Source organism: Streptomyces sp. NPDC001219 (genome assembly GCF_053597915.1).
The window spans coordinates 1-111,975 of record NZ_JBSFJF010000017.1; the positions used below are offsets into that span (position 1 = coordinate 1).

The 111,975-nt window shown below is 69.5% G+C and carries 103 protein-coding genes and 8 pseudogenes; 55 read left to right on the top strand and 56 right to left on the bottom strand.

Going from position 1 to position 111,975, the window contains the following annotated elements; translation table 11 throughout:
* Window positions 1-160: 160 nt before the first annotated feature.
* Together ACWC9R_RS13505 and ACWC9R_RS13510 are read right to left on the bottom strand one after the other, a co-directional pair.
* A pseudogene (locus ACWC9R_RS13505) lies at window positions 161-301 on the bottom strand (transposase); the annotation flags it as partial.
* Window positions 302-367: 66 nt separating this feature from the next.
* On the bottom strand, window positions 368-1,810 hold the full coding sequence (locus tag ACWC9R_RS13510; RefSeq protein ID WP_450731293.1) for an FG-GAP-like repeat-containing protein: 1,443 nt from the start codon (window positions 1,808-1,810) through the stop codon (window positions 368-370).
* A gap of 1,298 nt (window positions 1,811-3,108) precedes the next feature.
* On the opposite strand from ACWC9R_RS13510, the gene ACWC9R_RS13515 reads away from it, so the two are divergent.
* From ACWC9R_RS13515 to ACWC9R_RS13545, 7 genes are all read left to right on the top strand, one after another.
* Window positions 3,109-3,684 carry a VanZ family protein gene (locus tag ACWC9R_RS13515; RefSeq protein WP_450731294.1) on the top strand — a complete coding sequence of 192 codons (576 nt, stop codon included), beginning with the start codon at window positions 3,109-3,111 and terminating at the stop codon, window positions 3,682-3,684.
* A gap of 110 nt (window positions 3,685-3,794) precedes the next feature.
* Window positions 3,795-3,935, top strand: coding sequence for a tryptophan-rich sensory protein (locus ACWC9R_RS13520; protein WP_450731295.1), 141 nt, complete (start codon window positions 3,795-3,797; stop codon window positions 3,933-3,935).
* A 995-nt stretch (window positions 3,936-4,930) separates the two neighbouring features.
* On the top strand, window positions 4,931-5,695 hold the full coding sequence (locus ACWC9R_RS13525; RefSeq protein ID WP_450731297.1) for an MHYT domain-containing protein: 765 nt from the start codon (window positions 4,931-4,933) through the stop codon (window positions 5,693-5,695).
* Between the two features lie 33 nt (window positions 5,696-5,728).
* Entirely contained in the window at window positions 5,729-8,302 is a 2,574-nt protein-coding gene (locus ACWC9R_RS13530; RefSeq protein WP_450731299.1) for a nitrate- and nitrite sensing domain-containing protein, read from the top strand.
* Window positions 8,299-8,706 (top strand): roadblock/LC7 domain-containing protein, encoded by a 408-nt coding sequence (locus ACWC9R_RS13535; protein ID WP_450731301.1) that lies wholly within the window; start codon window positions 8,299-8,301, stop codon window positions 8,704-8,706. Before ACWC9R_RS13530 ends, ACWC9R_RS13535 begins: the two co-directional genes overlap by 4 nt.
* Window positions 8,707-8,716: 10 nt before the next feature.
* Window positions 8,717-9,091, top strand: coding sequence for a DUF742 domain-containing protein (locus tag ACWC9R_RS13540; protein ID WP_450731303.1), 375 nt, complete (start codon window positions 8,717-8,719; stop codon window positions 9,089-9,091).
* The gene (locus ACWC9R_RS13545; RefSeq protein WP_450731304.1) at window positions 9,072-9,665 is read left to right on the top strand and encodes a GTP-binding protein; all 594 of its coding nucleotides are present in this window, start codon (window positions 9,072-9,074) and stop codon (window positions 9,663-9,665) included. The genes ACWC9R_RS13540 and ACWC9R_RS13545 overlap by 20 nt, the downstream gene beginning before the upstream one ends.
* On the opposite strand, the gene ACWC9R_RS13550 is transcribed toward ACWC9R_RS13545, so the two are convergent.
* The 6 genes and pseudogenes from ACWC9R_RS13550 to ACWC9R_RS13575 form a co-directional block, all read right to left on the bottom strand.
* Window positions 9,626-10,780 (bottom strand): NAD(P)-binding domain-containing protein, encoded by a 1,155-nt coding sequence (locus ACWC9R_RS13550; protein WP_450731306.1) that lies wholly within the window; start codon window positions 10,778-10,780, stop codon window positions 9,626-9,628. The genes ACWC9R_RS13545 and ACWC9R_RS13550 overlap by 40 nt on opposite strands.
* 234 nt (window positions 10,781-11,014) lie before the next feature.
* On the bottom strand, window positions 11,015-12,220 hold the full coding sequence (locus ACWC9R_RS13555; RefSeq protein ID WP_450731308.1) for an LLM class flavin-dependent oxidoreductase: 1,206 nt from the start codon (window positions 12,218-12,220) through the stop codon (window positions 11,015-11,017).
* A 1-nt stretch (window position 12,221) separates the two neighbouring features.
* A complete protein-coding gene (locus ACWC9R_RS13560; RefSeq protein ID WP_450731309.1) occupies window positions 12,222-13,265 on the bottom strand; it encodes an ABC transporter substrate-binding protein in 1,044 nt (347 codons plus the stop codon).
* A gap of 378 nt (window positions 13,266-13,643) precedes the next feature.
* Window positions 13,644-14,411 (bottom strand): annotated as a pseudogene (locus tag ACWC9R_RS13565) (ABC transporter ATP-binding protein); the annotation flags it as partial.
* A complete protein-coding gene (locus ACWC9R_RS13570; RefSeq protein WP_450731311.1) occupies window positions 14,384-15,343 on the bottom strand; it encodes an ABC transporter permease in 960 nt (319 codons plus the stop codon). The pseudogene ACWC9R_RS13565 and the gene ACWC9R_RS13570, both read right to left, overlap by 28 nt.
* Window positions 15,344-15,755: 412 nt before the next feature.
* On the bottom strand, window positions 15,756-15,845 hold the full coding sequence (locus tag ACWC9R_RS13575; protein ID WP_362608349.1) for a putative leader peptide: 90 nt from the start codon (window positions 15,843-15,845) through the stop codon (window positions 15,756-15,758).
* A gap of 145 nt (window positions 15,846-15,990) precedes the next feature.
* Between ACWC9R_RS13575 and ACWC9R_RS13580 the strand changes: the two genes are divergently transcribed.
* From ACWC9R_RS13580 to ACWC9R_RS13600, 5 genes are all read left to right on the top strand, one after another.
* Window positions 15,991-16,413: a YjbQ family protein gene (locus tag ACWC9R_RS13580; RefSeq protein WP_450731313.1), complete on the top strand. Its 423-nt coding sequence runs from the start codon at window positions 15,991-15,993 to the stop codon at window positions 16,411-16,413.
* A 634-nt stretch (window positions 16,414-17,047) separates the two neighbouring features.
* Window positions 17,048-18,541 carry a molybdopterin-dependent oxidoreductase gene (locus tag ACWC9R_RS13585; RefSeq protein ID WP_450731315.1) on the top strand — a complete coding sequence of 498 codons (1,494 nt, stop codon included), beginning with the start codon at window positions 17,048-17,050 and terminating at the stop codon, window positions 18,539-18,541.
* Window positions 18,538-19,056, top strand: a complete 519-nt coding sequence (locus tag ACWC9R_RS13590; protein ID WP_450731316.1) for a DUF4153 domain-containing protein — start codon at window positions 18,538-18,540, stop codon at window positions 19,054-19,056. The genes ACWC9R_RS13585 and ACWC9R_RS13590 overlap by 4 nt, the downstream gene beginning before the upstream one ends.
* A gap of 43 nt (window positions 19,057-19,099) precedes the next feature.
* Window positions 19,100-19,282, top strand: a complete 183-nt coding sequence (locus ACWC9R_RS13595; RefSeq protein WP_450731318.1) for a hypothetical protein — start codon at window positions 19,100-19,102, stop codon at window positions 19,280-19,282.
* Window positions 19,279-19,992 carry a methyltransferase domain-containing protein gene (locus tag ACWC9R_RS13600; protein ID WP_450731320.1) on the top strand — a complete coding sequence of 238 codons (714 nt, stop codon included), beginning with the start codon at window positions 19,279-19,281 and terminating at the stop codon, window positions 19,990-19,992. Before ACWC9R_RS13595 ends, ACWC9R_RS13600 begins: the two co-directional genes overlap by 4 nt.
* 70 nt (window positions 19,993-20,062) lie before the next feature.
* Here the strand turns inward: ACWC9R_RS13600 and ACWC9R_RS13605 are convergent, their stop codons facing one another.
* Window positions 20,063-21,430: a hypothetical protein gene (locus ACWC9R_RS13605; protein WP_450731321.1), complete on the bottom strand. Its 1,368-nt coding sequence runs from the start codon at window positions 21,428-21,430 to the stop codon at window positions 20,063-20,065.
* A 369-nt stretch (window positions 21,431-21,799) separates the two neighbouring features.
* Here ACWC9R_RS13605 and ACWC9R_RS13610 point away from each other — a divergent pair, with 369 nt between their 5' ends.
* The 5 genes from ACWC9R_RS13610 to ACWC9R_RS13630 all read left to right on the top strand — a co-directional run bounded on the left by ACWC9R_RS13610 (window position 21,800) and on the right by ACWC9R_RS13630 (window position 26,900).
* Window positions 21,800-22,852, top strand: a complete 1,053-nt coding sequence (locus ACWC9R_RS13610; protein ID WP_450731323.1) for an NAD-dependent epimerase/dehydratase family protein — start codon at window positions 21,800-21,802, stop codon at window positions 22,850-22,852.
* A gap of 163 nt (window positions 22,853-23,015) precedes the next feature.
* On the top strand, window positions 23,016-23,744 hold the full coding sequence (locus ACWC9R_RS13615; protein WP_450731325.1) for a glycosyltransferase family 2 protein: 729 nt from the start codon (window positions 23,016-23,018) through the stop codon (window positions 23,742-23,744).
* Window positions 23,741-24,385 (top strand): TIGR04282 family arsenosugar biosynthesis glycosyltransferase, encoded by a 645-nt coding sequence (locus ACWC9R_RS13620; protein ID WP_450731327.1) that lies wholly within the window; start codon window positions 23,741-23,743, stop codon window positions 24,383-24,385. Before ACWC9R_RS13615 ends, ACWC9R_RS13620 begins: the two co-directional genes overlap by 4 nt.
* A gap of 211 nt (window positions 24,386-24,596) precedes the next feature.
* Window positions 24,597-26,174, top strand: a complete 1,578-nt coding sequence (locus tag ACWC9R_RS13625; RefSeq protein WP_450731329.1) for a molybdopterin-dependent oxidoreductase — start codon at window positions 24,597-24,599, stop codon at window positions 26,172-26,174.
* A gap of 63 nt (window positions 26,175-26,237) precedes the next feature.
* Window positions 26,238-26,900, top strand: coding sequence for a fasciclin domain-containing protein (locus ACWC9R_RS13630; RefSeq protein WP_450731330.1), 663 nt, complete (start codon window positions 26,238-26,240; stop codon window positions 26,898-26,900).
* Window positions 26,901-27,029: 129 nt separating this feature from the next.
* Here the strand turns inward: ACWC9R_RS13630 and ACWC9R_RS13635 are convergent, their stop codons facing one another.
* The 4 genes from ACWC9R_RS13635 to ACWC9R_RS13650 form a co-directional block, all read right to left on the bottom strand.
* The gene (locus ACWC9R_RS13635) at window positions 27,030-27,791 is read right to left on the bottom strand and encodes a class I SAM-dependent methyltransferase (RefSeq protein WP_450731332.1); all 762 of its coding nucleotides are present in this window, start codon (window positions 27,789-27,791) and stop codon (window positions 27,030-27,032) included.
* Between the two features lie 150 nt (window positions 27,792-27,941).
* The gene (locus tag ACWC9R_RS13640) at window positions 27,942-28,406 is read right to left on the bottom strand and encodes a CBS domain-containing protein (RefSeq protein ID WP_450731333.1); all 465 of its coding nucleotides are present in this window, start codon (window positions 28,404-28,406) and stop codon (window positions 27,942-27,944) included.
* 317 nt (window positions 28,407-28,723) lie between these two features.
* Window positions 28,724-30,022 carry an SLC13 family permease gene (locus ACWC9R_RS13645; RefSeq protein WP_450731335.1) on the bottom strand — a complete coding sequence of 433 codons (1,299 nt, stop codon included), beginning with the start codon at window positions 30,020-30,022 and terminating at the stop codon, window positions 28,724-28,726.
* 117 nt (window positions 30,023-30,139) lie between these two features.
* On the bottom strand, window positions 30,140-31,387 hold the full coding sequence (locus ACWC9R_RS13650) for a cation:proton antiporter (protein WP_450731337.1): 1,248 nt from the start codon (window positions 31,385-31,387) through the stop codon (window positions 30,140-30,142).
* A 487-nt stretch (window positions 31,388-31,874) separates the two neighbouring features.
* Between ACWC9R_RS13650 and ACWC9R_RS13655 the strand changes: the two genes are divergently transcribed.
* Window positions 31,875-33,404 carry an alanine/glycine:cation symporter family protein gene (locus tag ACWC9R_RS13655; RefSeq protein ID WP_450731338.1) on the top strand — a complete coding sequence of 510 codons (1,530 nt, stop codon included), beginning with the start codon at window positions 31,875-31,877 and terminating at the stop codon, window positions 33,402-33,404.
* 201 nt (window positions 33,405-33,605) lie between these two features.
* On the opposite strand, the gene ACWC9R_RS13660 is transcribed toward ACWC9R_RS13655, so the two are convergent.
* From ACWC9R_RS13660 to ACWC9R_RS13680, 5 genes are all read right to left on the bottom strand, one after another.
* Window positions 33,606-34,472 (bottom strand): alpha/beta fold hydrolase, encoded by an 867-nt coding sequence (locus tag ACWC9R_RS13660; protein WP_450731339.1) that lies wholly within the window; start codon window positions 34,470-34,472, stop codon window positions 33,606-33,608.
* A gap of 87 nt (window positions 34,473-34,559) precedes the next feature.
* The gene (locus ACWC9R_RS13665) at window positions 34,560-35,621 is read right to left on the bottom strand and encodes a PucR family transcriptional regulator (RefSeq protein ID WP_450731340.1); all 1,062 of its coding nucleotides are present in this window, start codon (window positions 35,619-35,621) and stop codon (window positions 34,560-34,562) included.
* A gap of 148 nt (window positions 35,622-35,769) precedes the next feature.
* Window positions 35,770-37,209: a flotillin family protein gene (locus ACWC9R_RS13670; protein WP_450731342.1), complete on the bottom strand. Its 1,440-nt coding sequence runs from the start codon at window positions 37,207-37,209 to the stop codon at window positions 35,770-35,772.
* 150 nt (window positions 37,210-37,359) lie between these two features.
* A complete protein-coding gene (locus ACWC9R_RS13675; protein WP_450731344.1) occupies window positions 37,360-37,869 on the bottom strand; it encodes a hypothetical protein in 510 nt (169 codons plus the stop codon).
* A 663-nt stretch (window positions 37,870-38,532) separates the two neighbouring features.
* Window positions 38,533-39,204 carry a DUF4142 domain-containing protein gene (locus tag ACWC9R_RS13680; RefSeq protein ID WP_450731345.1) on the bottom strand — a complete coding sequence of 224 codons (672 nt, stop codon included), beginning with the start codon at window positions 39,202-39,204 and terminating at the stop codon, window positions 38,533-38,535.
* A gap of 431 nt (window positions 39,205-39,635) precedes the next feature.
* Between ACWC9R_RS13680 and ACWC9R_RS13685 the strand changes: the two genes are divergently transcribed.
* Window positions 39,636-40,160, top strand: coding sequence for a hypothetical protein (locus tag ACWC9R_RS13685; RefSeq protein ID WP_450731347.1), 525 nt, complete (start codon window positions 39,636-39,638; stop codon window positions 40,158-40,160).
* 432 nt (window positions 40,161-40,592) lie between these two features.
* Here ACWC9R_RS13685 and ACWC9R_RS13690 read toward each other — a convergent pair whose 3' ends face one another.
* Window positions 40,593-40,832 (bottom strand): hypothetical protein, encoded by a 240-nt coding sequence (locus ACWC9R_RS13690; protein WP_450731349.1) that lies wholly within the window; start codon window positions 40,830-40,832, stop codon window positions 40,593-40,595.
* Between the two features lie 373 nt (window positions 40,833-41,205).
* On the opposite strand from ACWC9R_RS13690, the gene ACWC9R_RS13695 reads away from it, so the two are divergent.
* A complete protein-coding gene (locus ACWC9R_RS13695) occupies window positions 41,206-41,730 on the top strand; it encodes a MarR family winged helix-turn-helix transcriptional regulator (RefSeq protein ID WP_450731351.1) in 525 nt (174 codons plus the stop codon).
* A 357-nt stretch (window positions 41,731-42,087) separates the two neighbouring features.
* Window positions 42,088-43,086 carry an L-threonylcarbamoyladenylate synthase gene (locus ACWC9R_RS13700; protein ID WP_450731353.1) on the top strand — a complete coding sequence of 333 codons (999 nt, stop codon included), beginning with the start codon at window positions 42,088-42,090 and terminating at the stop codon, window positions 43,084-43,086.
* A gap of 23 nt (window positions 43,087-43,109) precedes the next feature.
* Here ACWC9R_RS13700 and ACWC9R_RS13705 read toward each other — a convergent pair whose 3' ends face one another.
* The 4 genes from ACWC9R_RS13705 to ACWC9R_RS13720 form a co-directional block, all read right to left on the bottom strand.
* Window positions 43,110-43,751 (bottom strand): carbonic anhydrase, encoded by a 642-nt coding sequence (locus ACWC9R_RS13705; RefSeq protein ID WP_450731355.1) that lies wholly within the window; start codon window positions 43,749-43,751, stop codon window positions 43,110-43,112.
* Between the two features lie 403 nt (window positions 43,752-44,154).
* On the bottom strand, window positions 44,155-44,727 hold the full coding sequence (locus ACWC9R_RS13710; protein ID WP_450731357.1) for a helix-turn-helix domain-containing protein: 573 nt from the start codon (window positions 44,725-44,727) through the stop codon (window positions 44,155-44,157).
* Between the two features lie 175 nt (window positions 44,728-44,902).
* On the bottom strand, window positions 44,903-45,601 hold the full coding sequence (locus tag ACWC9R_RS13715; RefSeq protein ID WP_450731499.1) for an NADPH-dependent F420 reductase: 699 nt from the start codon (window positions 45,599-45,601) through the stop codon (window positions 44,903-44,905).
* Window positions 45,598-46,410 carry an inositol monophosphatase family protein gene (locus tag ACWC9R_RS13720; protein WP_450731359.1) on the bottom strand — a complete coding sequence of 271 codons (813 nt, stop codon included), beginning with the start codon at window positions 46,408-46,410 and terminating at the stop codon, window positions 45,598-45,600. The genes ACWC9R_RS13715 and ACWC9R_RS13720 overlap by 4 nt, the downstream gene beginning before the upstream one ends.
* Window positions 46,411-46,526: 116 nt before the next feature.
* Here ACWC9R_RS13720 and ACWC9R_RS13725 point away from each other — a divergent pair, with 116 nt between their 5' ends.
* The gene (locus ACWC9R_RS13725) at window positions 46,527-47,471 is read left to right on the top strand and encodes a LysR family transcriptional regulator (protein WP_450731360.1); all 945 of its coding nucleotides are present in this window, start codon (window positions 46,527-46,529) and stop codon (window positions 47,469-47,471) included.
* A 362-nt stretch (window positions 47,472-47,833) separates the two neighbouring features.
* Here the strand turns inward: ACWC9R_RS13725 and ACWC9R_RS13730 are convergent.
* Together ACWC9R_RS13730 and ACWC9R_RS13735 are read right to left on the bottom strand one after the other, a co-directional pair.
* Window positions 47,834-47,914 (bottom strand): annotated as a pseudogene (locus ACWC9R_RS13730) (sulfite oxidase-like oxidoreductase); the annotation flags it as partial.
* A gap of 73 nt (window positions 47,915-47,987) precedes the next feature.
* On the bottom strand, window positions 47,988-48,647 hold the full coding sequence (locus tag ACWC9R_RS13735) for a LysE family translocator (protein WP_450731362.1): 660 nt from the start codon (window positions 48,645-48,647) through the stop codon (window positions 47,988-47,990).
* A 349-nt stretch (window positions 48,648-48,996) separates the two neighbouring features.
* Between ACWC9R_RS13735 and ACWC9R_RS13740 the strand changes: the two genes are divergently transcribed.
* Window positions 48,997-49,764, top strand: coding sequence for a molybdopterin-binding protein (locus ACWC9R_RS13740; RefSeq protein ID WP_450731364.1), 768 nt, complete (start codon window positions 48,997-48,999; stop codon window positions 49,762-49,764).
* Here the strand turns inward: ACWC9R_RS13740 and ACWC9R_RS13745 are convergent.
* The 3 genes and pseudogenes from ACWC9R_RS13745 to ACWC9R_RS13755 form a co-directional block, all read right to left on the bottom strand.
* Complete coding sequence (locus ACWC9R_RS13745; protein WP_450731366.1) at window positions 49,649-50,296, bottom strand: pyridoxine/pyridoxamine 5'-phosphate oxidase; 648 nt, start codon at window positions 50,294-50,296, stop codon at window positions 49,649-49,651. The two genes, ACWC9R_RS13740 and ACWC9R_RS13745, sit on opposite strands and share 116 nt — an antisense overlap.
* A 168-nt stretch (window positions 50,297-50,464) precedes the next feature.
* A pseudogene (locus ACWC9R_RS13750) lies at window positions 50,465-50,820 on the bottom strand (molybdopterin cofactor-binding domain-containing protein); the annotation flags it as partial.
* Window positions 50,821-51,084: 264 nt separating this feature from the next.
* Entirely contained in the window at window positions 51,085-51,774 is a 690-nt protein-coding gene (locus ACWC9R_RS13755) for a FadR/GntR family transcriptional regulator (RefSeq protein WP_450731368.1), read from the bottom strand.
* A gap of 189 nt (window positions 51,775-51,963) precedes the next feature.
* Here ACWC9R_RS13755 and leuA point away from each other — a divergent pair, with 189 nt between their 5' ends.
* The gene (leuA, locus tag ACWC9R_RS13760; RefSeq protein WP_450731370.1) at window positions 51,964-53,760 is read left to right on the top strand and encodes a 2-isopropylmalate synthase; all 1,797 of its coding nucleotides are present in this window, start codon (window positions 51,964-51,966) and stop codon (window positions 53,758-53,760) included.
* A gap of 26 nt (window positions 53,761-53,786) precedes the next feature.
* Window positions 53,787-54,563, top strand: a complete 777-nt coding sequence (locus tag ACWC9R_RS13765; RefSeq protein ID WP_450731371.1) for an ABC transporter ATP-binding protein — start codon at window positions 53,787-53,789, stop codon at window positions 54,561-54,563.
* A 266-nt stretch (window positions 54,564-54,829) separates the two neighbouring features.
* Here ACWC9R_RS13765 and ACWC9R_RS13770 read toward each other — a convergent pair whose 3' ends face one another.
* The 3 genes from ACWC9R_RS13770 to ACWC9R_RS13780 all read right to left on the bottom strand — a co-directional run bounded on the left by ACWC9R_RS13770 (window position 54,830) and on the right by ACWC9R_RS13780 (window position 57,727).
* Entirely contained in the window at window positions 54,830-56,113 is a 1,284-nt protein-coding gene (locus ACWC9R_RS13770; RefSeq protein ID WP_450731373.1) for a tetratricopeptide repeat protein, read from the bottom strand.
* A gap of 511 nt (window positions 56,114-56,624) precedes the next feature.
* A complete protein-coding gene (locus tag ACWC9R_RS13775) occupies window positions 56,625-57,119 on the bottom strand; it encodes a hypothetical protein (RefSeq protein ID WP_450731375.1) in 495 nt (164 codons plus the stop codon).
* Window positions 57,120-57,130: 11 nt separating this feature from the next.
* Complete coding sequence (locus tag ACWC9R_RS13780) at window positions 57,131-57,727, bottom strand: TetR/AcrR family transcriptional regulator (protein WP_450731377.1); 597 nt, start codon at window positions 57,725-57,727, stop codon at window positions 57,131-57,133.
* A 169-nt stretch (window positions 57,728-57,896) separates the two neighbouring features.
* Between ACWC9R_RS13780 and ACWC9R_RS13785 the strand changes: the two genes are divergently transcribed.
* The gene (locus ACWC9R_RS13785) at window positions 57,897-58,856 is read left to right on the top strand and encodes an alpha/beta hydrolase family protein (protein WP_450731379.1); all 960 of its coding nucleotides are present in this window, start codon (window positions 57,897-57,899) and stop codon (window positions 58,854-58,856) included.
* Window positions 58,857-59,303: 447 nt separating this feature from the next.
* A pseudogene (locus tag ACWC9R_RS13790) lies at window positions 59,304-59,444 on the top strand (RidA family protein); the annotation flags it as partial.
* Between the two features lie 60 nt (window positions 59,445-59,504).
* On the opposite strand, the gene ACWC9R_RS13795 reads toward ACWC9R_RS13790, so the two are convergent.
* The 3 genes from ACWC9R_RS13795 to ACWC9R_RS13805 all read right to left on the bottom strand — a co-directional run bounded on the left by ACWC9R_RS13795 (window position 59,505) and on the right by ACWC9R_RS13805 (window position 62,717).
* Window positions 59,505-60,479 carry an AraC family transcriptional regulator gene (locus tag ACWC9R_RS13795; protein ID WP_450731381.1) on the bottom strand — a complete coding sequence of 325 codons (975 nt, stop codon included), beginning with the start codon at window positions 60,477-60,479 and terminating at the stop codon, window positions 59,505-59,507.
* A 78-nt stretch (window positions 60,480-60,557) separates the two neighbouring features.
* A complete protein-coding gene (locus ACWC9R_RS13800) occupies window positions 60,558-61,499 on the bottom strand; it encodes a VOC family protein (protein ID WP_450731383.1) in 942 nt (313 codons plus the stop codon).
* A gap of 90 nt (window positions 61,500-61,589) precedes the next feature.
* Entirely contained in the window at window positions 61,590-62,717 is a 1,128-nt protein-coding gene (locus ACWC9R_RS13805) for an FAD-dependent monooxygenase (protein ID WP_450731384.1), read from the bottom strand.
* A 206-nt stretch (window positions 62,718-62,923) separates the two neighbouring features.
* On the opposite strand from ACWC9R_RS13805, the pseudogene ACWC9R_RS13810 reads away from it, so the two are divergent.
* The 4 genes and pseudogenes from ACWC9R_RS13810 to ACWC9R_RS13825 all read left to right on the top strand — a co-directional run.
* Window positions 62,924-63,309 (top strand): annotated as a pseudogene (locus ACWC9R_RS13810) (site-specific integrase); the annotation flags it as partial.
* Between the two features lie 116 nt (window positions 63,310-63,425).
* Window positions 63,426-64,988 (top strand): FAD-dependent oxidoreductase, encoded by a 1,563-nt coding sequence (locus tag ACWC9R_RS13815; protein ID WP_450731386.1) that lies wholly within the window; start codon window positions 63,426-63,428, stop codon window positions 64,986-64,988.
* 689 nt (window positions 64,989-65,677) lie between these two features.
* Window positions 65,678-66,907: a hypothetical protein gene (locus ACWC9R_RS13820; RefSeq protein ID WP_450731388.1), complete on the top strand. Its 1,230-nt coding sequence runs from the start codon at window positions 65,678-65,680 to the stop codon at window positions 66,905-66,907.
* A gap of 28 nt (window positions 66,908-66,935) precedes the next feature.
* Window positions 66,936-67,661, top strand: a complete 726-nt coding sequence (locus ACWC9R_RS13825; RefSeq protein WP_450731389.1) for a hypothetical protein — start codon at window positions 66,936-66,938, stop codon at window positions 67,659-67,661.
* Between the two features lie 319 nt (window positions 67,662-67,980).
* On the opposite strand, the gene ACWC9R_RS13830 is transcribed toward ACWC9R_RS13825, so the two are convergent.
* The gene (locus tag ACWC9R_RS13830; RefSeq protein WP_450731391.1) at window positions 67,981-68,904 is read right to left on the bottom strand and encodes a helix-turn-helix domain-containing protein; all 924 of its coding nucleotides are present in this window, start codon (window positions 68,902-68,904) and stop codon (window positions 67,981-67,983) included.
* A gap of 205 nt (window positions 68,905-69,109) precedes the next feature.
* Between ACWC9R_RS13830 and ACWC9R_RS13835 the strand changes: the two genes are divergently transcribed.
* Window positions 69,110-69,961, top strand: coding sequence for an oxidoreductase (locus tag ACWC9R_RS13835; protein ID WP_450731393.1), 852 nt, complete (start codon window positions 69,110-69,112; stop codon window positions 69,959-69,961).
* A 29-nt stretch (window positions 69,962-69,990) separates the two neighbouring features.
* Here the strand turns inward: ACWC9R_RS13835 and ACWC9R_RS13840 are convergent, their stop codons facing one another.
* Window positions 69,991-70,539 carry a GNAT family N-acetyltransferase gene (locus ACWC9R_RS13840; protein WP_450731395.1) on the bottom strand — a complete coding sequence of 183 codons (549 nt, stop codon included), beginning with the start codon at window positions 70,537-70,539 and terminating at the stop codon, window positions 69,991-69,993.
* Window positions 70,540-70,636: 97 nt separating this feature from the next.
* Between ACWC9R_RS13840 and ACWC9R_RS13845 the strand changes: the two genes are divergently transcribed.
* Complete coding sequence (locus tag ACWC9R_RS13845) at window positions 70,637-71,095, top strand: esterase-like activity of phytase family protein (RefSeq protein ID WP_450731397.1); 459 nt, start codon at window positions 70,637-70,639, stop codon at window positions 71,093-71,095.
* Between the two features lie 193 nt (window positions 71,096-71,288).
* Here ACWC9R_RS13845 and ACWC9R_RS13850 read toward each other — a convergent pair whose 3' ends face one another.
* Complete coding sequence (locus ACWC9R_RS13850; protein WP_450731399.1) at window positions 71,289-71,879, bottom strand: TetR/AcrR family transcriptional regulator; 591 nt, start codon at window positions 71,877-71,879, stop codon at window positions 71,289-71,291.
* Window positions 71,880-71,950: 71 nt separating this feature from the next.
* Here ACWC9R_RS13850 and ACWC9R_RS13855 point away from each other — a divergent pair, with 71 nt between their 5' ends.
* Window positions 71,951-72,844: an NADP-dependent oxidoreductase gene (locus tag ACWC9R_RS13855; RefSeq protein ID WP_450731401.1), complete on the top strand. Its 894-nt coding sequence runs from the start codon at window positions 71,951-71,953 to the stop codon at window positions 72,842-72,844.
* 87 nt (window positions 72,845-72,931) lie between these two features.
* On the opposite strand, the gene ACWC9R_RS13860 is transcribed toward ACWC9R_RS13855, so the two are convergent.
* The 6 genes from ACWC9R_RS13860 to ACWC9R_RS13885 form a co-directional block, all read right to left on the bottom strand.
* A complete protein-coding gene (locus ACWC9R_RS13860; protein ID WP_450731402.1) occupies window positions 72,932-75,421 on the bottom strand; it encodes an FtsX-like permease family protein in 2,490 nt (829 codons plus the stop codon).
* A gap of 191 nt (window positions 75,422-75,612) precedes the next feature.
* Window positions 75,613-77,043 (bottom strand): cellulase family glycosylhydrolase, encoded by a 1,431-nt coding sequence (locus tag ACWC9R_RS13865; RefSeq protein ID WP_450731404.1) that lies wholly within the window; start codon window positions 77,041-77,043, stop codon window positions 75,613-75,615.
* A gap of 270 nt (window positions 77,044-77,313) precedes the next feature.
* The gene (locus ACWC9R_RS13870; protein ID WP_450731406.1) at window positions 77,314-78,408 is read right to left on the bottom strand and encodes an RICIN domain-containing protein; all 1,095 of its coding nucleotides are present in this window, start codon (window positions 78,406-78,408) and stop codon (window positions 77,314-77,316) included.
* A gap of 32 nt (window positions 78,409-78,440) precedes the next feature.
* On the bottom strand, window positions 78,441-79,577 hold the full coding sequence (locus tag ACWC9R_RS13875; RefSeq protein WP_450731408.1) for an FAD-binding oxidoreductase: 1,137 nt from the start codon (window positions 79,575-79,577) through the stop codon (window positions 78,441-78,443).
* A 25-nt stretch (window positions 79,578-79,602) separates the two neighbouring features.
* Window positions 79,603-81,084 (bottom strand): phytoene desaturase family protein, encoded by a 1,482-nt coding sequence (locus ACWC9R_RS13880; RefSeq protein WP_450731409.1) that lies wholly within the window; start codon window positions 81,082-81,084, stop codon window positions 79,603-79,605.
* Complete coding sequence (locus ACWC9R_RS13885) at window positions 81,077-81,262, bottom strand: hypothetical protein (protein ID WP_450731410.1); 186 nt, start codon at window positions 81,260-81,262, stop codon at window positions 81,077-81,079. Before ACWC9R_RS13885 ends, ACWC9R_RS13880 begins: the two co-directional genes overlap by 8 nt.
* A 118-nt stretch (window positions 81,263-81,380) precedes the next feature.
* Between ACWC9R_RS13885 and ACWC9R_RS13890 the strand changes: the two genes are divergently transcribed.
* Together ACWC9R_RS13890 and ACWC9R_RS13895 are read left to right on the top strand one after the other, a co-directional pair.
* Window positions 81,381-81,950: a PadR family transcriptional regulator gene (locus ACWC9R_RS13890; RefSeq protein WP_450731411.1), complete on the top strand. Its 570-nt coding sequence runs from the start codon at window positions 81,381-81,383 to the stop codon at window positions 81,948-81,950.
* A 283-nt stretch (window positions 81,951-82,233) separates the two neighbouring features.
* Window positions 82,234-82,419 (top strand): annotated as a pseudogene (locus ACWC9R_RS13895) (helix-turn-helix domain-containing protein); the annotation flags it as partial.
* 135 nt (window positions 82,420-82,554) lie between these two features.
* Here ACWC9R_RS13895 and sigJ read toward each other — a convergent pair.
* On the bottom strand, window positions 82,555-83,472 hold the full coding sequence (sigJ, locus tag ACWC9R_RS13900; RefSeq protein WP_450731413.1) for an RNA polymerase sigma factor SigJ: 918 nt from the start codon (window positions 83,470-83,472) through the stop codon (window positions 82,555-82,557).
* Window positions 83,473-83,573: 101 nt separating this feature from the next.
* Between sigJ and ACWC9R_RS13905 the strand changes: the two genes are divergently transcribed.
* The 3 genes and pseudogenes from ACWC9R_RS13905 to ACWC9R_RS13915 all read left to right on the top strand — a co-directional run bounded on the left by ACWC9R_RS13905 (window position 83,574) and on the right by ACWC9R_RS13915 (window position 84,649).
* On the top strand, window positions 83,574-83,948 hold the full coding sequence (locus tag ACWC9R_RS13905; RefSeq protein WP_450731414.1) for a hypothetical protein: 375 nt from the start codon (window positions 83,574-83,576) through the stop codon (window positions 83,946-83,948).
* Between the two features lie 76 nt (window positions 83,949-84,024).
* Window positions 84,025-84,120, top strand: a pseudogene (locus ACWC9R_RS13910) (IS481 family transposase); the annotation flags it as partial.
* Window positions 84,098-84,649 carry an HAD domain-containing protein gene (locus ACWC9R_RS13915; protein ID WP_450731416.1) on the top strand — a complete coding sequence of 184 codons (552 nt, stop codon included), beginning with the start codon at window positions 84,098-84,100 and terminating at the stop codon, window positions 84,647-84,649. The pseudogene ACWC9R_RS13910 and the gene ACWC9R_RS13915, both read left to right, overlap by 23 nt.
* A gap of 84 nt (window positions 84,650-84,733) precedes the next feature.
* Here ACWC9R_RS13915 and ACWC9R_RS13920 read toward each other — a convergent pair whose 3' ends face one another.
* Window positions 84,734-85,441: an SDR family NAD(P)-dependent oxidoreductase gene (locus tag ACWC9R_RS13920; RefSeq protein ID WP_450731417.1), complete on the bottom strand. Its 708-nt coding sequence runs from the start codon at window positions 85,439-85,441 to the stop codon at window positions 84,734-84,736.
* A 263-nt stretch (window positions 85,442-85,704) separates the two neighbouring features.
* Between ACWC9R_RS13920 and ACWC9R_RS13925 the strand changes: the two genes are divergently transcribed.
* From ACWC9R_RS13925 to ACWC9R_RS13935, 3 genes are all read left to right on the top strand, one after another.
* Window positions 85,705-86,046 carry a winged helix-turn-helix transcriptional regulator gene (locus ACWC9R_RS13925; protein WP_450731501.1) on the top strand — a complete coding sequence of 114 codons (342 nt, stop codon included), beginning with the start codon at window positions 85,705-85,707 and terminating at the stop codon, window positions 86,044-86,046.
* 135 nt (window positions 86,047-86,181) lie between these two features.
* Window positions 86,182-86,721, top strand: coding sequence for an ArsR/SmtB family transcription factor (locus ACWC9R_RS13930; protein WP_067307010.1), 540 nt, complete (start codon window positions 86,182-86,184; stop codon window positions 86,719-86,721).
* Window positions 86,718-87,980: an MFS transporter gene (locus ACWC9R_RS13935; protein WP_450731419.1), complete on the top strand. Its 1,263-nt coding sequence runs from the start codon at window positions 86,718-86,720 to the stop codon at window positions 87,978-87,980. The genes ACWC9R_RS13930 and ACWC9R_RS13935 overlap by 4 nt, the downstream gene beginning before the upstream one ends.
* Before the next feature lie 73 nt (window positions 87,981-88,053).
* On the opposite strand, the gene ACWC9R_RS13940 is transcribed toward ACWC9R_RS13935, so the two are convergent.
* Both ACWC9R_RS13940 and ACWC9R_RS13945 read right to left on the bottom strand, forming a co-directional pair.
* Entirely contained in the window at window positions 88,054-88,353 is a 300-nt protein-coding gene (locus tag ACWC9R_RS13940; RefSeq protein ID WP_450731421.1) for a DUF6332 family protein, read from the bottom strand.
* A 252-nt stretch (window positions 88,354-88,605) separates the two neighbouring features.
* Window positions 88,606-89,181, bottom strand: coding sequence for a CGNR zinc finger domain-containing protein (locus tag ACWC9R_RS13945; protein WP_450731423.1), 576 nt, complete (start codon window positions 89,179-89,181; stop codon window positions 88,606-88,608).
* Window positions 89,182-89,263: 82 nt separating this feature from the next.
* Between ACWC9R_RS13945 and ACWC9R_RS13950 the strand changes: the two genes are divergently transcribed.
* The gene (locus ACWC9R_RS13950) at window positions 89,264-90,436 is read left to right on the top strand and encodes an epoxide hydrolase (protein ID WP_450731425.1); all 1,173 of its coding nucleotides are present in this window, start codon (window positions 89,264-89,266) and stop codon (window positions 90,434-90,436) included.
* 158 nt (window positions 90,437-90,594) lie between these two features.
* Here the strand turns inward: ACWC9R_RS13950 and ACWC9R_RS13955 are convergent, their stop codons facing one another.
* The 5 genes from ACWC9R_RS13955 to ACWC9R_RS13975 form a co-directional block, all read right to left on the bottom strand.
* Window positions 90,595-92,010, bottom strand: a complete 1,416-nt coding sequence (locus ACWC9R_RS13955) for a DEAD/DEAH box helicase (protein ID WP_450731427.1) — start codon at window positions 92,008-92,010, stop codon at window positions 90,595-90,597.
* A 418-nt stretch (window positions 92,011-92,428) separates the two neighbouring features.
* Window positions 92,429-93,187, bottom strand: a complete 759-nt coding sequence (locus ACWC9R_RS13960) for an alpha/beta hydrolase family protein (RefSeq protein ID WP_450731428.1) — start codon at window positions 93,185-93,187, stop codon at window positions 92,429-92,431.
* 156 nt (window positions 93,188-93,343) lie between these two features.
* Complete coding sequence (locus ACWC9R_RS13965; protein ID WP_450731430.1) at window positions 93,344-94,888, bottom strand: FMN-binding glutamate synthase family protein; 1,545 nt, start codon at window positions 94,886-94,888, stop codon at window positions 93,344-93,346.
* A gap of 290 nt (window positions 94,889-95,178) precedes the next feature.
* Window positions 95,179-95,919 carry an alpha/beta hydrolase gene (locus tag ACWC9R_RS13970; protein ID WP_450731431.1) on the bottom strand — a complete coding sequence of 247 codons (741 nt, stop codon included), beginning with the start codon at window positions 95,917-95,919 and terminating at the stop codon, window positions 95,179-95,181.
* A gap of 710 nt (window positions 95,920-96,629) precedes the next feature.
* Entirely contained in the window at window positions 96,630-97,001 is a 372-nt protein-coding gene (locus ACWC9R_RS13975; RefSeq protein WP_450731433.1) for a VOC family protein, read from the bottom strand.
* A gap of 79 nt (window positions 97,002-97,080) precedes the next feature.
* Between ACWC9R_RS13975 and ACWC9R_RS13980 the strand changes: the two genes are divergently transcribed.
* From ACWC9R_RS13980 to ACWC9R_RS13995, 4 genes are all read left to right on the top strand, one after another.
* On the top strand, window positions 97,081-97,542 hold the full coding sequence (locus ACWC9R_RS13980) for a MarR family winged helix-turn-helix transcriptional regulator (RefSeq protein WP_450731435.1): 462 nt from the start codon (window positions 97,081-97,083) through the stop codon (window positions 97,540-97,542).
* 526 nt (window positions 97,543-98,068) lie between these two features.
* Window positions 98,069-98,683 carry a nucleotide-binding protein gene (locus ACWC9R_RS13985; protein ID WP_450731436.1) on the top strand — a complete coding sequence of 205 codons (615 nt, stop codon included), beginning with the start codon at window positions 98,069-98,071 and terminating at the stop codon, window positions 98,681-98,683.
* Window positions 98,680-98,970 (top strand): hypothetical protein, encoded by a 291-nt coding sequence (locus tag ACWC9R_RS13990; RefSeq protein WP_450731438.1) that lies wholly within the window; start codon window positions 98,680-98,682, stop codon window positions 98,968-98,970. The genes ACWC9R_RS13985 and ACWC9R_RS13990 overlap by 4 nt, the downstream gene beginning before the upstream one ends.
* Before the next feature lie 118 nt (window positions 98,971-99,088).
* Window positions 99,089-99,580, top strand: a complete 492-nt coding sequence (locus ACWC9R_RS13995; RefSeq protein WP_450731439.1) for a hypothetical protein — start codon at window positions 99,089-99,091, stop codon at window positions 99,578-99,580.
* A 616-nt stretch (window positions 99,581-100,196) separates the two neighbouring features.
* On the opposite strand, the gene ACWC9R_RS14000 is transcribed toward ACWC9R_RS13995, so the two are convergent.
* Window positions 100,197-100,976, bottom strand: coding sequence for an SDR family NAD(P)-dependent oxidoreductase (locus ACWC9R_RS14000; RefSeq protein ID WP_450731441.1), 780 nt, complete (start codon window positions 100,974-100,976; stop codon window positions 100,197-100,199).
* 169 nt (window positions 100,977-101,145) lie between these two features.
* Here ACWC9R_RS14000 and ACWC9R_RS14005 point away from each other — a divergent pair, with 169 nt between their 5' ends.
* Together ACWC9R_RS14005 and secY are read left to right on the top strand one after the other, a co-directional pair.
* Complete coding sequence (locus ACWC9R_RS14005) at window positions 101,146-101,649, top strand: SigE family RNA polymerase sigma factor (RefSeq protein WP_450731442.1); 504 nt, start codon at window positions 101,146-101,148, stop codon at window positions 101,647-101,649.
* 734 nt (window positions 101,650-102,383) lie between these two features.
* Window positions 102,384-103,691 (top strand): preprotein translocase subunit SecY, encoded by a 1,308-nt coding sequence (gene secY / locus ACWC9R_RS14010; protein WP_450731444.1) that lies wholly within the window; start codon window positions 102,384-102,386, stop codon window positions 103,689-103,691.
* A gap of 178 nt (window positions 103,692-103,869) precedes the next feature.
* On the opposite strand, the gene ACWC9R_RS14015 is transcribed toward secY, so the two are convergent.
* The gene (locus tag ACWC9R_RS14015) at window positions 103,870-104,226 is read right to left on the bottom strand and encodes a hypothetical protein (RefSeq protein ID WP_450731446.1); all 357 of its coding nucleotides are present in this window, start codon (window positions 104,224-104,226) and stop codon (window positions 103,870-103,872) included.
* Window positions 104,227-104,268: 42 nt separating this feature from the next.
* Entirely contained in the window at window positions 104,269-105,432 is a 1,164-nt protein-coding gene (locus tag ACWC9R_RS14020; RefSeq protein ID WP_450731448.1) for an alpha/beta hydrolase family protein, read from the bottom strand.
* A 253-nt stretch (window positions 105,433-105,685) separates the two neighbouring features.
* Between ACWC9R_RS14020 and ACWC9R_RS14025 the strand changes: the two genes are divergently transcribed.
* Together ACWC9R_RS14025 and ACWC9R_RS14030 are read left to right on the top strand one after the other, a co-directional pair.
* Window positions 105,686-106,150, top strand: coding sequence for a barstar family protein (locus tag ACWC9R_RS14025; RefSeq protein WP_450731449.1), 465 nt, complete (start codon window positions 105,686-105,688; stop codon window positions 106,148-106,150).
* A gap of 503 nt (window positions 106,151-106,653) precedes the next feature.
* A complete protein-coding gene (locus ACWC9R_RS14030; protein ID WP_450731451.1) occupies window positions 106,654-106,905 on the top strand; it encodes a hypothetical protein in 252 nt (83 codons plus the stop codon).
* A 494-nt stretch (window positions 106,906-107,399) separates the two neighbouring features.
* Here the strand turns inward: ACWC9R_RS14030 and ACWC9R_RS14035 are convergent, their stop codons facing one another.
* Window positions 107,400-107,981, bottom strand: coding sequence for a GlcG/HbpS family heme-binding protein (locus ACWC9R_RS14035; RefSeq protein ID WP_450731452.1), 582 nt, complete (start codon window positions 107,979-107,981; stop codon window positions 107,400-107,402).
* A gap of 274 nt (window positions 107,982-108,255) precedes the next feature.
* Between ACWC9R_RS14035 and ACWC9R_RS14040 the strand changes: the two genes are divergently transcribed.
* The 4 genes from ACWC9R_RS14040 (at window position 108,256) to ACWC9R_RS14055 (ending at window position 111,654) form a co-directional block, all read left to right on the top strand.
* Window positions 108,256-109,461 (top strand): sensor histidine kinase, encoded by a 1,206-nt coding sequence (locus ACWC9R_RS14040; protein WP_450731453.1) that lies wholly within the window; start codon window positions 108,256-108,258, stop codon window positions 109,459-109,461.
* The gene (locus tag ACWC9R_RS14045) at window positions 109,458-110,099 is read left to right on the top strand and encodes a response regulator (RefSeq protein WP_450731455.1); all 642 of its coding nucleotides are present in this window, start codon (window positions 109,458-109,460) and stop codon (window positions 110,097-110,099) included. Before ACWC9R_RS14040 ends, ACWC9R_RS14045 begins: the two co-directional genes overlap by 4 nt.
* A 287-nt stretch (window positions 110,100-110,386) precedes the next feature.
* Window positions 110,387-111,031, top strand: a complete 645-nt coding sequence (locus ACWC9R_RS14050) for a vitamin K epoxide reductase family protein (protein ID WP_450731457.1) — start codon at window positions 110,387-110,389, stop codon at window positions 111,029-111,031.
* 80 nt (window positions 111,032-111,111) lie between these two features.
* Window positions 111,112-111,654 carry a DUF1707 SHOCT-like domain-containing protein gene (locus tag ACWC9R_RS14055; protein ID WP_450731458.1) on the top strand — a complete coding sequence of 181 codons (543 nt, stop codon included), beginning with the start codon at window positions 111,112-111,114 and terminating at the stop codon, window positions 111,652-111,654.
* Window positions 111,655-111,975 lie beyond the last annotated feature (321 nt).

Here is a 111,975-nt window from a genome sequence, read left to right on the forward strand (position 1 = left end):
GCCCGTTGCGCATCGGTCACCGACAACGGCGGAATCTTCGGACCCGGACGACTCATACCCAACCAACGACGAATCTCTGACTCAGGTCACTAGGACTTGTCCGGGCGATCAAGCCATGGACCGTCTTCCACGGGCCGAGCCGTTCGGGCAGGTCACGTCACCGCACACCGGTTCGCACCCGGTGGAGAACCCCGTCGATCACCTGCCGGTGATCCCGCCACCGTCCACAACGCCGGTTAATGACCGGTGGGAACGGCCGCAGCCGTTCCCACTCGGCATCTGTCAGATCACCCCGCCCCATGCCGGCAACGACGAGTCCACCAGCGGGCAGGCACGTGATCTGCCGATCAGGCTCCGGTGTGCGGGCCTACTTCGCCGGGTTCGTCAGCTCCGTGCCGAAGCGGCCCTTCGTCGCCGGGGAACCCAGGTCACTCGGGTCGATGAGTGACGAGCCCTTGGCGCTCAGCCCGCCGGTGCCTGCATACAGCAGGGCCGCCGCGCCGACGCCCTTGGTGCGGTTCGGGATGCCCACGGCCAGGTCCGCCTTGCCGTCACCGTTGTAGTCGGCCGGCGAGACGGACGTACCGAACTTGTCGTTGCCCTCCATGGAGCCGGGGACGCCCTCGGTGTCGAGCGAGAAGGTCTGCGCCCCCTCGTCGGTCAGCCAGTTCGCGGTGCCCTTGAGCACGTTGATGGCACCGGCGTTGTTATAGCCCCCGGGCGCCTCGGCGCCGGTGTTGCTGACCACCAGGTCGTCGTGGCCGTCGCCGTCGAAGTCGGCGAGCCGGATTGCCTCGCCCTCCTGTGCCTTGCCCTTCCAGTCCACCGGCTTGTCGGAGTCGAGCCCGTCGGCGGTGCCGGGGTAGGTGCGCAGCTTCTGCTCTTGCGGACCGTCCGAGAAGCCGGTGTCCGTGACGACGTCCTCCTTCCCGTCGCCGTTGATGTCGCCGACCACGGGGCGGTACTGCGCGAACGGCAGCGGGATGTTCTTGCCCAGCGGCGTGCTCTTCAGGCCCCCGGATGAGCCGGGCAGCACGCCGAGCGTGCCCTCGTCGGAGGGCGAGTCCTCGGAGGCGACGGTGACGAGATCGGCGTAGCCGTCCCCGTTGATGTCGCCGGAGGCCAGGTGCTCGACGCTGACCCCGCCGCCGGGCGGGGTGACGCTGGTCATCTTCGGGGTCGTGGTCTGCCGCAGGTTCTTCGCACCCTTGACGAGCTGTACCTTCGCGCCGTCGGAGATGGCGAGGTCGCTGAGGCCGTCCTTGTTGTGGTCGCCCACGGCTATCTGGTCGCCGAAGTGCGCGTTGGCGGCGACCTTTGGCGCGTGGAAGGCGATGGCGTCGCCGGACAGGCCGCTCTTGGCGCCGAAGACGATCGTGACGGAACCGGCCTGCGCAGTGCTGCCGATGGCCTCGTTGTTCGCGGCGACGACCAGGTCGGCGTAACCGTCCCCGTCCACGTCACCACGCACCACGGTCGAGCCGAAGCCGTCCTTGGCCTCCGGGGTGCCGGGCACGCCCGCGCTGGCCTGCGTCAGCGTGCTGTGCCGCTTGGTGTCGACACCACCCTTGGCGCCGTAGGTCACGCCCACGTAGCCCGCCTTGGACTTCCCTGAGACGGTGCCCTCGGGCGCTCCCACGCCGAGGTCGGCGTGGCCGTCGCCGTCGAGGTCGCCCTGGGTGATCTTGCTCCGCTGGGCAGCACTCGTGGAGGGCTGGTCCTGGCCCTGCCCGTTGCCGTCCGCCGACGCTGCCATGGCGCCGCCGGCCGCGGCCGCGACCAAGGCGGCGCCCAGAGCGCCTGCCACCATGCTCCTGGTTCGGTTGGGCACAAATCCTCCATTGGGTAACACATCGGTCGCCCCTCGGGTCCGTCCCCCTGAGCCGTGGGCTTGGTGGGACGGAAGGGGTGTTGCACAGAGACAGAGAGAAACGAGAGCGAGAAGGTTGCAGAGTGAACGGAAAATGACGCGGTCCAACACATTCGCGCAGTGCACGGCAACTCTGCTCCGGGGCACCGCACTTGGCGCCTACCGTCCGCCCGTCGATTCGCTCCTTCATGCCGCACAGCGAGGGGCCGACCAGCGTTCCGGTGCTGCTCAACCGCCGTCCCGGTGACCGGTCTTCGGTGGATGCGGTACGAGTCGTGCCCACTCACCGTTCGTCAGACCGCCCCGTCCTGGGCGCCCGCACCGCCGCCGACATGCCTGCGGACAGCCCCCGGCTCCACGCCAACACGCAGTCAGGCAGTGGCGATCCGCCACAATCAGCAAACCTGTGACCTGGTCTGCGCGGGCTCGTACGGCGGATTCTCGCTACTGGAGCGCCATGCAGTATGATCATGACGCAACTTCGGTCCTCGGGCCGGAAACGCGCGTCTGTGGTCCAAGGAAAGACGTCCACCAGCCGGTGGGAGATGCAGGTGCAAGGCCTGCCGGGCGCTCTGCCAAAGGGGCTCTTCCTCGTATGGGGAAGAGCCCCTTTACCTTCACGTCTCGCCAGTCCGGTTGGACGCTCTCCTGCCCCACCAGCGTGGAGTTCGGGCGATCCCCGCGGCCTCGGCGAGCAGGAGCGCGCTCAAGCGCACACACTCCCAAGCAGGAACGTCCTCCGTTGGCGCGGGAAACACGGACCTACGCTGAGCGCGCTCGGCTGACCGCCCAGGCCAAGACCGAGGCCCGCAGCCCGCGCATGCGCCGAGGTGTGAGGGTGCCTGACCGGTGAACTCGCTGGGGGAGTAGTGGTGCATCGACAGTGGAGGTGTGGTGGTAAACGAGCGGCCCCGGCTACTTTCGATGGGCGCCCTAACCCTCCGCACCACGCGCCAGACGTCCCCACCCTCGGTGGGGGCTACAAACGGTGGCCGAAAAACTGATGGTCATGGCCCTGGACCTGGAGAGATGAGATCTTCGTGAACTCGGGGGAGCTCAGGTCGGTGCACAGTCAGTTGCACCGACCTGTCGGAGCGCTGCTCGGCGCCCCCGTTCGGAAGGCAAGGCCTATGTCACGAAGCGGCGCTGCCCCTGATCTGCTCGTAGGCTGAGCACCCCTTGCCGCGAAGCGCTCAGCTCTTGCACGCCACGCGGCGTTGCATCAACAGGGAAGACCCATGTGGCAAGTCGTTCTGTACATCAGCCCCGTCACCGTCACGCTGTTCATGGCGGCGATGGCCGGGCTGTCGGGTGCCGGGGCATGGTGGTATCAGCGCGAGAACGGGGGGCGAGCGCTACGGGCTGCACGGGTTCTGCTGGTGGCGTGGGCAACGCTCGTGCTACTCGCCACCCTCATGCCGACCCAGCCGTTGGGCACAGGAGGCCACGACATCTCGTGGATTCCGGGTGAGGGCATGTGGGAGGCGAGCGGCAGCAACGGCGGCCTGTTCCCGGAAGAGAAGGACATGATCTTCCGTCTCCAGATCGCCAACGCAGCCATGTTCGTCCCGCTGGCCTCGCTGCTCGCCTTCGCCATCCAGCGCCGATCGGTCCTCGTCGTGACAGGCGTCTGCCTGCTCACCAGCGTGCTGATCGAGACGGTGCAGTTCATCATGGCCGCCGGCCGGACCGTGGACGTCGACGACGTACTCTTCAACACCCTCGGCGCCGCCCTGGGTGCGCTGGCCGCCACCGTGTCGCTCCGCCTGGCCGAGCGACCAGGGCCGGCTGCAGCCACGGCATCCATCACGTAACCTCACTGGGCCCGGCAGCTCTATGGGGACCGTCCGCAGGCTCACCGACCGGTCACGGTCGTCGACGTGCCGTACCTGCCTGGGAGCGTGCTCTGCCAGCCGCCACTGTCGTGCTGGACGTGAGCAACGCTGAGCTGGTCCGCCGCATGGCACGTATCGATGCCGCTGCCGCCGCGGGCCTTGTGTCCTACGCGGCCTGGTGCACATTCGCGACCTTCCTCAACACCGCCATTGCCCGGCGCAACCCCTGACCTCAAGCCGACCCGGAAGGGGTTGAGGTGGACAGGCGAGCCTCAAGGCGCCTGCGGGAGCCGGACCGGTACCACGAACCCCGACGGCATAGGCGCCGCAGCAGGTGCTCTTGGCGGCTGAGGGTGCGTGTGATCCCCGTGGCGATGGTGGTGGCGAGAACCCAGTCGACGGCGATCAGCAGGTAGGACATCCACTGGTGTCTGCCGGTGAGTGCGAAGGCGCTTCTCCTGGTACGTGGCCGCGCTGCGCCTGGTGTCGTTCCTCGTCTGTCTGACGCTGCCGGAGACGGCCCGGCAGGAGCTGGACGAGTAGGCCCGCCGGACACGAAGGCGCCGCCCGCCCCGGGACGGGGGCGGGCGGCGCCTTGGGGGGTGGGACCTGTCAGACCAGCCAACCCACGATGTGCAGGATGTTGGCCAGCAGGTCGGTGAGGATGTTCATGGGGATTCGTCTCCTTGAAGTTGCGGGACTCAACTCTCCGGACCAGCAAGGGATTTCGACCGGAGGCGCGGTAACGGTCTGCAGCACGTCGCTTGCGCCCCGTCATCATGGCTCGTCGCTCGGAGTCAATTGAAGGCCCTCCCTCTTCGATCATGCATACCGGCGAACCTGCGCTCCCGGGCGCAGGTGTTCGCATCCTGTGGAGTCTTCGCATCGCCCCATATGACGCTCCTGCCGGCCTTTGCGAGGGCATGGCAGAGCTTGTGCGGGCAATGGTGGTCGCACCGTGCGTGACCTTTCTCATTGCCGCCCCCATTGCCGGAATGAGCCGGGCGGTATTCGCCCGTAATTGACGCGCAATCAGAAGTCCCGACCGCCCGGGCAAGGGTGGACATATACCCGGAAACGAGTTCACCGAACTCGCCGGTAATGAAACGGTGCGTCAAGAACTCCGCATTCCTCTCGGAATCTCTCGGTCCCGGTGTCCGAGTTTCACAAGACGATCACGTGTTAGCGTCCGTCGCCGCGAACCGAAAACGCGAAAGGAAACTCCGTGGGCCACCTCCACCACTTCAGCGCGGGCTGGATATCTCCGGTCCTCGCCTATGCCATGGCATGCGTGGGATCTGCCCTCGGGCTGCGCTGCACCGTCCGCGCACGAGCCGCCGAAGGCCGCTCGCGCCGCAATTGGCTGCTGACCGCCTCCGTCGCCATCGGCTCCGGTATCTGGACAATGCACTTCATCGCCATGCTCGGATTCGGGGTCACCGGCAGCCCGGTCCATTACGACGTCCCGCTGACCGTGCTCAGCCTGCTGATCGCCATGCTGGTCGTCGGCGCCGGTGTCTTCACCGTCGGCTACGGCGCCGCCGGGCCGCGCTCGCTGCTGCTCGGCGGCCTGGGCACCGGTGTCGGTGTGGCCGCCATGCACTACCTGGGCATGGCGGCGATGCGTCTGCACGGGCACGTCGGCTTCGACCCGGGGCTGGTCGCGCTCTCGGTGGTCATCGCCGCCGGCGCCGCCACCGCAGCCCTGTGGGCCGCGCTCCATGTGCGCGGCGCGGTCGGCGCGGCCCTCGCCTCCCTCGTCATGGGGCTCGCCGTCAGCAGCATGCACTACACCGGAATGGCTGCCGTACGGATTGAATTGACGCCCAGCCGCGCGCCGTTGACCGGTGTCACCGCAATGGAATTCATCTTTCCGCTGGCCGTCGCACTCGGTTCATTTCTCTTCCTCACGGCGGCCTTTGTCGCATTGTCCCCGACCGCCCGCGAGCGCGCCGCGGCCGCCTCCGCCGATTCACTGCCCGAGCACTGAACTCCCCGCCTCGTCCGACCCGTTGAGGAATTCATGCACAGACGACAGACCCCGGACCATTCCGGGCCCGCAGAGGAGGCCCGGCCGCCCGGAAACGGCCGCCCCCGGCACGCGCTGCCCACGGTCGCCAAGTCCACGAAATCCACCACGGATTACCGCGTCCGCCTGATGCCCCGATCGGTGCGCGCGAAGATCGTCGCGCTGCTCATGGTCCCCGTGGTGTCCCTCATCGCCCTCTGGGCGTTCGCCACCGTCACCACCGCGCGGAATGTCTCCGACCTCCAGCGGCTCAAGGCCGTCAACGCCACCCTCGTCGCACCGGCCGGGGACTTCGTCGCCGCCGTCCAGGAAGAGCGCGGCGCCGCGGCACGCGCCGTCGCCGCCCCCGACCCCGGACGTCAGCAGACGCTGCGGGAACGGCAGCGGGCCACCGATGCCGCCGCGGCCGCCCTCCGGGACGGCATCGTCGCCGGCAGCGCCGACGCGGAGACGGCCGACGACCGGCTGCCCGGCCGTGTCGACCGGCTGCTCCACGACGTCGACGGGCTGGCCGCGCTGCGCGGACGCGTCGACCGCCACAAGCCCGACCTGGACCGGGTGATCGCCGACTACACCCGCGTCGTCGAGGACGGCTTCGCCACCTTCGGTGCGCTGACCGGGCGGGAGAAGACGGCGGTCACCTCGGAGACGCGGGTCGTCCTGGAACTCTCCCGGGCCCGCGAGGCGCTCGCCCGCGAGGACGCCGTCCTCGGTGCCGCCCAGCTCTCCGGCCGGATGTCACCGGGGCAGTTCGACGCGTTCACCGGTGCGGTGCACACCCAGCGCGCCCTGTTCACCGCCGCGGTGGACGATCTGCGGCCCCGGGACGCCACGGCCTACCACCGGATTCTGGACGGCACGGCATTCCGCGCACTGCGCACCGCCGAGGACGCCGTACGGGACGCCGGTGCGGGCACCCCGGCCGCCACCGCCGTCAGCGCCGTGCGCTGGACCGACGCCAGCGACACCGTGCTGCACGACCTGCGCACCGCACAGCGGGCCGCGAGCACCGGGGCGGCCCGGGACGCCGACCCGATGTCCGCGGACAGCCTCGGCGGACCCGGCATCGCCGTCGTCCTGGGCCTGGCCGGTGTGCTGCTCTCCCTGCTCATCTCGGTCAAGATCGGCCGTCGGCTGGTCGTCGAGCTGGAGGAGCTGCGCAACTCCGCGCTGCGGGTGGCCCGCCGGGACCTGCCCGCCGCCATGCGTCGACTGCACGCGGGCAAGAAGGTGGACATCGACGCCGTCGCACCGCTCGGCGACCGCGGCACCGGCCGCGACGAGGTCGGGCAGGTCGGCGACGCCCTGGTCGCGGTGCACCGCGCCGCGCTCCAGGCGGCGGCCGGCCGGGCCGAGGCGCTCAGCGGAATCTCCGGTGTCTACGTGAGCCTCGCACGCCGCAGCCAGCTGCTGTTGCACCGCCAGCTCGCCCTGCTGGACACCATGGAACGCCGCACCGAGGACCCGGTGGAACTGGAGGACCTGTTCCGCCTCGACCACCTCACCACCCGGATGCGGCGGCACGCCGAGAGCCTGATCATCCTCTCCGGCGCCGCGCCCGGCCGGGGCTGGCGCCACCCCGTGCCGCTGCTGGACGTGGTGCGCGCGGCGGTCGCCGAGGTGGAGGACTTCCAGCGGGTCGAGGTACAGGCCCTCGCCGAGGCCCGGCTGGCCGGCGGCGCGGTCGCCGACCTCACTCATCTGCTGGCCGAACTCGTCGAGAACGCGGTGATGTTCTCGCCCCCGCAGACCACGGTGCGGGTGCGCGCCGAACGGGTCGGCGCCGGTATCGCCGTGGAGATCCACGACCGCGGCCTCGGGATGCGCAAGGAGGCGCTCGACGAGGCCAACCGCCGTGTCCAGGACGCCGAGGAGGTCGACCTGCTGGACACCGAACAGCTCGGCCTCTTCGTCGTCAACCGGCTCGCCCACCGCCGGGGCGTCAAGGTGTCCCTGCAGCCTTCGGCGTACGGCGGCATCACGGCGGTGGTGCTGGTGCCCGACGCCCTGCTCGCCGCGGCGGCGGACGGGGAACAGCCGGACGCGCGGGGTGCCGGGCCGGCACCGGAGGGTGGCTCGCTCTTCCACCGGCGGCGGACCGCCGCCCAGCGTGCGCCGCTGGCCGTGGCACCCCGCCGGGAGGCACTCCCGCCCGCCCCGGCCGACACCGCGGCGGATCGGCCCGCGCCCGACACCCCGGCGGAGCGGCCCGCGGCCGCGCCCGGCGCACCCGCCGACGCCGCCCAGCCGTCCGTCGCCGCAGCGGAGTCGGACACCGTCCTGCCCCGCCGGGTGCGCCAGGCCAGCCTCGCCCCCGAGCTGCGGGACAGCCCGGAGCAGCGGCCCGAGTGGGTGCCGCGCACCGAGGGCACGCCCGCACCGCGGCGCTCCCCGGAACAGGCCCGCGCCACCATGGCGTCGCTGCGCGCCGGCTGGGCGCGCGGCCGCGGGGACGCCTCTCCGCCGCCGCACCCGCGGCCGGAGCCACGGCACCGACCGCAGCCGCAGGGCCCGCGGCCACCGCACGGAGCGAACGACAATCCGTCCCGAGGAGAAGAAACACCATGACCGGCGATCAGCAGCTTTCCGGCGAACTCAACTGGCTTCTCGACGACCTGGTCTCCCGCGTGCCGGCGATCCGGTCCGCCGTGGTGCTGTCCGGCGACGGGCTGGCCGTCGGTACGTCCAGCGGACCGACCCGTGACGACAGCGAGCGCTTCGCGGCGATCGCCTCCGGCTTCCACAGCCTCGCCAAGGGCGCGGGCCGGCACTTCGCGGCGGGCCAGGTCATCCAGACCATGGTCGAGCTGGAGGGCGGCTTCCTCTTCGTGGTGGCGGCCGGCGACGGCTCGTGCCTGTCGGTGTTCGGCGACGCCGAGGCCGATATCGGCCTGGTCGCCTACGAGATGGCCCGGCTCGTCAAGCGGGTCGGCGCACACCTCGGCACCCCCGTGCGCGCCGGATCGGAGTGACCGGCCGCCCATGACCGACTCCACCCCGCGCTGGTACGACGACGAGGCGGGGCCGATGGTCCGGCTCTACGCGATGACCGCCGGGCGGGCCCGGCCGAGCAGTGCGGCCTTCGAGCTGATGGCCGTGGTGCGGGCCGAGCCCCGGCCGGACGAGCCGCCCACGCTGTCGCCCGAGCAGCAGACGATGTACACGCTGTGCCGCGAACGCCCCCGCCCGGTCGCCGAGGTCGCCTCCGACTCCGGGCTGCCCCTGGGGGTGGTCCGGGTGCTGCTCAGCGACCTCCTGGCCGAGGGGCTGATCCGCGTCAGCCGCCCCGTACCGCCCGCCCAGTTGCCCGACGCGCACATACTCAGGGAAGTGATCGATGGACTCCGCGCGCTCTGACTCCTTCATGGCCCTCAAGATCCTGGTGGCCGGAGGGTTCGGCGTGGGCAAGACGACCCTCGTCGGCTCGGTCAGCGAGATCCGCCCGCTCAACACGGAGGAACGGCTGACCGAGGCCGGGCGTCCCGTCGACCGGCTCGACGGGGTCCAGCAGAAGACCACGACGACCGTGGCCATGGACTTCGGACGGATCACCCTCCACGACGACCTGGCGCTGTATCTGTTCGGCACGCCGGGACAGGACCGGTTCTGGTTCCTGTGGGACGAGCTGGCGCAGGGCGCGCTCGGCGCGGTGGTGCTCGCCGACACCCGGCGGCTCGCCGACAGCTTCGCGGCCATCGACTACTTCGAGCACCGCGGCATCCCGTTCGTCGTCGCCGTCAACTGCTTCGACGGCGTCCGCGCCCACCGGTCCCAGGAGGTGGCACGGGCCCTGGACCTCGACCCGGCGACGCCGGTGCTGCTGTGCGACGCCCGGGAGCGCGCGTCCTGCAAGGAGGTGCTGATCGGTCTGGTCGAGCACGCGGCCTCCGCCTACGAGGCGAGGCTCCCCGTCAACTCCGGTTCCGTATAAGCCGGTTGCTGGTCCTTCTCCAGCAGTCCGCGGATGCCGACGGCCGCCGCACGGCCCGCACGGTTGGCGCCGATGGTGCTGGCCGACGGCCCGTAACCGACGAGGTGCACCCGCGCGTCACGGAGCGTGCGGGTGCCGTCCATCCGGATGCCGCCGCCCGCTTCGCGCAGCCGCAGCGGGGCGAGGTGGTCGAGGGCGGCGCGAAAGCCCGTCGCGTAGAGGACCACGTCGGCCTCGACCGTGCGGCCGTCGTCCCAGGCCGCGCCGGTGGGCGTGAGGCGGTCGAAGAGCGGCAGCCGCGCCAGCACACCGCTCTCCCGGCCCCGCCGGACCGCCTCGGTCATCGGCAGCCCGGTCACGCTCACCACGCTCCGGGGCGGCAGCCCCTGCCGGACCTGCTCCGCCACCAGGGCGACCGCGGCCCGGCCCTGCTCCTCGCCGAACGGGCCTTCGCGGAACGCCGGCGGCCGGCGCGTCACCCAGGTCGTGGCGGCCGCGACCGGCGCGATCTCCAGCAGCTGTTGTACGGCCGAGGTCCCGCCGCCGACCACCACGACCCGCGCCCCACGGAAGGCCTCCGGCCCCCGGTACCGCGCACTGTGCAGCTGCCGGCCGCCGAAGATCTCCTGCCCGGGGAACCGCGGCCAGAACGGCCGGTCCCAGGTCCCGGTCGCGTTGATCAGCGCCCGCGCCGCATAGTTCCCCTCCGACGTCTCGACCAGCAGCCGCCCGCGCCCAGGGGCCCCGCCCGGCTCCGTCCACGCGGGCTCACCGCCCTCGCGCACCGCCGTCACGCTCACCGGCCGGTGCACCCGCAGCCCGAAGGTCCGCTCATAGCTGTCGAAGTACGCGCCGATCACCTCGGACGACGGCTGCCGCGGATCGGCGCCGGTCAGCTCCATGCCCGGCAGTGCGTGCATCCCGTGCACCTTGTCGTACGTCAGCGTCGGCCACCGGAACTGCCAGGCACCACCCGGGCGAGGGGAGTGATCGAGCACCACGAAGTCCCGGTCCGGCCGGTAGCCGACCCGCCGCAGATGAAAGGCGGCAGCCAGCCCGGCCTGCCCGGCACCGACCACCACGACCTCGACTTCACGCACCCCGCTGTAGTTCATGTTTCTACTAACCGGGGGAGGGGGCCAGGTCTTCCCGCTGGGGAGGGGCTTTCCGGGGGCGGGCTCGGATGGGGGCTTCGTTGGCTGGTTCGGCCTGGGCGTTTGCCGGTGGCTCGGTCGGCCGGGCCGTGCGCGGGGCTTCGGGCCTGGGGGCGCCGAGGCGGGACTGCCCCTCAGTGGTCGGGCGCCGTGTGCCGCCCGGCCACCGTGCCCCGCCCGGTCACCGCCCGGCGCTCAGCGCCCGCCGGCGATCAGCAGCGGTGCCCCACCCGGCGCGGACGCGGGCCGGCCGTTGGCCGCCGGTACGCCCGCCAGGGGAGCGGGTCCCGCATCCAGCAGCCCCCGGGCGGCCAGCTCCGGCCGTACGCCCTCGCCGAACCAGTACGCCTCCTCCAGATGCGGATAGCCGGAGAGCACGAAGTGCTCGACGCCCAGGGAGTGGTACTCCTCGATCCGGTCGGCCACCTCCGCATGGCTGCCGACCAGCGCGGTGCCCGCACCGCCCCGCACCAGACCCACCCCCGCCCACAGGTTGGGCGAGATCTCCAGTTTGTCGCGCGAACCGCCGTGCAGCGCCAGCATCCGCTGCTGCCCCACCGACTCGCTCTTGCCCAGCGCCTGCTGCGCGGCCGCCACCGTCTCCGGATCGAGGTCGTCCAGCAGCCGCCCGGCGGTCGCCCAGGCCTCCTTCGACGAGTCACGCGAAATCGTGTGCAGCCGGATGCCGAACCGGACCGTACGCCCCTCCTTCTCCGCCAGCCCGCGAATCCAGTCGATCTTCTGCTTGACCTCCTCGGGCGGCTCGCCCCAGGTCAGGTACACATCGACGTTCCGGGCGGCGACCGGCCCGGCGGCCGCGGACGAGCCGCCGAAGAAGATCTGCGGCAGCGGGTCCGGCGGCAGCGCGGTCAGACCGCCCTCGACCTGGTAGTGCTCGCCCTGGAAGTCGAACGGTCGACCGCCCCAGACACCCCGCACGATCTGCAGGAACTCATCGGTACGGGCATACCGCCGGTCATGGTCCAGATGATCGCCGAACCGCTTCTGCTCGGTCGAGTCACCGCCGGTCACCACGTTCAGCAGCAGCCGTCCGCGGGAGATCCGCTGATACGTCGCGGCCATCTGCGCCGCCAGCACCGGCGAGATCACCCCCGGCCGGAACGCGACCAGGAACTTCAGCCGCTCGGTGACCTGGGTGAGCGCCACCGTCGTCAGCCAGGCGTCCTCGCACCAGGTACCGGTCGGCGTGAGTACCGCCTCGAACCCCAACTGCTCGGCGGCCTTGGCTATTTGGGCCAGATACTCGATGTCCGGGGCCCGGACCCCGCTCACCGGGGTGATGCGGTCACGCCGAATCCCGCCGTCGGTGTAGGCGTGCCGGTCGACGAGGGTCCGCCCGTCGCCCCCGGTCGGCAGGAACCAATGCAGGTGTACGGACATCTCAGTGGGCCTTTCCATAGGTACGCGGCGCCGTGCTCGAAGGCGGCAGGTCACCGTTGAAACGGGGGTCGACGAACGACCCGAAGTCGTAGGAGCGGGGGATCAGCTTCAGCGCCGCGAACGAGTCGACGATCTGCTGCTCGGAGGCGATGGCGGCCTTGTCCACGGCCACCGCGACCGCCGTCCCCCGGGTGCGCCGGACCGCGTCCAGCGCCACCTTCTCGGGCAGTCCGGTCTCCTTCGCCCAGGCCTTGGCCCAGGCCTCGGGGTGCTTGAACACCCAGTCCTGCGCCCGCCGCAGCCGGTCGGTGTAGTCCTTGAGTGCCGCCGACTTCTTCTTGTCGTCCAGCGCGGCCGGAGCGGCAACCTGGAAGCTCAGCCCGTTGACGACCCCCTGGCCGGTGGTCAGCACCCGTGCGTCGGCCTGATCCAGGGCCTGCGAGGTGTACGGGTCCCACACCGCCCAGGCATCCACCTTCCCCCGGGTGAACGCGGCGAGCGCATCGGCGGGCTGGAGGTAGTTGAGTGTGACGTCCTTCGGCGACAGCCCGGCCTTCTTCAGCGAGGCGATGAGCTGGTAGTGCGCGGAACTGCCCTGGGCCACGGCGATCGACTTGCCCTTGAGCTGCGCCGGCCGCTTGAGCGGGGAGCCCTTCTTCACCAGGACCGTCTCACCGTCCGACCGGCTGTGGGTCCCGGCGACGATCTTGATCTTCGACTTCGCCGCGGCGGCGAACACCGGCGGGGTGTTGCCGACCGCGCCGACATCCACCGCCCCGGCGTTGATGCCCTCCAGCAGCGGCGGCCCCGAGGTGAAGGTCGACCACTTGATCTTGTACGGAAGGTCGTCCAGCTCCCCGGCGGCCCGCAGCAGCGCCTCCGAACCGCCTTTCTGATCCCCGACGTTGAGGGTCAGCGAACCCTTCCCGTCGGTCCCGCTCCCGGTCCCGCCGGCGCCCTCCGCCCGCGACGCACCACCGCACGCGGCCAGCAGCAGCGTGAACGGAAGCAGCAGGACGGCTGGGGCGATATGACGTGCTCTCATGGGGTGTCCGTTTCGTTCTCTGCGTGGTGCGTTGATCGGTGTGCTTGTGTCGAGGGGGGAGGAGGGAGACGGGGGATGGGGGAGGGGTAGGGCGGCGGGCTGATTCCGGCTGATCAGGTAGCGGCGGCGGGGGCGTCGTCAGTCGGGGCGGTTGTTATCCGGGGCGGCGGGCGCATGCGCTGGGGTCGCTGAGTTGTCCGGGGCCGCTGCGTCATCCAGAGCCACCGAGTCGTCCGGAGCCCCCGCGTCATCCGGGCCCGCCGCATCGCTCGGGCCCGCCGAGCCATTCGGGGCTGCCGCGTCCTCCAGGGCCACCGCACGCTCCGGGACAGTCGCCTCGTCCTGGGCCACCAGCTCATCCGGCCCGCCCGGTACGTCCTCCACGGCGCCCTCCACGCCGAGCCGGTCGAGCAGGCGGGCGCGCAGCGCACCGAACCGCGGATCGGAGATTTCACGCGGCCGCGGCAGATCCACCGGCGTCTCGTACGCGATCCGCCCGCCCGCCATCACCAGCGCCCGGTCGGCGAGCAGCAGGGCCTCCTCCACGTCATGGGTGACCAGCAGCACCGCGCAGCCCCGCTCCCGCCACAGCTCGGCGACCAGGCGCTGGGCCTTGATCCGGGTCAGCGCGTCGAGGGCACCGAAGGGTTCGTCGAGCAGCAGCAGATCCGGCTCCCGGACCAGCGCACGGGCGAGCGAAGCCCGCTGCGCCTCACCACCGGACAGCGTCTTGGGCCAGGCGTCCGCCCGATGCCCCAGCCCCACCTCGTCCAACGCCCTTTTCGCGGCCGCGCGTTCCGGCCGTCCCCGCAGCCCCAGCAGCACATTCCGCCAGACCCGCTTCCACGGCATCAGCCGTGGCGCCTGGAACGCCACCGCCTTACGGCGCGGCACCAGCACCTCACCCTCGATCTCCCGGTCGAGCCCGGCCAGCACCCGCAGCAGGGTCGACTTACCGCAGCCACTCCGCCCGAGCAGTGCCACGAACTCACCGGGCTGGACGGTCAGTTGCAGGTCATCGATGACCGCACGGCCACCGAAGGCACGCACCAGCCCCGCCACCCGCACGGCGGCACCGGGAGACGAGGGCCGCGCGTCCTCCTCGGGTGCGAGGTCGGTCACTGACCCGTGAACGTCGGTCGCCATTGCAGCAGCAGCCTTTCGAGGGTACGGACGAGGAAGTCGGCGAGGAGCCCGAGAATCGCGTAGACCACCAGGCACACCACGATCACGTCGGTGCGGAAGAACTCCCTGGCCTGGTTCATCAGAAAGCCGAGGCCGTCATCGGCGTTGACCTGCTCACCGAAGACCAGCGCGAGCCAGGCGGTGGCCAGCGAGTAGCGCAGCCCGGTCATGGCACCCGGCAACGCACCCGGCAGCACCACATGCCGGACCAGCCCCCACCGGCTCAGCCCGAGCGAGGTCCCGGCCTCCACCAACTGGGCGTCCACGCCCCGGATTCCGGCATAGACATTCAGATACAGATGGAAGGCCACCCCCAGCGAGATCAGCGCGATCTTGGGCGCCTCGCCGATCCCCAGCCAGATGATGAAGAGCGGGATCACACCCACCCACGGGACCGAACGCAGCATCTGCACGGTGGCATCGACAAGATCCTCACCGAGCCGCGAAAGTCCGGAGGCGAGCGCCAGCACCACACCGGTCACCCCGCCCAACAACAGCCCGACCGCGACCCGTTGGAGCGACACCAGCATGGCCGACGGCAGCGTCCCGTCCGAGACCAGATCCCCGGCGGTGGCCGCGATGGTGCCCGGCGACGCCAGAATGTCCTCCTCCAGCGCACCACTCGCACTGAGCACCTGCCACAACACCAGCAGCGCAACGGGCCCCACCGTCCGCCGCAACCACCGAGGCACCGCCCACCGCCGCCCCAGGACCGGAACGACCCGCTCAAGCTCCGGCCCGTCACGACGGGAGGCGTCCACCTCACGGGAGCCGTCCGCCTCGCGGGGAGCGTCCACGGCCCCCGCCTCCCCACCCTTGGCGAGCGACGACCGCCCTGTTTCAGCGGCTGTATCGGGAGGCGCATGGCCACGCACGGCCTGGTCGAGAGTCATAGGTGCTCCAGGGAGACGAACCGAGGGAGGGGGAGAGCGAGGAAGAGGAAGAGGAAGAGAACGGCACAAGTGAAGGAGACAGCGGGCCACACATCAGAAACACGCACACGCCCCCGCACCACAAACAGCAGCGAAGCCACCACCAGCAACCGGGCACCAGCAACCGGGAACCGACAACCGGGAGCCTGCTACCGGGAACCGGCAACCGGGCACCAGCAACTGGCAATCAGCCGACTCCGACAAGACCGGCGGCACATGACGGACTACCGGCGGCGGCAACCAGCAAAATGCCACCAACGCGAAACCGAGGCCCGAAACCAACAACGGGAAAGCGGGAGGGCGAGTCGCCTTAAACCGACAGCCTCAGAGCGGACACGACCCAGGCCGGCCTCAACGCGTCAACAGAAAGAAATCAGCAACGGCCGCCGCGGCGACACGCGGCAGAGGCCACCCGCACCAGGTCGATGTGACCGCGCGTGGTGAGCAGGGCTGATGTAGACATGCCGCTGAACGTAGCGGTGCGCTCCGAGAAGGGTCAAACACCATCTCGGCTGGTGGACCTTCGTTTCCGGACCATTGCGGCCGCATTGCCGACGAGACCCACGGGGGTGCGGACGAGGGCGGACCAGCCATACGAAAATGAACGCATGAGCACCGCATTCACCACCCGCGCCCTCGACGTCACCACCGGCTCGACGGAAACCGTCGCCGACCTCACCGCCGACTGCGCCGCCTTCCTCCGCGAGGCAGCAGACGGCCGCGACGGCCTGCTGAACATCTTCGTCCCCCACGCCACGGCCGGCATCGCCGTCCTGGAAACCGGCGCCGGCAGCGACGAAGACCTCCTTGCCGCCCTCCACGACCTCCTCCCCGCCGACAACCGCTGGCGCCACCGCCACGGCACCCCAGGCCACGGCCGCGACCACGTCCTCCCCGCCCTCGTCCCACCCCACGCCACCCTCCCGGTCATCGCCGGCCACCTGGCCCTGGGCACCTGGCAGTCCATCTGCCTCGTCGACACCAATATCGACAATGTCAACCGTCAGGTCCGACTGAGTTTCCTGGGCTGACTTTCCTGCCTCGCGAGGAGCAACTTTGTCTGCTGGTGGTGCAAGGCTCCCCTACTGGGGGCTGGGCGGTGTCGGGCTACGGGTTGCGCGCCTTCTGTTTCGGTGGCGTTCCGCTCTTCCGGCCAGGACCTCACCACCGCGGGCGACCTACACCGAGATGGCCTCCTGCTTCGCCGAACCCGTCCTTCTGGGCCTGGCCGTCCTGGCGATCCGCAACCGTGTCAAACGCTGACCACCGGTCACCGCGACAGCGGACATCAGGTGGTCGCTGATGGTCTGCGGGGGAGTGCCAGCTGACATGAGTGACGAATGACCATGTCATTCTCACGCCGACTGCTGGATCGGACGCGGCACGCGCCTCTTGCGGCGCCAGCAGACCCGTCAGCACCGCCGAGGTGACCACCTATGTCCGGTCGGTGCACCGACCGATGTGCGACCCGGTGGGGGCATCGGCGGCAAGCCGAGGGGCCTGGCAGGGGCCGAGACCAATCGCTGATCACACTCGGGTGCTTCTGCGCGTAGGGAGTCCGTCTGGGCGGGGGTGAGGTCGGCGTGGGGCCGAAAGGGTTCCGTAATGTGCGGCAAAGGGCGAATTGCGCATCGAGCTGCATACGGTGGGTTCTGGGCGGCGATCATGTCGCACCGGCACCGTGAGGGGATCGATGTGGAGGGTAGCGACCGCGATGGCGAGCCTCGTCGTGCCAGGCCGCAGCGACAGCCTGACAAGGCGGCCGACAGCAGCCCGCCACCCCGAGGGAGTTCCGCGCATCGACGGGCCGCCGGCGCTTCCCCCCTCACCGAAAAGGCTGCCAAGCCCCGTCCCGGTCGGCGTCGGCGCCTCGCCGCGCTGCTGGACACTCCGCCGCCGGGCCCCACGCGGCCGGGCTTCTGGCGCAGTCCGTTGCGGGGGCCGTGGCTGACGTCGGTGTTCGGGCTGATCCTGCTGGTCGGCATCACCGTGCTGTTCGTGACCGGACTGCTGTCCTACGCCGCGTACAACCCGAACCTGGCACCGGGCAACGACAAGACGCCGGGGAAGGGCTGGCTCGGCTTCTACCTGTTCTCCTGGCCGACCAGCCCGTACTGGCTCTACCGCCTCACCCAGGGAATCCACGTGACGCTGGGCGTGGTGCTGATCCCGATCCTGCTGGCGAAGCTCTGGTCGGTCGTCCCCAAGCTGTTCACCTGGCCGCCGGTGCGTTCACTGAGCCATGCACTGGAGCGGCTCTCGTTGCTGCTCCTCGTGGGCGGGGTGCTGTTCGAATTCGTCACCGGTGTGCTCAACATCCAGCTCCACTACATCTTCCCCGGGTCCTTCTACACCCTGCACTTCTACGGCGCCTGGGTCTTCATCGGCGCCTTCGTCGTCCACGTCGCCTTCCGGATTCCCACTATGGCAAGGGCGCTGCGAAGCCATCGCTTTCGCAGCGTCCTGCGTACCCCCGCCGCACGCACGACGCCCGAAGCGGCGGATGACACCGGCCTGGTGACGCCCCACCCCGCGCCGCCCACGATGTCGCGGCGGGGCGCACTCGGCCTGGTGGGCGCCGGCTCGCTGGCACTGCTCGTCGTGACGGCCGGGCAGAGCATCGGCGGGGCCCTGCGCAAGACCGCGCTGCTGGCACCGCACGGGCAGGAGCCAGGAAAGGGCCCCAATGGCTTTCAGATCAACAAGACCGCGGCGGAGGTGGGTATCCGGGCCCGCGACATCGGGCCCGACTGGCGCCTGGTCGTACGCGGCCCCGGCCGGGAGCGGATCTTCACCCGCGCGCAGGTGCTGGCGCTGCCGCAGCACACGGCAGCCCTGCCGATCGCCTGCGTGGAGGGCTGGTCCACCGACGACCAGCACTGGAGCGGGGTACGGCTGTCCGACCTGGCAGCCCTGGTCGGACAGCGGCAGAGCCCTCCCGGCGTCTTCGTCGAGTCCGCCCAGCGCGGTGGAGCCTTCAGCTCCACCCACCTGCGCGACAACCAGGTGCGTGACCCCAGGTCACTGCTCGCCCTGCGGGTCAACGGCGCGGACCTCTCCCCGGACCACGGCTATCCGGCGCGGATCATCGTCCCGGCCAACCCCGGTGTGCACAACACCAAATGGGTCACTCGCCTCACCTTCGGAGCAGCACAGTGAAGGGCTTCCGCACCCGCTACGGCGCCTCCCCGCTGCACCTCTTGCTCGTGCTGTGTTCCTTCGCGCTCGCCGTCTATGCGGGACTCCGGTTGCTGAACGGAGACACGCTCGGCGTCGTCCTCTGGTTCGTGGGCGCCGCGCTCCTGCACGACTTGGTGTTTCTCCCCCTCTACACCGTCACCGACCGAGTGGTGCAGTGCGTCTTCCGGCGCGGAAGGGACACGACGGACCGCTCGCACTCGCTGACAGGCCGGATCAACTACATCCGTGTGCCCGTCTTCGTGGCCCTCCTGCTGCTCCTCGTCTGGTATCCGCTCATCCTGAACCGGGTCCCGGGCTTCACCTCGTACACCGGCCTGCCGGCCGACGTGTTCTGGGGCCGCTGGCTGCTCATCTCGGCTGCCCTCTTCGCAGCCTCCGCAGTGTGTTTGCTGGTCGCCATGTGGCGTGCGCGTTCGCCCCGGCCACGAGCGCACGAAGCCCCTCCGAAGGCGCCCGGCCGACACCAGGCGTAACCAAGGCCGCCAGTTCCGAGAAAGGGCCGGCAGGGAAATCCCGATGCCCCGCGCACCTGAACGAACCACACCGGCCGTCCTGGCCAGGCAATCCGCCCCGGGCTTCCGGGTCGTCGGCCTGACCGAACCCGACCCCAGCCTGCTGTGGGACGTCCCGATGCCCACGGATACCACCGGCGCCACCCAGTGCGATCGGCTCCGCAACGCGAAGGCACCTGCCCCGTGAGCACCGAAGAGCATGCGCCGGAGCAGCCGCTGGGCCCCGGCCCTCGGTACGAGGACCCGTATGCGCACGCATTGCAGGACGGCCGCGGCCCCCTCTACATGCGGCGTATGGACGGTGGAGTTCTGTCGTCAGAGGTGGACCGCTGGTGTGCCGCTCCGGACCCTGCCGACATGAGCGTCCTGCGACGGTGCAAGGGGGCGGTCCTCGATATCGGCTGTGGACCGGGGCGCTTGGTCAGTGCCCTCCGGGCGCTCGGCCACCTCGTGCTCGGCATCGACATCAACCGTGCCGCCGTCGCGCGGACCGCCGACACCGGAGGCGCGGCGCTGTGCCGATCCGTCTTCGAGCGGCTTCCCGGTGAGGGGCTCTGGAATACGGCGCTGCTCATGGACGGCAACATCGGGATCGGCGGCGACCCGCCGGCCTTGCTGGAGCGCATCGGGAGCCTGGTGACTCCTCGTGGAAGCCTGTTGCTGGTGGAGGCGGCCGCTGAGGACGTCGACGAACGGTTGCGTGTGCGGTTCGATGACGGCCGTGGCCGCCTTGGAATGCCCTTCCCGTGGGCCCGCGTCGGCGTTGCCGCGCTGCGTCGCACGGCAGCGGTGACCGGGTGGCGGCCGGGCGAACACTGGTCGGTCGGCGACCGCCACTTCCTCGAACTGAAGCGGTCGGCCGGCTCTCCCCCGGCACACACGCGACGTCAAGGCTGAGGGAAGGTGCAGCAGCGGGCACTGCGTTGCTGGATGGCGGCTCCCGGTCCGGCCCCAGGCCGTGCAGCCGTCACCAGCCGGTCAGCAACAGATGGTTGACGAGGAGGGCGAGGACGGCCTGGGCGGCCAGCCACCCGGCATGAGCCCGGCGTGGCAGCAGCGCGCAGGCGGGGAGCAGCCAGACCGCGAAGGTCAGCCAGATCCGTTCGGTCTCTGCCTTGCTCATTCCGGACAGATCCGCGAGCAGCGTCATGCACAACGCCGCGGCGACCAGCACCGACAGCGCACCACGCCCGGCCGGTGACCTACGCCGCATCCCCCGCACGGCTGCCCGCAGAGGTCCCGCGGCTCGGCACAGCCCCGCGACCGTGGCCAGGCCCACTGTCAGCACCTGAGCGGCCAGGTTGGCCCAGACGAAGTAGCCGTACGGGCGGACCTTGGCGGCGCCCTGGTAGTAGCGCTCGACGAGGGCCGTGTAGCCGTCGAGCCACCAGAACCCGGCGGCGGTGAAGGCCGCCACCCACGGCAGCACTCCCAGGATCACAAACGGAAGGGGGCGCGCCGACCGGGCGAGAAGGAGCACGGCGGCACCGAGCACGACCAGCACCGTCAGGCCGTAGGAGAGGTACCAGGCAAGCCCCATCAGCAGACCGGCACCCACAGCCGCGAGGCCGGGCCTGCGCGTGGTGCGGGTGGCCGCCAGCGCGAGCAGCGCCACCGCACAGGAAGAGACACCGGCGAAATAACCGTCGGCACTGACACCGATCCACACCGCCGCCGGGGCCAGTACCAGGAACGGGGCCGCTCGCCGGGCCAGTTGCTCACCACACAGCGCCCGCACGGTCACCACGACCGCGGCCGCGAACGACGACCCGACGGTGATGCACCAGGCTGCCGCCCAGGCGCCACCGCTCAACCCGATACGGTCCAGGCCGACGAACGTCAGCAGTGCGCCGGGCGGGTGGCCGGCCACATGCGCCGGCCAGATGTGGGGCGAGCCGACCAGGATGTGGTTCGTGAAATCCCGCAGGAAAGCGGGCACATCGTGCACGCCGTTCACCGACTGCAGGTACTCCAGACTGCTGGTCAGCCGCTCGGCGATGCCGCGCCCCCAACCGTCCACGAGCGCCAGCGACCACGTCCATGCCATGGCCGCGCCCCAGACAGCCGGCACCAGCGCCCGCCACGACAGGCGCCGCGCAGTCGGCGGGCCGTAGACCACCACCAGCGCGGCGACGGCGAGAGCCGCCGGCGTCCCCGGGCCGACATGCGGCAGCCACCACGCATACAGCGGCGGCCACCCCAGCCGCAGAATCCCCTCCGAACCGTAAACGGTCCTGTTGAGGAGTCGTCCGATGACCACCGCCAGCGCGAACAGCACGACCGCGGCCACCACCGCCCACACATCGCGTCGGCACTCCCGCTTCTGCGCACTCATCGTTACCGCGTCACCATGAGCCGGGAAGGCTGACCGTTCGCTGACCTTACGGTTCGACACAGCGGATCACATCGTTCGCGGTATGGGCGGCTCGGTCCGGCCGGCGGTGTTCTGCTCATCGTGATGGCCCGGCGGCCGAGCCGGCGGCAGCGGCACGAGCGGTCGCCGACGACCACCCCGACAGCCGAACGGCCGCCGCGGTGAGAGCCGGTGGGCTTCAGCGGATCGCGGCCCGCGCGGGCTTCGGCCTGCTGACGGCCTGGGCCACACCACCCGGCGAGGCCCAGCCTGCGGCGGGAGGCTGACGCATTCCTGGTGTTCCGGCGCCGTTCCGCCGCCGGGCGGGCCCGTGGCCGTACGGTCGGTGGCATGTTGGTCCTGGTAACCGGAGGTGCGGGCTTCATCGGTTCGCACGTCGTCACCGCCCTCACCGGCGCCGGGCACGGTGTGCGCGTGCTCGACGCGCTGTTGCCTGCCGCGCACCGCACGTCCCCGCCGATCCCCGACGGGGTGGACTGGAGACATGCGGACGTCCGCGACCCGGAGGCCGTGGCCGAGACCCTGCGGGGGGTCGACGCCGTCTGCCACCAGGCGGCGATGGTCGGGCTCGGCAAGGACTTCGCCGACGCCCCCGCCTACGTGGGCTGCAACGACCTGGGCACCGCGGTGCTGCTGGCCGGTATGGCCGGGGCCAGGGTGCGGCGTCTGGTGCTGGCGAGTTCGATGGTGGTCTACGGAGAAGGGCGCTACGAGTGCCCGGAGCACGGTGTCGTCCGGCCGGGGCCGCGCACGGTGGCCGACTTGGAGGCAGGACGTTTCGAACCGCCCTGCCCGAGGTGCGGTGAGCCGCTCGCGCCCGGCCTGGTGGCCGAGGACGCCCCGCTTGATCCGCGCAACGTCTATGCCGCCACCAAGCTCGCGCAGGAGCACCTTGCCTTCGCGTGGGCGCGCGCCGTCGGCGGGCGGGTGGCCGCGTTGCGCTACCACAACGTGTACGGTCCCGGGATGCCGCGTGACACCCCGTACGCCGGTGTAGCCGCGCTGTTGCGGTCCGCGCTGGAGCGCGGTGAGGCACCGCGGGTGTTCGAGGACGGCGGCCAGCGGCGGGACTTCGTCCATGTCAGGGACGTGGCCCGGGCCAACCTCGCGGCCCTGGACGGTCTGCCCGGTCTGCCGGAGGGGACCACGCCGGCGTACAACGTCGGCAGCGGCGAGCCGCACACGGTAGGGGAGATGGCCGCCGTCCTGGCAGCGGCGCACGGCGGGCGGACGCCGGTCGTCACGGGGGAGTACCGGCTCGGCGACGTCCGCCACATCACCGCCTCCTCGCGCAGGCTGCGTGACGAACTGGGCTGGAAGCCGGAGGTCGCGTTCGCGGAGGGAATGGCGGAGTTCGCGACGGCCTCGCTGCGAGCCGGCTGACGACGAAGGGCCGGCCCCTTCCCGTACGGATTCACCGCCACCGACTCTGGCACCGATATGCGGCATTCCACATTCGGCATTCGGCGGAAGCATCAGAGGATGTCAGCGATCCGTGAGTTCCCTTCAGCTCCTATGTCTCCTTTGTCTCCGTAGGGTGAGTGGCATGACCGAGACATCCCCTTCTTCGGTTTCTCCCGTGGACGTGGTGCTGCCCTGCCTCGACGAGGCCGAGGCCCTGCCGTGGGTGCTGGGCCGAATCCCCTCGGGCTGGCGCGCGATCGTCGTCGACAACGGCTCCGTCGACAGCTCGGCGGACATCGCCCGCGCCCTCGGGGCGCATGTCGTCCACGAGCCGCGGCGCGGCTTCGGCGCCGCCTGCCACGCGGGCCTGACCGCCGCCACCGCTGACGTCGTCTGCTTCTGCGACTGCGACGCCTCCCTCGATCCCGCACTTCTGCCCGCTGTCGGCGGGCCCGTTCTCGACGGTTCCACCGACCTCGTACTGGGCCGCCGCAGGCCCGTGACACGCCGCGCCTGGCCACTGCACGCCCGTCTGGCCAACCTGGAACTGGCCCGTCTGATCCGCCGGCGTACCGGACTACGGCTGCACGACCTGGGCCCGATGCGCGCCGCCCGCCGCCAGGCCCTCCTCGCTCTGGACCTGACCGACCGACGCTCCGGCTACCCGCTCCAGATGGTGGTCCGCGCCGCTGACGCAGGCTGGCGGGTGGCGGAGACGGATGTGCCGTATCACCCCCGCACCGGCCGCTCGAAGGTCACCGGTACCTGGCGGGGCACCTGGCAGGCGGTACGGGATATGCGCGCCGTCCTCGCCGAGCGGCCCGTCACCGACCCGGTGTCCGCGGCGACCACCCCAGGAACCGGGCGATGAGCGCCCGGCTTATGGACACACTGCTGGTCATCGCCAAGGAACCGGTGCCGGGGCGGGTCAAGACGCGGCTCACCCCGCCCTACACGCCCCAGGAGGCGGCTGCTCTGGCCGAGGCAGCCCTTGCCGACACCCTGCACACGGTGCTCAGGGCCCGTGTCCGGCGTCGAGTCCTGGTTCTCGACGGTGTTCCCGGCCCCTGGCTGCCGTCCGGATTCGACATCGTGTCCCAGGGCGCCGGCGGCCTGGACGAGCGGATCGCGGCCGCCTTCGGCCACTGTGACCGTGGACCGGCCCTCCTGGTCGGGATGGACACCCCCCAACTGACCACGGACCTCCTTGCGTGGGTCGGCCGAGACGGCACGGATGCCTGGTTCGGGCCCGCCGCGGACGGCGGATTCTGGGCGCTGGGTTTCGCCGACCCGGCGCGCGCCGCAGCCCTGGTGCGCGGCGTGCCCATGTCCACCGACCGCACGGGGGCGATCCAGCGGCGCCGACTCGCCGAAGCGGGGCTGAGCGTGAGTGACCTGCCCGTGCTGCGTGATGTGGACACCGCGGCCGACGCCGCCGAGGTCGCCGCCTGCTGCCCTCCCGGCTCGCGCTTCACCACCACCCTGAACTCGCTGGCGGAGGCCGGGCGGTGAGCGGCACGGCAAGCGGTGACGACTCAGGCCCTTGCTGAGTCGGCAACGCAGACTGCGGCCCGCAGGTATCCGCAGACCATGGTGGTATGGCCTCGGGCGGGCTGTGGCGGCTGGCCGGCGGGGTTGTCATGGAGCGTCTCGTCTCGTCAGGTCTGGGAAATCTGTGGCGAAGTAGACCAATCCGCACGCGCGAGGGCTCCGAATCCCGGGCATGAGGACGCGACAGAGGACCCTTCTGCACGCGGCCCCGGGTGCGCTGAGCGGCCTGGTCGCCGGGTACGCGGCGCTTGCCGTGGCGGAGTTGGCCGCTGTCGCGGTCCGGCCGGAGGCCAGTCCGGTCACGGCGGTGGGCGGTGCGGCGATCGACCGTACGCCCTCGTGGGTCAAGGACTGGGCGATCCGGAACTTCGGGACCAACGACAAGCTGATCCTGCAACTGGGCATCCTCGTCGTGCTCGCGGTCTTCGCGATGGTGCTCGGGGTGCTGGCGCAGCGGCTGCGGAGGACGGCCTCGGCGGGCGTACTCCTCTTCGGGGCGGTGGGCGCCTGGGCGGCCACGGGACGTCCCGACTCGCCCGGGGTGCCGGATGCGGTCCCTTCTGTGGTGGGGGCCCTGGTCGCGGCGGCCGCGCTCTATCTGCTGGCCGGGTGCCCGGCTGCGTCCGGCCAGCCATGGAACGCGCCCTCGACGGCCTCTGGGATGGACCGCCGTGGCTTTGTCGTCGGTGTGGCCGGGGTGGCAGTGGCTTCCACCGGCATCGGGTTTCTCGGCTTGCGGCTGAATGCCGCCGGCGCCAAGCAGGCCGCGGCGTCCCGGGCCACGGTGACGCTTCCCCCGCCCGACTCGGCCGCGCCGAAGCTGCCGCGCGGAGTGGATCTCAAGCTGCCGGGGCTGAGCCCGTTCACCACGGCCAACCGCGACTTCTATCGCGTCGACACAGCACTGACCGTGCCGCGTGTGGACGTCGGTACGTGGAGGCTGCGCATCCACGGCGAGGGGGTCACCCGGCCGCTCACGGTTGACTTCCAGGAGCTGCTGGCCAGGCCGCTGATCGAACGTGACATCACCATGACCTGCGTGTCCAACGAGGTCGGTGGCTCCTACGTCGGGACCGCCCGCTGGCTCGGTGTCAGGCTCGCTCAGCTGCTGCGTGAGGCCGGCGTGCGGCCTCCGTCGAAGGGCGGCCCGGCCGATCAACTCCTTGCCCGCTCCGTCGACGGCATGACGATCGGCACCCCGGTCGAGACGGTCATGGACGGACGGGACGCCTTGCTGGCGGTCGGGATGAACGGTGAGCCGCTGCCCTTCGAGCACGGTTTCCCCGTCCGCATGCTCGTCCCCGGGCTGTTCGGCTATGTCTCTGCGTGCAAGTGGCTCCAGGACATCGAGCTGACCACGTTCGATGCGTACGACGCGTACTGGGTCAAGCGTGACTGGGCCGCCGAGGCGCCCATCAAGACGGAGTCCCGGATCGACACCCCGAAGCCGTTCGCGAGCCTCACAGCCGGCACGGTGGCCGTGGCCGGGGTCGCCTGGGCCCAGCACAAGGGCATCGACCGTGTCGAGGTCCGTGTCGACGGCGGTGACTGGCAGCGGGCCGAACTGGCTGCCGAGGGCCCGGTCGACACCTGGCGGCAGTGGTGGTGGCGGTGGCCTGCGAAGTCCGGCACCCACAGGCTCGAAGTCCGTGCCACCGACCGCACCGGCTACACCCAGACCGACAAGCGCGCCCGTCCCGTCCCCGACGGCGCCTCCGGCCGGCACTCGGTGGTGGTCACCGTGACCTGACATCCCCGCCACAGACCACGCGTACCTGAGACAGACAACATCCTCTACATCGGGAGAACTTCCGTGAACGCTCTGCGTATCCGCCGCACCGTCGTCGCCGTCACCGCCGCCGCTGTGCTGCCGGTCGCCCTGGCCGCCTGCTCCGGCGACAACCAAGCAGGGAACAAGGACAAGAACTCCGACGCGTCCTCGTCCTCGGCCAAGCCGTCCAAGGACAGTGGTGCCGCCGACGGCGGGATGAACACCATGGCCAAGCCGTTCGGGCCGGCCTGTTCCGCCGTGCCCAAGGACGGCAAGGGCAGCTTCGACGGTATGGCCAAGGACCCCGTCGCCACCGCTGCCTCCCACAACCCCGCGCTGTCCACCCTGGTCACCGCCGTCAAGAAGGCCGGTCTGGTCGACACCCTCAACAGCGCCAAGGACATCACCGTCTTCGCGCCGACCAACGACGCGTTCAACAAGATCCCCAAGGCTCAGCTGGACAAGGTCCTCGCCGACAAGGCCATGCTGACCAAGATCCTCACTGGCCACGTCGTCGGGCAGAAGGCCGCGCCCGAGCAGCTCGCCGACGGCTCCTTCGACACGCTGGCGAAGAGCAAGCTGACCACGGCCGGCTCCGGGGAGTCCTACACGGTCGACGACTCCGCCAAGGTCGTCTGCGGCAACGTCCAGACCGCCAACGCCACCGTCTACATCATCGACAGCGTCCTGCTGCCGAAGCAGTAGCCGGCACCCGCGTGGCCCGGGCACCCGGGCCACGGCGGTGGGCACCCGTTACCGGCGGGGTGGCAGACCGCTCACCGCTGTGGCCTGACGGTGGCGGCACCTTGGCCGCCAGGCATGCGGAGGGCAAGGTCATGGGCGGACGGCCACCAGCAGATCAACCAGATAGGTCTCCTCGACCTCGCCATCCGGGAAGGCATCGCTCAGCATTCTGCGCTCACCGGAGAAGAACGTACGCCTACGGGCCCCGTCCAGGACGAGGAACGCTGAGCGGCTGCCGAGGTTGGCCAAGTGCATGTCGAGGGGGGCCACCCGGGTCCAGCGCACCTGGTGGCGTGTGACCCGCAGACCTGTCAGGCCCGCCAGCCGGATGGCGTCACTGTCGCCTGGGCGCCTGGCGGGCGCCAGTTGCGTTCCGCAGCAGCGCGCGATGCGCTCGTGCTGCGCACGGAGCCACGGAACGTCGAAGGCAGTGGTGTTCCACCAGATCGCCAGTGCACCGGCCGGGCTCAGGACACGTAGCGCCTCCGGGACGGAGCGGGCCGGATCGGTCCACTGCCAGGACTGCGCGTAGGCGATGAGATCGCAGGAAGCGTCGGCCAGAGGCAGAGCGTTCCCGTCTCCACGCACGACCAGCACCTGTGGAAGCGCCTTGCGGCACTCGCGGGCCATGGCCTCACCGGGCTCGACGGCGATCACCTCGGCACCTCTCTCGCGCAGCAGCGCGGTGGCAATCCCGGTGCCCGCACCGACATCGGCGACACGGGTACCGGCCAAGGAGGCACCGCAGAGCTCCTCGATGGCATCGAAGAGCGCAGGCGGATACGAAGGCCGGCTGGCCGCGTACTGGGCGGCGGCCATATCGAACGACTGTGCGCGGGAGTTGGCGGTCATCTCCTCATCATCGAGCCGCACTTGGGCGACTGGAGGCCGATCGCCACCAACCCGGCGATCGGTTCCGGTCGCAGCATTGTGGGGCCAGTCGTATCGCCGGGCGGAAGCCGTCTGGTGCCCAGTCATGGCCTGGACCAGTGTGGTGCGGCCTCAGCTTCCGGATGCTTCGAGGAGTTCGTGCAGCAGGTGGGCGGCGGTGATCACACCGAGGAGGTGCGTGCCGTCCTCGGCCTGCTCGGCGACGGCGATCAGTGGACTGCGCACGCGGGCCATGAGCGCCGCCACTTCCAGCGCGGTGTCATCCGGGTCCGCGAGGGGAGGCGGGGGTGCGTCGACAGGCAGGCAGTCGCCGACGCTGCGCCCGGCCAGGGCCCGGCAGAGCTGATCGGCGTGCTTCTCGTCGACGACCGGGGCGAGGGCCGGGTCCTCGATGACATACCCCGGCACCAGGACCTTGATCATCTGCGAGGCCGGGAGGATCGCCCTGGGGCGGCCGTGCTCGTCGAGCACCAGGAGGCCGGGGAGCTTGTGCTCGGCCATCAGCCGCGCCGCCACCAGGGCATCGCTCTCGATGCTCACGGCTTCGTAGTCAACGGCCAGATCTCGTGCGCGCACGGCCTGCTCCTCGTCTGCTGGGAGTGTCCCTGGTCCCAGCGTCGCCCATCGCCGTGCTCCCGGCGATGACGTTGACGCGACGCTTACGCCGCATGCTTGGCCCCGGCGGCGCCTGCTCCAGCCCTCCTGTTGCGCGCCGGGCCGTTCGCGCAGCCCCGGCGTGCGGCAGCGCGAGCCCGGTCACGCTCACCCCGTGGTCCTCAGCCTCATTTCCGTTCGTTCCCGTCCTGGCCCATCCCCCCGAGTGCGGTGCGGACGACGCGTGCCGCCACGACGGCACCGCATCCGAGTGCTGCCTGGGTCCATGTGGCCATCGGTCAGGCCAGGGCGAAGTAGCGCAGCCACACGTATACGGCCGAGAGGGCCACGGTGACGGCGGTGACGACGAGGCCGTACTTGGTGAACTGCCAGAAGGAGATGGGCGTGCGGTTGCGTTCGGCGATGCCGAGCACGACGACGTTGGCGCTGGCACCGATGGCGGTGGCGTTGCCGCCGAGGTCCGCGCCGAGGGCCAGCGCCCACCACAGGACGTGGTCGGCGGAGCCGCCCATCGCCGTGACGAGATCGCTGGTGATGGGCGCCATGGTGGCGACGTAGGGGATGTTGTCGATGACACCGGACAGCACGGCCGAGCCGCCGAGCAGGACCATGGACCCGCCCAGTTCGTCGTTCCCGATCGCCTGCGCGAGGGCCTTGGACACCTCGCCGATCACGCCGGTCTCGATGAGTCCGCCGATCATGATGAACAGCCCTGCGAAGAAGGCGAGCGTGGGCCATTCGACCTCGCTGAGCACGTCGCGGGTTTCGGCTGTGGACACGGCGACCAGCAGGCCGGCCCCGAGGAGGGCGACGATGCTGGGCTCGTAGTGCAGTACCGGATGCAGGACGAAGCCGGCGACGACCAGGGCGAGGACGATCAAGCCCTGGACGAGGAGCCGGGGGTCGCGGATCGCCTCGCGTTCCTCCAGCTCCATCACCTCGGCGGCCCGCGCCTCGTCGTACCGGAACGACTTGCGGAACAGGACGCGGCTGAGCGCGATGAGGGCCAGTATCAGCAGGGCGGACAGGGGAGCGAGGTGGACGAGGAAGTCGTTGAAGGTCAGTCCGGCCCGGCTGGCGATGATGATGTTCGGCGGGTCGCCGACGAGGGTGGCGGTGCCGCCGATGTTGGAGGCGAGGACCTCGGCGATCAGGAACGGCGCGACGGGCAGTGCGAGGCGCTCGCAGACCAGCAGGGTGACGGGGGCGATGAGCAGCACGGTGGTGACGTTGTCGAGCAGCGCCGAAGCCACGGCTGTGATCACTATCAGCATGACCATCACACGGAAGGGCCTGGCTTTCGCCCTCTTCACGGACCAGATGGCCAGGTACTCGAACAGGCCGGTCTTCTTCAGGACGCCGACGATCATCATCATGCCCATCAGCAGGAAGATGACGTTCCAGTCGATGCCGCTGTGCTCGGAGTGGAAGGCCGACTTGTCGTCGGTCGCCCCGATGGCCAGCATCAGGCCGGCGCCGCCGAGGGCTGCCGCCACTCGGTGGATCTTCTCGGTGATGATCAGGGTGTATGCGCCGACGAAGATGACGATCGCGGCCCAGCTCTGCCAGTCGTTCATTGTTCTCCGATGAGTCGTTCCGTCCAGCGGCCATGAGCGTTGCCGCCTGCAGGGCTTCCGCGTTGGGCCGCCGCGGCGGTGACCTCGGTCGAGGCGGTGGGGCAGGGAGCGGAGAGGTCACGCGCGGACATGGCCGGTCTCCTTGCTGCGGGGCGTTGTTGCTGCGTCCTGGTCGCGGTCGGCGGGGATGCCGGTGAGGTCCTCGACGTGGAAGAGGCGGGCGATCGGGACGTCCGTGCTGCTGTGGGCGATGATCGAGGTCGCGATGCAGACCGCGATGAGGGTGTACGCCTCCTGGCCCTGCGGGATGCCGGACTGCAGCACCAGCAGGCCGTAGACGACGGATGCGAAGCCCTTCGGTCCGAACCAGGCGGCGACCAGTTTCTCCCGGCGGGCGAATCGTGTCCCGATGAGCGACAGCAGCAGTGATGCCGGCCGGATGAGGACGATCGCCAGGATGACGGCGGCGTAACCGCCGAGGGACAGGCCGCCGAAGAGCTGTGGGGTGAGCAGGGCACCGAACACCAACAGCGCGGTGAACTTGGCCAGTTCGGCCAGTGCCTCACCGAGCGGCTCGAACGCCGACTTCGCTTCAGGAGACGCCGCGGTGAGCACGGCACCGGCGGAGAAGGCGGCGAGGTAGGGGTTGGCGTGGGTGAGATGGCACAGCCCGTACAGGATGATCCCGGTGGCCAGCGGCAGCAGTGGCTGCAGCTTCGGCTCGGAGCCGAGTAGCCGGAAGCGCACGAGGCCGGCGACGAGGAGGGGCAGCAGGACGCCGAGGGCCAGCCCGAGGCCCAGCTCCAGCCCGATCTTCGCGAGCGAGGTATCCGCATGTCCGGCCGTGGGGCCGACTGCGGCGATCAGGATGAGGACGAGCGGCAGTGCCAGACCGTCGTTGATGCCGCTTTCCACGTTCAGCAACTGCCGGAGCCTGGCGGGGACTTCCTTGCGCCCGACGATCGCCGAGGCGAACACCGGGTCGGTGGGCGCCAGCACCGCTCCGACGAGGAACGATGTCGTCCAGTCCAGGCCCACCAGGTAGTGCGTGACCAGGGCCGTGCCGAGGAAGGCGAGCGGCATGCCGAGGCCCAGTGCACGGGCCGGGTTCTTCCAGTTCTCGCGCAGCTTCGGGAAGGAGACGTGCATCCCGTCGGTGAACAGCACGGCGAACAGGGCGAGGTCCGCGGTGACCGAGACGATCTCGCTGTCCGGTGTGATGTGGATCAGACCGAGGAAGCCGTCGCTGACCAGCGCTCCGCTGACGAGGAAGAGCAACGAGGTGGACAGGACCGTACGGGCGGCGAGCCCGGAGAGCAGCACCGCGATGAGCAGCGCGACTCCGAAGACGGCAACGAGCACCATGGGTGTCCCCGATCGGTAAAGAGAGCTCTCTCCAATTCGCCGACCAGGCTTCCCGGCACACCGCGGGGAACCATACCTGCTCTTTACGCGATTTTGACAGGTCTCTAGCGCGCATCGGTGGCGCGCCATTGTTGCCGGAGCCCGGCAGGGAATTCGCAGAGGCTTTTGACCTTCGAGGCCCCCGGTTCTGCGTAACGGAGCGGTCTCGCTCGCTGCGACTTTCGAAACCTACCCACCGTTATGTGATGTGCGTCACTAATGGATTGGTAAAGGGCGTGCTAAAACTGCGCAACACCGCAGGCGGCCCACCCCTCGTCGCAGCGCGGAGTGCCGGCACGCACCGGCAGCACGACCAGGGTGATCACGGTCCGAGTCCGCGGACCGTGGCCCCGCGGGTCGCCGATCGGACACGGCGTTCGCCCAAAGACCGCACATCCACCGGCGCAACCTCCTGTGCGCCGGTCCCTGCGCCACCGAGGTAGCCATCGTGTCTCTCGATGCATTCACCAGATCCGTCGACACCGCAGTCAGCTCGTTCTTCGAACCCATAGCTGCCTGGCTCGGTGAAGTCGTCTTCTACTCCGTTCCCGTCGGTGGGACGGAACTGCCCCTCATCGTCGCCTGGCTCGTGGTCGCCGGTCTGGTCTTCACCGGCTGGTTCGGGTTCGTGCAGGTCCGTAAGTTCCGGCTCGCTGTCGACGTGGTGCGTGGCAAGTACGACGAGAAGGGGTCGGCCGGCGAGGTCAACCACTTCCAGGCGCTGACCGCCGCGGTCTCCGGCACCGTCGGTCTCGGCAACATCGCCGGTGTCGCCGTCGCCGTCTCCATCGGCGGCGCCGGAGCCACCTTCTGGATGATCCTCTGCGGTCTGCTCGGCATGGCCACCAAGTTCGTGGAGGTCACCCTCGGCGTGAAGTACCGCGAGGTGCACGCCGACGGAAGCGTCTCCGGTGGCCCCATGCACTATCTGCCCAAGGGGCTCGTCGACCGCTTCGGCAGCCGCGGCAAGACCCTCGGCAAGGTCCTCGCCACCCTGGCCTCCGCCATGGTCCTGTTCTTCGGCCTCTTCGGCGGCAACCTCTTCCAGGTCAACCAGAGCTACGCCCAGCTCGTCTCCGTCACCGGCGGCGAGAGCGGCATCCTGGGCTCCTCCGCCGACGCGCTGTTCTTCGGCGTCCTCGTCGCGGCGCTCGTCGGTATCGTGCTGCTCGGCGGCATCCGCTCCATCGCCTCGGTCACCAGCAAGCTCGTCCCCGCCATGGCCGGCATCTACATCGTGGCCTGCCTGACCGTGATCCTGGTGAACGTCACTGCCCTGCCCGCCGCGGTCGGCACCATCATCGAAGGCGCCTTCAACCCCGAGGGCGTGGCCGGTGGTGTGCTCGGCGCCCTGATCATCGGCTTCAAGCGGGCCGCGTTCTCCAACGAGGCCGGTCTGGGCTCCGCCCCGATCGCGCACTCCGCGGTCAAGACCAAGCACCCCGCCAGCGAGGGCCTGGTCGCCCTGCTGGAACCGTTCATCGACACGGTCGTCATCTGCACCATGACCGCGCTGACCATCGTCATCGCGAGCCCCGACAGCTGGAAGGTCGGCAACGGCGACGCCCAGGGCGTCACCATCACCTCCGACGCCTTCGCGACCGTCATGCCCTGGTTCCCGTACATCCTGACCGTCGCGGTGCTGCTCTTCGCCATCTCAACGGTGCTGACCTGGGGTTACTACGGCCTCAAGGCATGGTCGTACCTCTTCGGCCGCAGCAAGGCCAGCGAACTCACCTACAAGGTCGTCTACACCCTGTTCGCCGTCGCCGGCTCCCTGCTGACCCTCCAGACGCTCATCGACATGGCCGACGCAGTGCTCTTCATGCTGGCCGTCATCAACATCATCGGCCTCTACCTCCTCGCCCCGGTCGTCAAGCGCGAGCTGAACTCCTTCCTGGAGTACGTCCGCGCCCGCAAGGCCGGTGAGACCGACGGGGCCGACGAAGACCAGGAGCCGGTGAAGACCACCGTCTGACCGCCCCCGCGGCCCGGCTCCTCAAGCGGGGTCCGTATACGCTCGCGCCTTGCGTATACGGACCCCGCTTACCTGTGTATCGGCAGGTGAATGCGATCGTTGGCCCTCTCGCCGATCCTGGCGTCGTGCTGGCCGCCGGTCACCGTTGCAGTCGCAGGCCAGAGGTCCTGCTGGTCGGTAGACCCAGCACACGAAGGCCGGCTACTCCACAGGGGCATCGGATGGGGGCCGACCCGGAATCTCCAGCAAGGTGGACAGGTATTCGGGGCGTTCTTCGACCACGAGGTGTCCAGCCTCGGAGATCACACCCAGCTCAGCTCCGAGTGTGGCGCGCACTGCCGGGCCGAGCCGCCGCGGAGGGAGGAAGGCGTCGTGCTCCCCGGTGACGACCAGGTGGGGGATCGATCGCGCGGTCAGGGTGGCGGCGCCGGGCGCCCCGCTGGAGCGCGCGTGCCGGGCGACCAGTGTCATCCATTGCACCAGTTCCTCGCGGGGTAGATGGTCAGGCGCGAGCATGGCACGCAGGAGCCGGGCGCTGTGCGTCGGTGCGGGCCGCAGGAACCAGGCGGCCGAGGCGGCCAGCACGGTGGGGGTCAATCTCAGCCTGGTTAGTCCGCCAGGGGAAACCAGGACGAGCCGGTCGATCCGGGGACAGCCGGTGGACAGGGCGATGGCGGCACCGAAGGAGTGGCCCATCACCGCTACCGGCTCGGACGACATCTTCTCGATGACCTCGCTCAGCCACGCGCCGTACCAGGACAACCGGCCGCCGGAAAGGCCACGTTCGCCGGAACTGAGACCGGGCTGGCCCGGGACGTCAACCAGCAGGACCCGGTGGCCGGTGGCGACCAGGGCCGTGGCCAGCGGCAGGGACGCGGCGGCGTTGAAGTTGGTGCCCGGGACGAACACGACGGTCGTTGCGCCGGAGCCGGCGAGAACCAGGTGGGTCGATGCGCCCTTTGCGGTCACCGTCTTGCGTTCGTGTGGCACCGGCCATGCGGCGAGCTGGTCGAGGCACCAACGTCGGATCAGCTCCCTGCCCGTCGTACTGCGGTAGATCGAGTCCACCGGTCGAGTATCGCGCCTCGTCCCGGGCCGTGACATGAGAAGTGCCTCAAGGGTTGGGCAACGTTGTGACGCAAGCTCCCAGGGGCGTTACAGCTCCTTCGCCGGCCAGTCGAGCAGGCGTGCGCCGATGACGGCGGTGTGAAGGGTGTAGCGGTGCACGGGGTCGGCCGGATTGGAGCCGGTGAGCTGGTGAATGCGGCCCAGGCGGTAGGTCAGTGCCCGGACGCTCAAGGACAGGCGCCGGGCGGCTTCCGCCGATACGCATCCCGAGTCGAAGTACGCGGTCAGCGTCTCCAGCAGCGGTTCGGCGCCGCCGCGGGCCTGCCGGAGCGGGCCGAGGGCACTGCGGACGAGGTCCGCCATAGCCTCGCGGTCCCGGGTGAGAACGGGGTAGACGAGGAGGTCAGCGGCGTGGAGGACGGGATCGTCGAGGTTCATGCGCTCCGCCAGTCCGAGGGCGTTCAGGGCCTCTTGGTAGGACTGGACGACGCCGCCGGCGCCGGGGTGGGTACGGCCCACCGCGACCCGGCCGCCGTCCGTGGCGGCGTGGGCCTGCTTGGCGAACGAGGTCAGGACGTCCGTCTGGTCCCCGGGCGCGATGCAGATCAGGCGGCCGTCCTTGGTGGTGAGCAGTATCTGGCGGTCGCCGAAGCGCCCCAGGAGGGCGAGTTCCACGCGGCGTGCGACGGGGTCGGCCTCCGAGTAGGCGGCGGTGCCCTCGGCGACGGCGACGGCGTGGGCGTGGGAGAAGCGCAGGCCGAAGCGCTCGGCACGTTCAGCGAGGCGCCCCAGGTCGGCGCTTCCATGGAGCAGGTCGTCGATGAATTCGCGGCGTTCGGCCTCTTCTTGGCGTACGGCGAGGTGCTGGGCACGCTCAAAGCCCTCGGCGAGGGCATCGACGACCTGTGCGACGGCGGCGAGGGCACTGTCGGCGTGCGCCGACGCATGGCGCGGCCAGGCGGCGCGGGTGACCGTGAGGTGGCTGTTGATCAGGGAGCGCAGGCTGTGGCCGGCCTCGGCCGCCTGCTCACCGGCCGTGCGCCGAGAGGCGAGTTCGTCACGGTTCAGGAGGCGCCCGGTCCGTGCCACGTCGTCGAGGGTCCGGTCGTATCCGTCCAGGAACTCCTCGGGTATCTCCCGCCGTGCCACTCGTCCCACCCCTTGGCGTATTGCTTGCGCTTTCTTAACACACACAGGCCGGAGAGGCTGCGCGCCGATGCGGAGACCGGCGGGGAGACAGGCAGGAGCCCGCCGACAGCAATCCGCCGGCGGGCTCCTGCCTTCCCCTGTTGGATGGTTAGTCGGTGATCGGGATCTGCCCGTTGGCGGCGGCCCGCTCAGGGACGGATGCCTCTGCCTTCGCGGCCGTGCCGCGCTGAGTGAGGCCCTTGAGCATCTCGGTGAAGTCGACGCCCGTGGTGGAGCTGAGCAGTTCCATGCCCTGGGCGACGTTGTCGGCGACCGTACGGGAGAGCTGGCCGGCGCCGTCCGTCGAGATCACGGTCATCTTGTCCACGGCGCTGAGCGGTTCGGACGCCTTGGCGACGACCTGCGGCAGCGCCTCGACCAGCATCTGGAGCATGGCCGCATCGCCGTACTGCGCGAACGCGTCGGCCTTCCTCCGCATCGCTTCGGCCTCCGCCGAGCCCTTCGCCGCGATCGCCGCCGCGTCCGCCTCGCCCTCGATCCGTACCGCCTCGGCGAGCGCCGCACGGTGCAGCTTCTCGCCCTCACCGGTCAGCCGGGCACGCTGCGCCTCCGCCTCGGCCTCCTTGACCCGGGCGATGCGCCGGGCCTCGGCCTCCTGCTCGGCCTGGTAGCGGGCGGCGTCGGCGGGCTTGCGGACCTTGGTGTCGAGTTCCCGGTCGGTCAGCGCGGCCTGCCGCTCGGCGACCTTCTCCTGCTCGGAGAGGACCTCCTGCTGACGCGCGGCCTCGGCGAGCGGACCGGCGGCATTGGCGCGGGCGGCCGCAGCCTCGGTCTCGACGCGGATCTCGGCCTGCTTCAGGTTGAACGTCCGCTCGGCGATGGCGATCTCCTCGGCCGCCTTCAGCCGGGCCTGCTCCGAAGCACGCTTCGCGTTCGCCTCGGCGATGTCGGCCTCCTGACGGGCGCGGGCGGCCTCCGGCCTGCCCAGGTCCTCCAGGTAGGAGCCCTCGGTGGTGATGTCCTGGATCTGGAACGCGTCCAGGATCAAGCCCTGCCCCGACAGGCTCGCCTCGGCCTCCTCCGCGACCTGCCCGGCGAAGGCGGCCCGGTCGCGGATGATGTCCTCGACGGACATCCGGCCGACGATGGCCCGCAGCGCGCCGGAGAGCACTTCCTGGGTGAAGCCGACGATGCCGTTCTGCTGCTGCAGGAAGCGCTGGGCCGCGGCCCGGATCGCGTCCTCGCTGCCGCCGACCTTCACGATCGCGACGCCTTCGAGGTTGGCCTTCACCCCGCGCAGGGTGACCGCACCCCGGACGGCGACCGGGATGTGCCGGCTCGACAGGTCCAGGGAGAACTTCTGCTGGACGAACGGGACCACGAAGACGCCGCCACCGACCACGACCTTCTGGCCGCTGTTGTCGATGCTGACCTGTCCGGTATCCGGGTCGATGGACTTCTTGCCCCGCCGTCCGGTGATGATGAACGCCTCGTTGGGCCCCGCGACCTTGTAGCGGGTGATGACGACGAGGGCGAGCAGGACGAGGAGTACGACGACTCCTACGACGGCGGCGATGACTGGACTCATATCGGAGATCCCCCCTGCCTTCCCAGGGGTCGGCAGATCGAGTGGTGGTCTGTGTTCGGTGGTCTGATGTGGGTGGTCCGGGTTCGGTGGTGGGAGACGGCTCCGGCTACCTGTCGAGGAGGTCGTGGGCTGAGAGGCGGTGCCGGTCGGTCAGCGCTCGACGGGCCGGACGGCCACCGAGGTGGACGAGAGCGGGGCCTCCACCCAGACCTCAGCCCCTCGGGCCACGGGAACCGCGCTCTTGGCCGCCAGCTTCACGGGGTGGCCCCCGAGACGAATCAGCACTTCGCCGTAGCCGTCGGCGGGAATGGCGGTCACCACCGATCCCGCCGTACCGATCAGGTCGTCCTGGCGCGGAGTGGCGTCGGTCTGATCGCGCATCAGCACCCGGCTGAACTTCCACGCGAGCCAGCCCGCGGCGGCTCCGGCGAACACGCCGATTCCCGCGGCGGCACCGGCACCGAGTCCGGTGCCGCCCAGCAGGATCGCGCCGCTGAAACCGAACATCGACAGGAAACCGGCGATCACCGGAAGCGACAGCAGACCGTCGAAGAGCCCGTCCAGAACTCCCCCGAAGGCCCCTTCGAGGACACCGTCAAAGACCAGCGAGAGCACGAGCAGCACGATGCCTGCTATGCCGAGGCCAAGAAACCAGGTCACTGCGGACGCCCTCCCCCGTTCTCTCGAATCGCTTGAACGGGAAGGATCGTCGCACGCATGACCGATGCGGCACATTGCCGGATTCCGGCAATCTTTACGCGTCTTTAATGCCGCCTCGTATCACGCCGTGTTCGGCGTGAATGGCTGTCCGGCGTGCCCGCGCGCTCCGCTACGGCACGCTACTGGGCTGCCAGCGGTCGGGCAGGGGATCAGCTTCAGCACCCGGCGGCCAGGTCCTGGGCGCGGCCGTCACCGACCTGCCGGCGCCGTCTGTCGCCCCGAAGTCATCAGCCTCGCCCCGATTCTTCTCAACGGCGGCTACGACGCGGCCTTCGCGGCCGAACGGGGAATCCCGAGCGTTCACCCCGCCACCACTCGGCCGTTCGGGTTGAACTCTGCATTCCCGGCAAGTCAGTGCGTGGCCCCGCCCGTTGGGGTTCGAGATGCGCGACGATCACGACTAGGTGCCGCGTGCGTCGCACCGTCGTCCCGGCTTCCAGCCGGTGGCCCTGCGCCTCTGTGGCATTCGGCGGGCGCAGGGCCAACTCGCTGCGCGGGGCGTCGATTGCCCTGGTGCCTTCTGAAGGGGCGCTCCAGGCCGGTACGCAACCAACGCCTCGGGCGTGGCGCGTAGCGTCAGGCAACACCCCGTGCGGCGGATGGTCACTTGGGGATGGTCGAGGCGACGTCGTCGAGGGTGTCGTCGGTGACCAGGCCGGTGTCCTCCAGGACGTCCATGTGGTCCTGGACGGTGTTGTTGGTCTGGGTGGCCAGTCGCCGGATCAGTGTGTTCTTGGTGGTGGCGCGGACCTCGCCGATGGTGATGAAGATCTTGCCGTGGGAGGCGCGGAGCAGGTCGACGAAGAGCTGGTCGAACGCCTTGCCCCGGGCCTTCTTCAACTGGCTCACCCAGCCCTGCTGTTCGGCTGTGGCCTGGTCGGGGATGGGGACGCTCAGTGCCTCGGAGTCCTCGCGGGCGAGCTGGTCGAGCTTGCTGTGTCCTTCGAGCAGATGCATCCCGGCGCGCTTGATGGCCTCGCTCGACGCGTGCGTCTGGGCGAGCCGCCCGGCCGGCATCTCCCACAGCCCGGCCTGCCGGACCTTGGTGAGGAAGGTCTTGTCCAGGGCGGTGACGTCGCCCGAGTTGCCGCCCTCCGGCCCGGCCGCTGCCGCATTCGCGGCCGGCAGATCGGCGGAGACGGACTCTTCGGCGGGGCTGTTCCGCTGCCACAGCCACACGGATACGGCAGCGATGACCGTGGTGAGGGCGAGAGCGGCGGCTATGAGGCGGCCGCGGTTCGACGTGGGCCTGGGGTTTCGCGCGTGCGATTTCATCGTGCCTCCTGGAATGCGCGCGACGGATCGCCGACGGGCGCCGTCCTGGCGATGGCGGGCGGCGCCACGCTAACCTTTGCATTAGGCAAAGAAGCGGATTGAGGCAACGATGCTCAAAACCAGCCGACAGGCGAGGCTCATGGGCTACTATCCCGTTCCTTCGCGCCGCCTTCTGGCCTTGTCCGTGCCGGGGGCATCTTGGCCGGAGGCTTCAGAGGGCGTTTCGAGGGGTTGATGCCTCCTTTCCGTCGTGTGTGGCTCGGGCGAGGTCTTGTGGGTATGGGCTTCGGGCGTCGTAGTCGTGCGGTGAGGTTGAGGATGTGGCGCGGGATGACTGGGCTCCCTGCCTTCACGGCGCCCGGCTGGGTGGGGGAGCCGGGTGAGCGGGGCCGGCCGGAGGGGTCGGGCGAACACACGACCGACGGGGGATCATGATGGAGTACCTGGGGCCACTGGAACTGGTCGGGGACCGCTGGATCATCGGGGACCCTAAGCGGGAGGGCGGCTCGTGCGTGGTCCTCACCGCCGAGGGCATGGAGCACCATGAGCCCGGAGCGCCGGAACCCCTGGCCGTCGTCCCGTGGTCCAAGTTCGTGGAGCTGGATATCCGAGCCACCTATCAGGCGTGGCACGCCACTCGCACCATGGGCGTGCTGGGCGTTCTCGGCGGCCACATGGAGACCGGCCGCAACGGCTGTTCCGTGGGTGGGCTCCTTCGCCATCCGTACGAGCCCTGGTCGGTGAACTACACCCATCACGAGCGCCCCTACACAGGCAACCACGTCTACGTGGTGAAAGCCCTGTTCCGGAGGGCGTCCGAAGTGAGGGCATTGCACCGCCTGGGTGACCCGGAGTGGTTGGGGGCGGCTGTCACCCGGCTGGCGCCGTTGTCGGCGTGGTGGGCCCCCTCGCTGAATCGCCAGGTGAGGGAGATCATCGAGGACCTCGGCGCCTGAGTGGTGTTCTGCGCGACTGCGTCTGATGTCAGCTTGAGTCGGTCTCTGGGGTGGCCGGCGCCGGCGGGGTGAGGGTGAACAGGCCGGGCTCGGCATCGGTGAGGATGCCGCGGTTGACCAGGCGTTTCAGCTTGGCGTGCATGTCTTCGGTGTGCCGCGGTTCGGTGCTGGCACCCAGGTGCGACAGACGTCCCTGGCGCGCAGCCCGTCCCCGTTCGGATCGAAGGGGGCCGGGATCTCGCGGTGGCCGGGCGGCAGCGGCTCGGGCAGTGGGGCGCCGTCCTCGGCGGCCGGTTCCAGCACGGTCTCGCGGGCGGTCTCCGGTCGTTCCAAGGTGCGCTCGGCGGCGGCGAGTTGTGCGGTGGGACCTTGCCGTCGCGGAACCGTGGAAGCCCGTCCGTCGTCCGGGTGTGCCGGTGAGGCCATCCTGCGTCAGGTGGAGACGGGCGTGTGGAGCGCACGCAGGGCGCTCTGGTGGGTGAGCCAGCCGACCAGCCGGTCTTTGTCGGGGGTGAGTGCGGGGAGGCCGGTCCCGGGTGCGGTGACAAGGGTGTGCAGGGCGGTGGACAGCGGCATGTCGGTGGTGAGCGGAGCGGTCGGTTCGGTGAGATCGGCCGCGAGGGCCGGGGGTTCACAGTCGCCGCCGGGGCGTTCGGCGAGCACTTCGGCCACGGATCGGGCGGTAAGCGTGCCCAGGTAGCGCCCTTGGGCGTCCAGGGCCGGCAGTGCTCCGTGAACGGATCGGACCAACAGGTCTCCTGCTTCCCGCTCCCCTACCGTCTGCCACCATCCAGGGCGAAGGGGGGAGCCGCTGGCCCGGGCGCGAGCGGGAGGCGCCAGGGAACAGATTTTCGACAGTGCGACAGTTGCATAGTCTGAAATGCGTTCCCGGGGTGCAAGGGTTACGGGGCTCCGGAGTGTCGAAGCCTTGCGCTGGGCGCGCTGGTGCGCCCTGCCTCGTGAGGGCGGCACCGGTGATGGGCGTTGTGTGGACGGTGGGTGTCCCGATGGGACCGCTGTTGTCGCCGGACGGTAGAAATGGGGCATGGCCGAGAGCGGAGCCCCCATGAAGGGCGTGGACGACGTGGATGCGGTGACCCGAGCGGTGCTCACGGCGTCAAGGCTGCTGGTCGCGGTGTCCGCGCGGTCACTCGGCGAGGTCGAGGAGCGGGTGACGCTTCCCCAGTTCCGGATGCTGGTGGTGCTCGCCACGCGAGGGGCCACCAAGCTGGTCGCGCTCGCCGAACTGCTCCAGGTCGCCCCCTCGACCGCCATGCGCATGGTGGACCGGCTCATCGCGGCCGGTCTGGCGGACCGCCAGGCCAACCCCGCCAACCGGCGCGAGACCCTTCTCCAGCTCACCGACGAGGGGCGGCGCACCGTTGAGGACGTCACCGCCCGCCGCCGCGCGGAGATCAGCACCATCGTCGAACGTCTCGCCCCTGCGCAGCGCTCCGCGCTCATTGATGCGCTCACGGCCTTCAATGACGCGGGAGGCGAACCGCCGGTGGATGCCTTGGAGCTGCATCCCCTGGGATGGGCCGACACCGTGCCGGAACGCCGTAGCTGAGGCACGTATGGCGAGATCCACCTGGACGGGACGGGGGCACCCGCTCAGCCTTCCTCCGTCGCGCCTCCTTCTTTGCCGCAGCACGCCGCCCTCGAACAGCGGAGCAGCGGAGTCACCATGTGACGCGACCGTGCCCGTGGACCGTCGGGAGCGGGCAGGTGGCCCGCAGCCTGTGGTTCAACTGGTGGCGGTCACGCTCCGGCAGGTGCGGTGGCGGACCAGGTGGCGCCCGCGCCACTGCGTCGATGGGTCAGATCCGGTATGGCCTGTCGCAGAAGTGGGGCAGCCTCGTTCGTCGTCACGCGCCGACGCGATCGCGGAACGTGGGCAGTTGGGTCAAGTGGGAGGATTGCGAGGGTGACGGTAAGAACCAGTGACATCGCGAAGGCGGCAGGCGTGCTGCGTGCCGGAGGTCTGGTAGCTCTCCCTACCGAGACCGTCTACGGTCTGGGCGCCGACGCCGAGAATCCCGCCGCGGTCGCGCGTATTTTCCAGGTCAAGGGGCGTCCGCCCGCCCATCCGCTGATCGTTCACATCGGCGCTGCGGAGCAGCTGGGCGACTGGGTCGAGGACGTTCCGGAGGCGGCGCGGCTGCTGGCCGAACGTTTCTGGCCGGGGCCACTCACGCTGGTCCTGCGGCGTGGTCGCCGGGTTCCTCTCGAAGCGACGGGGGGCCTGGAGACGGTGGCGGTGCGGGTGCCCGACCACCCGGTCGCGCTCGCGCTGCTGTCGGCCTTCGGAGGTGGTGTCACAGCCCCGTCCGCGAACCGTTTCGGCTCGGTCAGCCCCACAACGGCAGGCCACGTTGGTGCCGAACTCGGCGAGGCGGTCGACTTTGTGCTGGACGGCGGGCCCTGCGAGGTCGGTGTGGAGTCGACGATCGTCGATGTCACGGGCGATGTCCCGAGCATCCTCCGGCCCGGTGGGGTGACGCGTGAGGACCTCGAAGCGGTGCTGGGGCGCCCGGTTGCAGTCCCTACAGCGAGCCGCGTTCGAGTGCCGGGTCAGCATCCGTCGCACTATGCGCCGCGGGCGAGGGTCGTTCTCGTCGAGCCCGAGAGGGTTGTCGCCGAAGCGGAACTCGCGCAGGAGCTCGGGCACCAGGTGGGCGTCTTCCTTCCCCCGTCCGTCGCCGACGCACCGGTGAAAGCGCACGCCGTGGTGGCAGTTCCCACGTCGATGGGCGCCTACGCGCGCGGGCTGTACGGCTTCCTGCGCGCGCTCGACCAGCGCGGGTGCGATCTCATCGTCGCCTCCCTGCCGGCGGAGGAGGGACTGGGACTGGCGATCGCCAACCGGCTCCGCCGCGCCGCCGGGCCCCGGCCCTCCTCCGCCACCGACCTCCAGGAGCGCTGAAAGCCGGCGGGCGGCACCAGGGGTCACTGCGCGGGGGCAGCAGCCCTGCTCAGACCGTGGGAGGCGACCAGTCGCGCACTGCCGTCGGCCAGCCGGTAGGACAGGCCGGCCACGGCAAGGCGGCCGGCCGCCACCCGCTCGGTCAGGAGGCGGGAGCGGTCCAGCAGCAGGTCGACGGTGTGCCGGATGTGCTCGTCAAGGATCTCTTCGGGCTGCTGGCGTCCGGCGGCGCGTGCCGCCAGCACGCTCGGGGTCACTCGCTCGACGACGTCACGGACGAACCCGGAGGGCACCTTGCCGCCGTCGGCGGCGTCGAGAGCAGCCGCGACGGCCCCGCAGGAGTCGTGGCCCAGGACCACGACCAGTGGGCAGTCCAGCACACTCACCCCGTACTCGATGCTGCCCAGCACCTCCGCACCGGCGACATGCCCGGCGGTGCGGACCACGAACAGATCCCCCAGTCCCCGGTCGAAGATGATCTCGGCGGCCAGCCGGGAGTCGGAGCACCCGAACATCACGGCGAAGGGGCTCTGGGCAGGTGCGGTCTCGGCACGGCGTGCGGCGTCCTGATTGGGGTGCTCGGGCAAGCCGCCCACGAACCGCTGGTTGCCGGCCAGCAGCATCTCGAAGGCGTCATCGGGAGTCGGCGTCAGTGTCTTGTTCATGGCGGCAGAGTACGGTCGGCCCCGCGCAAGCGCGCGGCCGGGCCACGGACGGCAGCCTGCTCACCTCCGCCATCGACACCCCCAGACGCCGGGCGATGTCGATCTCGGCGTCTCCTCAGCGCGATGGGCTGACCAAGATCGTCCCGGGGGTGGCCGTGAATTCTCCGTACCCTGCGTGCCCGAAACGGAGAGACCTTGCGCGGCACGGACCTGGAAATGATCGAGCGACCTTACGACGGATGCGGAAAGTGCCTGCTCGGCGTGCGGCGTCTGTCCCGCAGGAAGCTGGCCACGTCGTCCCCGGAGCGTCAACGGGAGGACGTGCTGACAGCCGCAGCATCTGTCGGCGGGCACATCATCGGCTGGGCCGACGACTGGGAGGTATCGGGAGCCACGGACCCGGTCACCCGGCCCAAGCTCGGTCCGTGGCTTCGGGATGAGCGGGGGCCGTACGGACGGCCTCGTCGCCGCAGCGGTGGACCGGCTCGGCCGCAACGTCGTTGACTGTGATCAGGCTGGTAGCTCGCCGCATCCTTGCCGACCCCGAGCGCAACACCTGCGCCACGACGGCCCAGTCGCGGTAGAAGTCCTGTGGGGACCGCACGTGCTGTGGCGGATTGGTGATTGCGCGAAGGTAGGCGGTTTCCTCGTCCTCCAGCAGGAGTGCGGCCGCCAATGCCCTTTGGGCCTGGGGTGAGGGATTGTGTTCGCGTCCCTGTTCCAACCACACGTAGTCGGTGCTCACCCCGGCGAAGACGGCGACCTCTTCGCGGCGCAGACCAGGGGTGCGACGTGTCCCCGCGGGTATCCCGTGGTCCTCGGCGTCAGCGCGCGTCGGGCCCGCAGGAACTCGCTCAGTCGGTTCTTGTCCATGCCTGCCAACGTACGGGCCAGAACCGCCACCGGGTGGCCCTGCCACACCCACCCGGACGAGAGGGGCAGCCGTGGTTCGAAGGCCCCGGCACGGCTGCCTCACACGACTGGGTTCGATGGCAGAGGGCAACTTCGGGAGTCGCGTCGGGCGTCGTAGGCATGATCAAGGTCGATGAGTTCGGGCGTCACTTGCGGCCCAGTGGGCGTTGTCCGTGGCAGCGCCCAGCTGCCTCGCACGGGCCCGCCGCCTGACTTTGGTCTGAACCGGCCTTGGCGGGTCAGCGGGCGAGGGAGACGGCGAAGGGCTTGAAGCCGTGTCGGCGCAGGATGTGGGGCACGACGAGGATCATGGCCTCGGTGGCGCGGGCTGTGGTGATGCCGCCGAGGTCCTCGATCCATGCGGGCTGCCAGCCCAGGTCGCCGAGCAGGCCGGTGACGGTCTTCTTTGCGTTCTGGTCATCGCCCGAGAGATAGGCGGTCGGTGGGGTGGCCAGGGTTTCGGGGGCGGTCATGACCATGAACAGCATGGTGTTGAGGGTCTTGACCACATGGGTGTCGGGGAGGGCGGCCTGGAGCTGCTCGGCGAGGCTGCTGCCGGGGTAGCACAGGTCGCCGGGCAGGCCGTCGCCGGCGTCGCGGGTGGCGTTGGAGACGTCGATGAGGATCTTGCCGGCGAGTTCGGTTCGCAGGCTGGTCAGGCGGTCAAGGGCGCTGTCGCCGGGCGTCGCGTTGATCACGATGTCCGCGGTGCGGGCGGTGGTGCGCTGGTCGGCGAAGGAGACGCGGGGGCCTGTGTCTTGGGCAGCCGCTGTGGTCTCTTCCGTCGGGCTCCGGTGGCCGAGGATGACGTGGTGTCCGGCCTGGGAGAGCTTGCTGGCGAGGTTGGCGCCGACGCGGCCGGTGCCCAGGATGCCGATGCTGGTCATGAGGTGATGCTCCTTGCGGTATCGGGTGGAAGAGCGGAGGTGCCCGGTCAGGCGATGGTCGACAGGACCTTGAGGGTGGTGGCGTGGATGCCGGGTGCGGCGGCCAGGAAGTCGCGGCTGCCCGTGTGCCAGGGTTCGCCCGCCAGGTCCGTGACGGTGCCGCCGGCCTCGGAGACCAGCAGGGCGCCGGCGACCAGGCCGGAGCGGACGTCGGAGAACTGCCAGAAGGCGTCCATGCGTCCGGCGGCGACGTGGATGAGCTGCATCGTGGCGGGCACGGACACGCGCACTACCAGGCCGTTGATGAGCATGGCGGTGACCGAGTCGCCGATCCGCCGGAAGGTGCGCTCGTCCTCGCCGGGCCTGGCCTGGCCGGTGCCGGTGAGCGCGGCGCCCAGGTCGGTCTTGGCGGACACCGTCAGGGGCCGGTTGTTGAGGTGGGCACCGCCGCCGGCGACGGCGGTGTAGGTGTCGTCGGTGAGCGGCAGGTGGACGACGGTGAGCACCGGCTGGTTGTCGCGGACCAGGGTGGCGGTCACGGCCCAGTCCTCCATGCCGTGGACGTGGTTGATGTTGCCCTCGGCGGGGTCGACGACCCACCACTCCCCGGGCGGGAGCGCACCGCCGGCCAACTCGTCCTCGGCCCACTGCGATCCGGGCCGGGCCCGCAGCAGCGGCTCCCGGAGCACGTCCAGCACCGCGTCGTCGTTGGCGTGGATCTCAGCGACGACCTCGTCCAGACTCACGCCCCGGGCCTGCGAGGTGTGGCGGTCGCGCAGCGTGAGGCCGGCGGCCTTCACCGCGGCGGTCACCTCGGACAGGAGCGTCGTGTCGGCGGCGAAAGGCATGGCTGTGCTCATGGCGGGCTCCCTGGGTTCGGTCCTTGCGGGGCGGCTTGTGCCGCACCCGCCCTTCGAAGTTAGGCCCCCTGATTGCTAACAACAAGTGCATGCTTTTCACTCGTAGAGTTACTCTCATGCAACTGGATTTGAACCTGCTCACCGCCCTGGACGCGCTGCTGGAAGAGGGCAGTGTCGCCGGCGCGGCAGCACGCCTTCACGTCACCGCACCGGCGATGAGCCGCTCCCTGGGCCGCATCCGCAAGGCCACCGGCGACCAGATCCTGGTCCGCACCGGCCGCAGCATGGTCCCCACCACCCGAGCCCTGGCCATGCGTGCCCAGGTCCACGCTCTCGTGCAGCAGGCACACCAACTTCTGTCCGCGCAGCAGGAACTCGATCTGGCGGCTCTGGAGCGGGTCTTCACCGTGCGTTGGCACGACGCCCTGACCGCTGCTTGCGGCACCGCCCTGATCACCGCCGTCCACCGCCAGGCCCCCGGCGTCCAACTGCGCCTGTCCGCCGAACCCGGTACGGACACCCCCGAGCTGCGCCGAGGCGAGGTCGACCTCGAATCAAGCTCCAGTCGGCCGACGCTCCCCGACATCCGCCACCGCCTCATCGGCAGGGATCGGCTGGTCGTCGCCGTACGCCCAGGCCACCCGCTCACCGAAGGCCCGCTGAGCCTCGAACGCTACGCGGCCGCCGAACACCTCACCGTTTCGCGGCGCGGACGCCTACACGACCAGATCGATGACGCCCTGACCACGCGCGGCAACGAACGACGCGTCGTGGCCGCCGGGCCCACCGCCGCCTTCGCTCTGCAACTCGCGCTCGACACCGACCTGGTCGTCACCCTTCCAGACGCGGTCACCCGCGCAGCCCGGGACCAACTCGGCCTGGTCGCACTGCCGTTGCCACTCCAGTTGCCCGACGTCCCCCTGTACCTGCTGTGGCACCAGCGCTACGACGACGACCGCGCCCACACCTGGCTGCGCGAAACGGCCGCCGAAACCGTCCAGGCACTGTTCGCACCACCGACCGCCTCCCAACAGCCCCTCACCAACCGGACCGGACAGTGACGGATACCCCCGGGGAAAGGCCTGCGGCAGCTGACTCCCGTACTCGTGAACACCGCTTATTCCCCTGAGCGTGCGACGCCCAATGTCATGTCAAAAAGACGTCGCTACTCGGGTTCTGGCTCGCTTTCCGTGAACCGGTCACGGTAGGCCGTGCGATGTAGTTCAAGGGCTGTGGTCTGGTGCGCTTCTGTGGCGAGAAAGTCACGTGCCGCGGAGGTGACCTGGTCGCGGATGTGTTGCTGGTCCGGATGTTGATCATTGAGCAGGTCAAGTGCTGTCGCCAGATCAACGATGGGTTGTAGCGCGTCGGGATAGTCGAGTTCGGCTGCGGACTCCTGATGGATCAGCTTGGCACCGTGTGGGAATCGGGGAACGGGACCGTAGTGGGCGACGGGCCAGCCTTTGGCGAGGCGCTGTCCTGGAGGGAGCGGTCCGGGTCCCACGAAGCTTCCGTCTCCGGTAGTCGTCGGCGCGGTGGCAAGCAGCCCGCAGTCGGATTGTGCCACCGCCGATGCCTCACTCCCCGAGCGCGAGGCGCAATCCAAAGGCGGCGATGACCGTACCGGTGATGCGGTCGAGAACGCGGCGCGCGGCGGGCCGTTGCAGGCGGTCTCGGAGCGCATGCCCGAGGGTGATCAGCACACAGGCCCATATGACGGCCAGAAGGATGTGCACACCGGCCAGGAGTACGCCCGCAGTGAGATGCGGGGCGTCAGCGGGGATGAACTGCGGGAGCACCGCGACGTAGAAGGCGCCCATCTTCGGGTTGAGGAGATTGGTCGCCATTCCCTGGCGCCAGCCGCCGCGCAGGGTGCCGTCGGCGTCCTTCCCGGTCTCGGCCTCGCGGCGACTCCCGGTCGACTGCGGGCACTCATCCACCGAGTGGCGCCAGGTGTCCCACAACAGCCTGCCGCCCATCCACACCAGATACGCGGCCCCGGCCCAGCGCAGCGTCTCGTACGCGAGGTGAGAGGCGGTCAGCAGCGCGGTGACACCGAGCGAGGTGAGCACGCCCCAGACCAGCGTGCCGCTCTGGATTCCGAGGACCACGCCCCAGGCGCGACGACGGCGCCCGAGCGCGGCGGTGCGCAGGATGAGAGCGGTGTCCAGGCCGGGAGTGAGGGTGAGTAGTCCCACCATCAGCGCGAAAGTCCCTAATGCGTCCATGGAGATCATGGGCGATGACCATATGCCGGGAGTCATGGAACATCTACTTTTCTGCCCGAAAGCGGGCAAGAGTTGAGCAGTTTCATCCTCTCTGACCGTGCATCACACCTCACGATGGCGAGTTCGAGACGCTGAGCGATGACACCAGCCGATCTGCCCCGGCGCTCCTCAGGGAGACACCGAAGGACTTGTCCGACGGCGGACCGGCGGACCCACAGGCGAATCGCGGCGACCACGCGGTGCGGCTGATCGACGGCCGCCGGCCCTCACCGGGAGGTGCGGCCACCGGTGAGCCGACCGGAGCACACCGGCAACCTGATACGCCGTCGGGGAAAAGCGACGGCGGCACCCTGGGCGCATGACCCTCCTCGCCGCAGATCCGGTGACCATCTCGCGCCGCGACGTGCCGTGGGCACGGGCGCGCGAACTCACCCACACCGGCCGGCCCGGCCCCGGACGCGTACGCGACGCACTGGGCCCGCTGCTGCCACCGCTGGTCGACACCCTCGGCGGCGAAGTCACCGCCGTACAGCACATCCCCGACCGCCCCGCCGGATCGCCGGCCACCGCCGTGCACACCACTCCGTACGACGCCGACGTGGTCGTGGTCACGGGCTCCACCTCGGTCGGTGCCACCGACAAACTGCGGACGCTTCTTACCGAGTCGGGTGCGCACTGGGTGGTGGACGCGGTCGCCTGCCGTCCCGGCCATCCGCAACTCCTCGCCCAACTCGCGCACGCGCGCTGGATTCTGGGCCTTCCGGGCAAACCGTACGCGACCCTGGCTCCCGCCTACACCCTGCTTGCCGCGCTCCTCGCGGGGCTGACCGGACGTCCGCTGCCTTCCCTGCCCCGTATCCCGCTGAGCGGCGAAGTCCGTACCGCCCCGGGCGGACCTGTCTCACTCCTGTCACCTGGGACGGCGCCACCGCCCGCCCCGTCGGCGGCCACCGCCCCGCGTTTCTGCAGGGTGCCGCTGATCCTGCTCTCCTCAGCCCTCGCGTGGTGGTTCAGGGCCACAGCAGTTCGTGGCGCCAGTCGGTGTGGGGTGTGTCCCTGCGGTAGACGACCCGGTGGTGGACCCGGTCGACGCTCGCCTCCCAGAATTCCACCTCGGTGGGGGTGAGGGCGTAGCGGGTCCAGGCCGGCGGGCACGGTACGTCGCCCGTGTGGAGTGCGTCGAGGCGGGCGAACTCGGTCAGGGCCGCCTGTCGGTCGGGGAGCGGGCCGGGCCGGTGGAGGTGTGCGGCGAGCCGGGAGCCGCGTCCTCTCTCGGCGAAGTCCCGCTCGGAGGCGGGGCGGCCCTGGTCGGCCGCGGTTCCCGTGATCCGTACCTGCCGGCCGACCGACGGCCAGTGGAAGTGCGCCGCCACCCGCGGATTCGCGGCGATGTCGAGGCCCTTGCGGCTGTCGGACGGGGTCGCGAAGAACAGGTGGTCGTCGTCGATGTCCTTGACGATCAGGACCCGGCTGGACGGCGCCCCCGACGCGTCGACCGTGCACAGGCTCATGGCGTGCGGCTCCTGCTGGCCCGCCGCACCCGCCGCGAGAATCCACGCGCCGATCGCGGGCAGGGGGTTGTCCGGCAGGCCGCGCTCCTGGAAGCGGGCGCCACCCACGTCCGCGAAGACCGGAATCGACCTGAGTCTGTCGCGCATTGTCTCGTGCCTGTGCAGGACACTCACCTCTCCCCGTGGCTCTTTCCGTTGCCGAGAAACGAGCTGACAGCCTACTGCCGGCACCGGGAGGGCGGACTACGAACCCACGGGCACGGCAACGCGAGCGGAAGACCCATCTCGTCGACCGGCAACCGGACTTCGCGGCTTCTACGAGGGGCTGTGCTCGCTCGGATGATCCGTCACGCCTGCCTGATGGAGGGCGAGCCAGACCCGGTTCGCGGGTCAGGGGGGAGGCCGGTGAAACGGAGGCCGGTCGCGTCGCGGAGGGCGTTGGTGAAGGCGGGGGCGACCGGGTTGAAGGGGCTCTCGCTCATCGACTTGGCGCCCGGCGGGCCGATCGTGTCCGCCGTCTCCATGAAGTGGACCTCGGTGCGCGGGACATCCGCGTATTGGGGTAGGCGGTAGCGGCGGAAGGCGGCCGTCTCCACCGCGCCGTGCTCGTCGAGGCGGACATGCTCGAAGAGCGTGGCGCCGAGCGCCTGGGCGACACCGCCCTCGACCGCCGCGGCCCCAGGCTCTGCCCGAAGAGGATCACGGGCCCGTCCTCGCGCCATGTGCCAAGCGCTTCGGACACCTCGTCGGCGAGCGCGTCCACATCGGTGCACAGCGAGCCGGGCCGGCGTTCCGCCCGGCCCGGGTAGTGGACGCAGGCAGTCCGCGCGGTGTCGGCCAGTCGCGAGGCGAGGTAGGAGCCCGCGGCCCACGAATGGGAAGAGAGGAGTCGTTGGCTATCGCTTTCCGGATCGACAGCAATCGGACGGCACAGGTCAGATGGCTTGGAGTCGGGTGAGCGTCTGTTTCAGTTCCTCCCGCAGGGTCCGTCCGGCCGCTTCGGCGTCCGCCCGTTCGATGGCCTCCACGAGGAGGGTGTGTTCGTCGTCGCCGTGGTTCGGGTTGTCGGTCCGCAGGTTGAGCAGCTCGACCAGATCGATCAGACCCTGACGCAGTACTGGTACGAACTCGCTGAACAGAGCAATGAGTACGGGGTTATGCGCGGCGGCGACCACGGCCGTGTGCAGGGCGATGTCGGCATCGACGAACTCGGCGTTGCCGGCCTTCGCGGCGTCACGGCGCTGAGCCAGGGCCGCATTGAGCGCGGTGAGGTCATCGTCCGTGCGGCGCTGCGCGGCCATCTGAGCGGCCTCGACCTCGATGAGCATGCGGACTTCGTAGACGTCGGTGACGGCCGCCCGGCGCAGCTGGGTGGGCCAGTCCTCCGTGGGCTTGGTGGCGATGACGAAGACCCCGGCGCCTTGGCGTGCCTGCACCAGTCCCGCGCCGGCGAGCGCGCGCAGCGCTTCGCGAACGGTTGAGCGGCCTACGCCGAGGATTTGGGCGAGGGCGTTCTCACCCGGGAGTTTCGTTCCGACGGTCCACTCACCCTTGGTGATCTGCTCGCGCAGGCGTTCAGTGGCTTGCTCGACCAAGGGGGTCGGCCGCAAAGCGCCTAGTGGCATGCGACGTTCACCTTCTCTTTTTACTTCTCAGGTTGTCTGAGGTGTTCAGCTGTGGTTACTGTACCCGGCATGTCGCTGTGCGAGCTCCTTCTTCTCGGTTGCCGCTGCGGGGTCTGACGGACCGGCACCCCGCAGCGGGTGTCGGGCTGCGCCGGTCGCCGGACAACTGACTGAAGGACGTTCTGCACCATGGCTTCATCCCAGATCCAGGTTTTCCCCACGCTGCGCACCCCGTCCGGGCCCGTTCCCGCGGATGCTCCCGCGTGGAACCCGCAGCGGCCGAGCGCGATGCCGCACCAGCGCTACCAACCGGCGCACGCTCGGGTGGCCCTGCCGCTGACGGACCGGAGCTGGCCGTCGCGCCGGCTCGAACAGGCTCCCCTGTGGGTACCCGTCGATCTGCGTGACGGCAACCAGGCGCTGGCCGAGCCGATGGACACCGAGCGCAAGCGCCGGATGTTCGACCTGATGGTCACGATGGGCTATAAGGAGATCGAGGTCGGCTATCCCTCCGCCAGTCAGACCGACTTCGACTTCGTACGCCATCTGGCCACCAGCGACGCGGTGCCCGACGACGTGACCATCTCCGTCTTCACCGCCGCCCGTGCCGACCTGATCGACCGCACCGTCGCCTCCGTCGAAGGACTTCCCCGCACCGTCGTGCACCTCTACACCGCCACCGCTCCGACGTGGCGGAACGTGGTCCTGGGACGTTCTCGCGCCGAGCTCCAGGGGTTGATCCTGGAAGCCGCCACCTACCTGATGCGGCGTGCCGAGGAGCGGTCTGGGGCCGATATCCGGTTCGAGTTCTCCCCCGAGGTCTTCAACCTCACCGAACCGGACTTCGTCCTGGACGTCTGCAACAGCGTGTCGGAGCTGTGGCAGGCTTCCCCGGACCGGCCGGTGATCCACAACCTGCCGGCGACGGTGGAGATCGCCACCCCCAACGTGTACGCGGACCAGATCGAGTACATGGACCGCCATCTGGCGCGGCGTGATGGGGTGATCCTTTCCGTGCACCCCCACAACGACCGAGGTACCGGGGTTGCCTGCGCCGAACTGGCCGTCCTGGCAGGGGCGCAGCGGGTGGAGGGCTGTCTGTTCGGCAACGGTGAGCGGACCGGCAACGTCGACCTGGTCACGCTGGCGCTCAACCTGTACGCACAGGGAGTCAATCCCATGATCGACTTCTCCGACATCGACGCCGTGCGCGAGGTGGTGGAGCATGGCAACCGGCTGCCCATCCACCCTCGCCACCCCTACGTCGGCGACCTCGTCCACACCGCCTTCTCCGGAACCCACCAGGACGCCATCTCCAAGGGCATGGCGCACCACGTCAAGCAGGCTGCCGAACAAGGCATTTCGCCCGAGGAGGCTCCCTGGGCGGTGCCATACCTGCCCATCGACCCGGGTGACATCGGCCGTACCTACGAGGAAGTCATCCGCATCAACTCCCAGTCCGGCAAGGGCGGCATCGCCCATCTGCTCCACGCCCACCACGGCCTGGACCTGCCCAAGGCGATGCGCCCGGACTTCTCCCGTACGGTGCAGCAAGCCACCGACGCCAGCGGACAGGAGCTCTCGCACGAGGACCTGTGGAAGCTCTTCGACACCACTTACATCGCCCCGGCCCAGAGCGGTCCGGTCACGTTGAGTTCTTGGAGCACCACCGAAACCGAGCCCGGCGAGCATCAGTTCACCTGTGTACTCACCGAGAACGGGCAGGACCGCTCGCACCAGGGCACCGGCAACGGACCGCTGTCGGCGCTGGCCCACGCCCTCGGCGGGGCAGGCATCACCGTCGACATCCTCAACTACGCCGAGCACGCCACCGCCGCGGGGCCCGGCAGCCCTGCCGTCGCCTACGCCGAGTGCCGGGTGGACGGGACCACGTGCTGGGGAGCCGGGTGGGACACCTCCATTCTCGCCGCGTCGGTCCACGCCGTCCTGTCAGCCGTCAACCGAGCCGGGCAGGCCGAACGGTGAGCGGCTCCCGATCCTCCGTACTCCGCGTGGACGGTGTCGACCTCGTCCGCGACGGCAATCCGATCCTGAACGATGTGTCGTTGACCGTACGGCCGGGTGAGCACTGGGCGCTGCTCGGTGCCAACGGCGCCGGCAAGAGCACCCTGCTCAGCCTCCTGGGGGCACGTGCCCACCCCACCAAGGGCACCGTGGAGGTCTTGGGCCACCAGCTGGGCCGTGTCGACCTGCGCCAACTTCGGTCCTACGTAGGGCATGTGGACCCCCGCCACGGACCGGGGTCGCCGCTGAAGGTTCGGGACGTCGTGCTGACCGGGCTGACCAACACCATCGAACCTGTCCCTCGGTGGAGTCCGACGCCCGAGCAGGCCGCCAGTGCCGACCGACTCATCGAGCTGCTCGGTCTCGGTGACCGTCGTGACGCGCGATGGCCCACCTTGTCTCAGGGGGAGCGTGGCAGGGCTCTGATCGCCCGCGCGCTCATGCCCAGTCCGCGGTTGCTGCTGCTGGATGAGCCCGCGACGGGACTGGATGTCGCCGGCCGGGAGCAGCTCATCGAGCGGATCGACACGCTCCAGCACACCTACCCGGAGCTGTCGTCGGTTCTGGTCACCCACCACCTCGAGGAGCTTCCTCCCGGTACGACGCACGCCATGCTGCTGAGAGACGGGCGCTGTCTGGCCTCGGGGCCGGTCTCCGAGGTCCTGACCAGTGATCAGGTCGGCAAGTGCTTCGACCACCCGCTCCACCTCACCCGCGCCGATGGCCGGTGGAGTGTGCGGACACGCCGGCCCGCCAGGCCGTAACCGGACCGCACCGCGGTCGGGAGGTCGGCCACTGAATGCCCCGTCATGCCGCGGTTCACCTCCGCTCGCGCGGAGACCACCAGCCCGTGCCGCCCTTGTTGGTCACCTCGACCCACCTCCGCTCGCGCGGAGACGGCCGAGATGACCAGGCCGTGGTGGGCAAGGCTCCACTGCAGCTCGGATGCCTTCCAGATGCCTGGACGTGTAATGGTGGGGTCGGGTATTGGAACTGTCCGAATGCCTGGTCGGCTCGCCCTTGGGGCGGGTCAAATTGGGTCGTTATGGGCTGCGGACAGGTCGTGAGCTTCACGGAGGGTCTCACCTGCCGTCGAGTTCGCGCCGACGACCAGGTGCCCGATTGCTTGGTCAGTCAGCGATCGGATCAAGCGTCGCGGACCGTTGTTCGGGCGAGCGGCGAGAAGCTGGCGTTCGAGGGCGACGCTTTCAGTCAGCGCGGGGAGGACCTTCTCGGTGAACTGCTGCGGGATGCAGTTGAAGGCGACCGATTGGCGGATGCTGCGGCGGCGCAGGAGAGTCCCGACCTCGGTCAACTGTGCGGGATCGAGTGTGGACCGGTCTCCGGTCGCGGAGATCGCGTCGTCGATGGCCTCGCGTCCAGCGCGGTAGGCCTGCCGGACGCTGAAGGACCACCAGTTGAAGCTCACGCCGAGTACTGGCTGGAGGGCCTGGGGATCTGGGCTGACGCCGATCGGGATCGTCCGGCCGCCGCTGATGCGCTCGTCTCGGGCGCCGGACCTGGCGAACAATGAGGCCTGGACGGCCTGTTGGAATCCGAAGTTCCCGCGGTCGCCTTCGGGCGGAAGCAGGTCGCAGGCGACGATGGCTTCGTCCAGGAGCTTGCTGGCTTCGCGCGGATGCCCCGTGTCGGTGAACCGGGGTGAGACACCAGCGAGCCAGATCGCCAGTCCAGGCAGACGCCGGGGATCGGCTGCGGTCATGAGGCGCTTGAGCTGGAGCGCGTCGCGTTCGATCTCCAGGCTTGCGTCGGTCTGCCCGGCCAGATCGAGGTAGATCGCCAGATCGAGTAGCGACCACACGACGCCATTAGGTGAGGGGTAGCCTCCAGGGCCTTCCGTCGCGCGGTAAAGGTCGACCACCTCCCGTTGAGCGGTAACGGCCCGTTCGAACTGGCCGGCCTCGGCAAGGCCGTGAGCGAACGCGCCGAGGATCTTTATCTCCTTGTCTCCGTCCTCGCGTTGACGGTTCAGCTGCCGGGCAAGTGTTGCGGCCTCGGTTTTCGCGGCCAAGGAACGATCATCGGCGTGCGCAAGCGAGTACTGCTTGCCGAGCGAGGAGATCGCATGCGTGGCGGCTGCGAGGTGTTCTTCGAATCCGTCGGCGAGGAGGCCCCGATAGATTCCGGCGGCTTCCTCGAAATACGGGATGCGCGCAGAGGGCCGCTCGCGATCGATTCGCCATCCGAACTCCAGCAGGCGCCGGGCCAGAACCGGCCCACCGGTGCTCGGCTCCTCAAGAGCCAACTTCCGTGCCTCGGCGATCGACTCCTCGGTGACCGGTTCACTCCTCATCGAAGCCCTCCTTCGCTGTTGCGCAACTGGTGGTCGGGGAATCTGTGACATCGGCCTGCCCCAGCCGGCGGCCGACGTCAGTGGCGTAGGCGCCCCAGTCCCCGGCCGCGGCCGCGGCTCGCTGCCATGTGACGGCGACGGTGATGTCGATGCCGAGGGTACGGGCGAGAACAGCGGTGGGGAGTTCGGCGGCGAGCTGGAACAGGGCGGTCGAGCGGGTCTCCGAGGGTTCGATGCCGAGCTTGCGGAGCCGTTCCCCAATGGCCCAGACGTAACGGACATCGGCTCACCTCCGCCTTCGTGGAGAGGACGCCATCTGCGGCCTCACCCTTGCCACCTGGCGCGGTTCACCTCCGCCTGCGCGGAGAGGACAGGGCTTGGGCGGCGGTGTCGGCGGCCGATTCCGGCCCACCTCCGCTCGCGCGGAGACCACGGATGCGTGACCCGCAGCGCCCGCCGCCGCCCGGCTCAACGACGCCGGGCCCGGGGGAATCGCTCGTATCGCTGCCCTCTATGCCGAGATCCTCAAGGGGCTGGACGTCTCCGGGCCACCGGCCGAGGCTAAAGGCCCGCGGCGGGGAAGTCGGTGTCCGGCGCCTTGGCGCCCGTTGGCCCAAAGGCGTTGGATGCGTACGGCAGGGGAGGGGCTGTCGGGCGACTTGACGAAGAAGTCCTTGAGGTACTTATCGGCCTCGTTGGTGCTGGTGGAGTCGATGAACCGTACGCCCCTGTTGAACTCGTCGTCGCTGAAGGGGTCCGAGTGTAGGTGGCGGAGTTCCGAGAGCTGGCCGTCGGTCAGCTTGGATGTCCATTTGTCCACGCGGCGGGCGCCGTTGGGCATGCCCGGCGCTGCGACGTCCTGCGGGATGAGGTAGCCGGGGTCGTCCCCGCCCTCCGCCAACGGCACCCCGGCTTCTGCTGCGCGCGCCTCGGGGAGAGGTGCGGCCACCAGCTTTAAGGAGGGCAGCGCGTCCACGGGAGCGCTATCGGCCTTGATCGGTTCCATGATCAACGGCATCAGGATGTCTGCGGTCGCTGGAGTCCCCGGAGGAGGAGGGCGATCAGGCGTCGGGGGTCGTATCGGGGGTCGTTGTCGCGTCCGATGCATAGGTTGCCGATGCCGCGCATCAGCTCGTAGGGCTGTGTGCCGGGCTTGATGTCGCCGGACTCGACCGCGGCGTCGAGCAGTTGGGCGCAGACGGGCAGCAGGCGGTCGAGGAAGTAGGCGTGCAGCGCGGCGAAGCGGTCGCTGTCGGACTGCAGGGCGTCGGCGAGGCCGTGCTTGGTGACGAGGAAGTCGACGAAGAGGTCGATCCATTGGTGCAGTGCGTCGAGCGGGGAGTCGGCGCTGGCCAGCAGGTTCGGGCCGGCTTCGGCGCATGCCGCGATCTGGTGCTGGTACACGGCGGTGACGAGGTCCGCCCTGGTCGGGAAGTGGCGGTAGATCGTGGCCATCCCTACGCCCGCCTGGGTGGCGATCTGGCGGATCGGCGCGTCAACGCCGGAGGTGACGAACACCCCGGCTGCGGCGGTGAGCACCGTCTCCCGGTTGCGCTGAGCGTCGGCCCGCTTGCTTCGGGACGGCGAATCCGCTGCGGGACCCTCGGCGGTCATCACGTTCTCCTTCGACACCGATTGACAAAACGGAGCGGTGCTCCAGATACTAAATGGAGCAGCGTTCCGTTTCAGCTTAGCCGAAACGGGACGCCTCGGACCGCCTTGTCCGCCCGCCGGCCGCAGGAGACTGGCGGGCGGCAGGCACCACCGAAAGGGAACCCACGCCGTGAGCACATCCACTACCGCCGACACCTTGGGCGCGCCCGTGCCGGTCCTGTCCTTCAGCCCCGTAGTCCTGTCCGTGCCCGGACGTCCCGTGGATCTCCAGGTACGTGTCTCCGCACCCGCGACCGGAACCAGCCTCCCCGTCATCCTTCTCTCCCATGGTCACGGCCGCTCGAACAACCTCTCCTCGCTCAACGGCTACGGGCCGCTCGCCAACTTCTGGGCAGCCCACGGATTCGTCGTCGTCCAGCCCACCCACCTCACCTCCAGCACACTGGCCCACCTGGTCGCCGACGCCCCCGGCGCACCCGACTTCTGGCGCTCCCGCGCCGAGGACATGAGCCACCTCCTCGACCGGCTCGACGTGATCGAGAACGCCGTGCCGCAGCTCGCCGGACGGATCGACCCCGCCAAGGTCGCCCTCGCCGGACACTCGCTCGGCGGCTTCACCACCGCCCTCCTGCTGGGTGCCGGGCTCACCGACCCCGATACCGGGAACGTGGTGCGCCTCGTCGAGCCCCGGATCAAGGCGGGCGTACTGCTCGCCGCCCCCGGCAGGGGCGGCGACGTCCTCAACGGGCCCATGGCCGAGCAGTGGCCGATCATCGGAGCCGTCGACTTCTCCACCATGACCGCACCCGCACTGGTCGTCGCCGGCGACAAGGACGACTCCCGGCACTTCACGGACATGGGACCGGACTGGCACGCCGACCCCTACACCCTCGCCCCCGGCCCCAAAACCCTGCTCACCCTGTTCGACGCGGAACACGGACTCGGCGGGATCGCCGGATACGACGCCGCCGAGACCACCGACGAGAACCCCGAGCGAGTCGCCGCCCTCGCCCAGCTCACCGCGGCCTACCTCCACACCCAACTCCACCCCGGCGCCCCTACCTGGCAGACCACCTGCGAGGCACTGACGACCGGACCCGACCCAGTAGGACACGTCGAATCCAAGTAGCCCCGCAGCCACGAGTGTGGTCGGCCACGTGGGCGAGGACGGCCCGCGCGTGCTCCCACTGCCTCGGCACCGTCAGCAGGCGGGCCAGCGCCGGCCCCTCGCTGCCTGCACTGGGGCACGGGGGGCGGCCTGCTCGGCGCGCCATGCCTCCAGCCACAGATGGACATCGCCGATGACTTCGGCCCAGGTGATGAAGGCCCGTGCCGTGCGCTCGTGCAGGTCGGCAAGCACTCCCAGGTCGGGTTCAGTGTGCTGCTGGTAGGTGCGGAGGAGGCGCTGGCGCGGTTCACCTCCGCCCGCGCGGAGAGGCCTCGCGGACGTAGCGGCGGACGGTCTCCAGGTACGGCTCACCTCCGCCTTCGCGGAGAGCACGTCCACCTCGATCGATGGCCGCCGCCCGCGCCGGCCGAAACGAGCACGGCGTCACCATCCGTCACGTCCCATGGGCCCCTGCTCCCGGAGGGGGGCACCCGGGCCGCCGACAGGATGGGAATCACCCCCGTCCCGCCGGCCACGCTGCCGGGCGTAGCGGCACTGGACATCCCCGAGCACTTGGTCGAGATCGAAGCTACTGCGGTCCTCGACTGAACGGCTGGCGTCACGCCTTGGCGCGGAACCCTGACCACCACCAGTTCCAGGGGCGGTTTGCTACCGGCGGGCAGCCGTTTCGGAGGGCAGTTCGTCGAAGCGGTCGCGGTACTCGGCGGCGAAGCGGCCCAGGTGGGAGACGCCCCACCGATAGGCGATGGTGCTGACGTGATCGGTGGAGGTGAGGATGTCCTCGCGGATACGGTCCAGTCGCAGATTGCGCACGTAGGTGAGGGGAGACAGTCCGAGTTGGGTGCGGAATGCGGAGCTGACGGTCCGTGGGCTGCAGTCTGCGGAGGCGGCAATGCCGCTGAGGGTGAGGCGTTCCGAGAGGTTCGTTTCGACGAAGGAGAGAGCCGCGCGTAACGAGCGCGGGTGACTGGGCTGAGGGCCGTCCCGAAGCTCGCCGGTGTGCGTATGGGGCTGGGCCAGCAGCAGGGCGGTGGCAATGCACCGCAGCTGGCTGCGCGGCAGCTCCGCACGCTGGAACAAGGGGTCTCCTGAGTCCAGCTGCTCCACGAGGGAATGCACCAGCAGCCGCACCGCCCGGCCCTTGGGTTCGGCCAGGTCCAGGGCGAAGTCGAAGCGTACGGTGGATGTCGGCAGTTGCCCGGTGAGCGCGGCGAACTCCTGGTCGACGAGGGCGGCATCGATCCGCAGACCCAGAAAACGCGTCCGGCTGCGAGCGGGGCGCAGCTCCTGAGTGTCTCCGGGGTTGACGACTCCTGCGGTGGCCTTGTCGAGGATCGCGTGCAGGCTGCCGCAGGTCGCCGCGATAGCGCCGGAAACACCTATGTTGACGAAGTAGGAGCGGCGGCGGCCGGCCGCCGAAGCGACGCGGACGTCGAGTGGCGAGGCGAAGTAGCCGACCGCGAAGTCGGAGGCGGCGACGCCGCGCAGTTCGTGCTCTCCGTTGGCCAGGCCGTCCAGCGGAGAGGTGGTGATCGAGCCGCCGAACAGTCGGGTGGCAGCGTTGAGCAGATCGACCGGGTTCCGAGATTTGGTGATGCGGAACGTGTGCAGGGGAGTGGTCACAGCTTCACGCGTAGACGACGGCGTCATGGTGGGAACTCCTTTTGCGGCCGGATGTTGGCCATCTCGGTCCGAGAACGCTCAGATCGGCGGGGCGACGAACAGCCCGGGGTCGACGTCATTGTGGGACTTGGCGGCAATGTCTTCGTTCATCTCGTTGGCCGTGCCCCACTGGTCGGCGTTGGCCGGGTCCGTCAGGTCGAAGAGGTGCGGATGCCAGGTGTCCTCGTCCACGACTTCGAGCTCGGTGGTGTACTCGACGGTGTTGCCCGCCCGGTCGAGGTAGTAACTGAAGGAGTTGTCACCGGCGCGGTGCCGGCCCGGACCCCACAGGCGCTCGATGCCCAGTCGCTGCATCCGGCCCGTGCCGCGCAGGAACTCGTCCACCCCGCGCATCTCGAAGGACGCGTGGTGGAAGGCCGCATGCGGGCCGCGGACGATACCGAAGCTGTGGTGGTAGGTGTTGCAGCGCAGGAACCACATCATCTCGCCGCGGCCGCCGATGCACAGGGTGTCCGAGAGCCGGAAGCCGAGGTGCTTGATGTACCAGGCCACCGTGGCTTCGGGGGTGGGCGAGTTCATCAGCACATGCGACAGCCGCACGGGGATGGACTCCCGTGCCTCGATCGTGCGGTGCCGGCGTGGGGTGACGTCGGCGGAGACCTCCACCACACGGCCCTCGTTGTCGAAGAAACGGACCGCATAGCCGCCTCCGGGAGTGTCCAGCACCTTCGGTTCCCGCACCAGCCTCACACCCTGCGCGATCAACTGCGCGGCCAGGGCGTCGACATCGGCGGGGTGGGCGGCACCGAAGGCGATGAGGTCGGTGCGCTTCTGCTGGTCCTCGCGCAGCCGTACCACGTACGGCTCCGGGGAGCCTTCGGCCGCCAGGAACGAGACACCCGTGTCTCCGGCGGTCTCCGTCAGACCCCATAACTCGTTGTAGAACTGGCGCTGTTCGGAGAAGTTCGGCATGGCGACATCGATATGCCGCAGGTGGGTGATCAAGCTTGTTTCGCTCATCGGTCACTCCTCGTATGGGGCGGATCGGCTGAGGTGTTCGGTCAGCCGGTCGATGACGGTGGGCATCGACGGTGGGCATCGGATGGAGGGTTACGCGGGCTCGGCCATCTGCTGGTGACATGCGCTGACCAGCGGGTACGCCTCGTGGTGACGCTGTGCCTGCTCCAGGCCGACGATCGCCACCGAGGTCTGAACGAGCGTGCGGCATCGCCGTGCACGCCGGTTGACGAACGACTCAAGTCCCGCGCCGACCGACTCGTGACACGCGAGTTCGTGGGCCAGCACGAGCCCGTCCTCGATCGCCAGGGCCGCGCCGCTGGCCATCTGAGGTGCCGGCGCATGCGCGGCGTCACCGATGACGACGCCGTTTCCGCGGTTCCAGGCACCCGCCAACAGCGCCGTCCGGACCGGGCGGCGTACCACCGACGCCGACGCGGACACCAGAGGGCGGATCTCCTTCACTCGTCCCGGGAAGGCCCCAAGGAGCTGCCGCAGACGCGGGGCGAGTTCGGCATCGGGCAGGGGGCTGTGTCCTACTCCGTTCTCCGTGAGGAACACGTACGCCTGGCTGCCCGAGATGGGGATGAGTCCAGCTGTGTTGACCTCGCCGGCGAACTGATGGATACACGTGGCCCACGGCGGACGCGGCACCAGGGCCCGCCAGACCATCTGCCCGTGGTAGTCGAGCGAGGTCGCCAAGCCCAGCAGGGCCCGGACCGACGAGCGGATGCCATCCGCGCCCACCAGCAGCGCGAACTGCCGGACCGTCCCGTCCGAGAACCGCACACGGACGAACTCCTGCTCCTGGTCCACCGCCGCGACCGTCATCCCGTAGTGCACCACCACCCCACTCCGCTCGGCCGTCTCCCGCAGGACCCGGTGCAGTACGGGGCGCGCCATGCCGACCATCGCCGGCCGCTCCGCGCCGAGCAGACGCGGCAACTGGACCAGGTCCGCAGACTCGCCGTTCACGTCCACATGTGTGATGCCGGCCATCCCGTAGCCCTCGGCCAGACACCTGTCCGCGAGTCCCAACTCGTCCAGCGCGCGCAGTGCAGGGCCGGTCAGGCACAGCCCCCATCCCGACGTCGCCGTCGCCGGGGCGGCCTCGGCGATCTCGACGCGCCACCCCCTGCGCGCCAGGGCCGACGCCGCCGTCAGACCGGCGACACCCGCACCCACGATCACGGCCGTCCGCGCACCGCGGCAGCTCTTCATCTACGCCTCCTGAGCACCGAATTCACCGGAACCCTAGAAGCCGCCGCGGCTCCGCCCTGTCCGTATCGGGAGGCGACTATCCGCTTCCGGCAATCGATGAATGGCGGTGGCACCCCTCGCGGCCACCGCGTTGGCCCGGCGGCGGCATGGGGATTTCGAAGTGGACCGTGACGACGCCGGGGCCGTGTTCGCCGGTGGTACGGGCGTCCGGCTCACCTCCGCTCCTGCCCCGGCGGCTCAAGGGCCGTGCCCGCGGGCCGGTGTTCGTCACCCACCGCCGTCCGGGGCCGGGCAAGGTCGTCAGCCCCCGCGACGTCTGCCCGGACACCGGGCCGGCCAGGCTGTCGTACGGGCAGGCCCGGGCACCGCTGGGCGAGCACACTGCCTTCCGCGGTCCCGGTACGGGCTGGGACCTCCACGAATACCGGCACTCCGCCCTGACCCACCTCGGCGAGCAGGGCTCGTCGCTCCTGATACTCATGGCGAAGTCCCGGCACAAGAAGCCGGAGAACGTCCGCCGCTACTTCAAGCCGTCCCCAGAGGCGATCGCCGACTCACGAGCCTGCTCGCTTGCGGCGACAACAGCCGATGAGCCTCGTTCCTTGATCGTTCTCAGCGTCTGTGCCGGCCCCATCTTCCTCGCGGGGCCGGTCCCTTGACACCGCGGCGCCTTTTTGGCCTCTTCGGCCCTCGGTCATAGTCGGCGCCATGGACTATGACGTAGTGGTGGCCGGAGGCGGCCCGGTCGGACTGATGCTGGCCTGCGAGCTCCGGCTCGGAGGTGCGCGGGTGGCCGTCCTGGAGCGCCTCACCGAAGTGAACCCGACGATCAAGGGCGGGGCGATCACCACGCCCAGCGCCGAGGCGCTCTACCGCCGGGGCATGCTGCCCGCGCTGGCCGAGGTGCAGCGGCAGGCGATGGACCGCTTCCAGTCGTTCCTGCGCGAACGGAACGGCGGGGACGGAGGTGTTGCCGCGGGCCAAGGGCTCGGGATCGTCGGGCACTTCGCCGGAATCATGCTGCGCGCCGACCTGGTCGACCGTACGGAGCCGGGCCTCGGCGACGCCGGACCCGCTGCCGAGATCGCTTTCGTGGCGCAGCAGGACATCGAGCGGCTGCTCGGCGGGCGGGCGGACGAGCTCGGCGTCGACGTGCGCCGGGGAGTGGAGCTGACCGGCTTCGACGCGGACGACGGGGCCGTCACCGTGCGGACCAGCCACGGGGCCCTACGCGCCGGCTGGCTCGTGGGCTGCGACGGCGGCCGCAGCGCGGTCCGCAAGCTCGCGGGGTTCGAATTTCCCGGTACGGAACCGGAGATCACCTGTCACCAGGCGGTCGTGGAGATGACCGGCGCCGAGGACCTGAAGGTCGGCTGGACCGCCACGGACACCGGGGTGTACGCCCACGGGCCGATGCCGGGCCGCGTCGTCACCGTGGAGTTCGACGGCCCGCCGGCCGACCGGGACGCGCCGGTCACCACCGAGGACCTCCAGGCGCGGCTGCGCCGCGTATCCGGCGTGGACGTCACGATCACCGGGGTGCGGACCGCGACCCGCTTCACCGACCACGCCCGTCAGGTCACCGAGTACCGCAAGGGCCGGGTGCTGCTGGCGGGCGACGCGGCGCACGTGCACTCCGCGTTCGGGAGCCAGGGGCTGAGCCTGGGTATCGGGGACGCGATGAACCTCGGCTGGAAGCTCGCCGCGGTGATCGGCGGCCGGGCGCCGGAAGGGCTGCTGGACACGTACACCTCCGAGCGGCACCCGGTCGGTGCGTGGGTCCTGGACTGGACCCGGTCCCAGGTCGCGGCCATGCGCCCGGACCCGCAGTCCCGGGCCCTGCGCGAGATCGTCAGCGACCTGGCGGGGACGGTCGGGGGCACCACGTACCTCACCTCGCGGCTCAACGGTGGCGGGGTGCGGTACGAGCTGCCGGGCGAGCACCCGCTGACCGGCCGCAGCACCCCGGACCTCGAACTCACCGACGGCAGCCGCCTCGCGGACCACCTCCACGGCGGCCGGGCGCTCCTGCTCGACCTCACCGACGACCCGGAATTCCGGGCCCTCGCTGCGGGGTATGCCGGCCGCGTCGACACCCTGACGGCCGGTTGTCCGTCCCGCCCGGAACTAGCGGCGGTCCTCGTCCGTCCGGACGGCTTCACGGCCTGGGCAGCCGACGCGGGGGCGGAGGCGCTGACGTCGACGGCCGGGCTGGCGGAGGCGCTGGAGGAGTGGTTCGGAGTGCCAGAGGGTGCCGTGACGCCGGGCTGATCCGTCGCTCTGCTGACTGACTCGAACCACGAGCCGATCCCACCCACGGCCGCCGCACCCGCCCCGTGTGGCGGCCGCCCGCACCCGAGTCCCGGCCCAGCGGCAGGCCGGAACTCTCACCGGCGGCCTACCGCACCCGCCTCCGCGCTCAGGTGGAGCTTGGTGGTGAACCCGCCGCGCGAGCGGCCCAGTCCCTCACCTCCCGCACTACCTTCACCCGCGGGCCGTGAGGGCTCTGCCACGCGGTTTCACCCTGGTGTTCCGGCTGTGCTCCTCTCGCGGTGCGCGTGAAGGTGCCAGGAAGGGGGCCGGGATGCCAGACCAACCAGGCAGGGCCGATGTGCTGCGACCTCACAGGCGCTCTGGCCGCCGTGGTCATCCCAGGAGGGTGCGACTACGCATTGTCGCTGGGAGGGGGCAAGCCAGTTAGCACCAACCAGCCTCACCAACTGGTTACAGCCCGATCCCTGGAAGCCGTCCGCCCGGCCTCTCACGACCTCGCCGAGCAGCTCCGCACGCCGCCCGTACAGCAGAATCCGTTGCCCGCTCTCGAGCTCGGTGAGAGCATCAAGGTCCAACGCCCGTCTCCTTCGTTTACGCTTCGCAACGCGAATGAAAGAGTGCGGGCCGTTGCCATGTCCACGGGGTTGAGCAATCTTTCAAGGTCTGCGAATGACAGGTACCGTTTGATGTACACAACAGAGCCGACAGAAGCCCGCATAGAGGATGCAGACAACCTCTTGGTCGCGCCTTCGACGTTGCAAGATGAGGACTCGATCAGGGACTTCTTCGGGTCCACGATCACGCCAGAGGACCTTGCCTCTGGTTCGCCCGACCTCGCGCAGAAGACCGTCTACCTGTGTGGTGACATATCCGCGATCAGCGCCCGCCAACTGCAGGCGGCGGACCGGGTATTCGTTGTACGGGAGCTGGCACACGGTTACCGCGAGGACGTCGACAAGTCTTGGACCCTCGTCGGCCTCGGTCGAGTCCCCATTCGCGTACACGGTGTTGGCGTGTACTACCGTGGCTTTTTCGGAATCGGCGACGATCACTTCGGACGGATCTGTGCGGAGCACGCGTTCCAGTCCCTGACGGAGTCCACCAAGCCTGGAACAGCCCATCGCAGCGGAATCTATCTGACGCCCGTCACGCGAAACGGTGACGAACTGCATTACCGCCTGCTCCGCTGCTCCACGAATCTCTCGGGGCCGACCGAGAGCTTTCGCCCGACCGACACGCGCATCGTCGAGGCGCTGAACCGCGAGGCCGCCGCCGTCTTCCGGAACCAGGCACCGCTCAATCACGTCCTCGCTCAGATCTACCACAACACCCGCGCCGCGACCGAGCGCAGGCAGTCCAAGGCCAAGATCTCGGCCCATGCCGACAAGACCAAGGACATGCCTGCCAATGGCGTCATGGCCTTCTGCACCTTCTATGACCGGCTCGAAAAACTGCAGCCCCTGGCCGAAGACGCCTTTGACTACGGTGCGAAGGGTGCCAGCGGGATGACCAAACTCCACTTTCGCCTCAAGGAACGGACCGAAGACCGCGACGGAGTCGCGCTCCCGCCGCAGTTCACCCTGACCCTCCACCCCGGCTCCGTGTTCTTCATGCCGCTGTCCACCAACCGCCTGTATACGCACGAAATCCGGCCCTCGATGTTGGACGCCGAGTTGCTCCCGACCCGCCTGGGGTACGTGGTGCGCTGTTCGAGCGCCGAAGCCGTTCACAAGAACGGCCACACGTTCCTCAAACTGGCCGAAGATCTGGTGAAGCTGGGGCCGCCCACACCGGCCGGCATGAACGAGCTGCGCAGACTGTACGCCGAGGAGAACAGGACCTCGTCCATCATTGACTACGGCGACGAATTTCTCTTCAGCATGAACACGGGAGACTACGTTGCCCCCCGAGTTTAGGATCTCGGATGAGATCATCGCGTGCACTTTGCCGACCGAGGTAAATCTCTTTGCGGAGCTGTCCGCATCGGTTCGTTTGGAAGACGTGGGAAAAGGCCGGCGAGGCGCCGTGATTACCAGGGTCGACGAGGCGGGTGGTGTACCTCTCGTACGTACCACCACTCGATACGGCAGCCCGGCGCAGTGCTTCCGGGCAGTGCACGAACGGCTGGCGCAACAGATTCAAGAACGTGCGGCGCTTTCGGTCGGCTTCAACAACGCTCTCATCGAGAACTACACGAACGCTTACAAAACCATGGGCAGTCATTCCGACCAAGCCCTCGACCTGGCCGACGATTCGTTCGTCGCTGTCTTCTCCTGCTACCAACATCCCGAAGCGAGCCCGCCAAGGAAGCTGATCTTCGAATCAAAGGGGTCCGGTGGTGAGAAGTTCGAGATCCCCCTCGCCCACAACAGCATCGTCGCGTTTTCCGTCGACACGAATCGGCGACTCAGGCACAAGATCGTGCTGGATACCCCCCTCCCGACGGTGGACAACCAATGGTTGGGTGTAACCTTTCGCACGTCAAAGACCTTCGTTCGGTTTCACGACGGACATGTATACCTCCCGCGGGGTGCGCGCCTTATGTCGGCTGACGATGAGCAGAAGAGCGAGTTCTACCGACTGCGGCGCCGCGAGAACAATGAAACGGACTTCACCTACCCTCTGTTGGCATACACCATCAGCGAAAGCGATCTGATGCCGCCCGTCTGACCTTAAGGCCCATTGAACAACCCTCCTGGTCGCACTGGCCTTTACGGGCACCACCCTGCGCAACGATCACCGCCGCATCGTCGATGCCGAAAGCTGGGGTCGCCGCGGTCACCGACCGACCCTGAACCGACCGGTGAGCTGTATCGCTCGCCGGCCACCAGGCGCGCCGCAGGCCCGTGCCTGCGGCGCACCACTGCGTCCGGATTCGGTGTGGCCGGGAAGGCGCACACTGACCACAGCCTCGCCGGGAGGGCGGACGATGCCGGCGCTTGGATTGAACGCCCGGGGAGGGCTATGTTCCACGACGCCCATCCCCGGCTCATGGGACGCAGCCACCATGGTCGACCGTTCCTCGCGGACCGGCGGGCGGCTGATGACCTGCGTGCTGACCGTGCGAGGTCTCGGGCTGCCGTATCCACGCGGCCAGTAGCCGAAGCGCTTCTTCGGAGTGGGAGCCTGCCTCGGCGGTGTAGACACTCAGCCGCTGGTCCGGGTCGGCGGGCAGGGTAAGGGACTCGTAATTGAGGGTGAGCGGACCCACCACCGGGTGGCGGAAGTGTTTGCTGCCATGCGTGTGCCGATACACGTTCTGGTCAGCCCACCAGCGACGGAAGTCCTCATCCCTGGTGGAGAGTTCGCCGACGAGTTCGGCCAGCAGTGGATCGTGGGGATGGCGTCCGGCGTCACGACGGAGCGAGGCGACGATGTCCTGGGCGTGGGTGTCCCAGTGGGTGTACAGCGAGCGGGCGGTCTCGTCGCAGAACATGAACCGCACCAGGTTCCGCTCGCGGTGCGGCAGCGCGTCGAAGTCGGTGAGCAGCGCACGTGCCATCTGGTTGGACGCAAGGACGTCCAGTCGCCGCCCCAGCACAAGGGCGGGGGTGTGCTCGAGAGTGCGGAGCAGGTCGCGCAGCCCCGGGCGGACCGGCTGCGGACGCGTCGCCGTGCGGCGGGGCCTGCCTGTGGCGGGCTTGGCGAGCTGGAACAGATGGGTGCGTTCGACGGGATCGAGGCGTAGCGCGCGGGAGATGGCGTTCAGCACGGTCTCGGAGACGTTCAGCCGGCGTCCGCGTTCCAGACGTACGTAGTAGTCGACGCTCACGCCCGCCAGTTGCGCGATCTCTTCGCGGCGCAGTCCTGGCACTCGCCGAGAGCCGCCGTCGTCGGACAGGCCCGCCTGGCGCGGGGTGATCCGTGCCCGCCGAGAGCGGAGGAACTCACCGAGAGCTGTGTTGCGGTCCATGCCGTTCACGATAGGGCCCAAGATCGCCCCGACGGCCTGCGAAAGGGGGACTGGCAGTCCCCCGGTCCGGCTGTCCCCGGGGCGAAGTGGACCCCCCGGAAGCCGGTCAGCGGCCGATTCCGGTGCTGAAGTGGAACGTGTTGAGGCCGACCGGGGCCTGACCGCCCCGGTCGGCCGCTGTTCGCATCGCACGAAGGGAACTCCTGTGTCGGACATCAAGACATTCCTGATCACCGGCGTCAGTACCGGCCTGGGCCGCGCACTCGCGCGGGCGGCGCTGGCCGCAGGCCACCGGGTGGTGGGCACGGTGCGCACGCCCGCCGACGCACGGGCCTTTGCGGCGCTCGCCGGCGACGCGCACGCCCGCATCCTGGACGTGACCGACCATGACGCGGTGGACACGGTCGTGGACGAGACCGAGCGCGACCTGGGCCCGGTCGACGTACTCGTCGCCAACGCCGGGTACGGCCATGACGGCCTCTTCGAGGAGTCGTCGATGGATGACCTTCGCCGTCAGTTCGAGGTGAACGTCTACGGAACCGTGGCGGTGATCAAGGCCGTGCTGCCGAAGATGCGGGAGCGCCGTTCGGGCCACCTCATCGCCGTCACCTCGATGGGCGGACTGATCACCATGCCGGGCCTCAGCTTCTACCACGGCAGCAAGTTCGCGGTGGAGGGCATCCTCGAAACGCTCGGCAAGGAGGTCGCCGGTTTCGGCATCCATGTCACCGCCGTCGAGCCGGGCAGTTTCCGGACCGACTGGGCCGGCCGTTCGATGATCCGCGCACCCCGTGTGATCGCCGACTACGACGAGCTGTTCGAGCCGCTGCGCGCCCGGCGCATCCGCGGCAGCGGGCACCAGCCGGGCGACCCGGACAAGGCCGCGGCCGCGGTCCTGCGCATCGTGGCGGCCGACCAGCCGCCGAAGCGCCTGCTGCTCGGCACCGACGCGCTGCAGCTCGTCCAGGCCGGACGCGAGAGCTTCGAGCGCGACATGCGGGCATGGGCCGAGCTGTCGGCCTCCACCGACTTCGACGACGCCGGCCGGTCCGCCTGAAGCGTGTTTCACAAGTGGCGCCGTGCGACTCAGACTTCGGGAAGGGACGGATCGGGTGTCCAGGGGCTTGGCGCGCTGATCGCCCAGCGTTCGTGGTCCCGCCAGCCACCGTCGATGTAGAGGTAGGCGGAGGAAACCCCTTCATAGCGGAAGCCCAGCCGCTGAACCAAGGCCAGGGATGCCTTGTTCGCCGACTGAATGTTGGCCTCCAGCCGATGGAGCCGCAGGTCGGTGAAGGCGTGCTGCAAGGTGGCAGCGAGCCCTTCGGCCATGTACCCGTACCCCGCCGACGGGGCGAAGGCCGCATAGCCGAGGGACGCGCCCTGGTAGCGGCCCCGGATGATCGAGTTGATGTTGATCGTGCCGGCGGCTGCGCCGGTCTCCCGGACACGGACCAGAAAGCCCCGGTTGGTGCCGTCGTCAAAGCGGCGCATCCAGACCTGGAACTCCTCCGCGGTCGCGGGTAGCTGCATCCATGGCAGGTGCAGCTCGGAGCTGGCCTGCACGAGCGTGCAGAACTCGTCCTGGTCAGAGAGGGAGAGCGGGCAGAGTTCGACCCGTGACGGCATCTTGAGCATGGTCCAACCTAACGTCACTGGCTGTCGGGGCACCCGGCGCGGGGCTCCGACAGCGGCCGTGCTCACCAAGCCGGCCCGCTCTTGGTCCACCACAGCCATGCCCGAGTTCCGGGCCGGCCCGCAGGGCCAGGGACAGGTCGGGCGGATGATCGAGTCGCTGACCGTCTCCCCGGACGGGAGGTACCTCTACGCCGCGATGGAGGGCGCGTTGGCCGAGGACGGTGACTCCCGCGGCCGCAACATGCTCCGCATCCAGCGCTACGTCGGTACCCCGGGCGGCTCCTACCGCCTCGACCAGCAGTACGCGTACCAGGCCAAGGAGGGCATGTACCTCGCTGAACTGGCCGCAGCCGCCGAGGACCGGCTGCTCGCCCCGGAACGCCCACGCGGGACGGATCGTCAGTCCGCTGTTGGAGAACGTCGAGGGAATGGCACTTGCGCGCCGTGGACCACGGGCCCGCACGACGGCCAACGTCCGCTGTACCTCGTGTCGGACGACAACACCAACAGCGAACAGACGACCCGTCTCTACGCGTTGAGCGTGCGACTCCCCTGAGTTCGCCCAGTGCAACCCGGTCCGGTCCGGCCCGATGGGTGCGGGCGCGACCAGGTGCGCCCGGTGCACGTCGAGTCCGGCCTCCGCCGCCTCGCCGGCCGCGCCGGCGCCCTCCACACCTGAGCCGCGCCGCATCCCACCGCCCGGACCGAGTCCTGGAGGGCGATTCGAGCCGTGCCACCACAAGCTGGGACTACGGCTCTGTCGAGGCCGGCGCGGTGGCTTCCCAGGCCGCCTCGATCATGCTGAAGACCTCGTCGACCGTGGCCCCGGGATCGTCCGCCCGGCAGGCCAGCGCGTAGGCGTCGATGGCGAACCGCGCGGTCGCCCGGCAGGCCGTCGCACTCCGGGACAGGTGGGGATCGGCGGCCAGCGCCGCTGCCAGCGCCTGCGCGTGACGCAGGCTCATCGACTCCTCGTATTCCCGCAGGGCGGGCGATTCCTCGATCATGCGTCGGACGGGGGCACTGCCCTCCGCCGTGCAGTGCCGCACCAGGGCCTGGACCTCGCGGTGCAGGGCCGGGATGAGCGGCGCGTGCGGAGGCCGGTCGGTTACCGCCCGCGTGAGGCGCTGCTCGAAGTCCTGGTCGCGCTCGAACACCAGGGCTTCCTTTGCGGCGAAGTGGGCGAAGACGGTGGTGACGGCCACGTCGGCCTCGGTTGCCACGTCTCGGATGCCCACGGCGTCGTACCCGCGCTCCAGGAAGAGGCGCAGTGCGGTGTCAGCGATCTTCTGACGGGTCGCGGCCTTCTTGCGTTCGCGGCGTCCGGACGGCTCGGTCATGGCTCTGACGCTACCAGGTATGAATCCCTAACCGTTGTGAACTCCTAACGGTTAGGGCTACCTTGGGCCGCATGAGGAAAATTCGTTTCGCCGAGTTCGGCGGTCCCGAGGTCCTGCGACTGGTGGAAGCCGAGGAGCCCCACGCGGGCCCCGGTCGGATACGGATCGCCGTACGGGCGGCGGGAGTCAACCCCGTCGACTGGAGGATTCGGGAGGGCCAGGTCCTGGGAGCCCATCCGGTCGAGCTGCCCGCCGGGGTCGGACTGGACGCCGCCGGGGTGGTGGATGAGGTCGGCGAGGGCGTCGAGGGGGTCGAGGTCGGCGACCGCGTGTTCGGCGAAGGCACCGACACATACGCCGAATTCGCTGTGCTGTCGGCCTGGGCCCGGATGCCCGAGCGACTGTCCTTCGAGGAGGCGGCCGGGTACCCGTCGGTGGTGGAGACCGCGCTGCGCATCATCCGCGAGGTCGGCGTGCGGCCCGGGCAGACGCTGCTGGTCAGTGGCGCGTCCGGCGGCGTCGGGTCAGCGGTGCTGCAGATCGCCCGCGAGCGCGGCATCACGGTGATCGGCACGGCCGGGGCTGCGAACCAGGAGTACCTGCGAGGGCTGGGCGCCCTCGCCACGACCTACGACGAGGGCTGGGTTGAACGGGTGCGGCAGCTGGGCCGGGTTGACGCGGCACTCGACCTGGCCGGCTCGGGCGTGATCCGCGAACTCGTCGAGCTGACCGGGGACCCGCGCAAGGTCGTCTCCATCGCCGACCTCTCCGCTCCGCAGCTGGGCGTCCGGTTCTCCGGCGTGGCCGGGAGCGTGCCGGACGCGCTCGCCGAGGCCGTCGACCTCATCTCGCGGGGCAGACTCCACATCCCGGTCGAGCAGTCGTACTCACTCACCGAGGCAGCGGAAGCGCACACCGACAGCCGCGCCGGCCACAGCCGGGGGCGCCGGGTCCTGGTTGTCTGAGCCGCGGCCCTCGAGTACGTCACCAGCGGATAGATCCGGGCCACGATGCCCCCCCGGCATCCGCGATGGGCCGTCCATAGCGGCCCATCACCCGCTCGTGTGCAGGGCGTCGACGACCGCCATGCGGCGCACTCGGCGGGCGGGCAGGACCGAGGCGGCGATGCCGGTGAGGACGGTGGCTGCGAGGATGCCGAGTACCGTCAGGGCTGTGCCGTTCGACGAGGTCAGGAGGTCGAGGGGGGAGCCGCCAAGGATTGAGCGGACTGCCAGCACTCCATAGACCAGGCCGAGGAGGGTGCCGGCGATCGCGCCCGTCAGTGCGAGCAGTACTGATTCCAGGGTGAGCATCTCGCGTAGTTGCCTGCCTGGCATGCCGATGGCGCGCAGCATGCCGAACTCGCGGGTGCGTTCCTCGACCGCGAGCGTCAGGGTGGCGGCCACGCCCAGGGCGGCGATGGCCATGGAGAAGCCGAGCAGGGTGGTGACCACGAGCAGCATCCGGTCGAGCAGGTGGCGGACGGAGACGGCGTTGGCCGCGGCGTCGGAGACCCGGATGTGCGGGTAGTCGGACAGGGCCCGGTCGAGTGCCTTGCGGGCGGTGTCGTGGTCGGAGCCGCTCGCCGGGTCCAGCCACACAGCGGCCACGGTCGTCGCGCCCGGTGCGAGCCGGTCGAGGGTGGTTTCCGTGACGTACACGTCTGCGCCGGGGAGCAGCGTGTTCAGCCAGGAGGAGTGTCCGGGGTCGGCTGCGAGGCGGGTACCGGCCACCGTGACCGAGCCGCGCGCGGTGGCGGTCAGGGCCTGACCGTCGCCCAGCGAGCGTGCCGCGGGAACACCCTCGGCGTCCTCCTGGAACTGTGCGGGGGCGGCGGCGATGACCAGGCTCTTGTGTCCGTCGACGGTGAGGGTCGCGGCACGGACCGGGGTGACGGCCAACTCCGGTTGCCTGCGCAGGGATTCCACCGCGTCGGCGGGCACCTTGTTGTCCGTGGTGTTCAGTGTGAAGACGGCGGGCAGCCCCGACGACAGCATGGACTCCGTGGCACCGCTGGTGGCGCCGATCGCGGTCACCGCCGAGACGGCGACGGTGACGCCGACGAGCATCGCGGAGGCGGCGGCGCTGGTGCGGCGCGCGTTCGACGTCAGCTGCTGCGCGGCCAGCTTGCCGGTCGTGCCGAGCCACCGGCGGGCCGGGATACCCAGGAGGCCGACCAGGGGTGGCAGGAGGTGCTGGGCGAACCTGAGCACGGCGAAGAAGCTGCAGATGGCGCCGATGGTCACATCGAGCAGCGCCAGGGAACCGCCGAACGCGCCGAAGGTGAGCAGGTAGACGCCGAAGATCAGGAGCAGTACGGAGAAGATCTGGCGCACGGCTTTGCGACCCGGCTCGGGAAGCGTCGCGGACCCGCTCTGTGCGAGCGCGGCCACCGGAGGCACGGCGGCGGCCGCCCTGGCGGGCTTGCGGACCGCCCACAGGGTGAGCAGGGCTCCGAAGAGGCCGGCAAGGGTGAAGGTGATCCAGTTCGGCAGCAGAGAGATCTTGACGGGGCCGAGGTCCACGAAGTGCTGCAGCAGCGCCGTGACCAGGGCGCACGCGGCGCCGCCCACGGCGAGACCCGTGCCCGAGGCGAGGACGCCGAGCATGAGCCCCTGCCGGCGGATGATCCGGCGCACCTGGCCGCGGTCGGCACCGATGCAGCGCAGCAGGGCCAGCTGGCGGGCGCGTTGGGCGAGGACCACGGAGAAGGTGTTGGTGACGACCATGCGCGCCACCGCCATCGCGATCATCACGAACGACAGCGCGGCCGTCAGCACGACCAGGTACATGGTCCGGTGCTCTTGCTGCGCGTTGTCGACCGCCCCGGCGTGTGTGAAGACGGGCGCGTTGCCATGCAGTGCCGTCTTCACCGCCTGGGCGACGGTGGAGGCGTCCGCACCCTTACGGATGTCCATGTCGAGGTGTGTGGTGGTCAGCCCGGTTGCGTACGTCTTCATCGCCTCGTCCCGCACGCCGATCGCGGCCTGCGAGCCGAGGGTGCTCGAAGAGCTGGTGTCCAGCAGGCCGGTCAGCTTGACGCCCGCTGCCGTGCCGTCGGGCCGGACAAGACGGACGGTGTCCCCGGGCTGTGCGCCCAGACGCTCCGCGGTCCCCTGATCGAGGACGGCTTCGCCCGCGCCCTGGGGCCAGCGGCCGTCGTCAAGCCGCTGCCAGCGCATGGTGGAGTCGGCGGCGATCGAGGTGACGACGGCCTGGTCGTCCAACAGGCGGCGCCCGGAGGGGCCGACCACTTTCCCGTGCCCGAGCACCCGCTCGCTCACCCGCGTCACCGACGGCACCTTCCCGGCCCGCGCCGCCGCGTCCTTGGGCAGGCCACTTCCGGAGCCGGCGACTGCCTGCAGGTCGGCGTTTCCGACCTCCACGGCCGCGGTCTGGGAGTAGAACTGCACCAGGGCGCCGCTGCCGCCCACGGAAAGCACCAGGAACGCCACACCCACGGCGATGGCGACCCCGGTGAGCACCAACTGACGCAACTGGGCCCGGAAATCTTTGACGGCGAAGCTGGACAGTCTCTTCATGGCGGGGCCACTCACCCTTCCCGGTGGTCTCCCTCAACGCTAGGAGTCGTCGTTGGCCACCCCCGCCCCCACCAGGCACGATCGCGAGGTCAGTCGGGAGTCGCGCCGGTCGGGACCCCGTACCTCTCCGGTATGACGCCGTGGTCTTCGGCCCGGCAGGCGGGCCGAAGACCCCGAGCGAGCCGGGTGGGCTACCTCGGGCTGATCGTGACTCGGTAGGTGGCTCCGGCCCTGTCGTGGGTGCGCACGGTGACGGTCTGGCCGTGGTCGTCCCAACTCGCCCTGCTGCCTTGGACATCGACGCGGTAGCCGCCTGGGTAGGTGTCCCTGGGCACGGTGATCCGGGTGGGTCCGGCTGCGTTGTCGCGGGTGCGGAAGGTGAGCGTGTAGGTACGGGTGGCCGGGTCGTAGGCGTACTTGAGCGGATCACCGGCGACGGCCCGCGCGTACGGCTGGACCAGCAGCTGGGCGTTGGGCTTCGCGGCGCCCGTCTGGTCGAGGAAGCAGTAGCCGCCGCCCCGGCACCACTGCCACCACGTCCAGCCACTGGCGAAGCGGTCCAGGGAGGCCGTCATGTCGGTGACGAACTGCCTCGCGTGCGGCACGTAGGGGTTGCCGCCCCACTCGCCCACGATCACCGGCATGCGGTGACGGGTCGGGTAGTCGCTGATCGCGGCCTCGTAGGCGGGGATGAAGGTGCCGTCGGGGTCGTAGTCGGCGCCGGTTTCCATCGCGGTCTCGTAGAAGTGCGGCGCGTAGCCGGCGTGAGGGTCGTCGATGCGGCCCATCCGGGTGGGGACGCCGACACCGACGATGACGGTGGGTTCGACGAACACCCACGACCTGTGGTCGACCAGGCGGATCGCCCGGGCAAGGCGGTTCCACAGCTCGGTGAGTTCGGTGGCCTCGAAGCGGGCCGCGGCGGCGGGGAGATCCTCGCCTTCGAGGAACTTCGCGAACGGCTCGTTCATCAGGTCGTAGCCGAGCAGCGCCGGGTGCCTGCCCAGGGCGGAGGCGACCGTCATCCACATCCGAGCGTGCGCGGCGCGGAAGTCGGCGTCCTTGTACAGGTGGTCAAAGGCGGTCTGTACGGATGGCTCGAAGTACTCGGAGAACCAGTCGTCGGGTATCGGCCAGAACGGTAACCCCTCGTCGCGGGTGGCCCAGTCGGGGATGCCGCGGGAGCCGAAGTGCGGGCCGTACACGTCCTGGTGGGCGTCGAGGACGACCTTGATGTGGTAGCGGTCGGCCCAGTCGAGGATGCGGCGCATCTTGGTGAGGTAGCCGCGGTCGTAGCGCCCGGGGGTGGGTTCGAGGTCGTCCCAGAAAAACGCGAGGCGCGCGAGGTTGAAGCCCCGGGCGGCCATGCCCCTGAGGTCGTTCTCATGGATGTCGGCGAACGCGTGGGTGCCTCGGCTGTTCTTGTCGGCGAGGTTGAAGCCGCGCCACTGGAGCGCGCGGCCTTGGCCGTCGGCGATGAAGGTGCGGTCACCGACCGTGACCCGGTCGGGGGCGCGGTCGGATGCGCGGTCGGGGTCGGCCTGGGCCTGCGAGGGGAGGACGCCGAGCAGGAGGGCGGCGATGGCGAGGGCGGCGGACGCGACGCGGGAGGTCAAGCGCATGCAGGAGCCCCTTTCGAGGAGGGCTGCTTGGGCGGCGTGCGACTGGCCGGCCGGATGCTACTGGCGAGTGGGTGAAGTTCCCAGGCGTTCACGAGAGTTGGCGGGAGTTGGCGAGGTTTCCTCGTTCAAGGCGTTCAAGGCGTTCAAGGCGTTCAAGGGCTTCCCCTTTGCGCGCCGCACCCTCGCGTACGCCGTGACCGCCCCCGGCCAAGTGGCGAACCTGGCCGGGGGCGGTCACTTGAGCATCATCGACGGGCAGGGCCCGAGGCGTCAGCTGCTCGGGCAGTCAGCGGGGGGAGTGGGCGAGGAGTGCGGCGTGACGACGCTCTGCGCCCCGTCCGTGCCCTCCTCGGCCGGCACGGTGGAGGTCCCGGTCCCGCTCCACGTCGCGTCGCCCTTCGAGAAGGTCCAGCTGCCGGTGACCTGCTTCATCAGCTGCGCACGCGTCAGCCAGCCCCACTCACCCTTCCGCACGGTGAAGGGGTAGGTCTTGGTCACGGTGTTCTGCTGTATCCACTGGTGTGAGTAATTGACCGAGACCGACGTGGTGACCTTCGACACGATGAATTCCTCGATGCCGACCTCGGCACTCACCGTCACAGAGCCGCCCACGGTATTCGTCCACCCCGTGGTGTCGGAAAAGGCAATGGTCGGCTTCTCGTCGGCGGCTCCATTGGTGTTGTTGTACAGGGCGGACACGCACTTTTCCGGTCCGATGGTCGCGACGGAGGAACTGTCCTCCTTGTACGTGCACTTGAGGTCGCTTTCACCGGCCGCGCACCGCTTCAGGGAGTACAGGGTGAGGAGGTTCCGCATGGATTCGTCGATGTGGCCGGGAACCCAGTTCTGGTTCGCTGCGCCGTTGCGGCAGGAGTAAGTCCCGACCTCCGATCCGTCTCCGTTGCTTTCCCCTGTGACGTCCAGACACTCATAGCTGGAGGCGTTCCGGATCGCGAACGTGAGCGGGCCGGTGGGCTCCAGGAACCAGCGCTGCTCTCCGGACCCCGGGTCGCAGTCGGACGGGGCAAGGCGATGACTGTCGCCTTCGGTGAAGCCGATGCACTTCCCGTCTTTCTCGTTACGGATACGGAAACTTCCGTCAGTGCTGGGGTCCAGGGCCCAGTTCTCGGCGGACGGAGTCTGGTCGATGACGGGCTTGGCCGCGTCATCGCTCCACGTCAGGGCAGACATGTTGCCGCCGTCGGGCGGAATCATCTGTGAGCGAAGAGTCAGCCCCGTCACGGAAGCCGGATTGTCCGCGCGAGCGGTGCTGGGAGTGAGCAGAGGCAGCGCCGCGGCGAGTGCGAGCGCGAAGCACAGCGGCATCAGGCGTGGCGCACTGAGTCTGTGCGAATCGTTGATCACAGTCGTACCTTCCCTTCTTAGGTGTACTGGCGTCAGAGGTCGAGGTCGACGTCCGTGACCGGATAGGCGACGCAGGAGTGGGTGTAGCCGAACTGCTGGTCGGACATGCGTAGTTGGGCTTCCTCGGCGGTGTGGACGGTGCCCTTGAGGACGCGGACGCGGCACAGGCCGCACTCGCCGGAACGGCAGGCCGCTTCCGGGCGGACGCCCTGGTCCTCCAGCGCGTCCAGCAGGGGCCGCCCGCGGCGGGTGCGGAACGACGTGCCGCCGACGGTGACGGTGACCTCGGAGTCCGGGTCCGCTTCGGCCGGCCAGTGGGCCTGGCCGGTGGGGTCGGCGGGAGCGCCGTTGGCCTCGAAGCGAATCCGGCGGCGGGGGTGGCCGAGCTCTTCCAGCTGCCGCAGCGCGTACGGGTACAGGGTCTGAGGGCCGCAGACGTAGACCATGCGGCCGTCGAGCGGACCGGCGAGGGTCTTGATCAGCGTGGCGGTGAGCAGGCCGGTGGGTCCGGCCCATCCGTTTCCGGGCTCGGCCATGACGTGGTGGACGCGGATGTTGGGGTAGTTGGCGGCGATGGTGTCGAGTTCCTTGCGGAAGATCACGTCGTCCGGTGTGCGAGAGCCGTAGATCAGGTGGAAGCGGCGGTCCAGCCCGTGGTCGACGATGTCGCGGATCATGCTCATGGCCGGTACGACGCCGGAGCCGCCGGCGAGGAACACGAGGTCGTCGCCGTGGAAGAGCGGGTTGTGGTGGAAGGTGCCCATCGGCCCGGTCGTGGTGAGCGCGTCGCCCACGGAGAGGGTGTCGATGAGGTGGTTGCTGATCCGCCCGCCGGGTACTCGGCGCACCGTCAGGTCCCAGTGTCCGGGACTCGCCGGGCTGGAGGACAAGGCGTACGGGCGGTTGGTGTCGCCGGCGAACACGCCCACGTACTGCCCGGCCAGGAACGGCGGCAGGTCCGTGCCGTCGGGACGGCGCAGCCGGAAGGTGGCCGAGCTGACGGTCTCGGTGATGACTTCGGAGACGGTGAGCGCAAGCCGTCGGGGATGGTACGAGGCGACGGCGCGCGATGTCTCGGCAGCGTGGTCGGCGGTGTCCGCGGGGCGGCTGTCGATGTCGGCCTGGACGTCGGTGTAGCCCTCGAAGAGCGGGGCGAGGCGGTGGGGCACGGGGACTCCCTGTCGGATCGTGCGGTCAGGCGGCCTGGTGGCGCAGCAGGCTGCGGGCGACCCGGTGACCGGATTGCAGCGACGTCTGGAAGCCGCCCATTCCGGCCCACGAACCGGCCAGGTGCAGGCCGGGGACATGGGTCTCGCGTTCGCTGTTGCGGAAGAGCCAGTTCTCGGTGCGGTCCTGGTCGTAGCCGTATATCGCGCCCCCGGGATGCCCGAGGTAGTGGGACAGGGTCATCGGGGTGGCGACGTCGACCTCCTCGATGGCGTCGCGGATGCCGGGCGTGACCACCTCGACGCGGTCCAGCAGCGTCTCGGCGTAGGCGAACTTGGTACGGGCGTACTCGGCGGGCGGGACCTTCTCCCAGGCGTCCGCGTACTGGAGTGTCATGAGGCTGATGTGGGTGGCGCCTGAGGGGGCGAAGCCGATCGGGGCGATGTCGTAGGAGGAGACGCAGATCCCGCGGGCCGGCTCCAGGGTGTGCCAGGAGGCTTGCGTGCGGTCGTCGTCCAGGTCGGCGTTGACGAAGGTGGTGCTGGTGGTGAAGCCGAGCTCGGCGGGTGTGGCGTCCAGCCCCATGTGCAGGATGAAGCCCGAAACGCCGATCCGCCGGGTGGCGAGATCGTCCCGTACGGCCGTCGGAACGGCGTCGCCGAGCATGGCGTACGTCACCGGTATCGACGCGTTGGAGATGACGTCCCGGGCGGAGATCTCCTGGCCGTCGTCGAGGCGCACACCGACGGCGCGTCCCCGCTCGGTCAGGATCGCCTCGACCGCCGTGTTGAAGCGGACCTCGCCGCCCGCCCTGAGGAACGAGTCGAGAAACGCGCTGGACATGGCCTGCGAGCCGCCCCTGATGTGCCAGGGCTTGAACTCGAAGTAGGCGAACAGCATCAGCGCCAGGTCCTGGAAGGCCACTCGGGAGGGCGGCTGTCCGAGGTAGGGCCAGTAGGCGGTGAGGGCCGACTTGAGCCGGGGGTCGTCGAAGTGGTCGTCCAGCACCTCGCTGTACGGCCGCAGCCCCTGGCGGAAGTAGCCGGTGTCGATCTGCTCGGCCGGCAGGCCGCGCATGGCGGCGATCTGCCAGACCGCGGTGTCCTTCAGGAGCTGGAAGAACCGCTCGACGCGCTCGCGGTTGCCCGGGAAGGCATCGCTCAGCACGTCCGCGGCGGCCGTCCAGTCCGCGGGCAACGTCACGTCGAACTCGCCGGGCACCACGGCCCGGTAGAGGTCGTGCTCCTGGACGAAGTCGAGGCGGTCGATGACGCCCAGGTCCTCGAACAGGCCCCGCAGGGAGAACTCCTGGCCCTCCACGCCGACCCCCGAGAGCTGGTGCAGGGCCACCTCCATCTCGTAGCGGCCGCGCCGGAAGGACGTGGCGCAGCCACCGGGGATGTTGTGGCGCTCCACCAGCAGCGTGCGCAGTCCCGCGCGCTGGAGGGTGGTGGCGGCGGTCAGACCGGCGTTGCCGGCCCCGATGACCACGGCGTCGAAGTCACTCATGGCCGGCCTCCTCTCGCGCGATCGAGCCGGACTTCGCGCCCCTCGCCCCGGCCCGTGCCTTCGCGGCCGAGAGCGGGCGGAGCATCACCATGAAGCCGTCGATCTCGCTGTTCTCGGCCGGCGGGCCGGCGACAGCCTCCACGTCGCCCGCCTCTCCGGCCTTGTGGAAGGGGTGCACAAAGATCACCTCGCATACACAACAAGTTGAATAGGTGCATCGTAGACTAGGTTCGCTGATGCGCCCCGTCCAGACCTAGTCACTTTTTTTACTAATCAACCAGTGCTAAGTTGGTGGCATGGCTCTACGTAACGCGGTGATGGCCGCCCTCCTGGAGGGCGAGGCGTCCGGATACGACCTCGCGAAGGGCTTCGACGCCTCGGTCGCCAACTTCTGGATGGCCACGCCCCAGCAGCTCTACCGGGAACTGGAGCGCATGGAGGCCGACGGGCTCATCGCGGCCCGCGTCGTGGAACAGGAGCGCCGCCCCAACAAGCGGCTGTTCTCCCTGACCGAGGCCGGACTCAACGCGGTGCGGGCCTACACCGCCGAACCCCCCAAGCCGACGGCCATCAGGGACGAGCTGATGGTCAAGGTCCAATGCGTCGACGCGGGCGACATCGGGGCCGTACGATCCATGATCGCCGAACGCACGGAGCGGTCCACCGCCAAGCTGGCCCGCTATGAGCGTCTGCAGAAGCGTCTGCTGGACGGCCGTACCGAGGAGGAGTTCTTCGCGACCGCCGAGCGCATCGGCCCCTACCTCACCCTGCTGCGGGGGATGGCCTTGGAACAGGACAACCTCCGCTGGGGCGCGCTCGCCCTGACACGGCTGGAACAGCGCGCTTCGACCTCCACCGAGGGATGAGACCGGCCTGCCGCGTCGACGAGCCCAGCGACGAGCCCCGGTGAGACGGTGTCGGTGGTCCAGTAGCGCAGGCGACGGGCGCGCAGGTCGATGACCGCGCCGTCGGTCACGGCGTCCTCGGCGGCCAGGGGAAAGGGCGCGCTGGCGGCCAGGGTGCGGGGAAGGGATTCCCCGTGGTGTGCCAGCAGCGGGACGATCGTGTTGGAGAGTTGCCAGTGTGTGAGGGTCGCGTCGGCGGTGATGACGCTGACGAGGCAGGCCGCGTGGGCGAAGGTGTCGGCGATCAGTTCGTCGTGGCGCAACCATCGCGGACATCGCCCGCGCCGTGGGTTACTCGGACCCGTTCGGGTTCAGCGCGGCGTTCAAACGCGTCCGAGGCGCAATCCCAAGCGAGTTCCGGCGCACCGCGACGACTGCCTCCCCGGCGACCGAGCGGCCCGTTCCAGCCCGCACCACCCCGGCCGAATGAACGCCTGAACCAGGGATGAGGCAAGCCAGGGCGCGATCCGCTCCGAGCCGGACCGCTCCGGGCCGCTCCGAGCCGGATGCCGAGATCACCTGCATCCGACCATGATCGCCCGTCGGCCGAGTGACGTGACGGCCCTCAGCCCGCCCCCGCCCACGGCCGCAGCTTCTCCGGGTTGCGGACCGCCCAGATCCGGTTGACCCGCCCGTCGGAGACGTCGAACGAGGCCACGGTCATGACGACGCCGGCACGCTGGGCCACCAGGCCCGGCACACCGTTGACCGACCGCTCCAGGAGTTCGAGCCCCGGAGCCTTGTCAGCGATGGCGACCATGTACTGGGCGATGCGCGTGCCGCCCTCGACCGGGCGCAGGACGGTGCCGACCATGCCGCCGCCGTCGGCGGTCATCACGGCGGCCGGGTCGAGAAGAGCGACGAGGGCCGCGATGTCCTTGGTCTCCCATGCCTCTTTGACGTGCCTCACCACGTCGGCCTGGCCGGTCGCCGTCACCGGTGCGCGCCCGACACCCACCCGCCGTCGGGCGGCGGAGGCGAGCTGCTTGCAGGCCGCTGGGGTCCGGCCGAGGACGTCGGCGATCTCGGCGAACGGGTACCGGAACACGTCGTGCAGGACGAACGCCACCCGCTCGGCGGGCGTCATCGACTCCAGGACGACGAGGAAGGCCATGGTCACCGACTCGTCCAGGACGATCTGGTCGGCGGGGTCCGCAGGGTGGGTGAGGCCGACGCCGCCCGTGCGGTCCCCCTCGGTGCGGTCGGGCAGCGGCTCGGGCAGCCACGCACCGGCATAGCGTTCACGGCGGGCCCGCGCCGAGCCGAGCAGGTCCAGGCAGATGCGGCCGGTCACGGTCGTCAGCCAGGCGCCGGGCGACAGGATCTCCTCCTGCCGGCTTCGTGACAGCCCGTACCAGCGTGCGTAGGCATCCTGCACGGCGTCCTCGGCCTCGGTCACCGAACCGAGCAACCGGTAAGCCACATTGATCAGTTGGCGCCGCTCGCCGACTACCTCATCCGTCCTGCTCCCGACACTCTCCATGCTTCCGGCCGCCCCTCGCCTTACCTTTCGCGGGCCCGCGTCGTCGGACCGGTGAGACCTTACCGATCTGCTGCCCGAGGGCAGGAAAAGGGGAATGTGACATGGCCACTCAGGTAACGGCGACGGCAAACGCACAGCGCAGCTCCTCGTTCCTGCAGCTCGCGATCGCCCTGCAGACCCTGACCCTCTTCCTTCAGGCGGTCTCCGCCGGCCTGCTGCTGACCTCGTCCTACGGAGAGACGCTGCACAGTGTCGGAGCCCGGGTGACGTACGGGGCGTCGATGCTGTACGTGCTCGCATCGGTGCTGGCGTGGAAACCGGGCGGCGGCTCGCCCCGGCCCGTCTGGCACGCGTCAGGCTTCCTCCTGCTCGCCTCGGTCCAGGTCGTGCTCGGCATCGCGCACGTACCCACGGTCCATCTCCCCCTGGGTGTCTTGATGTTCGGCCTGAGTGTGCTGGCGCTGGCCCGGCGCTAGGTGTGGGCATCTCGGCACTTTGGTGACGGGTGACACGCCCTTGTGGATGCTGGAAAGGGGTGAGGGCCTTCTGGGATCGGCCGTGGTGGAGGAACAGGTTCTCTGCCTGCGACGCGAGCACCGGATCGGTCCGCTGGGACTGGCCGCTCGTGCAGGCGTCGCCGCTCCCACTGGATGTGGACGGGCCGCTGAATCCGTATGCCGCGAAGCCGCATCGACGGCCCGAGGGTTACCAGACGCAACGACTTCTGACACCCCGCTGGGAGGCCGCCGAACGGCGTCGGCCGGCTGAGTGGGGGCTACCGAACAAGCCGGTGAAACCGCTGCGGGTGTGGCTCAACGCGGCTCACGGCCAGGCATTGGAAGCGCTCCCCTTCGAGTTGGTGTGGGCGACCACGTGGCAGGAAGAAGCCAACGCCTTCGTTGCACCCGTCCTGGGACTGCCCGAGCTGCCCTTCATCTCCTGGCCCTCGCCGCGGGACGAGCCCGGGGACGGTGTGTTCTGGAAGACGCCGGAGATCGTCGCGTGGGCGAAAGGCCGGACGTTCGCCTGGATCGACGACGAGATCACCGAGGTGGATCGCGCCTGGGTGAACGAGCATCACAGCGGCCCCGCTCTACTCCACCGGGTCGATCCCCGCTGCGGCCTCACCAGCAACGACTTCGCCACACTCACGGCATGGGCGACCGGTCTGCGCTGACCCAGGGCCGGTCGGCAGCCGCCTGCGACGTCGTTCCGCACGGTCATTGCGGGACAGCCTTTGACCTGCCGTCGGTGAAGCTGGTCAGCCGTGCCCGCCGCCCCGCTCGGCGACGAGGGTGCGGAATGCCTCCACGTCGCCGATGACCTCCTCCACGCGGTCCCGATGCCGGTACAGGTCGTAGTAGCGGGCGCCGATGACGTCGGGGTCCGTCACCGCATCGCCGGTGGCGATCCCGGAGGCGATGGTCACCGTCGCCACATGGACGCCCTCGGGGCGCAGTTCGGCGTGCAGGGAGTGCGCCCAGTTGCGCAGTCCCGCCATCGCGAGCCCCACGTTCGCCAGGAGCGGCGCGGCGACAGTGGAGGACACACCGGTGGTCAGCAGCACGGTCCCCTCGCCACGGGCGCGCAGCTGCGGCAGCACCTGCCCTACGGCCGTCACCGCCCCCAGCACATGCAGCTCGAACTGCTCAGTGGCGGACTCGACCGTGGTCTGCGCGGCGCCGGTGATCGAACCGGTCGGGCTGGGACTGTACTCAAGGACATCCGCCGGTCCCAGCATCTCCTCTGCCCTGGTGATCGCGGAGGCCAGCGCGTCACGGTCACGGATGTCCGCTGGAAAAGCCGCGGCCTTCACGCCCAGCCCGGTCAGTTCGCAGACCAGAGCATCCAGGGTGTCCTTGCGCCGGGCGATCAGCCCCACTTGGAAGCCATGGCGACCAAAGGCCCTGGCCACGCCCATTCCGAGCCCCGGTCCTGCACCGACAACAACGAGAGTCTTCGCCACCACGGCGTCCCTTCAGCCAATAGCGGTCGCACCGCGGACAATCGCGGTGCACCATCAGGCAGTTACTGTTTGTGCGTAGCAACATGATTTGTCACTGCACCGATGGCCACAAGACGGCACATTCATGTCGGTGACGCACATGGAGGTAACCCTTGACGGCCCGCAGGAGCATCTCCCCGACCGGTCGGCACCAACCGGATCAACCCGATCAACCGCAGCCTGCTGACGAACCGAAAGGTGACCCGGATGACGAGGCGTGCCGGGAGATCCTGCGAATCCTCGCGCTGATCGGTGACAAGTGGAGCATCCTGGTCATCGGGCAACTTCGGGACCGGACCCTGCGCTTCAGCGAACTCCACCGCGCCGTCAGAGGCATCTCGCAGCGCATGCTCACCCTGACCCTGCGACAGCTCGAACGCGACGGGCTCCTCACCCGCACCGTGCACCCCAGCGTTCCCCCGCGCGTCGACTACACGCTCACCCCACTCGGCTCAACACTGCTGGACTCCATGGTGGCCCTCGGCGAGTGGGCCACCACCCACCGACAGGAGATCAAGAACAACCGCCACCGCTACGACACCGCCCGCTCATCGCGAACACAGGCCTGATGGCACCGCGATGGCCAGTGGCATGGGAGCCGCTGAGTGCAGGAGCGACGGCCTCAGGCGATGGACGGCCCGATTCCGGAAGCCCGGACGGAAATTCCCTTGCCCAATGGTCAAGAAGTGTTGACCATTGAGGGCATGCCTACCGACGATCTTCCCGAGACGTTCCACGTCACCACTGACGAGCAGTTGCGCGCCGTTTCCAATCTCACGCGTCACCGGATCATGGCCGTGCTCCGCTTCGAGCCCGCGACGATCACGCAGATCGCCGAGCGAGTGGGCCTCGCGAAGGGGAGTTCCAGCTACCACGTACGGCTGCTGGAGCGGGCCGGCCTGGTGAAGGTGGTGCGAACGCGGAAGGTCCGGGGGGTCACCGAGCGGTACTACGCAATGGCCGCGCGGGCGATCGTGCTGCCCGACCCGGGCGAGGGAGGCCCGGATGTGCTGATGCGGCATGCGGTGGCGGACCTGGAGGCGGCGCCGGTGGACGGCGAGCGGCACGTGCGGATGGCGCATCTGCGGCTCACCGAGGAGCAGTTCGCGGAGCTGGGGGCGCGGCTGCAGGCACTGGCGGACGAGTACCGGGAGCTGTCCGACCCGTCGCTGCCGGACGCGTCACTCGTCTTCGCACTGTTCCACCCGGCCTCGCGCGAGCAGGCCGAAGGGGACGCCAAGTGACCTCAGACGTACGGAAGCTGCCGACCGGGTTCGGACGGCTGTGGACCGCGCAGACGGTGTCCTCGCTGGGTGACGGGGTGTCGCATGCCGCGCTGCCGCTGCTCGCGCTGACGTTGACGCGGAATCCGGTGGCGCTCGCCGTCGTCACGGCCGCCGGAACGCTGCCGTGGCTGCTCTTCGGGGTGCTCGGCGGTGCGCTGGTGGACCGCTGGGACCGCCGGCGCACGATGTGGGTCACGGACGCGGCACGTGCGGTGCTGCTCGCGATACCGGCGGCAGCGGCCGCGCTCGACGTGCTGAGCATTCCACTGCTCGCGGCCGTCGCCTTCCTCCTCGGCCTCGGCGGACTCTTCTTCGACACGGCCGCCACGGCCTATCTCCCGGATCTGCTCGGCCGCGACCCCGCGCTCCTGGAACGTGCCAACTCCCGCCTGCGCGGCACCCAGACCGCCGCATCCGGCTTCGCCGGGCCGCCCGCGGGCAGTGCCCTGCTCGCGCTCGGGCGGGCGGTTCCACTGCTCGCCGACGCGGTGTCGTTCGCCCTCTCCGCACTGCTCGTACGGTCGCTGCCTGCCACGCCCCGGCCCGCACCACAGGCCCGTGAGTCGCTGCTGCGGCAGGCGCGGGCCGGCGCCTCGTACGTCTTCCGGGATCAGCTGCTGCTCGGGCTCGCGCTGCGGCCGGCGGTCGGGAACATCGCCTTCCTCGCCGTGGAGACCGTACTCGCCCTCTTCGCGCACGACCGTCTCGGCACCGACACCTTCGGCTTCGGCCTGCTCCTCACGGCGGAGGCCACCGGCGGTCTGCTCGGCGCGGGCATCGCCTCCTTCCTCGGCCGGCGACTCGGCACCGGCACCGCGTTGACCTGCACGGCCGCAGTCGAGGGACTCGCCATCCTGGGCCTTGCCGCCGCCCCGAACCCGTACGTCGCCGGCCTCGCGCTCGCCGTCTGCGGCGCGGGCATGGGAGCCACGATGGTGCTCGGCCCCTCCCTCCGACAGGCGATCGTCCCCGCCCACCTCATAGGCAGGGTCGCCTCCACCTCCCGCATGCTCGCCATGTGCGCCGCCCCGTTCGGCGCCTTCCTCGGCGGCTGGCTGGCCACCACCTACGACGTACGCACCCCCCTCTACACCGCCGCCGGCCTGCTCCTCACCATGACCACCGTCACCGCGACCATGACCAGCAACCGCCGGGTCGAGGCGGCGCTGCGTGCCGCCGCCCCGGCTGCGACGGAAGTTCGGAGTACCGCGGGATAAACGGGAACGGGGTGGCCTGGCACATTGCATGGAGGGCCCCACCCCATCCGGCTGGAGCGTCCTCCACACCCTCTCAGTCCCGCCCCGCGCCCCTCTCAACTGTTCTTCTCAGGCGCCCAAGGGTGGATATCACCCTGTAGAGAAACCCTGCCGCTGAAATCGCCATAGCCAACCCCAAGACGACGGCATTCACCCCTTCGCTCAACTGCCAGATGAGCGAAGGGGAGGCAATGGCGAAGAAGAGTAGTGCGGCAACAATCGCCCCCGTGATGACGGAATAGACGATCTCTACCGTAACCGCGTCACGTGATACCTGCTGAGACGATCCCTTGGGGCTGACGGCTTCCGGCTCATCCTCATTGGAATGTCGCATACCGGCAGTATTCCACGATGCCCCAACTCCGCACGTGCTAACGAGGTTTGTGGCCACCGCACAGGGATGCTCTCTTGTCGAGGTGCACTACGAGGTGATGTGCGCGCCCGCCAGACGGAACTCGTCACCTCCATCCATGTCCACGACTTCTGGGCCTCGTGCACAGACCCGGTCACCGCGACGCGCCCGGGCGCGATATGCAGGGTTCCTTGTCCTCGTCGCACCCCGTACTCGGACGTGCCGAGGTCACGATCACTCCGCTGATCTGGGGTTTTTGCGCTGGTTGGCATGGAGGCGCGCCTTCTTCTGCCGATTCCCGCAGGTGTTCATGTCGCACCATTTGCGGGTGCGGCTTTGACTGGTGTCGAAGAAGGCGGCTTGGCAGCTCGGTGATGCGCACAGCGCGAGTTTTCCGTCTCGTTCGCCAGCGATGACGCTGATCGCGTCGGCGGCGATCACGCTGAGGGCGTCTTCCACGCAGGAAGCCGAGCTGAGCCGCCATTGCCGCTTTCCCTCGGGCGTCAGGATCGCTGCGGCCCGCCCCTGAGCGCTGCAGTCATTGATGACTCGGACAGCAGATGCGGGGAGGGCGTCCTGGAGCGCGGCCGCAGTCGCGGCGGCGTGGATCGACTCCCTCAGTTCCCGGGCGAGGTCGAGCTGGGCGGTGGTGCAGGAGTCCACGGCGAGGCCGTTCACTGCCAGCCAGTCGACGAGTCGGTGCGGCGTGGGAATGCGCTCCACGGCGTCGCCATGACGCTCCGAGAGAGTCCCCGTGAAGCTGGTCGCCAGCACGTTGCCGAGGCGGAAGTCAGGGAATCCAGCACGCATGGAACCACCTTAGCCGGTTGCGGCGTGGCTCGGAGAACTGCTAGAACCGCCTTAGCCGGTTCCGCGATGGCCAGGAGGCCTCATGCCCCGTCCCACCAGCGACGTGCAAGCGTTTGAAGCCCACGCAACTGACGCCGACCTCGACGATCTGCGCGCGCGACTGGCCGCGGCGCGGCTGCCGGAGGCCGAGACGGTCCACCGCGCCGCGCCCGGCCCTCGCCGATGGGCACAGGGCGTTCCGCTCACCGACCTCGTCGATGTCGTGAACTACTGGCGCACCGGGTACAACTGGCGGTCGTTCGAAGAGCGCCTCAACCAGATCGGCCAGTTCCGCACGACCATTGATGATCTGGGAATCCACTTCCTGCACCGTCGCTCGGCGCGCGCAGATGCCATTCCGCTGATCCTGACGCACGGCTGGCCGGACAGCATCGCTCGGTTCGTCGATGTGGTGGACGAGCTGGCAGATCCGAAGGATGCGGACGCGCCGGCGTTCCACGTCGTGGTCCCGTCTCTGCCGGGCTTCGGTTACAGCGACAAGCCGGCCACCACCGGGTGGGGAACCGAGAAGACCGCGGCCGCATGGGTGGAACTGATGGGAAGGCTCGGCTACAGCAGGTTCGCAGCCCACGGCGGCGACTGGGGAGGCAATATCACCACGGTTCTCGCCGGCAGGTTCCCTGCGCACGTGCTCGGCATCCACACCACGTTCGCGGAGGGCCCGCCCGGGTTGACAACGGACGGGCTGACGGCGGTCGAGCGCCAGTGGACCGAGGAAACCCGCGACTTCTGGCGTCACCGCGCGGCGTACGCGAAGCAGCAGGCGACCCGGCCGCAGACCATCGGCTACTCGCTCGTCGACTCACCGGTCGGGCTTCTTGCCTGGATTCTTGACAAGTTCGCCGAGTGGACGGATACCGAAGACAGCCCGTTCGAGACGATTTCCCGAGACCGGGTTCTCGACAACGTCACCCTGTACTGGCTGACGCGGACCGGCGCATCGTCGGCCCGCATCTACTACGAAAGCCACAACTCACTGGACCCCGAACTCCGGGTCGACGTCCCGTCGGCAATCACCGTGTATCCCCGCGACGTCGAGAAGTGTCCGCGCCCCTGGGCGCAGGAGCGGTACCGACAGATCGTCCGATGGGGGGCGCCTCAAAGCGGGGGACATTTCCCGTCGCTGGAGATTCCCGAGTACTTCGTCAAGGACCTGCAGGAAGGCCTCGCGGCAGTGCTGGCCGCCAATCGGTGAACGCGGCGGAGATCTCCCGGTTCTTCTCCCCACGCCCGGAGCGTTCCGCGGCCTCCAGCCGAATCCGCTCCCGCGTAGCCCTCCCGGCGTCGGTCGGCCCCTGTTGTGGTCGTCCTGCCAGGCGGCCTTGAGCCCAGTGCGAGCGGCAGGGCGGGCCCTCAGCCGCCGCGGCGCACCCGGGCTGCCTTGCGGGCCTCGGCGAGCTTACGGGCCTCGGTGGCCTTGCGGGATTTGCCGCCGGTGGTACGGGAGGTGTCCTTGCTGGTGCCCAGGCCGCGGAAGGGGGTGTTGGTGTTCTTGGCCCTATGGGCGGCGGGCTTACCGTCGAGCGCGGTGCCGGAGGGGGCCTTGGCCCCGGTGATCCGGCTCAGCTCCGCCTCACCCGAGCGCACCTTGGTGGTCGTCGGCTCGATGCCGGCCTCTGCCATCAGGCGGCCCATCTCCCTGCGCTGGCCCGACAGGACCAGAGTGACGACGCGGCCGGACTCGCCGGCCCGGGCGGTGCGGCCCGCGCGGTGCACATAGTCCTTGGGGTCGGTGGGCGGGTCGACGTTGACCACGAGATCGAGGTCGTCGACGTGCAGGCCACGGGCCGCGACATTGGTCGCCACCAGGACGGTGACCTGGCCGCTCTTGAACTGCGCGAGGGTCCGGGTGCGCTGCGGCTGGGACTTACCGCTGTGCAGGGCCGTGGCATCCACCCCGCTGGCCCGCAGGTGCCGGGTGAGCTGGTCGACCGCGTGCTTGGTATCCAGGAACAGCAGTACGCGGCCGTCGCGGGCGGCGATCTCCGTGGCGACGGCATACCGGTCGGGGCCATGAACGACCAGCACATGGTGGTCCATGGTCGTGACCGCGCCCGCGGACGGGTCGACCGAGTGGACGACGGGGTCATGGAGGTAGCGCCGGACCAGGTGATCGACGTCCGGGTCCAGGGTGGCGGAGAACAGCATCCGCTGACCGTCACGGTGCACCTGGTCGAGCGCCTCGGTGACCTGCGGCAGGAAGCCCATGTCGCACATCTGGTCAGCCTCGTCGAGGACGGTGATCCGCACCCGTCCCAGGCCACAGGCCTTGCGCTCGATCAGGTCATGCAGGCGGCCAGGGGTGGCGACGACGACCTCGGCCCCGTCGCGCAGCGCAGCGGCCTGCCGGCCGATCGACATGCCGCCGACGATCGCGGCCATCCGCAGCCGGAGCGCGTCGGCGTACGGCGCGAGCGCTTCGGTGACCTGTTGGGCCAGCTCACGGGTGGGCACCAGGATCAGGGCGAGGGGCTGCTTGGGCTCCGCGCGCCGCCCCGCCGTCCGCACGAGCAGCGGCAGGCCGAAGGCGAGGGTTTTGCCCGATCCGGTGCGCCCGCGCCCCAGGACGTCGCGTCCCGCGAGGGCGTTGGGCAACGTGGCTGCCTGGATCGGGAAGGGCTCGTGCACGCCGCGCTCGGTGAGCGTTCGCAGCACCTCGGCAGGCAGTCCCAGGTCAGCGAAGGAGACGACCGGGGGAGCCGTGGGGGTGGGGGGCACCGGCTGGGCGAGGTCGCCGTGCGAGGTGCCGAGGTGGTCCGGCTGGTTCATACAGAGCCTTCCGTATGCGGAACGTACCGAGGAAGGCCCGGCAGGAAATGAGCAGCCAACGAACAAGGGAATCGGACGGGCAGAATCGCCAGCCGTCACAGCCAGCACAGCCGCCCAAACGTCTGAGGCTAACACAAAGTGACAGTGCGCCCCGGCGCCGTGGTGCAGATCGCTCCGCCTGCGCTGGTCGTCACCGCAGACATCTCAGTCCCGAGACCTTCTCGTGCACGTCGGTCAGCGCCTCGGCCCGCGTACGGCCCGTCGGCGCGGAGGCGAGAGCGACGGGGAAAGGGAGCGCGACCAGGGGTGACCAGCGCTTCGGTCACCCCTGGTCGCCCCCCGGCCCGTCCCGAAGCCCGACTGCCCACCCCTGTCCGGGCGAGCCCTTCCTCACCTGAGACGTCTCGCCTCCGGGCCGTCACCCGTCGATGTACTGGTCGGCCCAGGCGCTGATGATGTGGGCGGCTCGCTGCGCTTGTCCTCGTGCCGTCAGGAGATGGTCTGCCCCTTCGAGCGAGACGAAGCTTCGCGGGTGCCGTGCCTCGCTGAAGATCTCCCCGGCGTTGGCGATGTCGACGGTGTTGTCGGTGGGCGAATGCAGGACGAGCAGCGGCAGGTCCAACTCGCCGATGCGGTCGCGCAGGTGAGCACGGCGGACGTCCTCGACGAAGGCACGCTTGAGGACCAGGGTCCGCCCGCCGACGAACCACTCGTGCGACCCTTCATGAAGCACGCGATCCACGACCGCGTCGTACTGCCGCTCCACGTGGCTGGGATCGACCGGCGCCCCGATCGTGGCGACCGCGCGGACGCCGGTGGCCTCGGCCGCCGCGGCGAGGACGGCGGCGCCTCCCCATGAGTGCCCCACCAGCAGGTCTGCCGGAGTCCCTCGCTCCGCCATCATCGCTGCGGCACGGATCGTGTCCTGCACCTTGACGGTGAAGGAACCATCGCCCCAGTCGCCGTCGGAGTCCCCGATCCCGAGGTTGTCGAAGCGCAGCATGCCGATCCCCTCGCGGGCCAGCTGCTTGCTGACACGCGAGGCGGCCGGCGAGCCCTTGCCGAGGGTGAATCCGTGCACGAAGATCCCCCAGCCGCGGATCTCGCCGTCCGGCAGGTCGATCGCGCCGGCCAGCTCGGGGCCGACGACGCTCGGGAATCTCACTTTTTCGCTCATGTTGTGATCACCTAGGCAGGGGCTGTTCGTGGAGCAGGAAAGACTGTGAAGCAGGAAAGACTGTGGAGCAGGAAAGACCAGGGTGCCACCGGCCGGCACCACGCGCGCGCTCCGGGCAGGGGAGCGGCGAGCGCGGTGCCGGCCGTGATGGGCACGTCAGGCGGTCGGCTTCCGGTCGGAGGACTGCTCGGTGGTGAGCAGTGCGGTGATCTCCTCGGCGAGGTACGGGCCGAGCTCGCCCCAGCCGTCCTTGTAACCGTAGACACCCGCCAGGGTACGGGCCTCGTAGTCGCCGTTCATGATCTCGATGTCCGTGGCCGTGATGAGCGCCGGGTGGGCGACACCGACGGCCGCCGAGATCTTCAGCAGCTCCTTGCGGAGGGTGCGCAGGTAGACAGCGGCCCGGGTGGCCTTCGAGGCCGGGTCGAGGCCGCGGGCCAGCCACGGGCTCTGGGTGGCGATGCCGGTGGGGCACTTGTCGGTGTGGCACTTCTGCGCCTGGATGCAGCCGATCGACAGCATCGCCTCACGGGCCACGTTGATCATGTCGGCACCCAGCGCGAAGGCGACCGCGGCGTTCTCGGGCAGGCCGAGCTTGCCGGAGGCGATGAAGGTCAGGTCGTCGGTCAGCCCCCGCTCGGCGAAGACGCCGTAGACCCGGGAGAAGCCCATCCGGAACGGCAGCGACACCGAGTCGGAGAAGGTGAGCGGTGCGGCCCCGGTGCCGCCCTCGCCGCCGTCGATAGTCACGAAGTCGACACCACGGTCACCACGCGCCATCAGCGTGGCCAGCTCCTGCCAGAACTCCATCTCACCCACCGCGCTCTTGATCCCGACCGGCAGACCGGTCTCGGCGGCGAGCAGTTCGACGAAGTCGAGCATCGAGTCGACGTCGCCGAACGCGGTGTGCCGCGACGGTGAGGCGCAGTCCTCGCCGAACGGGATGTCGCGGATCTCGGCGATCTCCCGGGTCACCTTCGCACCCGGCAGCATTCCGCCCAGCCCGGGCTTGGCACCCTGGGAGAGCTTGATCTCTATCGCCTTGACCGGGGCGCCGGCGACCACGTCCTTGAGCTTGTCGATGTTGAAGCTGCCGTCCTCGTTGCGGCAGCCGAAGTAGGAGGTACCGATCTGCAGGACGAGGTCGCCACCGTGGCGGTGGTACGGCGAGAGACCGCCCTCGCCCGTGTTGTGCAGGGTGCCCGCCAGCGCCGCCCCCTGGTTGAGTGCCGTGACTGCCGCGCCCGAGAGCGACCCGAAGCTCATCGCCGAGATGTTCACGACGCTCGCCGGCCGGAACGCCTTGGCGCGCCCGCGCGGTCCGCCCAGCACCTTGGCTGACGGCAGTGGGGCCTGCGGGTCGTGCAGGTCGGGCAACGCGCCGGCGAACGTGCGCTGCTTCAGGTACGCGTGCCCCTGCATGTGCTCGACGTCGTTGTCGGTTCCGAACCCGAAGTAGTTGTTCTCCCCCTTCGCCGACGCGTAGATCCAGGTGCGCTGGTCACGACTGAACGGGCGCTCCTCGTCGTTGGAAGTCACTATGTACTGGCGCAGCTCCGGCCCGATCGTCTCCAACAGGTACCGGGCGTGCCCGAGCACAGGGAAGTTCCGGAGCAGTGCGTGCTTCTTCTGGACAAGGTCACGAGCGGCCACCAGTGCCAGTGCTGTTGCGGTGGCCGTGGCGATGCTCCGGGCGCGCATGAACGTTCCTCTCCTCGATGCTCGACTCCATCGCCATCCGGTGGAGTCGTCGTGTCGTGTCGGCGTCGGGCGGGCGGGCACGACCCCGCGGGCGTCAGCGTCCGTCGGAGAACGCCAAGTGATATTAGGGGCTCGCCCGGATAGCGGGTCGTGGGTGGGTCGTCTTCCCGGTGGCGGGCGGTCCAGGCGCGTCGGAGCCGGCTATGTACGGTGACGCTTGGGTAACACGGCGTAATGCCTGCGGCCCGGTAGACGATTACGGCTACTGGCCTGACGGCGCCGGCCCGCGGCTAGCGCAGATGCCGGGCGAAGAACCGGGCCGCGGCGTCCCCCGCGAACTGCGGGACGCCGCTGTGCCCGCCCATGTTGGCGTGCAGGGTCTTCTCCTGGGAGCCGAAGGCGTCGAACAGGTCCAGGGCCGCCTGCCGGTCGTTCCCTTCGTCGTCCCACTGCAGCAGGACGTGCAGCGGGATGGTGACCCGGCGGGCTTCCTCGAACATGGCGGCGGGCACGAGACTCCCGGCGAACAGAACGGCGGCCGAGAGGCGCGGCTCGACCACCGCGAGCCGGATGCCGATGGAGATCACTCCTCCCGAGTACCCGACCGGGCCGCCGATCTCGGGCAGTGACAGGAGGGCGTCCAGGGCGGCCTGCCATTCCGGGACCGACTTCTCGACGAGCGGGAGGACGAGGGCGTCGACGATCTCGTCGTCGACCGGCTCGCCGGCCTCCATGGCCCGGCGCAGGTCGGCGCGGGCCTGCTCGGCGGCGGCCCAGCGGGGCCGGTCACCGCTCCCGGGGAGTTCGATGGTGGCCGCGGCGAAGCCATCCGCCGCCGCGTGCCGGGCCCGCTCCGCCAGCCGGGGGTACATCGTGCGCAGTCCGAGGGGAGGGGGGCCGAGCAGGATCAGCGGCGCCGGTGCGGATGCGGATGCAGAAGCGGGCGTCCACAGGACGCCAGGGATCTCGCCGAGGGTGAATTCGCGTTCGAGGACGCCGTCGTCGAGGTGCTGTTCAGAAGTGACGTGCATGGTCGTGCCTTTCGGGAGTGCGCTTGAACGGCGCTCCCGGACGACCTATCGCCCGACCGTGACCCCGGAGGGGAGCACCCATGTCGATACTGCGTTCACGGGTACCACCTCCTCGTTCTCTCGCACGGCCTTCCGGAAGGTAGCAGCGGTCGCCGTGCTCCGCCAACGGGTTTTCGCAGCGGCTCCGTGGCCGGATGCCGCCTCACCACAAGGCGACCCAGCTGCGGTAGGGCTTCCACCGATCGGCGATCTTGGCCAAGTGGGCGACGTCGTCGTCGGTGGTCGGGGCACCGAGTCCGTATGCGGTGGCGACGGCCTTGTGGACGCGTGGCTCGTGGCGGGGAAAGACGTCGGGGTGGCCTGCTCCCCGGAGGGGAATCCGGTGGCGTCGACGTCGAGCGAGAGGATGCGGGCGAGTTGGGCCCCTACGGTCTGCTCGGCGGCGGCCTCTGCGGTCACTGCCTTCGCCGGGTGCGGGGTGCCGGGATGCACGGTGAATTCGGCCCGGACCGTTCCCGTGCCGCCGTCTGCCCTCACCTCCTGCCGGACGGCGGCCGCGACGACCGAGACGCAGTCGTCGGTGGGGAAGGCCAGGCGCAGGATTCCGTCCGTCGCGTGGCGGTAGTTCGCGGGGCCGAAGCCCTCCAGGAACCGGATGCCGGAGGCGAGCGAGAAGGGCCCGGCCGGGGTGAGGGTGACGGCGCGCACGGTCAGCCTCCGTGCGCGGTGAGGGTGTAGCCCTCGGGGCCCTCGAAGGAGAACATCGGCCCGAAGGGGCTGTCCGCGATCGGAGTGAGGATCTTGATCCCGGCAGCGGCGAGCTGGTCGTGGAGCTGATGGGCGTCGGAGGTCTGGAACCAGAGCACCGCGCCGAGTCCGGGCCGTGCGATGTCGGCGAGGTCGACGCCCGGCAGGAGCTCACGGACGGCGAAGGGGGTCGGCTTGGTGTCGAAGACGACCGCGTGGGGCGGCGAGAACGAGGCCCGGCGCAGGCCGAGGTGCTGTTCGCAGAAGTCCGCTGCCGCGTTCAGGTCACGCACTTGCAGGGCGACGAAGTCGGGGCCGTCGATGGTGACAGTCATGGGTCTCCTCGAAGTCAATGTCAGGACTTTGACATTACTGAGGCTAGGGCGACCGCGTCGCGTATGTCAAAATGCTGACATGCTGGAGAACGCGTCGGCCGAACCGCCCCACCCCACGAAAGACGTCACTCACCACGTGGGATACCTGCTCAAACGCACCCAGGCCGCCCTCCGTGGGGCCATGGACAAGGTCCTGCGCGAGCACGGCCTGACCGTGCCGCAGTACGCCACCCTCGAACTCCTGGCCCTGCATCCCGGAATGTCCAACGCCGACCTCGCCCGCGCGACCTTCGTCACCCGGCAATCCGGAAACGTCGTCCTGCGGGGCCTCCAGGAAGCGGGACTGATCGCCCGCCCCGCCACCGCCGACCACGGCCGCGCCCGGCCCGCCCACCTCACCGAGGAGGGCAACGCGCGCCTGACCGCAGTCCAAGCCGCCGTCTACGCCATCGAACAGCGCATGGTCGAAGCGATCCCGGCGCAGCGCCTGGCAGTACTCCTCGCCGACCTTGAACGCATGGCGGCGGCACTGGAGGAATGACCCCACTCCCGGGTCGGTGGACCGGCCCCCGCCGGGTCGCCCTGGGGAAGGTGCTCTTCGATCCTGCCGGCTTGTGACTGCCCCTCGGTGTGCCGGAGTCCCGCCAGGAGGCGTTCGGCTCTATCCCGGCCTTTCGTTTGACCAAGGCGAGCTGACGCGGGGTTCGGACGCGCGGTGGGTGATTGCGCAGCAGGTCAAGGTGAAGAACACCTCGTGGAAGTCGCCCTATCGGCTGTCAGTGCAGGGCGACCGCCGCTTGCGAGGCCGTTGCTGCCGCACCGGCATCAATCTTGAGGCGGGGCTGAGCGGAGTAGTCGGTACGGATGGGCGGGGCGGGGTCGAATGCCATCCAGCGAGGGGCGAGAAAAGTGCGGCCGGTGGCGCACAGGGTTGACCGCGACCACAACCGGGTGTCCGACGCTTCTCACTGCTTGCGGGTGAACCACGAGGCCACGCCGTCGCGCCGACCGAATGTGGACGATCACGCCCGTTATTGTCCCTTCTTGTGCCTTTGAGTTGCGCATTTGTGAATCTCAAGCCCGGCGTCGGAAAGACGACGAGTGCTGTGTGGCTGGCCCACGCGCTTCACGAGTCGGGTAGGTCTCCGCTGCTGGTCGACGGGGACCCGGCCGCTTCCGCGCTGCGCTGGAGCGAGCTGGCCAATGGCTTTCCGTTTCCGGTGATCGCCCTGCCGGTGGGGGACGTCCACCGCCGCGTGAACGACTTCCTCGGCGACCGGCAGGCCGTCGTACTCGACGCGCCCCAGCTGGAAGACCATCCCCGCATCGCCCGCAGCATCATGAGGTACGCCGACGAGTGGATCGTGCCCGTCACCCCCGCCCCCATCGAACTGGACCGGATGGCACCCATCCTCGGCGAGATGGCGGACGTGCAGTCCCTGCGTGCCGAGCCGGCCCGCTCGGCGGTGCTGCTCAATCGCACCAACCGACCCGATGCCACGCGCACCGGGCCCGACGCGGACGCTCGCGAGGCACTCACCGAGCGGGGCTTCGAGGTGCTGGACACCCATATCGCGCGGCTCGACCTGTACGCCCAGTCTTTCGGGAACCCGGTCCAGGCCAAGGGTTCGGCGTACATGGATTTCGCGGAGGAACTGATCAAGCGTCAGGACGAGGCATGAATCAGCGCAAGGAGAACTACCGCGCGGCATTGCGGCGCGGGCCGGATGTCTCGGCACCACGGCCCACCAAGGTCACCAGGTTGCAGAGCAGATACATCCGGGTGACCGTCGAGGTCGATCCCGACCTGCGAGGTGATCTGACGCGATGGTTGGGATGGCCGGTCTCCTCGGCAGTGTTCGCCGGCGCTACCGTCCTGCGTACCGTGGCCGCCACCGTCGGCTGGGTCGCTCGACCCGGAGGCCAGGCTTCGTCCGACCCGCGCGAGGCTCCGGATTCGGGTCGCTGACCTCCACGCGCTGACGACCTCGATCACGGTTGGAATTACGGGTCGGGGTCGTTCTGCGGCACGCTTCGGGGCGGGGTTGACTTTACGGAGATTCGCGGACCCCAATATCTTGTAGCCAGTGTTCAGGCAGTCAACGACGTTGCGGCCGAGCCAGTCCACCGCTGCGGCGACGAGCCGTCATACGGCCCCGCCCGTCACGAAGCCACGGGCCGAGCGCATGCTGCGCAATACATCCGTTACCGCCACAGTGGTACTGCCGGGTTCTCATGTCCTGATCGCCGAACCCTGCAGGAAGAACTCGATGGCAGCACTGTCTGCGGATATGCCAGCCTCCTTCTCCCAGGTGCCGATGGAGAAGGCCGTGATGACCCGCGACGAGGCTCTCAAGCAGCTCAGCCACATCGCGCACGCGAGGGCATTTGATAAGCACGTCGGGTCTGACCAGCTCATCCAGGCTGGGCTGGACGCACTGATCGCCGGGGTTGAGAGTCCCTCCCTCGCCATGCTGGCCGGTCTGCTCCGGAGCGAAGAGCCGGAGGGCTCCGGCACTCTTCGACCAGGTGCTGGAGGAGTTGGGCCTGCTCTATCGGCAGCCGAGATGGAGAACTGACACCGGTTCACTCGCGCCACCGGGATTGGTCACCCACTACCTGAACCGCTCACTCAGCTTTGCCGCACGACAGAAACTGAGTTCAGAACCACGACTCGTGAACAGGGCCACGTGACACTGCGGCTTCATCCAGTCGGGCTTCGTGAACCAATGTCAGTCGGTGGCGTTCTGGCTCGCTGAAGGTTCCTCACCGCCGGTGCGTCCCGTGCGGGGAGCAGGACGCCGTGACGAAGGCCGAGGGGGCGCCCCCACACGTGCGGGGAGCTGGTTTGGTCGAGTCCGAGCGTGGACATCCGGGCGAATTCCCTCGAAGGCCAGGCATCCGCCCGCGAACGCGGCCGGCAGGGGTGGGCGGCCCAAAGTGGTCGACGACGACATGGCCGCTTACGCCCGCAGCTTGCCTTGCGGGCCAGTGGGGTCCCCGTACGGCAGATCGCGAGCCAGCTCGTCATCACCTCGGGCAGGAACAAGGGTGAACACCCCTACGGCCGTCACCGTCTACCGCGTCCTCGCCGAGGACGACGTCACCGACCGACCCCACGGCCTGAGCATCACAGATAGCCGCTTTGCACCTGAGGACAGAGACAGGATTCGGGGCCGCTATGGGGTGTTGGGGTCAGTGGACGGAGAGCCCGCCATCGACGAAGAGTGCCTGCCCGGTGACGTAGCTGGAGGCGCGGCTGGCCAGGAACACCGCTGCTCCGGCGAAGTCCTCGGCCAGGCCGTTGCGTCCGACCATCGTGCGCGCGGCCAGCGCCGCCACCTTCTCTGGATCGGAGGACAACCGCGCATTGAGCGGGGTCATGACGAAGCCGGGCACCAGCGTGTTGCAGGTGACGCCGTGTGGTGACCACGCCTCGGCCTGAGAGCGGGCGAGCGACTCCAGCGCCCCCTTGGAGACGCCGTAGGCGCCGCTCTGGACAAACGCCCGGTGCGCCTGCTGGGAGGTGACGTGGATGATCCGCCCGAAACCCCGCTCGGCCATCCCGGGCCCGAACCGCTGGCCCAACAAGTAGGGCGCCTCCAGGTTCACCGTCATCGTGGCGTCCCACACCTCTTCGCTCATCTCTCCCATCGGCGGCCGGAGGTTGATTCCGGCGCTGTTGACGAGAATGTCGGGCTCGCCGAACACCTCGGCTGCCCGCTCCGCCGCCGTGCGCACCCCGTCGCGGGTGCCCAGGTCGGCGCTCACCCAGGCCGCCCGACAGCCGTCCGCCGTCAACTCGTCGACTGTGACGGCCAGTTCCGACTCCTTGCGCGCCACGATCACCACGCTCGCCCCGGCTCGCCCGAGAGCCCCGGCAATGGCCCGGCCGATGCCGGAACTGCCGCCCGTCACCACGGCGATCCGGCCGTCCAGCGAGAACAGTTCGGAGAGGTAGCTTCGCGAGGTCATGCCCGCACCCTAGAAAGTACGACGACCGGTGATCGTCGCGGGGCTCTCCACTGGCAGGCGGCGAGACCCTCCTAGTGATCCAAGTCACTTGCCGGGGGTGCATAGCGGGGTAGGGGCCAGTGTCTTTATTGAAGGTGTAGGGGCGTGTTGAGGTGAGGGGGCGACACTGATGGGGCGGATGCGGGCCGATGAGTTCGACCGGTTCGTGGCGGCTCGGTGGTCGGCGTTGCTTCACCTGGCGCGGCTGTTCACCGGCGGAGACCGGCACCGGGCCGAGGATCTGCTGCAGGAAGCGCTCGTCAAACTGTGGTTTGCCTGGCCGAAGGTCGCCGATCAGGCGCCCGAGGCGTATGTGCGCAGGGTCCTGGCCCGTGCTGCGGCGCGCTCGGCACGGCGTCGCTGGTGGGGCGAGCACCCTGTGGACCAGCTGCCCGACCCGCCCGAGGTGGCAGATGAGACCGCGGCCGTGGACGAGCAGACCCGGTTGGAGGCCGTGTTGGCGTTGCTGCCGACGCGGCAGCGGGCTGCGGTGGTGCTGCGCTACTACCAGGACCTGCCCGAGCGGGACGTCGCGGAGGCACTGGGCTGTCCGGTGGGTACCGCCCGTTCACTGACGACCCGCGGCGTTGCACGGCTGCGTCAGCTTCTGGCTGAGGCAGAGCCGGTGGAGTGAAGAGGGAGCTATGGATCACTTCGAACAGGAGCTGGCGCGGATGATGCGCGACAGCCACGAGGAAACGCTCTATGAGGACCGGCACCGAGACCGACTGCACGCCGGCGTTCGCGCACGCCGGAGGGCGCGAGCGGCCTGGACGGCCACCGGTTCCGTGCTGACCGTCGCCGGACTCGGGGTCGGACTGATGGTCCTGCCAAGCTCCTTTGCTCAGGACGGCGGCCCCACCGGCCCTCAGCACCGCTCCGGCACCCCCGCGGAGTCGGGCCCGACGTCGTCGAGGCCCCGCCCCGGGGCCACTGCCACGGCGCCGATGCCGACCTGCACGTCAACCACCCGGCCGGTGCCGATGCCGTATCACCTCTCGACCGCCGTGCCTTCGATGCCCAGCCGTACGTCCCCCCTCAAGCCAGTTCCGATGCCGACCTGCACCTCAACTACCGGGCCGTTTCCGACGCCGGCACAGACCTCGACCGCCAAGTAGCGCCCTGGCCGCGTTCAAGCGGTCCCGATGGGCGTGTGAAGAAGCCCAGTTTCCGTGCTCCCTCGGTGAGAGGGAGACGGCGACTTCGTGTGCGCGCGTACCGCGCCCCGGTCAACCGAGTCGGCCACACGCCCCTGCTTCGGCTCCCGCCGAGCGGGCGAGCTCCGCACCGTACATCCGCTATGTATTCGTCGATCCTCAAGACCGTCGCCTCCTGGCCCTAAAAGTGGCGGGAGGCGCAGGAGGCACCGTGCTCACCGCGTTCGCCCGCGCGTTCAAGACGCCCGACCTGCGCAAGAAGCTGCTGTTCACACTGGGCGTCATCGTGCTCTACCGGATCGGAGTGCACATCCCGGTCCCGGGGGTGAAGTACGCGAACGTCGAGTTCTGCATGGAGCGGAACCACGCCGACAACGGGTTGTTCGGCCTGGTGAACATGTTCAGTGGTGGTGCGCTGCTGCAGATCACGATCTTCGCGCTGGGGATCATGCCGTACATCACGGCGAGCATCATCCTCCAGCTGCTGACCGTGGTGATCCCGCGGCTGGAGGCCCTCAAGAAGGAGGGCCAGTCCGGGCAGGCGAAGATCACCCAGTACACCCGCTATCTGACCGTGGCGCTCGCCGCCCTGGAGGGCACCGGTCTGGTGGCCGCCGCCCGCGCCGGTACGCTCTTCCCGGGCTGCACGCGCCATATCGTGCCCAGCGAATCGGTCTTCACCGCCATCACGATGGTGATCACGATGACCGCCGGCACCTGCCTGACCATGTGGCTCGGTGAGCTGGTCACCAGCCGCGGTATCGGGAACGGCATGTCGATCCTGATGTTCATCTCGATCGCCGCCCGCTTTCCGGACGCGCTGTGGCAGGTCAAGCTCCAGGGCGAGCTCGCCGGCGGCTGGATCGAGTTCTTCGCGGTGATCCTGGTGGGCCTGGCGATGGTCGCCCTGGTGGTCTTCGTCGAGCAGGCCCAGCGGCGCATTCCGGTGCAGTACGCGAAGCGCATGATCGGGCGCCGGTCCTATGGCGGTACGTCGACTTACATCCCGCTCAAGGTGAACCAGGCAGGGGTGATTCCCGTTATCTTCGCGTCCTCGCTGCTCTCGATCCCGGCGCTCATCGCACAGTTCAGCGGGTCGAAGGCGGCATGGGCGACCTGGATCGCCACCAACTTCAGCAAGGGAGACCGTCCCGTATACATCGCCGCGTACTTCCTGCTGACCGTGTTCTTCGCCTTCTTCTACGTGGCCATCAGCTTCAACCCCGAAGAAGCCGCCGACAACATGAAGAAGCACGGTGGCTTCATACCGGGCATCCGGGCCGGCCGTCCGACGGCCGAGTACCTCAGCTACGTGCTCAACCGGATCACCTGGCCGGGCTCGCTCTACCTGGGGCTGATCGCGCTCGTACCGACAATGGAGTTGGTGCTCTTCGATGCGAACCAGGACTTCCCGTTCGGCGGGACAAGCATCCTCATCATCGTGAGTGTGGGCCTGGAGACCGTGAAGCAGATCGAGAGCCAGCTTCAGCAGCGCAACTACGAAGGGTTCCTCCGCTGATGCTTCGGGGCGGGGTGGTCGTTGCCCGGGGTTGAACGTCGGGGCGGCACCTGGGCGGAAGCGCCAGTCTGACTGAATGGACCGAGGCAAACGTCTGGCCCGGCTGCACGAGGTCCTCCTCGCCAAGCTCCGCAGCGCGAAACGTACTGGACTTCTCCCGCGCGGCGGTCGACGACTTCTACATCTGCGTAGAGAGGGCACTGCCGTTGCCCTGAGCGGTCCTGAAGCCGTGATCTTGGATCACCGGGAAGACATGCTGTGTGGTGGCAATCCAGGCATCGATCGCGGCAGGGGACGACCTGATGGCGCTGATCAGCGCCTCGATCGGTTCCAGCTTCGGCTTACCGATGTTCGTGCTGAGCTCGTCCATCGACACCTCTTGGTACGACATGGTCAGCTGCCACCAGAACCGCATGAGGAAGCGGCATTCCTGCGGGTCACGGTCGTCGGCGAGGCGATCATGCCATGGTGGGCGCGCTCTGTGCTGCCGGAGACGGTGGTTGCGCCTGGGCACGCAGTACTGCTGCCGGGACATCGTTTCCCCACATTCGCCGAGCGCGGGTCGCGCGCTGCCCTGTCAGTAGCGAGATGCGTCGAGGCCGGCCTGGTAGCGAAGCAAGGCCTCAGGAAGACCTTCGAGCTGTTCCTGCAGCCGCGGGCCACGATCGGTCAGTTGCTCTTCGAAGAACGCGGTAAGGATCGCCCGGACTACCGCCACACCGCGGCCAGGCGGCAGAGTGCCGAACGTCTCCAGATCATCCGGGTGCCCCGGTTCGCGCAGGCCCAGCGGCTCGGCCAGGATGTCGAAGTCGGTGGCCGACATGTGCCCTGCGCCGCGCACGGTCGTCCAACACCGTGGCCCGCGTAGCAGTGGCCACAATTGCTCCCAGCCGGCCAGGACGTGTGGGTCGTCCGGATCGGGTGGCGTCAGGCCGCACAGGAGCACGGGCACGTCGAGGCCGGTGGTGAGCACGTCGCCGTACAGCGAGCCGTCGATGACGGCTGCTGCAGCCAGACGGGGATCGAGGCGCGCGGCCTCCGCTGCAGCCGCTCCGCCCAGGGAATGTCCGGCGATCCCGATCCGGGCCGGGTCGATCAGGCCGTGCCACCGGTGTCCGGGGGCGAGCAGCTGGTCCAGGACGAAGCGCATATCGTCGATCCGCGTGGCCAGGTAGCGGTCCACCAGGTCGCTTGATTCGTCACCGCGTTCGTGGCCCCCGTCCTCTCTGCCGCATTCCGGCTCCTGATGGGCGATCACTCGCCCATCAGGCATCTCCACCCCTGCTGCGTCTGACGGATGGTCCACGCCGGCCACCATGAACCCGCGGGAAGCCAGTTCCTCGGCCAGACAGGTTAACCCCGCCCGGTACTCCCCAAGGCCCGGGGAGAACAGGACCAGAGGCATGGCGGAGCCGCTCGCGGCCGGTGCACCGTCGTAGGCATGCGTCCGCACCCCCGCCAGGACCAGGCTCAGTGCCGGATCGAGCTCCTCGCCCTCCTCGGCCCAGCCGTCGAGAACCAGCGCTGCAACGGGCGGCGACAGATAACGCGCTTGTGCGGAGCCCTGATGCGCAATCGGTGCGGCCGGATACCAAAGTTGCACCATCAGCTCCCGATGACGGCCCGCGTCCCAGGGATCGGGGCGGGCTTCGTCAATGAGATGACATGCTTCCGTCCCTACCCGATGGGTCCCACTGGGTGGCAGAAGCCTTGTCTCCCCGCTGCCGTGATCGATCGACACTTCCGCCCCCTCCGTTACGGCAATGCCGCTGATCCAATACCAAACCCCTCGTAGAACGCATCCGGTTTTGAGAGCGGACTGCCCCTTCACTGAGCAAGCAACCAGGTGGGCAAGGGGAGCAGGGCTGGTGAGGACCATCCCCGCACGGGTGGGATGCCAGCCTGGGACGTTTCGTTTGGATCTAGACTTTGCAGCTCGCTGCCGCCGTCGGCTCTGACGGCGCTGGACGACCTGGACACTTGACGGAGGGGCGGTGCACATCGAGCGCTGGGTGCACGTCGTTCCGGAGCAAGGCGCCCTGCCTGTTGACTTGCTGCTTCCCATAACCGGCAGGACATACGTAGCGCGGCTCGACGGCCGGGAGATGCGCGACATGGACTGCGTCCTCCAGCAGTTCTACGACGGGCTGAAGCTGCCGGATTACTTCGGGTGGAATTGGGATGCCCTCTCCGACTGTCTGCGTGACCTGAAGTGGCTGCGCGCGGACCACTACGTACTGATCGTCGAGGCCGCGGATGAGGCGCTGTCGGAGGATGGCGCCGGGCGGCGGCTGCTCTTCAAAACCCTCCTACTGGCAGGGCAGCGATGGGCCTTCACACAGCGGCCCGAGAGCATGGACCTCAGCAGACTCGTAGTCGTCATGTGTTGTGACGCAGCATCCGTTTCGGGTCTGCAGGCACAGCTGCGATTGTGCTGGGAAGAGATGGTCTCGTCGTAGCACGCTTCATCAGAAGCATCCCCGTGGGCGCGGGGAGCGGCGGCGGTCGTCATCGAGCTGGAGTTCCGGCGATCCCCGCGAGTTCGGCTAGCAGGAGCACGCCCAGACGTAGTAGGGAAGGAGCAGCCCTGCTGAGCGGAAATAGGCCGAAACGGCGCCCACGCGCACGCACGGCACGGCTCGCCACAGCCCGCCGCCCGGCCCGCTTCTCCGTCCGGCGCTGCGCGGCGTACTGGCCCGAAGCTGTGTGGTGTCCTCGGCGAAGGTGATGTCGCTGGCGGTGCAGGGCTTCGATCTGCCAATGCGAGCGGATCATGTGCGCGTGCTGTGACCGCCTGCGGAGATTCTTCTGGTTCGCTTTAACGATCACGAAGTAGGCGCCGCGATGGGCGAGAAACGTGGCATGCTCGCTCAGTGGCTGAAAGTGAATTGACACCGGCATCTTCGTTGCACGCTTGTGTCACAATTGACGGTCCAGATCTTTGGCTGCGGGGTGGGGGCGTGTGGCCATGTTCGAGCGTACTGACAACCAGCTTGTCAATTTCGTGCTCTTTCTCGTGGACGTGTTTCTGAGCTTTTGGTGGCTGTGGGCGCCTTGGCTCGTGTACTGGTGGTTTTCTGGGGGGAGTCAGAAACACTCTTCCGGCAATTCCGGTGGTTCCAGTTACCGTCACGACGGAGCCGGTGGTGACGGTGGCAGTTGTGGTGGTGGCTTCGGTGGAGGTGGCGGCTGCGGAGGCGACGGCGGTGGCTGAGGGACAGTCGTGGCAAACGGTCAAGGTTCGCCGCCCGCACCCGCCCTCACCACGACGGACGGGGCGCGACAGCCAGGCCGACCGTACGCGCCAGACAGCCCGCTGATCGGGGAACTCGCCCTGTCGCCACGACCGCCAGCGCGTAGAACCCAGCCGTCGAGCTCACCCGAACCCATTTGACGCGCGGCCGTGGCCATCCGCCTGTTCCGCCCTTTCCCGGCAGCGTCTGTCGGCTTGTTCATGCGCCTCGCGTGCAATCGGCAGCTCTTTTGTTCCCCGCGTGCGCGGCGAGCGCGTCGTCCCCGACGCCCGCAAGGTCGACAACCTTGCCCGCGAAGAAGGCCCCGGCAGCCTCACCCGGCTCGTCGGCGGCGCCCGCCCGTCGGCGGCGCCCGCCGCTGCCCAGCCGGTGAGAAGGACCTCACCGGGCCCGAGCGGGGAGCGGCCGGCTACCAGCGCTTGGGCCGATACCGCGGAACACATGGGCCGGTCGGCTAGCGGCCCACCGCCTCCGCTCCCGCCCGCGCGAACTTCTCGTCCAGCATCCCGGACGGAGCGCCCGCGACGCCGATGCCGGCGATCGGCGCCTTGTCGGCGGTGACGGGGACAGCGCCCGCCAGGAACAGGGTGCCGGGGATGTCCTTCAGGTTGGGAGCCTGCTGCAGGCGCTCGGTGAGCTGTGAGGTGGGGGCGTTCCAGGCGGCTGCGGTGAAGGCCTTGCGCTCGGCGGACTCGTAGGACTGTGGGCCGGCGCCGTCGCCGCGGAGGGTGACGAGCGTGTTGCCGTTGCGGTCGACGACGGCGACCGTGACCCGCTGGTTCTCCTTCTCGGCGGCGTGGAGTGCGGCCTGCGCGGCCTTGGTGGCGGCGTCGATCGTGAGATGGGTGGAGGTGGTGGTGGCCCGGGCCGGGGCGGTGGCCGGGGTGGCGGTGGCGGACTTCGTGGCGGGTGCGGAGGCGTTCGCGGACACCGCTCCGAAGCCCGAAAGGGCGACGGCGGTGAGCACGGCACCGCCGGTGGCGACGCGGGCACGGCGGGAGAACTTCTTGCGCACGGGGTGCTGCATGGCGTTCATGGGGCGGTCGACTCCTCAGGTGGGTGGGTGGGTGGGTGGGCGGCGGCGCGGTTGCCGCCTCTGCTTCGTCCGTTCTCCACTCTCGGTCCGGTGCCGGGCCCGGAGGGTCGGCGTTCCGGCTGCCCCGGCGCTGCGGAACGGATGACACCGGGGTCATCCGATCGGTTGACCGGGCCGGCCCCGCGCCCGGTGACAATGGAGGTGTTTGCCCAGCTCGGCGCCGCTCGGCGGTCGCGGGGCCCATTGACGCAAGCGTGAGGGAGACAGTCTCCGGATGCGGAACCGGCCGTACGAACCGAGCGCCGTGGACACCCGGTGGCTCGGCGCCGTGATGCACGCGGCGTTCTTCCTGCTGCTCGGCGGAGCGCTCGCGCGATTCCTGCTGCGCCATCCAGGCGAGCCGCGCACCCCATGGATCATCGGGCTGTGCGTCGTGCTCGCCGTACTGCACCTGCTGGGGCCCGGGATGGGCGACACGGGCACGCGACCCACCCGGCGGCGTTCGGCCTGGCTGGCGCTGGTCGTCGTGGTGTGGATGGTGCTGGTCGTGCTCGCGCCCAGCTTCGCCTGGTGCGCGGTGCCCCTCTTCTACACCGGCCTGCGCACGCTGCCGCCCCGCGCTGCCCTCGTGCTCGTGGCGGTCCTGACGGCGCTGGTCGTCGCCGCGCAGGTTCAGCTCGCCGGGCGCTTCGACCCGAACCTGGTGCTCGCGCCGCCCGCCGTCGCTGCCCTCGCCACCGCCGTCTTCCTGCAGATGGAGCGGCAGGCCGCCCGCCAGCGCGTCCTGATCGACGACCTGATCCGCACCCGTCGCGAACTCGCCGCCTCGGAACGCCGCGAGGGCACCCTCGCGGAGCGCCAGCGGCTCTCCATGGAGATCCACGACACTCTCGCCCAGGGCCTGTCCAGCCAGCGGATGCTGCTCCAGGCGGCGGACCGGGTGTGGGACACCGAACCGGACAAGGCCCGCGCCCACGTACGCACCGCCGCGTCCGTCGCCGAGCACAACCTCACCGAGGCCCGACGCTTCGTGCACGACCTGGCCCCCACCGACCTCGCCCGCGGCAGCGGCCTCGATCAGGCGCTGCGCGCCCTGGCCGCGCGGGAGTCCGGGGCGCACCTCGTCGTACGCGTCCACGTCGACGACGGCGGTCGGCTCCCCGGGCTGCCCGACCGCGTCCAGTCCGCCCTGCTGCGTATCGCGCAGGGCGCCCTGGCCAACGCCCGCGAGCATGCCGCCGCCGGCAGTGCCACCCTCACCCTCACGCTGCTCGACGACGAGGTCGTCCTGGACGTCGCCGACGACGGCCACGGCTTCGACCCCGCCGCGCTGCCCGACCGCCCCGGCAGCGGACGCGGACACGGGCTGCCCGCCATACGGGCCCGGCTGCGCGCGCTCGGTGGCACCCTGACCATCGAGTCCACGCCCGGCGAGGGCACCGTCCTGTCCGCCGCGGTCCCCCTGGAGGTGCCCCGATGACCCCTGACCGCGCTCCCGTACGCATCCTGGTCTGCGACGATCACGCCGTCGTACGGGCCGGGCTGCTCGCCCTGCTCGACAGTGCCCCGGACATCGAGGTCGTCGGGGAGGCCGGCACCGGCGAGGAGGCGCTCGCGCTGGCCGCGAAACTCACCCCGGACGTGGTGCTGATGGATCTGCAACTGGGCGAGGGCATCGACGGCGTGGAGACCACCCGCCGCCTCACCTCCGTCCCCGGAACCTCCCTCCACGTCCTGGTCCTCACCACCTACGACACCGACGCCGACATCACCCGCGCCATCGAGGCGGGCGCCACCGGCTACCTGCTCAAAGCCGAGCGCCCCGACGAACTGTTCGCCGCGATCCACGCCGCCGCCGAGGGACGTACCGCCCTGTCCCCGCCGGTCGCCAGCCGCGTCATGGCCAACCTGCGCCGGCCGCGGCCCACCCTCACCGACCGCGAACGCGACATCCTGGCCCAGCTCGCCCACGGCATCGGCAACCGGGACATCGCCCGCGCCCTCCACATCAGCGAGGCCACGGTCAAGACCCACCTGCGCCGCATCTACGACAAGCTCGGTGTGGACACCCGCGCGGGCGCCGTGGCGGTCGCGAAGGAGCGGCGACTGGTGCCGTGAGGGCGGACCGGCGCGAGCGGCGGCGGCCCGCGTACGGGAGCTCGCCATGGCACGGGAGTTCGTCATGGCACGGGATTCGTAGGGCACTGGGAGTGGACGTCGACCTGCTCCCAGGCCGAGAGAGCACTGAGAGAGTGCCGAGAGAGCGCTGTGTTCGGCCGCTGCTTCCTCGTGCTCATCACACCCTGTTTCGTGGTGAGTTGGGGCAGAATGAGCGGCGGTGCCGCGACCGCGGCGTGGGTCCGCTCGCTCAGATCCACCTCCCTAGGGATCGACGGAACGGCGATATGACGACGACAGCGCTTGACGACGTGTCCACCGGCGACGACCGCGCGAGGGGCGCGGGCACCATCGGCTCGGGGCGCGGTTTCGCGCTGCTCCTGGTGATCACCGGCGCGCTGGGTCTGCTCGCGTCCTGGGTCATCACCCTGGACAAGATCGAGCTGCTGATAAACCCGAACGCCAAGCCGGCCTGCACGTTCAACCTGATTTTCTCCTGCACCAACGTCATGGAGAGCAAGCAGGCGGAGGTCTTCGGCTTCCCGAACCCGATGGCCGGTCTGGTCGGCTTCGGTGCGGTCGTCGCGAGCGGTGTGGCCCTGCTGGCAGGTGCCCGCTTCCGCCGCTGGTACTGGATCGGGCTGAACATCGGCACCGGGCTCGCCGCCGTCTTCTGCATGTGGCTGATGGCCCAGTCCCTGTACGTCATCAGCGCGCTGTGCCTGTGGTGCATGCTGACCTGGTGCGTCACCGTCCTGATGTTCTGGTACACCGCCGTGCACAACCTCAAGCACGGCATCGTCCCGGCCCCCGAGGGGCTGCGCCGTACGGTGCTGGAGTTCCACTGGGTCGTGCCGATGATCTGGTACGGCGTGATCGCACTGTTGATCCTCACCCGGTGGTGGACATCGTTCTGGAGCAAGCTGCTCTAGAGCTCCGATCGCCCTCAATTACGTTGCCTGCTGCGTAACTTGGGATGTTCGCATCGTCGGCACGGCACTAGAGTGAGGCGGTGACCTCTCTGCCGGAAGACCCGCCGTCGTGGTTGAGCGAAGACGCTCGCGACACGGCCGTGCAGCGCCTGCAGGAGGCGTACGCCGCGGGGCACATCTCGCACGAGGAGATGGACGAAGGCCTCAACCAGGTGCTCACGGCCAGGACACCCGGCGAGCTGGCGTCGGTCCTGGCCTCGCTGCCGGAGGAGAGCGCGGGCACCACGTCCACGATTGCCGCCGCCGGCGGACGCATCCAGCGGCGCGGCGCATGGCGGGTACCGCGGACGCTCAAGGTCGCGTCCGCGTTCGGAAGGGTGCACCTCGATCTGTCCCGGGCCGTTTTCGAGCATCCGGCAGTCGACATCGAGCTTCAACTCGGCACCGGCAAAGCCAGGATCACAGTGCCTCGCGACGCGATCGTCGACGTCGAGGAGCTGCACACCGGGTGGAAGGACTTGCTCTACAAGCCCCAGCGACGCGCCCGCCCCGGCGGGCCGAGGATACGGGTCTCCGGAACCGTGGGCTTCGGACGGCTGAAGATCCGCCACGCGCGGCGTTGAGGCCCGACTTGGCACCAGGACCAACCGCGGTGACGGGGCTCGGCCGAGGGGGCCGGCGCCGCGGACGTTGCGTCGTTGCCTGCCGCACGTTGACGTAGTCGCCGGGGCGGGCGGAGGTCACGCAGTCACCGGTGGGATTGCCGGGGGACCACGAGCCCAAAGGGGGCGTGGGCATTTTCCGGCCGGGCCCGTGCCACAGCGCGGGGACGTTGTAGTCCTCATGGCCCGGATTGCGGTCAGGGGCCGATGACTTGACGCTGCCTCAGCATCAACTCGGCTCGAAGTGCCTCAGGGGCTGGTGCCAGGCGTACGGGGTGATCA

Bases quoted from the DNA above. Each gene is read 5' to 3' on its own strand.
- ACWC9R_RS13720 (WP_450731359.1), bottom strand. From the start codon at position 46,410: ATGAGCACAGCCATGCCTTTCGCCGCCGACACGACGCTCCTGTCCGAG.
- ACWC9R_RS13530 (WP_450731299.1), top strand. From the start codon at position 5,729: ATGCACAGACGACAGACCCCGGACCATTCCGGGCCCGCAGAGGAGGCC.
- ACWC9R_RS14000 (WP_450731441.1), bottom strand. From the start codon at position 100,976: ATGACCTCGCGAAGCTACCTCTCCGAACTGTTCTCGCTGGACGGCCGG.
- ACWC9R_RS13620 (WP_450731327.1), top strand. From the start codon at position 23,741: ATGAGCGCCCGGCTTATGGACACACTGCTGGTCATCGCCAAGGAACCG.
- ACWC9R_RS13880 (WP_450731409.1), bottom strand. From the start codon at position 81,084: ATGAGTGACTTCGACGCCGTGGTCATCGGGGCCGGCAACGCCGGTCTG.
- ACWC9R_RS13555 (WP_450731308.1), bottom strand. From the start codon at position 12,220: ATGTCCGTACACCTGCATTGGTTCCTGCCGACCGGGGGCGACGGGCGG.
- ACWC9R_RS13645 (WP_450731335.1), bottom strand. From the start codon at position 30,022: ATGAACGACTGGCAGAGCTGGGCCGCGATCGTCATCTTCGTCGGCGCA.
- ACWC9R_RS13635 (WP_450731332.1), bottom strand. From the start codon at position 27,791: ATGACCGCCAACTCCCGCGCACAGTCGTTCGATATGGCCGCCGCCCAG.
- ACWC9R_RS13840 (WP_450731395.1), bottom strand. From the start codon at position 70,539: ATGCTCAAGATGCCGTCACGGGTCGAACTCTGCCCGCTCTCCCTCTCT.
- ACWC9R_RS13680 (WP_450731345.1), bottom strand. From the start codon at position 39,204: ATGAAATCGCACGCGCGAAACCCCAGGCCCACGTCGAACCGCGGCCGC.
- ACWC9R_RS13515 (WP_450731294.1), top strand. From the start codon at position 3,109: ATGTGGCAAGTCGTTCTGTACATCAGCCCCGTCACCGTCACGCTGTTC.
- ACWC9R_RS13755 (WP_450731368.1), bottom strand. From the start codon at position 51,774: ATGCCACTAGGCGCTTTGCGGCCGACCCCCTTGGTCGAGCAAGCCACT.
- ACWC9R_RS13860 (WP_450731402.1), bottom strand. From the start codon at position 75,421: ATGAAGAGACTGTCCAGCTTCGCCGTCAAAGATTTCCGGGCCCAGTTG.
- ACWC9R_RS13890 (WP_450731411.1), top strand. From the start codon at position 81,381: ATGGCTCTACGTAACGCGGTGATGGCCGCCCTCCTGGAGGGCGAGGCG.
- ACWC9R_RS13780 (WP_450731377.1), bottom strand. From the start codon at position 57,727: ATGACCGCCGAGGGTCCCGCAGCGGATTCGCCGTCCCGAAGCAAGCGG.
- ACWC9R_RS13725 (WP_450731360.1), top strand. From the start codon at position 46,527: ATGCAACTGGATTTGAACCTGCTCACCGCCCTGGACGCGCTGCTGGAA.
- ACWC9R_RS13930 (WP_067307010.1), top strand. From the start codon at position 86,182: ATGCCTACCGACGATCTTCCCGAGACGTTCCACGTCACCACTGACGAG.
- ACWC9R_RS13865 (WP_450731404.1), bottom strand. From the start codon at position 77,043: ATGCGCTTGACCTCCCGCGTCGCGTCCGCCGCCCTCGCCATCGCCGCC.
- ACWC9R_RS13980 (WP_450731435.1), top strand. From the start codon at position 97,081: ATGCTGGAGAACGCGTCGGCCGAACCGCCCCACCCCACGAAAGACGTC.
- ACWC9R_RS13535 (WP_450731301.1), top strand. From the start codon at position 8,299: ATGACCGGCGATCAGCAGCTTTCCGGCGAACTCAACTGGCTTCTCGAC.
- ACWC9R_RS13625 (WP_450731329.1), top strand. From the start codon at position 24,597: ATGAGGACGCGACAGAGGACCCTTCTGCACGCGGCCCCGGGTGCGCTG.
- ACWC9R_RS14050 (WP_450731457.1), top strand. From the start codon at position 110,387: ATGACGACGACAGCGCTTGACGACGTGTCCACCGGCGACGACCGCGCG.
- ACWC9R_RS13950 (WP_450731425.1), top strand. From the start codon at position 89,264: ATGCCCCGTCCCACCAGCGACGTGCAAGCGTTTGAAGCCCACGCAACT.
- ACWC9R_RS13845 (WP_450731397.1), top strand. From the start codon at position 70,637: ATGCCCGAGTTCCGGGCCGGCCCGCAGGGCCAGGGACAGGTCGGGCGG.
- ACWC9R_RS13540 (WP_450731303.1), top strand. From the start codon at position 8,717: ATGACCGACTCCACCCCGCGCTGGTACGACGACGAGGCGGGGCCGATG.
- ACWC9R_RS13775 (WP_450731375.1), bottom strand. From the start codon at position 57,119: ATGGAACCGATCAAGGCCGATAGCGCTCCCGTGGACGCGCTGCCCTCC.
- ACWC9R_RS13955 (WP_450731427.1), bottom strand. From the start codon at position 92,010: ATGAACCAGCCGGACCACCTCGGCACCTCGCACGGCGACCTCGCCCAG.
- ACWC9R_RS14015 (WP_450731446.1), bottom strand. From the start codon at position 104,226: ATGTCCCGGCAGCAGTACTGCGTGCCCAGGCGCAACCACCGTCTCCGG.
- ACWC9R_RS14005 (WP_450731442.1), top strand. From the start codon at position 101,146: ATGGGGCGGATGCGGGCCGATGAGTTCGACCGGTTCGTGGCGGCTCGG.
- ACWC9R_RS13815 (WP_450731386.1), top strand. From the start codon at position 63,426: ATGGACTATGACGTAGTGGTGGCCGGAGGCGGCCCGGTCGGACTGATG.
- ACWC9R_RS14045 (WP_450731455.1), top strand. From the start codon at position 109,458: ATGACCCCTGACCGCGCTCCCGTACGCATCCTGGTCTGCGACGATCAC.
- ACWC9R_RS13805 (WP_450731384.1), bottom strand. From the start codon at position 62,717: ATGAAGAGCTGCCGCGGTGCGCGGACGGCCGTGATCGTGGGTGCGGGT.
- ACWC9R_RS13905 (WP_450731414.1), top strand. From the start codon at position 83,574: ATGGCCACTCAGGTAACGGCGACGGCAAACGCACAGCGCAGCTCCTCG.
- ACWC9R_RS13550 (WP_450731306.1), bottom strand. From the start codon at position 10,780: ATGAACTACAGCGGGGTGCGTGAAGTCGAGGTCGTGGTGGTCGGTGCC.
- ACWC9R_RS13820 (WP_450731388.1), top strand. From the start codon at position 65,678: ATGTACACAACAGAGCCGACAGAAGCCCGCATAGAGGATGCAGACAAC.
- ACWC9R_RS13570 (WP_450731311.1), bottom strand. From the start codon at position 15,343: ATGACTCTCGACCAGGCCGTGCGTGGCCATGCGCCTCCCGATACAGCC.
- ACWC9R_RS13685 (WP_450731347.1), top strand. From the start codon at position 39,636: ATGATGGAGTACCTGGGGCCACTGGAACTGGTCGGGGACCGCTGGATC.
- ACWC9R_RS13975 (WP_450731433.1), bottom strand. From the start codon at position 97,001: ATGACTGTCACCATCGACGGCCCCGACTTCGTCGCCCTGCAAGTGCGT.
- ACWC9R_RS13830 (WP_450731391.1), bottom strand. From the start codon at position 68,904: ATGGACCGCAACACAGCTCTCGGTGAGTTCCTCCGCTCTCGGCGGGCA.
- ACWC9R_RS13705 (WP_450731355.1), bottom strand. From the start codon at position 43,751: ATGAACAAGACACTGACGCCGACTCCCGATGACGCCTTCGAGATGCTG.
- ACWC9R_RS13745 (WP_450731366.1), bottom strand. From the start codon at position 50,296: ATGCGCGACAGACTCAGGTCGATTCCGGTCTTCGCGGACGTGGGTGGC.
- leuA (WP_450731370.1), top strand. From the start codon at position 51,964: ATGGCTTCATCCCAGATCCAGGTTTTCCCCACGCTGCGCACCCCGTCC.
- ACWC9R_RS13650 (WP_450731337.1), bottom strand. From the start codon at position 31,387: ATGGTGCTCGTTGCCGTCTTCGGAGTCGCGCTGCTCATCGCGGTGCTG.
- ACWC9R_RS13575 (WP_362608349.1), bottom strand. From the start codon at position 15,845: ATGTCTACATCAGCCCTGCTCACCACGCGCGGTCACATCGACCTGGTG.
- ACWC9R_RS13615 (WP_450731325.1), top strand. From the start codon at position 23,016: ATGACCGAGACATCCCCTTCTTCGGTTTCTCCCGTGGACGTGGTGCTG.
- ACWC9R_RS13990 (WP_450731438.1), top strand. From the start codon at position 98,680: ATGAATCAGCGCAAGGAGAACTACCGCGCGGCATTGCGGCGCGGGCCG.
- ACWC9R_RS13510 (WP_450731293.1), bottom strand. From the start codon at position 1,810: ATGGTGGCAGGCGCTCTGGGCGCCGCCTTGGTCGCGGCCGCGGCCGGC.
- ACWC9R_RS13855 (WP_450731401.1), top strand. From the start codon at position 71,951: ATGAGGAAAATTCGTTTCGCCGAGTTCGGCGGTCCCGAGGTCCTGCGA.
- ACWC9R_RS13965 (WP_450731430.1), bottom strand. From the start codon at position 94,888: ATGCGCGCCCGGAGCATCGCCACGGCCACCGCAACAGCACTGGCACTG.
- ACWC9R_RS13770 (WP_450731373.1), bottom strand. From the start codon at position 56,113: ATGAGGAGTGAACCGGTCACCGAGGAGTCGATCGCCGAGGCACGGAAG.
- ACWC9R_RS13960 (WP_450731428.1), bottom strand. From the start codon at position 93,187: ATGAGCGAAAAAGTGAGATTCCCGAGCGTCGTCGGCCCCGAGCTGGCC.
- ACWC9R_RS13800 (WP_450731383.1), bottom strand. From the start codon at position 61,499: ATGAGCGAAACAAGCTTGATCACCCACCTGCGGCATATCGATGTCGCC.
- ACWC9R_RS13735 (WP_450731362.1), bottom strand. From the start codon at position 48,647: ATGATCTCCATGGACGCATTAGGGACTTTCGCGCTGATGGTGGGACTA.
- ACWC9R_RS13695 (WP_450731351.1), top strand. From the start codon at position 41,206: ATGGCCGAGAGCGGAGCCCCCATGAAGGGCGTGGACGACGTGGATGCG.
- ACWC9R_RS13850 (WP_450731399.1), bottom strand. From the start codon at position 71,879: ATGACCGAGCCGTCCGGACGCCGCGAACGCAAGAAGGCCGCGACCCGT.
- ACWC9R_RS13605 (WP_450731321.1), bottom strand. From the start codon at position 21,430: ATGAGTGCGCAGAAGCGGGAGTGCCGACGCGATGTGTGGGCGGTGGTG.
- ACWC9R_RS13740 (WP_450731364.1), top strand. From the start codon at position 48,997: ATGACCCTCCTCGCCGCAGATCCGGTGACCATCTCGCGCCGCGACGTG.
- sigJ (WP_450731413.1), bottom strand. From the start codon at position 83,472: ATGGAGAGTGTCGGGAGCAGGACGGATGAGGTAGTCGGCGAGCGGCGC.
- ACWC9R_RS13545 (WP_450731304.1), top strand. From the start codon at position 9,072: ATGGACTCCGCGCGCTCTGACTCCTTCATGGCCCTCAAGATCCTGGTG.
- ACWC9R_RS13595 (WP_450731318.1), top strand. From the start codon at position 19,100: ATGCCCCGCGCACCTGAACGAACCACACCGGCCGTCCTGGCCAGGCAA.
- ACWC9R_RS13970 (WP_450731431.1), bottom strand. From the start codon at position 95,919: ATGCACGTCACTTCTGAACAGCACCTCGACGACGGCGTCCTCGAACGC.
- ACWC9R_RS13610 (WP_450731323.1), top strand. From the start codon at position 21,800: ATGTTGGTCCTGGTAACCGGAGGTGCGGGCTTCATCGGTTCGCACGTC.
- ACWC9R_RS14035 (WP_450731452.1), bottom strand. From the start codon at position 107,981: ATGAACGCCATGCAGCACCCCGTGCGCAAGAAGTTCTCCCGCCGTGCC.
- ACWC9R_RS14040 (WP_450731453.1), top strand. From the start codon at position 108,256: ATGCGGAACCGGCCGTACGAACCGAGCGCCGTGGACACCCGGTGGCTC.
- ACWC9R_RS13670 (WP_450731342.1), bottom strand. From the start codon at position 37,209: ATGAGTCCAGTCATCGCCGCCGTCGTAGGAGTCGTCGTACTCCTCGTC.
- ACWC9R_RS13585 (WP_450731315.1), top strand. From the start codon at position 17,048: ATGTCGCACCGGCACCGTGAGGGGATCGATGTGGAGGGTAGCGACCGC.
- ACWC9R_RS13945 (WP_450731423.1), bottom strand. From the start codon at position 89,181: ATGCGTGCTGGATTCCCTGACTTCCGCCTCGGCAACGTGCTGGCGACC.
- ACWC9R_RS13580 (WP_450731313.1), top strand. From the start codon at position 15,991: ATGAGCACCGCATTCACCACCCGCGCCCTCGACGTCACCACCGGCTCG.
- ACWC9R_RS13560 (WP_450731309.1), bottom strand. From the start codon at position 13,265: ATGAGAGCACGTCATATCGCCCCAGCCGTCCTGCTGCTTCCGTTCACG.
- ACWC9R_RS13940 (WP_450731421.1), bottom strand. From the start codon at position 88,353: ATGCGACATTCCAATGAGGATGAGCCGGAAGCCGTCAGCCCCAAGGGA.